Annotated in this window: 108 protein-coding genes, 2 tRNA genes, 3 rRNA genes and 1 riboswitch (2 of these 114 running past the window's edge); of the genes, 70 read left to right on the top strand and 43 right to left on the bottom strand. The window is 57.8% G+C overall.

Features of this window, described 5'->3' with window-relative positions:
- Positions 1–353, bottom strand: partial view of a hypothetical protein gene (locus tag CLV87_RS05590; RefSeq protein WP_099242947.1) — the 5' portion only. 112 nt of this gene lie to the left of the window's left edge; only the first 353 of its 465 coding nucleotides appear in the window; the start codon lies at positions 351–353; the stop codon falls past the left edge of the window.
- A gap of 39 nt (positions 354–392) precedes the next feature.
- Entirely contained in the window at positions 393–1421 is a 1029-nt protein-coding gene (locus CLV87_RS05585; RefSeq protein WP_099242949.1) for a replication initiator protein A, read from the bottom strand.
- Between the two features lie 566 nt (positions 1422–1987).
- Here CLV87_RS05585 and CLV87_RS05580 point away from each other — a divergent pair.
- From CLV87_RS05580 to rrf, 7 genes are all read left to right on the top strand, one after another.
- Positions 1988–3319 carry an AAA family ATPase gene (locus CLV87_RS05580; RefSeq protein ID WP_099244705.1) on the top strand — a complete coding sequence of 444 codons (1332 nt, stop codon included), beginning with the start codon at positions 1988–1990 and terminating at the stop codon, positions 3317–3319.
- 157 nt (positions 3320–3476) lie between these two features.
- The gene (locus CLV87_RS05575; protein WP_099242951.1) at positions 3477–4511 is read left to right on the top strand and encodes a ParB/RepB/Spo0J family partition protein; all 1035 of its coding nucleotides are present in this window, start codon (positions 3477–3479) and stop codon (positions 4509–4511) included.
- 1089 nt (positions 4512–5600) lie between these two features.
- Positions 5601–7062, top strand: a 16S ribosomal RNA gene (locus CLV87_RS05570).
- Positions 7063–7205: 143 nt separating this feature from the next.
- Positions 7206–7281: transfer RNA gene (locus tag CLV87_RS05565), tRNA-Ala, on the top strand.
- A 109-nt stretch (positions 7282–7390) separates the two neighbouring features.
- Positions 7391–7467, top strand: a tRNA-Ile gene (locus CLV87_RS05560).
- Between the two features lie 497 nt (positions 7468–7964).
- Positions 7965–10784, top strand: a 23S ribosomal RNA gene (locus CLV87_RS05555).
- A 224-nt stretch (positions 10785–11008) separates the two neighbouring features.
- A 5S ribosomal RNA gene (gene rrf, locus CLV87_RS05550) occupies positions 11009–11123 on the top strand.
- Together the 16S, 23S and 5S rRNA genes with 2 tRNA genes alongside form the textbook arrangement of a ribosomal RNA operon.
- Before the next feature lie 50 nt (positions 11124–11173).
- Here the strand turns inward: rrf and CLV87_RS05545 are convergent.
- Positions 11174–12613 (bottom strand): glycosyltransferase family 2 protein, encoded by a 1440-nt coding sequence (locus CLV87_RS05545; protein WP_235871851.1) that lies wholly within the window; start codon positions 12611–12613, stop codon positions 11174–11176.
- Here CLV87_RS05545 and CLV87_RS05540 point away from each other — a divergent pair.
- The gene (locus tag CLV87_RS05540) at positions 12494–13003 is read left to right on the top strand and encodes a dTDP-4-dehydrorhamnose 3,5-epimerase family protein (protein WP_235871850.1); all 510 of its coding nucleotides are present in this window, start codon (positions 12494–12496) and stop codon (positions 13001–13003) included. The genes CLV87_RS05545 and CLV87_RS05540 overlap by 120 nt on opposite strands.
- A gap of 128 nt (positions 13004–13131) precedes the next feature.
- Positions 13132–13656, top strand: coding sequence for an acyloxyacyl hydrolase (locus CLV87_RS05535; RefSeq protein ID WP_099242957.1), 525 nt, complete (start codon positions 13132–13134; stop codon positions 13654–13656).
- A 10-nt stretch (positions 13657–13666) separates the two neighbouring features.
- Here CLV87_RS05535 and rnc read toward each other — a convergent pair whose 3' ends face one another.
- From rnc to folK, 10 genes are all read right to left on the bottom strand, one after another.
- On the bottom strand, positions 13667–14347 hold the full coding sequence (rnc, locus tag CLV87_RS05530; RefSeq protein ID WP_099242959.1) for a ribonuclease III: 681 nt from the start codon (positions 14345–14347) through the stop codon (positions 13667–13669).
- Positions 14344–15186, bottom strand: a complete 843-nt coding sequence (lepB, locus tag CLV87_RS05525; protein ID WP_099242961.1) for a signal peptidase I — start codon at positions 15184–15186, stop codon at positions 14344–14346. The genes rnc and lepB overlap by 4 nt, the downstream gene beginning before the upstream one ends.
- A gap of 100 nt (positions 15187–15286) precedes the next feature.
- Positions 15287–15706, bottom strand: a complete 420-nt coding sequence (acpS, locus tag CLV87_RS05520) for a holo-ACP synthase (protein WP_099242963.1) — start codon at positions 15704–15706, stop codon at positions 15287–15289.
- A gap of 23 nt (positions 15707–15729) precedes the next feature.
- On the bottom strand, positions 15730–16173 hold the full coding sequence (locus CLV87_RS05515) for a hypothetical protein (RefSeq protein WP_099242965.1): 444 nt from the start codon (positions 16171–16173) through the stop codon (positions 15730–15732).
- Positions 16174–16242: 69 nt separating this feature from the next.
- A complete protein-coding gene (locus CLV87_RS05510) occupies positions 16243–16677 on the bottom strand; it encodes an ABZJ_00895 family protein (RefSeq protein WP_133840699.1) in 435 nt (144 codons plus the stop codon).
- Between the two features lie 38 nt (positions 16678–16715).
- A complete protein-coding gene (locus CLV87_RS05505) occupies positions 16716–17468 on the bottom strand; it encodes a pyridoxine 5'-phosphate synthase (RefSeq protein WP_099242969.1) in 753 nt (250 codons plus the stop codon).
- A gap of 137 nt (positions 17469–17605) precedes the next feature.
- A complete protein-coding gene (locus CLV87_RS05500; RefSeq protein ID WP_099244707.1) occupies positions 17606–18250 on the bottom strand; it encodes a DUF2062 domain-containing protein in 645 nt (214 codons plus the stop codon).
- Between the two features lie 15 nt (positions 18251–18265).
- On the bottom strand, positions 18266–20404 hold the full coding sequence (locus CLV87_RS05495) for a RelA/SpoT family protein (protein ID WP_099242970.1): 2139 nt from the start codon (positions 20402–20404) through the stop codon (positions 18266–18268).
- 32 nt (positions 20405–20436) lie between these two features.
- Positions 20437–20790 (bottom strand): DNA-directed RNA polymerase subunit omega, encoded by a 354-nt coding sequence (gene rpoZ, locus CLV87_RS05490; protein ID WP_099242972.1) that lies wholly within the window; start codon positions 20788–20790, stop codon positions 20437–20439.
- A gap of 70 nt (positions 20791–20860) precedes the next feature.
- On the bottom strand, positions 20861–21430 hold the full coding sequence (folK, locus tag CLV87_RS05485) for a 2-amino-4-hydroxy-6-hydroxymethyldihydropteridine diphosphokinase (protein WP_099242974.1): 570 nt from the start codon (positions 21428–21430) through the stop codon (positions 20861–20863).
- Between the two features lie 148 nt (positions 21431–21578).
- On the opposite strand from folK, the gene CLV87_RS05480 reads away from it, so the two are divergent.
- The 6 genes from CLV87_RS05480 to CLV87_RS05455 all read left to right on the top strand — a co-directional run bounded on the left by CLV87_RS05480 (position 21579) and on the right by CLV87_RS05455 (position 26074).
- Positions 21579–22151: a LabA-like NYN domain-containing protein gene (locus tag CLV87_RS05480; RefSeq protein ID WP_099242976.1), complete on the top strand. Its 573-nt coding sequence runs from the start codon at positions 21579–21581 to the stop codon at positions 22149–22151.
- Positions 22152–22318: 167 nt separating this feature from the next.
- Entirely contained in the window at positions 22319–23272 is a 954-nt protein-coding gene (gene ispH, locus CLV87_RS05475; RefSeq protein WP_099244709.1) for a 4-hydroxy-3-methylbut-2-enyl diphosphate reductase, read from the top strand.
- Between the two features lie 509 nt (positions 23273–23781).
- The gene (locus CLV87_RS05470) at positions 23782–24396 is read left to right on the top strand and encodes a LysE family translocator (RefSeq protein ID WP_099242980.1); all 615 of its coding nucleotides are present in this window, start codon (positions 23782–23784) and stop codon (positions 24394–24396) included.
- On the top strand, positions 24393–24983 hold the full coding sequence (locus CLV87_RS05465; protein WP_235871849.1) for a class I SAM-dependent DNA methyltransferase: 591 nt from the start codon (positions 24393–24395) through the stop codon (positions 24981–24983). The genes CLV87_RS05470 and CLV87_RS05465 overlap by 4 nt, the downstream gene beginning before the upstream one ends.
- 6 nt (positions 24984–24989) lie before the next feature.
- Complete coding sequence (gene rnhA, locus CLV87_RS05460) at positions 24990–25451, top strand: ribonuclease HI (protein ID WP_099242982.1); 462 nt, start codon at positions 24990–24992, stop codon at positions 25449–25451.
- Positions 25452–25459: 8 nt separating this feature from the next.
- Entirely contained in the window at positions 25460–26074 is a 615-nt protein-coding gene (locus CLV87_RS05455) for a trimeric intracellular cation channel family protein (protein WP_099242984.1), read from the top strand.
- Between the two features lie 19 nt (positions 26075–26093).
- On the opposite strand, the gene CLV87_RS05450 is transcribed toward CLV87_RS05455, so the two are convergent.
- On the bottom strand, positions 26094–27284 hold the full coding sequence (locus CLV87_RS05450; protein ID WP_099242986.1) for a MalY/PatB family protein: 1191 nt from the start codon (positions 27282–27284) through the stop codon (positions 26094–26096).
- A gap of 197 nt (positions 27285–27481) precedes the next feature.
- Between CLV87_RS05450 and def (CLV87_RS05445) the strand changes: the two genes are divergently transcribed.
- The 7 genes from def (CLV87_RS05445) to CLV87_RS05415 all read left to right on the top strand — a co-directional run bounded on the left by def (CLV87_RS05445) (position 27482) and on the right by CLV87_RS05415 (position 31700).
- The gene (def, locus tag CLV87_RS05445) at positions 27482–28000 is read left to right on the top strand and encodes a peptide deformylase (RefSeq protein ID WP_099242988.1); all 519 of its coding nucleotides are present in this window, start codon (positions 27482–27484) and stop codon (positions 27998–28000) included.
- Entirely contained in the window at positions 27997–28488 is a 492-nt protein-coding gene (def, locus tag CLV87_RS05440) for a peptide deformylase (RefSeq protein ID WP_099242990.1), read from the top strand. Before def (CLV87_RS05445) ends, def (CLV87_RS05440) begins: the two co-directional genes overlap by 4 nt.
- Positions 28485–28982 carry a peptide deformylase gene (def, locus tag CLV87_RS05435; RefSeq protein WP_099242992.1) on the top strand — a complete coding sequence of 166 codons (498 nt, stop codon included), beginning with the start codon at positions 28485–28487 and terminating at the stop codon, positions 28980–28982. The genes def (CLV87_RS05440) and def (CLV87_RS05435) overlap by 4 nt, the downstream gene beginning before the upstream one ends.
- A gap of 76 nt (positions 28983–29058) precedes the next feature.
- Entirely contained in the window at positions 29059–29970 is a 912-nt protein-coding gene (gene fmt / locus CLV87_RS05430; protein ID WP_099242994.1) for a methionyl-tRNA formyltransferase, read from the top strand.
- Between the two features lie 116 nt (positions 29971–30086).
- On the top strand, positions 30087–30326 hold the full coding sequence (locus CLV87_RS05425) for a hypothetical protein (protein ID WP_099242996.1): 240 nt from the start codon (positions 30087–30089) through the stop codon (positions 30324–30326).
- Between the two features lie 2 nt (positions 30327–30328).
- Positions 30329–30565, top strand: a complete 237-nt coding sequence (locus CLV87_RS05420) for a GlsB/YeaQ/YmgE family stress response membrane protein (RefSeq protein WP_099242998.1) — start codon at positions 30329–30331, stop codon at positions 30563–30565.
- A gap of 145 nt (positions 30566–30710) precedes the next feature.
- Positions 30711–31700, top strand: coding sequence for a glutathione S-transferase family protein (locus CLV87_RS05415; RefSeq protein ID WP_099244713.1), 990 nt, complete (start codon positions 30711–30713; stop codon positions 31698–31700).
- A 23-nt stretch (positions 31701–31723) separates the two neighbouring features.
- Here CLV87_RS05415 and CLV87_RS05410 read toward each other — a convergent pair whose 3' ends face one another.
- On the bottom strand, positions 31724–32086 hold the full coding sequence (locus CLV87_RS05410; protein WP_099244715.1) for a response regulator transcription factor: 363 nt from the start codon (positions 32084–32086) through the stop codon (positions 31724–31726).
- Positions 32087–32271: 185 nt separating this feature from the next.
- Between CLV87_RS05410 and CLV87_RS05405 the strand changes: the two genes are divergently transcribed.
- Complete coding sequence (locus CLV87_RS05405; RefSeq protein WP_099243000.1) at positions 32272–33459, top strand: lytic murein transglycosylase; 1188 nt, start codon at positions 32272–32274, stop codon at positions 33457–33459.
- A 134-nt stretch (positions 33460–33593) separates the two neighbouring features.
- On the opposite strand, the gene ade is transcribed toward CLV87_RS05405, so the two are convergent.
- On the bottom strand, positions 33594–35288 hold the full coding sequence (ade, locus tag CLV87_RS05400) for an adenine deaminase (protein ID WP_099243002.1): 1695 nt from the start codon (positions 35286–35288) through the stop codon (positions 33594–33596).
- Positions 35289–35429: 141 nt separating this feature from the next.
- Between ade and choX the strand changes: the two genes are divergently transcribed.
- From choX to choV, 4 genes are read left to right on the top strand one after another with little or no spacing between them, the layout of a single operon-like run.
- Positions 35430–36353, top strand: coding sequence for a choline ABC transporter substrate-binding protein (gene choX, locus CLV87_RS05395; protein WP_099244717.1), 924 nt, complete (start codon positions 35430–35432; stop codon positions 36351–36353).
- 60 nt (positions 36354–36413) lie between these two features.
- Positions 36414–37025: a LysE family translocator gene (locus CLV87_RS05390; RefSeq protein ID WP_099243004.1), complete on the top strand. Its 612-nt coding sequence runs from the start codon at positions 36414–36416 to the stop codon at positions 37023–37025.
- A 3-nt stretch (positions 37026–37028) separates the two neighbouring features.
- Positions 37029–37865 (top strand): choline ABC transporter permease subunit, encoded by an 837-nt coding sequence (gene choW, locus CLV87_RS05385; RefSeq protein ID WP_099243006.1) that lies wholly within the window; start codon positions 37029–37031, stop codon positions 37863–37865.
- Positions 37862–38857 (top strand): choline ABC transporter ATP-binding protein, encoded by a 996-nt coding sequence (gene choV, locus CLV87_RS05380; protein WP_099243008.1) that lies wholly within the window; start codon positions 37862–37864, stop codon positions 38855–38857. Before choW ends, choV begins: the two co-directional genes overlap by 4 nt.
- A 73-nt stretch (positions 38858–38930) precedes the next feature.
- Here choV and CLV87_RS05375 read toward each other — a convergent pair whose 3' ends face one another.
- Together CLV87_RS05375 and CLV87_RS05370 are read right to left on the bottom strand one after the other, a co-directional pair.
- Positions 38931–39536: an enoyl-CoA hydratase/isomerase family protein gene (locus CLV87_RS05375; protein WP_099243010.1), complete on the bottom strand. Its 606-nt coding sequence runs from the start codon at positions 39534–39536 to the stop codon at positions 38931–38933.
- Positions 39533–40282 (bottom strand): SDR family oxidoreductase, encoded by a 750-nt coding sequence (locus tag CLV87_RS05370; RefSeq protein WP_099243012.1) that lies wholly within the window; start codon positions 40280–40282, stop codon positions 39533–39535. Before CLV87_RS05370 ends, CLV87_RS05375 begins: the two co-directional genes overlap by 4 nt.
- A gap of 130 nt (positions 40283–40412) precedes the next feature.
- On the opposite strand from CLV87_RS05370, the gene CLV87_RS05365 reads away from it, so the two are divergent.
- A complete protein-coding gene (locus tag CLV87_RS05365; protein WP_099243014.1) occupies positions 40413–41930 on the top strand; it encodes a DUF2125 domain-containing protein in 1518 nt (505 codons plus the stop codon).
- 66 nt (positions 41931–41996) lie between these two features.
- Positions 41997–42977, top strand: a complete 981-nt coding sequence (locus tag CLV87_RS05360) for a glycerophosphodiester phosphodiesterase family protein (protein WP_099243016.1) — start codon at positions 41997–41999, stop codon at positions 42975–42977.
- Here the strand turns inward: CLV87_RS05360 and CLV87_RS05355 are convergent.
- Positions 42957–43706 carry an SDR family NAD(P)-dependent oxidoreductase gene (locus tag CLV87_RS05355; RefSeq protein WP_099243018.1) on the bottom strand — a complete coding sequence of 250 codons (750 nt, stop codon included), beginning with the start codon at positions 43704–43706 and terminating at the stop codon, positions 42957–42959. The two genes, CLV87_RS05360 and CLV87_RS05355, sit on opposite strands and share 21 nt — an antisense overlap.
- An 84-nt stretch (positions 43707–43790) precedes the next feature.
- Positions 43791–45038 carry a UbiH/UbiF/VisC/COQ6 family ubiquinone biosynthesis hydroxylase gene (locus tag CLV87_RS05350; RefSeq protein WP_099243020.1) on the bottom strand — a complete coding sequence of 416 codons (1248 nt, stop codon included), beginning with the start codon at positions 45036–45038 and terminating at the stop codon, positions 43791–43793.
- 45 nt (positions 45039–45083) lie between these two features.
- On the opposite strand from CLV87_RS05350, the gene CLV87_RS05345 reads away from it, so the two are divergent.
- The 4 genes from CLV87_RS05345 (at position 45084) to CLV87_RS05330 (ending at position 51772) form a co-directional block, all read left to right on the top strand.
- Positions 45084–46421, top strand: coding sequence for an amidase (locus tag CLV87_RS05345; protein ID WP_133840698.1), 1338 nt, complete (start codon positions 45084–45086; stop codon positions 46419–46421).
- A 261-nt stretch (positions 46422–46682) separates the two neighbouring features.
- Entirely contained in the window at positions 46683–47852 is a 1170-nt protein-coding gene (locus tag CLV87_RS05340; RefSeq protein WP_099243024.1) for an aminotransferase class I/II-fold pyridoxal phosphate-dependent enzyme, read from the top strand.
- 34 nt (positions 47853–47886) lie between these two features.
- Positions 47887–50907 (top strand): DNA translocase FtsK, encoded by a 3021-nt coding sequence (locus CLV87_RS05335; RefSeq protein ID WP_099244719.1) that lies wholly within the window; start codon positions 47887–47889, stop codon positions 50905–50907.
- A gap of 265 nt (positions 50908–51172) precedes the next feature.
- Entirely contained in the window at positions 51173–51772 is a 600-nt protein-coding gene (locus CLV87_RS05330) for a LolA family protein (protein WP_099244721.1), read from the top strand.
- A 75-nt stretch (positions 51773–51847) separates the two neighbouring features.
- Here CLV87_RS05330 and CLV87_RS05325 read toward each other — a convergent pair whose 3' ends face one another.
- Positions 51848–52444, bottom strand: coding sequence for a transglycosylase SLT domain-containing protein (locus CLV87_RS05325; RefSeq protein ID WP_099243026.1), 597 nt, complete (start codon positions 52442–52444; stop codon positions 51848–51850).
- Positions 52445–52671: 227 nt separating this feature from the next.
- Here CLV87_RS05325 and hspQ point away from each other — a divergent pair, with 227 nt between their 5' ends.
- Positions 52672–52998 (top strand): heat shock protein HspQ, encoded by a 327-nt coding sequence (hspQ, locus tag CLV87_RS05320; protein ID WP_099244723.1) that lies wholly within the window; start codon positions 52672–52674, stop codon positions 52996–52998.
- Positions 52999–53037: 39 nt separating this feature from the next.
- Here the strand turns inward: hspQ and CLV87_RS05315 are convergent, their stop codons facing one another.
- The 6 genes from CLV87_RS05315 to CLV87_RS05290 form a co-directional block, all read right to left on the bottom strand.
- A complete protein-coding gene (locus CLV87_RS05315; RefSeq protein ID WP_099243028.1) occupies positions 53038–54084 on the bottom strand; it encodes a threonine aldolase family protein in 1047 nt (348 codons plus the stop codon).
- The gene (locus CLV87_RS05310; protein WP_099243030.1) at positions 54084–54554 is read right to left on the bottom strand and encodes a YcgN family cysteine cluster protein; all 471 of its coding nucleotides are present in this window, start codon (positions 54552–54554) and stop codon (positions 54084–54086) included. Before CLV87_RS05310 ends, CLV87_RS05315 begins: the two co-directional genes overlap by 1 nt.
- Positions 54551–55483: a bifunctional riboflavin kinase/FAD synthetase gene (locus tag CLV87_RS05305; RefSeq protein WP_099243032.1), complete on the bottom strand. Its 933-nt coding sequence runs from the start codon at positions 55481–55483 to the stop codon at positions 54551–54553. The genes CLV87_RS05310 and CLV87_RS05305 overlap by 4 nt, the downstream gene beginning before the upstream one ends.
- A 9-nt stretch (positions 55484–55492) precedes the next feature.
- Positions 55493–56968, bottom strand: a complete 1476-nt coding sequence (gene pdxR / locus CLV87_RS05300) for a MocR-like pyridoxine biosynthesis transcription factor PdxR (RefSeq protein WP_099243034.1) — start codon at positions 56966–56968, stop codon at positions 55493–55495.
- Between the two features lie 49 nt (positions 56969–57017).
- Entirely contained in the window at positions 57018–57677 is a 660-nt protein-coding gene (locus CLV87_RS05295) for a YggS family pyridoxal phosphate-dependent enzyme (protein ID WP_099243036.1), read from the bottom strand.
- Between the two features lie 104 nt (positions 57678–57781).
- A complete protein-coding gene (locus tag CLV87_RS05290; RefSeq protein WP_099243038.1) occupies positions 57782–58774 on the bottom strand; it encodes a porin in 993 nt (330 codons plus the stop codon).
- Between the two features lie 289 nt (positions 58775–59063).
- Between CLV87_RS05290 and CLV87_RS05285 the strand changes: the two genes are divergently transcribed.
- A complete protein-coding gene (locus CLV87_RS05285; RefSeq protein WP_099243040.1) occupies positions 59064–59561 on the top strand; it encodes a DUF3576 domain-containing protein in 498 nt (165 codons plus the stop codon).
- A gap of 120 nt (positions 59562–59681) precedes the next feature.
- Here CLV87_RS05285 and CLV87_RS05280 read toward each other — a convergent pair whose 3' ends face one another.
- Positions 59682–60941 carry a glycosyltransferase gene (locus tag CLV87_RS05280; RefSeq protein ID WP_099243042.1) on the bottom strand — a complete coding sequence of 420 codons (1260 nt, stop codon included), beginning with the start codon at positions 60939–60941 and terminating at the stop codon, positions 59682–59684.
- A gap of 168 nt (positions 60942–61109) precedes the next feature.
- On the opposite strand from CLV87_RS05280, the gene leuS reads away from it, so the two are divergent.
- From leuS to CLV87_RS05260, 4 genes are read left to right on the top strand one after another with little or no spacing between them, the layout of a single operon-like run.
- Positions 61110–63656, top strand: coding sequence for a leucine--tRNA ligase (gene leuS / locus CLV87_RS05275; protein WP_099243044.1), 2547 nt, complete (start codon positions 61110–61112; stop codon positions 63654–63656).
- On the top strand, positions 63643–64131 hold the full coding sequence (gene lptE / locus CLV87_RS05270; protein WP_099243046.1) for an LPS assembly lipoprotein LptE: 489 nt from the start codon (positions 63643–63645) through the stop codon (positions 64129–64131). The genes leuS and lptE overlap by 14 nt, the downstream gene beginning before the upstream one ends.
- The gene (gene holA, locus CLV87_RS05265) at positions 64128–65153 is read left to right on the top strand and encodes a DNA polymerase III subunit delta (protein ID WP_099243048.1); all 1026 of its coding nucleotides are present in this window, start codon (positions 64128–64130) and stop codon (positions 65151–65153) included. Before lptE ends, holA begins: the two co-directional genes overlap by 4 nt.
- A 41-nt stretch (positions 65154–65194) precedes the next feature.
- The gene (locus tag CLV87_RS05260) at positions 65195–65791 is read left to right on the top strand and encodes a glutathione S-transferase family protein (protein WP_099243050.1); all 597 of its coding nucleotides are present in this window, start codon (positions 65195–65197) and stop codon (positions 65789–65791) included.
- A 29-nt stretch (positions 65792–65820) separates the two neighbouring features.
- Here the strand turns inward: CLV87_RS05260 and CLV87_RS05255 are convergent, their stop codons facing one another.
- Both CLV87_RS05255 and CLV87_RS05250 read right to left on the bottom strand, forming a co-directional pair.
- Positions 65821–66138: a DUF1244 domain-containing protein gene (locus CLV87_RS05255; protein ID WP_099243052.1), complete on the bottom strand. Its 318-nt coding sequence runs from the start codon at positions 66136–66138 to the stop codon at positions 65821–65823.
- 97 nt (positions 66139–66235) lie between these two features.
- Complete coding sequence (locus tag CLV87_RS05250) at positions 66236–66973, bottom strand: N-formylglutamate amidohydrolase (protein WP_099243054.1); 738 nt, start codon at positions 66971–66973, stop codon at positions 66236–66238.
- A gap of 172 nt (positions 66974–67145) precedes the next feature.
- Here CLV87_RS05250 and pyk point away from each other — a divergent pair, with 172 nt between their 5' ends.
- The 9 genes from pyk (at position 67146) to pheT (ending at position 75521) form a co-directional block, all read left to right on the top strand.
- Positions 67146–68591 (top strand): pyruvate kinase, encoded by a 1446-nt coding sequence (gene pyk, locus CLV87_RS05245; RefSeq protein ID WP_099243056.1) that lies wholly within the window; start codon positions 67146–67148, stop codon positions 68589–68591.
- A 36-nt stretch (positions 68592–68627) separates the two neighbouring features.
- The gene (locus tag CLV87_RS05240) at positions 68628–68852 is read left to right on the top strand and encodes a hypothetical protein (RefSeq protein WP_099243058.1); all 225 of its coding nucleotides are present in this window, start codon (positions 68628–68630) and stop codon (positions 68850–68852) included.
- A 137-nt stretch (positions 68853–68989) separates the two neighbouring features.
- Positions 68990–69190 carry a 50S ribosomal protein L35 gene (gene rpmI / locus CLV87_RS05235; protein ID WP_099244725.1) on the top strand — a complete coding sequence of 67 codons (201 nt, stop codon included), beginning with the start codon at positions 68990–68992 and terminating at the stop codon, positions 69188–69190.
- A 15-nt stretch (positions 69191–69205) separates the two neighbouring features.
- Positions 69206–69571, top strand: coding sequence for a 50S ribosomal protein L20 (rplT, locus tag CLV87_RS05230; RefSeq protein WP_099243060.1), 366 nt, complete (start codon positions 69206–69208; stop codon positions 69569–69571).
- 183 nt (positions 69572–69754) lie between these two features.
- The gene (locus tag CLV87_RS05225; protein ID WP_099243062.1) at positions 69755–70105 is read left to right on the top strand and encodes a YciI family protein; all 351 of its coding nucleotides are present in this window, start codon (positions 69755–69757) and stop codon (positions 70103–70105) included.
- A 5-nt stretch (positions 70106–70110) separates the two neighbouring features.
- The gene (locus tag CLV87_RS05220) at positions 70111–71352 is read left to right on the top strand and encodes an RNA polymerase sigma factor (protein WP_099243064.1); all 1242 of its coding nucleotides are present in this window, start codon (positions 70111–70113) and stop codon (positions 71350–71352) included.
- Positions 71353–71410: 58 nt separating this feature from the next.
- Positions 71411–72484 carry a phenylalanine--tRNA ligase subunit alpha gene (pheS, locus tag CLV87_RS05215; RefSeq protein ID WP_099243066.1) on the top strand — a complete coding sequence of 358 codons (1074 nt, stop codon included), beginning with the start codon at positions 71411–71413 and terminating at the stop codon, positions 72482–72484.
- Positions 72481–72783 carry a hypothetical protein gene (locus CLV87_RS05210; protein ID WP_099243068.1) on the top strand — a complete coding sequence of 101 codons (303 nt, stop codon included), beginning with the start codon at positions 72481–72483 and terminating at the stop codon, positions 72781–72783. Before pheS ends, CLV87_RS05210 begins: the two co-directional genes overlap by 4 nt.
- Positions 72784–73121: 338 nt before the next feature.
- Positions 73122–75521, top strand: a complete 2400-nt coding sequence (pheT, locus tag CLV87_RS05205) for a phenylalanine--tRNA ligase subunit beta (RefSeq protein ID WP_099243070.1) — start codon at positions 73122–73124, stop codon at positions 75519–75521.
- Positions 75522–75597: 76 nt separating this feature from the next.
- On the opposite strand, the gene CLV87_RS05200 is transcribed toward pheT, so the two are convergent.
- From CLV87_RS05200 to CLV87_RS05190, 3 genes are all read right to left on the bottom strand, one after another.
- Entirely contained in the window at positions 75598–76056 is a 459-nt protein-coding gene (locus CLV87_RS05200) for an EF-hand domain-containing protein (protein ID WP_099243072.1), read from the bottom strand.
- Between the two features lie 77 nt (positions 76057–76133).
- Complete coding sequence (locus CLV87_RS05195) at positions 76134–76475, bottom strand: carboxymuconolactone decarboxylase family protein (RefSeq protein WP_099243074.1); 342 nt, start codon at positions 76473–76475, stop codon at positions 76134–76136.
- A 219-nt stretch (positions 76476–76694) separates the two neighbouring features.
- Complete coding sequence (locus tag CLV87_RS05190; protein WP_099243076.1) at positions 76695–78380, bottom strand: acyl-CoA dehydrogenase family protein; 1686 nt, start codon at positions 78378–78380, stop codon at positions 76695–76697.
- Positions 78381–78528: 148 nt separating this feature from the next.
- Between CLV87_RS05190 and CLV87_RS05185 the strand changes: the two genes are divergently transcribed.
- A complete protein-coding gene (locus tag CLV87_RS05185; RefSeq protein WP_099243078.1) occupies positions 78529–79284 on the top strand; it encodes a sulfite exporter TauE/SafE family protein in 756 nt (251 codons plus the stop codon).
- 63 nt (positions 79285–79347) lie between these two features.
- On the opposite strand, the gene CLV87_RS05180 is transcribed toward CLV87_RS05185, so the two are convergent.
- Both CLV87_RS05180 and uvrB read right to left on the bottom strand, forming a co-directional pair.
- Positions 79348–80064 (bottom strand): phospholipase D-like domain-containing protein, encoded by a 717-nt coding sequence (locus CLV87_RS05180; RefSeq protein ID WP_133840697.1) that lies wholly within the window; start codon positions 80062–80064, stop codon positions 79348–79350.
- Between the two features lie 83 nt (positions 80065–80147).
- Positions 80148–82346 carry an excinuclease ABC subunit UvrB gene (uvrB, locus tag CLV87_RS05175; RefSeq protein ID WP_099243080.1) on the bottom strand — a complete coding sequence of 733 codons (2199 nt, stop codon included), beginning with the start codon at positions 82344–82346 and terminating at the stop codon, positions 80148–80150.
- A gap of 421 nt (positions 82347–82767) precedes the next feature.
- Here uvrB and CLV87_RS05170 point away from each other — a divergent pair, with 421 nt between their 5' ends.
- Positions 82768–83079 carry an ETC complex I subunit gene (locus tag CLV87_RS05170; RefSeq protein ID WP_099243081.1) on the top strand — a complete coding sequence of 104 codons (312 nt, stop codon included), beginning with the start codon at positions 82768–82770 and terminating at the stop codon, positions 83077–83079.
- Between the two features lie 157 nt (positions 83080–83236).
- Here the strand turns inward: CLV87_RS05170 and CLV87_RS05165 are convergent, their stop codons facing one another.
- Complete coding sequence (locus CLV87_RS05165; protein ID WP_099243083.1) at positions 83237–84106, bottom strand: glutathione S-transferase; 870 nt, start codon at positions 84104–84106, stop codon at positions 83237–83239.
- 199 nt (positions 84107–84305) lie between these two features.
- Here CLV87_RS05165 and CLV87_RS05160 point away from each other — a divergent pair, with 199 nt between their 5' ends.
- The 7 genes from CLV87_RS05160 (at position 84306) to CLV87_RS05130 (ending at position 91852) form a co-directional block, all read left to right on the top strand.
- A complete protein-coding gene (locus tag CLV87_RS05160) occupies positions 84306–85184 on the top strand; it encodes an RNA polymerase factor sigma-32 (RefSeq protein ID WP_099243085.1) in 879 nt (292 codons plus the stop codon).
- Positions 85185–85204: 20 nt separating this feature from the next.
- Positions 85205–85951: a ChaN family lipoprotein gene (locus tag CLV87_RS05155; RefSeq protein WP_235871847.1), complete on the top strand. Its 747-nt coding sequence runs from the start codon at positions 85205–85207 to the stop codon at positions 85949–85951.
- A 79-nt stretch (positions 85952–86030) separates the two neighbouring features.
- Positions 86031–87230, top strand: a complete 1200-nt coding sequence (gene coaBC, locus CLV87_RS05150) for a bifunctional phosphopantothenoylcysteine decarboxylase/phosphopantothenate--cysteine ligase CoaBC (protein WP_099243088.1) — start codon at positions 86031–86033, stop codon at positions 87228–87230.
- Positions 87231–87273: 43 nt separating this feature from the next.
- Positions 87274–87729, top strand: coding sequence for a dUTP diphosphatase (gene dut, locus CLV87_RS05145; RefSeq protein ID WP_099243090.1), 456 nt, complete (start codon positions 87274–87276; stop codon positions 87727–87729).
- Between the two features lies 1 nt (position 87730).
- Positions 87731–88768 carry a HesA/MoeB/ThiF family protein gene (locus CLV87_RS05140; protein WP_099244727.1) on the top strand — a complete coding sequence of 346 codons (1038 nt, stop codon included), beginning with the start codon at positions 87731–87733 and terminating at the stop codon, positions 88766–88768.
- A gap of 229 nt (positions 88769–88997) precedes the next feature.
- Entirely contained in the window at positions 88998–89774 is a 777-nt protein-coding gene (locus tag CLV87_RS05135; protein WP_176556014.1) for a hypothetical protein, read from the top strand.
- A gap of 68 nt (positions 89775–89842) precedes the next feature.
- On the top strand, positions 89843–91852 hold the full coding sequence (locus CLV87_RS05130; protein ID WP_099243092.1) for a M3 family metallopeptidase: 2010 nt from the start codon (positions 89843–89845) through the stop codon (positions 91850–91852).
- Positions 91853–91936: 84 nt separating this feature from the next.
- On the opposite strand, the gene CLV87_RS05125 is transcribed toward CLV87_RS05130, so the two are convergent.
- Positions 91937–92932 (bottom strand): TraB/GumN family protein, encoded by a 996-nt coding sequence (locus CLV87_RS05125; RefSeq protein ID WP_099243094.1) that lies wholly within the window; start codon positions 92930–92932, stop codon positions 91937–91939.
- A gap of 72 nt (positions 92933–93004) precedes the next feature.
- Here CLV87_RS05125 and CLV87_RS05120 point away from each other — a divergent pair, with 72 nt between their 5' ends.
- Together CLV87_RS05120 and CLV87_RS05115 are read left to right on the top strand one after the other, a co-directional pair.
- A complete protein-coding gene (locus CLV87_RS05120; protein ID WP_099243095.1) occupies positions 93005–93685 on the top strand; it encodes a DUF2161 domain-containing phosphodiesterase in 681 nt (226 codons plus the stop codon).
- Between the two features lie 239 nt (positions 93686–93924).
- Positions 93925–95217, top strand: coding sequence for a DEAD/DEAH box helicase (locus tag CLV87_RS05115; RefSeq protein ID WP_370739611.1), 1293 nt, complete (start codon positions 93925–93927; stop codon positions 95215–95217).
- Here CLV87_RS05115 and CLV87_RS05110 read toward each other — a convergent pair.
- The gene (locus CLV87_RS05110; protein ID WP_099243097.1) at positions 95214–96143 is read right to left on the bottom strand and encodes an L-lactate dehydrogenase; all 930 of its coding nucleotides are present in this window, start codon (positions 96141–96143) and stop codon (positions 95214–95216) included. The genes CLV87_RS05115 and CLV87_RS05110 overlap by 4 nt on opposite strands.
- Before the next feature lie 252 nt (positions 96144–96395).
- Between CLV87_RS05110 and groES the strand changes: the two genes are divergently transcribed.
- From groES to CLV87_RS05085, 5 genes are all read left to right on the top strand, one after another.
- On the top strand, positions 96396–96683 hold the full coding sequence (groES, locus tag CLV87_RS05105; protein WP_099243099.1) for a co-chaperone GroES: 288 nt from the start codon (positions 96396–96398) through the stop codon (positions 96681–96683).
- Between the two features lie 94 nt (positions 96684–96777).
- Positions 96778–98418, top strand: coding sequence for a chaperonin GroEL (gene groL / locus CLV87_RS05100; protein ID WP_099243101.1), 1641 nt, complete (start codon positions 96778–96780; stop codon positions 98416–98418).
- A 270-nt stretch (positions 98419–98688) separates the two neighbouring features.
- Positions 98689–98985: a hypothetical protein gene (locus CLV87_RS05095; protein ID WP_133840696.1), complete on the top strand. Its 297-nt coding sequence runs from the start codon at positions 98689–98691 to the stop codon at positions 98983–98985.
- A gap of 78 nt (positions 98986–99063) precedes the next feature.
- Positions 99064–99675 (top strand): ribonuclease HII, encoded by a 612-nt coding sequence (locus tag CLV87_RS05090; RefSeq protein ID WP_099244733.1) that lies wholly within the window; start codon positions 99064–99066, stop codon positions 99673–99675.
- A gap of 105 nt (positions 99676–99780) precedes the next feature.
- On the top strand, positions 99781–100896 hold the full coding sequence (locus CLV87_RS05085; protein ID WP_099243105.1) for a site-specific DNA-methyltransferase: 1116 nt from the start codon (positions 99781–99783) through the stop codon (positions 100894–100896).
- Between the two features lie 137 nt (positions 100897–101033).
- On the opposite strand, the gene CLV87_RS05080 is transcribed toward CLV87_RS05085, so the two are convergent.
- On the bottom strand, positions 101034–101498 hold the full coding sequence (locus CLV87_RS05080; RefSeq protein WP_166652673.1) for a YbjN domain-containing protein: 465 nt from the start codon (positions 101496–101498) through the stop codon (positions 101034–101036).
- A gap of 160 nt (positions 101499–101658) precedes the next feature.
- Here CLV87_RS05080 and CLV87_RS05075 point away from each other — a divergent pair, with 160 nt between their 5' ends.
- Both CLV87_RS05075 and CLV87_RS05070 read left to right on the top strand, forming a co-directional pair.
- A complete protein-coding gene (locus tag CLV87_RS05075; protein WP_099243109.1) occupies positions 101659–102561 on the top strand; it encodes a DMT family transporter in 903 nt (300 codons plus the stop codon).
- A gap of 76 nt (positions 102562–102637) precedes the next feature.
- Positions 102638–104725, top strand: coding sequence for a methyl-accepting chemotaxis protein (locus CLV87_RS05070; RefSeq protein WP_166652672.1), 2088 nt, complete (start codon positions 102638–102640; stop codon positions 104723–104725).
- Between the two features lie 57 nt (positions 104726–104782).
- On the opposite strand, the gene aroC is transcribed toward CLV87_RS05070, so the two are convergent.
- Complete coding sequence (gene aroC, locus CLV87_RS05065; RefSeq protein ID WP_099243113.1) at positions 104783–105889, bottom strand: chorismate synthase; 1107 nt, start codon at positions 105887–105889, stop codon at positions 104783–104785.
- Positions 105890–105992: 103 nt separating this feature from the next.
- A riboswitch (TPP riboswitch) is annotated at positions 105993–106106 on the top strand.
- Positions 106107–106146: 40 nt separating this feature from the next.
- On the opposite strand from aroC, the gene thiB reads away from it, so the two are divergent.
- Genes thiB through CLV87_RS05050 form a run of 3 tightly spaced genes read left to right on the top strand, consistent with a single transcriptional unit; the run spans position 106147 to position 109344 of the window.
- Positions 106147–107151 (top strand): thiamine ABC transporter substrate binding subunit, encoded by a 1005-nt coding sequence (gene thiB, locus CLV87_RS05060; protein ID WP_370739613.1) that lies wholly within the window; start codon positions 106147–106149, stop codon positions 107149–107151.
- Positions 107127–108647: a thiamine/thiamine pyrophosphate ABC transporter permease ThiP gene (locus CLV87_RS05055; protein ID WP_099243115.1), complete on the top strand. Its 1521-nt coding sequence runs from the start codon at positions 107127–107129 to the stop codon at positions 108645–108647. The genes thiB and CLV87_RS05055 overlap by 25 nt, the downstream gene beginning before the upstream one ends.
- Positions 108634–109344, top strand: a complete 711-nt coding sequence (locus tag CLV87_RS05050; RefSeq protein WP_166652671.1) for a thiamine ABC transporter ATP-binding protein — start codon at positions 108634–108636, stop codon at positions 109342–109344. The genes CLV87_RS05055 and CLV87_RS05050 overlap by 14 nt, the downstream gene beginning before the upstream one ends.
- 87 nt (positions 109345–109431) lie before the next feature.
- On the opposite strand, the gene CLV87_RS05045 is transcribed toward CLV87_RS05050, so the two are convergent.
- Genes CLV87_RS05045 through petA form a run of 3 tightly spaced genes read right to left on the bottom strand, consistent with a single transcriptional unit; the run spans position 109432 to position 112181 of the window.
- Positions 109432–110235, bottom strand: coding sequence for a cytochrome c1 (locus CLV87_RS05045; protein WP_099243117.1), 804 nt, complete (start codon positions 110233–110235; stop codon positions 109432–109434).
- 14 nt (positions 110236–110249) lie between these two features.
- The gene (gene petB / locus CLV87_RS05040; protein WP_099243119.1) at positions 110250–111575 is read right to left on the bottom strand and encodes a cytochrome b; all 1326 of its coding nucleotides are present in this window, start codon (positions 111573–111575) and stop codon (positions 110250–110252) included.
- A gap of 12 nt (positions 111576–111587) precedes the next feature.
- Positions 111588–112181: a ubiquinol-cytochrome c reductase iron-sulfur subunit gene (gene petA, locus CLV87_RS05035; protein WP_099243120.1), complete on the bottom strand. Its 594-nt coding sequence runs from the start codon at positions 112179–112181 to the stop codon at positions 111588–111590.
- A gap of 214 nt (positions 112182–112395) precedes the next feature.
- On the opposite strand from petA, the gene CLV87_RS05030 reads away from it, so the two are divergent.
- Positions 112396–112420 carry the beginning of an outer membrane protein gene (locus tag CLV87_RS05030; RefSeq protein ID WP_099243122.1) on the top strand. It continues 731 nt past the right edge of the window, so the window shows 25 of its 756 coding nt (coding positions 1–25); the start codon lies at positions 112396–112398; its stop codon lies beyond the right edge, outside the window.

The following is a 112420-nucleotide window of genomic DNA, read 5'->3' as shown; positions in this document are numbered from 1 at the left end:
ACTTTTAGCGGGATCCAGGCGCCTTTATCTTTCACATTGTCAGGATTGTTTCGCGCAATCCACAGCAGCCGGGCCTGATGGGCCTGCTGTTCCAAGCGCAGGCCCAGATCGCCGGGGCGGGATGGGCTGTCCTGACCGGGGGGCACGATGCGCGGCACCCGGCCCGGGGCCTTGTGGGCCAATTCCTGGATCATCGCCTGACAGATCGGGTCAGAGGCCTGCGCGCAGCCCAGCAGGATCACCGCACGTTCGGGACGCGCGCTCACCGGGTCAGCCCCGGCGCTTGCCCAGACAAGGCTCCAGACCCCCAAGGCCAAGAGGCCTGGCAGCCGCTTTTGTATGAATCGCAACATGACACGCCCCACGCCTCCCAGTGGTAAAACATGTAAACTCTATCCCGCTTTTCGGGTTTTGATCCAGCCCAGGAAGGCTTTGTCGGCATCTTGCAGCCGAATCCGCCCCGAACTGACCCAAAAGGCGCGCCACTCGGCTTCGAGCGCATAGATATCGGCACCGGGCCACAGGGCGCGTCCGGCCTCCAGCGCATCGGCGCTGAGGATCGGCGCATCAGACAGATCGCTTTCCACCACCATATCGCGGCGCGACACCCGCAGGATGTCCCCCTCCAGCTCTTCGAGATGGTAATCGGGCAGATGGTCGGCGGCGATCATCTTGCGAATGGCGGCGCGAAACACCCGCACCGGGGCGCTGGAGCCGCTTTTCTTGTGCAAGAGCGGGATCGAGATCTGCCAGTCACGCTGGCGCCCGCAATGTTTGCGCGCCAGCTCATAGACCCGGCGCTCCAGCGGTTTGCGCAATTTGAAATAATCCCGGCTCAGGGTCAGCACCGATTTGTTCAGCACCGCGCGAAACAGCCATTCGCTGAGCACCACGGTGACCGAGACCATGCGCCCGCCGCGTGTCTTGCGCACGATCTCCCAGCTTTCGATCAGGCCAAAGCCGCTGGTGGTCTCGTAATCGCCCACGCTGATATTGGTGGTGATGCGGGTGCCGGCGAGCCGCTCAAACGCCTCCTTGAGCCGGTGATAGGCATCCCCCGATGTATCCCGCTGGGTCGCCATCAAGAGATCATGCGCCGTCAATGTCAGCTTGCGCGTCACATCGCGCCCGGCATTCAGCCCCGCCATCAGCTGGCTGATGCAATAAATCAGGATGTCCTTGTCATGAATGGTGGCGCGGCCCTTGACGCTGGGCGTCACTTCGACCTCGACCCCGTTATGCTCATAGGCCAGCACCCGGCGATCCTGCCGGGTGGCGAGCGAAAAGATCGGGTGTTCCATACTCCCGAGATCATCCTTGGGGCTGGCCCCAAACAGATCGCAGACAAAGAAATCGCCGCTTTCCTGCGCGGGAAGATACGCCCCCCCTGCCCCAGCTGCTGTGGGTGTGCCTGTCGCCATAATGCTCGCTCCGCCCCCGATTGATGTTCGGTGTCAGCGCCCTCTAACGGGGCGATTCTGGTTTCGGGGTTTCAGTGACACCCAAGGTAGAGATATCCCCAAGCCGCGTCCAGAGCAGCCGCGGATCAGATCGGGGGATCAGAGTCGCTTCTTCGGGGCTTCAGAGTCACTTCAACGTGGGATCAGAGTCACCTTGACCTTGGCCAGCCTCCAAAAACTCTTTGAAATCAGGTCTCTAAAAAAATCGCCCCAGCCCGTAACGAATAATATAACCTAAAAATAACTGGACCTTTGCTTAGAAATCGCAGATCTCAGCGATATCTCCCAGATTTCCCCCTTTGATTTTGCTTAGAAAAGCTGTGCGTGTTCGCATTTTTCTTTCATGTGCGCGGATTTTGGGTATTCTGTCAAAAAGGGCGAACATGAGCTGATTTGCCCCTCTGACAGGCCCGCAGGATCAGACCGGAAAATCCCCCGGACCACCCTGCAAAAACTCAAGGACCGAGCACGTGAAATCCGACTCCCAATCCCTGCCTCCCTATTTTGGCATCGATCCCGATATTGCCATGACCCAGCTTGAGGCCGCCACCACCACCGCCGATTTTGCCCGCATCGCCGGGGTCTGTTCGGCCGGGCGCGAGGATCTGGCAAGCCGCGGGCTGGAGGAGGGCGGCGCTCGCTCCCTGCGCCGCTTTTCCACCTGGGAAATCACCCGCTATCTCATTCCCGTCGCCACCGGCCATTTCCGCCGCGTGCTGAAACAGAACCCGGACCTGCCCCAGGGTTTTAGCGAGACCGAGGGCGGCGCCAAATGGTTCACCCTGGATGAGGTGCTGCGCCTGCGCGCGCATTTTGCCTCTGAGGGCTCCAAGGCCAAGAATTACCAACCCTACCGCCCCAAGGGGCAGCCAGCGAAGATCGTCGCCGTGGCCAATTTCAAGGGCGGCGTGGGCAAGACCTCCACCGCCGCGCATCTCGCCATGTCCGCCGCCTTGGACGGGTACAAGGTGCTGGTGGTCGACCTCGATAGCCAGGGCTCGATGACCTCAATCTTTGGCGGCAAGGTGGCCGATGAATGGCAGACGGTCTTCCCCCTGCTGGCGCGCCATTACGCGCGGCATTTGCAGGCCGACAATCAGCGCCGTCTTGATCGCGGGGAACCAGCGCAGCCGCTGGATGACACCTTGGCTGACGCGCTGCCCGTCAAAGCCGGGGAGCTGATCCAGAAAACCCATTGGCCCAATATCGATCTCATCGGCGCCCAGCTCAATCTCTATTGGGCGGAGTTTCAGATCCCGGTCTGGCGCATGGCCGGGCGCAGTTGGAAGCTCTGGGATGCGCTGACTGATAGCCTGGATGAGGATGGGGTGCTGGATGACTATGACATCGTCTTTGTCGACACCCCGCCCGCGCTTGGCTATCTGACCATCAACGGGCTGGCCGCCGCCGACATCCTGCTGGTGCCGCTTGGCGCCTCTTTCCTGGAATTCGACAGCACGGGCCGCTTCTTTGACATGCTGCATTCCACATTCGGCAGCATCGAAGAGGCCGAGAATATGGCGGCCCGTGCCTTGGGGCGCGAGGGGCTGGCCTTTGAATGGGATGCGGTGCGCGCGGTGGTGACGCGCTATGACGGCTCGCAACAGGCGGAACTGGCCGCTTTGATGCAAAGCTATCTTGGCCCCACCCTGTCCCCCCATCGCCAAGGCTTCACCGCCCTGATCGGGCAGGCGGGGGAACAGGTGCAGGGCATCTATGAGGCCGATTACCGTGATTTCAACCGCGAGACCTATGTGCGCGGGCGCGAGACCTTTGATGCCACCTATGCCGCGTTCAAATCGCTGCTGATCGGGGCCTGGCGGCGCGATGAGCTGGCCGCGCAAGAGGCGGCGGAATGAGACCCTGTTTCGCCCCTGCCCCGCATCCATCCGGGCAGATGTTTCGCGCGCGAAACGTTTTGCGCCGCACGGTCGGGTTACAGATCGCTAACCCGCCTGCCCTTTCCTGGGCTTTCTTATCCCCTCTCATCCCCCCTCTCACCCAAGGAGACGGACCATGGCCAAACGCAAACGTCTGACCCCTGCCAATCCCGCCTTTCTCGAACCCGCCCCCGAGGTGAAATCCGCCCTTGGCGCGCCCATGCGCGCCGCCCCCATCGCCGATGTCGCCCGCGAGGCCAGTGCCAGCGCCGCCGCCGAAGAGCTGGCACAGACTCTGGCAGAGGCGCGGGAAAAGGGCCGCATGGTGATCGAGGTGCCGCTTGAGGCGGTCAAGCTGGATCACCTGGTGCGCGACCGCGTGGCGGTTCAGGATGACGACACCCAGGCGCTCAAGGACAGCCTGCGCGCCCGTGGTCAGAAAACCCCGGTGGAATTGGTGCAGATCGGCGAGGGGCGCTACGGTCTGATTTCCGGCTGGCGCCGCTGCATGGCGCTGCGGGCGTTGCAGGCGGAAACAGGTGAGGCGCGCTTTGGCACGGTTCTTGGCCTGCTGCGCCAACCCGAGGACAGCGCTGACGCTTATCAATCCATGGTCGAGGAAAACGAGATCCGGGTTGGGCTGAGCTATTTTGAACGCGCCCGCATCGTTGCCAAATCGGTTGAGGCTGGTGTCTTTGAGACGGATCGTGACGCGCTGCAGGCGCTGTTCCAATCCGCCTCGCGGCCCAAGCGTTCCAAGATCGGCAGTTTCATTGCGCTGGTGCGCGGGCTCGAAGGGGCGCTGCGTTTCCCCGAGATGATTGGCGAGCGGCTGGGCCTGTCCTTGTCCCGCGCCCTTGGCGAGGATCCGGAACTGGCGGTTCAGATCGCTGCCACCCTGGCCGAGGAAGCCCCCGAGAACGCGGAGGTGGAACAAGAGATCCTCAGCCGCTTTCTGGCCCCCGCACCGATTGTGCCCAGCCCCAAGCCGCCTGAGGCTGCGGAGCCAGCCGCCAAGGCTGAAGGTCCCAAGCCCGACCCGGTAAAACCGCAACCCATCGTCGGCGGTCTCTCTCTCAGTCACGAAGAGGGGCGCCTGGTGCTTGAGGGGCGTCTGGTTGATGACAAGCTCAAGGCGCGTCTGATCACCTGGTTGCGCCAGAATTTTTGACGCCCTTCCAAAGCCACGATCATCCAACCCCTGTTTCGCGCGCGAAACAGGGGTTTTTCTTTGCCCAGTGTCTTCTTTGGCCAGTGGGCGGCCCGCTGGCTCAGCTTGGTTCGGGGCTGAATTCTGGGCAGAGATATTGCGCAAAGAGAGGGGCAGGGAGGGGGCAAAATGCACCGATCTGGCTGGCACCTATATATAATGTATCCGCGCCGGTGTTTCACAGAAAGCCTCCGGCGGCGCGAATGTCCCGAGAGTGCCGCAGGCAGGGCAGGGCATGCGCGCCGCAGCTTTGAAACCGGGCGCTTCGGGGTGTTTTTTGGCCCTGATTCAGAGGCCCGAGTCGGCTTGAGCGGGATTTTGATGCTGAATCGCGATTCCAACGCCGCTTTTGTGGTGAGTCTGCCCCGAGTCTCCCCTGAATCTCATCTGAGTCTGTGGGTTTTGCTGTGGATAAGCCCAGAGTCGCGGGATTTTGCGGGGGTTTTGGCCCAGTCCCGGTTAAAGCAAGAGCAGGGGAGAGGAGTAATATCGTAATTAAGTTATTGAAATTGCTTATGTTTCAAAAAACTTTCATGTTTTTGGTCAAAAACTGAAAAAAGGGGTTGCGGGTGTGAGGTGTTATCCGTAGAACCCCCTTCACCGGCGGCGCTGAGGCGCTAACGGGACGCCAGGCGGGGCGACGGAGCGAGGCTCTGAAGCGCAAGACGGTAAGAAATTTGAGGCAGATTGAGCGGGTTGCGCCAGAAAGATTTTGGCGCTTCCGGTTGATTTTGTCTCTGGGGATTTTCCCCACGTTGTTTGACATAGCTAATATCTGAAGAGATATGTGGGCGCCTTGGTTCAAATCGATGGATCAAATGTCTGCATATCAGCATTCTTAGAGTTTCGGCTCGATGATAGAATGTCAGCTTCACTGTTTGAGGCGGCTTTCGGTTTCTGATGAAACCTGAAGCACAATCAAACAGATGACTTCTGATGCGTCTCCGTTCCTAGCCGGGTGGAGATAGGGACCATGCCCCCAAAGCTGGTTCTGAAGTATCAGAGATGTGCAGAGGTTCGAACGTCAAGGATAAGCTGGTAACAGCTTTTCAACTTGAGAGTTTGATCCTGGCTCAGAACGAACGCTGGCGGCAGGCCTAACACATGCAAGTCGAGCGCGACCTTCGGGTTGAGCGGCGGACGGGTTAGTAACGCGTGGGAACGTACCCAGATCTAAGGAATAGCCACTGGAAACGGTGAGTAATACCTTATACGCCCTTCGGGGGAAAGATTTATCGGATTTGGATCGGCCCGCGTTAGATTAGGTAGTTGGTGCGGTAACGGCGCACCAAGCCTACGATCTATAGCTGGTTTTAGAGGATGATCAGCAACACTGGGACTGAGACACGGCCCAGACTCCTACGGGAGGCAGCAGTGGGGAATCTTGGACAATGGGCGCAAGCCTGATCCAGCCATGCCGCGTGAGTGATGAAGGCCTTAGGGTCGTAAAGCTCTTTCGCCAGAGATGATAATGACAGTATCTGGTAAAGAAACCCCGGCTAACTCCGTGCCAGCAGCCGCGGTAATACGGAGGGGGTTAGCGTTGTTCGGAATTACTGGGCGTAAAGCGCGCGTAGGCGGACCAGAAAGTTAGGGGTGAAATCCCGGGGCTCAACCCCGGAACTGCCTCTAAAACTCCTGATCTAGAGTTCGAGAGAGGTGAGTGGAATTCCGAGTGTAGAGGTGAAATTCGTAGATATTCGGAGGAACACCAGTGGCGAAGGCGGCTCACTGGCTCGATACTGACGCTGAGGTGCGAAAGTGTGGGGAGCAAACAGGATTAGATACCCTGGTAGTCCACACCGTAAACGATGAATGCCAGTCGTCGGGTAGTATACTATTCGGTGACACACCTAACGGATTAAGCATTCCGCCTGGGGAGTACGGTCGCAAGATTAAAACTCAAAGGAATTGACGGGGGCCCGCACAAGCGGTGGAGCATGTGGTTTAATTCGAAGCAACGCGCAGAACCTTACCAACCCTTGACATCCTGTGCTACATCCAGAGATGGATGGTTCCCTTCGGGGACGCAGTGACAGGTGCTGCATGGCTGTCGTCAGCTCGTGTCGTGAGATGTTCGGTTAAGTCCGGCAACGAGCGCAACCCACATCCTTAGTTGCCAGCAGTTCGGCTGGGCACTCTAGGGAAACTGCCCGTGATAAGCGGGAGGAAGGTGTGGATGACGTCAAGTCCTCATGGCCCTTACGGGTTGGGCTACACACGTGCTACAATGGCAGTGACAATGGGTTAATCCCCAAAAACTGTCTCAGTTCGGATTGGGGTCTGCAACTCGACCCCATGAAGTCGGAATCGCTAGTAATCGCGTAACAGCATGACGCGGTGAATACGTTCCCGGGCCTTGTACACACCGCCCGTCACACCATGGGAGTTGGTTCTACCTGACGACGCTGCGCTAACCTTCGGGAGGCAGGCGGCCACGGTAGGATCAGCGACTGGGGTGAAGTCGTAACAAGGTAGCCGTAGGGGAACCTGCGGCTGGATCACCTCCTTTCTAAGGATGATGCTAGATTGATAGGCTTGCCTATCACGTGCATCACTTAGCAACGGTCTCTTACCTTTGGAGACCAAACATTGAACGGACCAGGTCGTCCTCATATCTCTTCAGACACGCGATCCTCACCGGAGGATCATCAAGGGGCCTTAGCTCAGCTGGGAGAGCGCCTGATTTGCATTCAGGAGGTCAGCGGTTCGATCCCGCTAGGCTCCACCAGAATTGGCCCTTGTAAACCACATTGGGCTGACTGGCCGCTCTCGACAGACTTTGCAGAGCAAAGTCGTCTGCCGCGGCAACGACGTTTTTTGCAAAGCAAAAAACATCTGGGTCGGTAGCTCAGGTGGTTAGAGCGCACGCCTGATAAGCGTGAGGTCGGAGGTTCAAGTCCTCCTCGACCCACCACCCTGCACTTTGCTTGCAAAGTGTCAGGTATCCTGGTTCATCCAAGAGAAAGTGACAGGGTATTTTGCTTTAGCAAAATGTCCCGAGAGCGCCTCTCAGGAAGCCTCACTTCTTCGATTTGATCGAACAGCAGTTACTCAACTTCTGTTCCGTCCAATCGGACAAAACAGAGTTCTGCAAGCGGAACTCGTTTGAAATCGTTTAGAGATAATCAATCAACATTGCTTGGTTGCCATAAGTAAGTGGCCAACCTCGCTGGGTTCTCTTCGGAGAAGGTTGATCCCTGGTCTAGCCGGCCATTGATCGATATCCCCAGTCGAAACGAGCAATTGTTGTCCAAGTCAAGTACACTAACCCGGTGTCACGCGAGTGGCACCATTGTCCTAACGCAAGTTAGGGCGGGAAAATGTATGCATTGATGCAGTAAGATGGATGTCTCCCTTTGCCGGGTTCTCATCCTTCGCAAGGCTTTAACAAGTCTCGCTCTTACTGGATCAAATCAAGCGCGAGAAGGGCGTTTGGTGGATGCCTTGGCAGTAAGAGGCGATGAAAGACGTGATACTCTGCGATAAGCCATGGGGAGCTGAGAATAAGCTTTGATCCATGGATCTCTGAATGGGGCAACCCACCTGAAAGTTCATTATAATTACTTCGGTACTTTATAGTGGGCTTAACCAGGTACTTTTGACCTGAATACATAGGGTCTTAAGAGCAAACCCGGGGAACTGAAACATCTAAGTACCCGGAGGAAAGGAAATCAATTGATACTCCCCTAGTAGCGGCGAGCGAACGGGGACCAGCCGAGCCTTGAACGTGATCAGAATGTGTTGGGAAGCACAGCCATAGTGGGTGATAGCCCCGTATGAGAAGCGTGATGGGACGTATTAAGTAGGGCGGGACACGTGAAATCCTGTCTGAAGATCGGAGGACCACCTTCGAAGGCTAAGTACTCCTTACTGACCGATAGCGAACCAGTACCGTGAGGGAAAGGTGAAAAGCACCCCGACGAGGGGAGTGAAACAGTACCTGAAACCGAACGCCTACAATCAGTCGGAGGCTCCTTGAGAGCTGACGGCGTACCTTTTGTATAATGGGTCATCGACTTGGTCTATCTAGCAAGCTTAAGCCGTTAGGTGTAGGCGCAGCGAAAGCGAGTCTTAATAGGGCGTCGAGTTAGATGGATCAGACCCGAAACCGAGTGATCTAGGCATGACCAGGATGAAGGTAAGGTAACACTTACTGGAGGTCCGAACCCACACCTGTTGAAAAAGGTCGGGATGAGTTGTGCCTAGGGGTGAAAGGCCAATCAAACTCGGAGATAGCTGGTTCTCCGCGAAATCTATTTAGGTAGAGCGTCATCCGAATACCCCGGGGGGTAGAGCACTGGATGGGTAATGGGGCCCCACAGGCTTACTGATCCTAACCAAACTCCGAATACCCGGGAGTACTAGATGGCAGACACACTGCGGATGCTAACGTCCGTAGTGGAGAGGGAAACAACCCTGACCTACGACTAAGGCCCCCAATTCATGGCTAAGTGGGAAAGCAAGTGGGACGACCAAAACAACCAGGAGGTTGGCTTAGAAGCAGCCATCCTTTAAAGATAGCGTAACAGCTCACTGGTCTAAATAAGTTGTCCTGCGGCGAAGATGTAACGGGGCTCAAGCCATGAGCCGAAGTCTAGGATGCCGTAAGGCATGGTAGCGGAGCGTAGTGTGACATAGAACTCATCCTCTTTAGTCTTCTTCGGAAGGCCTTGGAGGATAGAGTTCTTTCGATGAAGCCGGGCTGTAAGGCATCCGGTGGAGAGATCACTAGCGAGAATGATGACATGAGTAGCGACAAAGAGGGTGAGAGACCCTCTCGCCGAAAATCCAAGGGTTCCTGCTTAAAGCTAATCTGAGCAGGGTAAGCCGGCCCCTAAGCCGAGGCCGAAAGGCGTAGGCGATGGGAACCAGGTTAATATTCCTGGGCCAGAAGGAAGTGACGGATCGGAGCGGCGTGTAGTCCTTATCGGATTGGGCTGCATCTTAACCGGTTCCTGGAAATAGCCCTTCATGAGACCGTACCCTAAACCGACACAGGTGGATAGGTAGAGTATACCAAGGCGCTTGAGAGAACGATGTTGAAGGAACTCGGCAAAATACCTCCGTAAGTTCGCGAGAAGGAGGCCCGGTACATGAGTGCCGGGGGCACAAACCAGGGGGTGGCGACTGTTTACTAAAAACACAGGGCTCTGCGAAGTCGCAAGACGACGTATAGGGTCTGACGCCTGCCCGGTGCCTGAAGGTTAAAAGGAGGGGTGAGAGCTCTGAATTGAAGCCCAGGTAAACGGCGGCCGTAACTATAACGGTCCTAAGGTAGCGAAATTCCTTGTCGGGTAAGTTCCGACCTGCACGAATGGCGTAACGACTTCCCCGCTGTCTCCAACATCGACTCAGCGAAATTGAATTGCCTGTCAAGATGCAGGCTTCCCGCGGTTAGACGGAAAGACCCCGTGCACCTTCACTACAGCTTCGCACTGGCATCAGGCACAATATGTGCAGGATAGGTGGTGGGCTTTGAAACCAGGACGCCAGTTCTGGTGGAGCCTCCCTTGAGATACCACCCTTATTCTGCTTGATGTCTAACCGCGGTCCATTATCTGGATCCGGGACCCTGCGTGGTGGGTAGTTTGACTGGGGCGGTCGCCTCCTAAAGCGTAACGGAGGCGCGCGAAGGTTGGCTCAGAGCGGTCGGAAATCGCTCGTTGAGTGCAATGGCAGAAGCCAGCCTGACTGCAAGACTGACAAGTCGAGCAGAGACGAAAGTCGGCCATAGTGATCCGGTGGTCCCAAGTGGGAGGGCCATCGCTCAACGGATAAAAGGTACGCCGGGGATAACAGGCTGATACTGCCCAAGAGTCCATATCGACGGCAGTGTTTGGCACCTCGATGTCGGCTCATCTCATCCTGGGGCTGGAGCAGGTCCCAAGGGTATGGCTGTTCGCCATTTAAAGAGGTACGTGAGCTGGGTTTAGAACGTCGTGAGACAGTTCGGTCCCTATCTGCCGTGGGTGTAGGATACTTGAGAGGAGTTGCCCCTAGTACGAGAGGACCGGGGTGAACGATCCACTGGTGGACCAGTTGTTATGCCAATAGCAGTGCTGGGTAGCTATGATCGGACAGGATAACCGCTGAAGGCATCTAAGCGGGAAGCCCCCCTCAAAACAAGGTATCCCTGAGGACCGTGGAAGACTACCACGTCGAAAGGCCGGAGATGTAAGCATGGTAACATGTTCAGTTGACCGGTACTAATGGTCCGATAGGCTTGATTTGATCCAGTAAAAGCAAGACTTACCGCGCTCAAGTAGCAAAGCGGTAGCGCAAAATACTGCGATATCAAGTGCATACACCAATACACAGAACTTACTGGACAATACGGCAATAGCCGGTTGATTGAGACGATCCTCCGCGAGGGTGTGGGTTCTCGAGCCATTTTGCACAGCAAAATGCTCTGCCACCCACTCGTCGTCCGGAGGACGACATTGCTATTTATTCGGTTTGGTGGTCATAGCGAGAGCAAAACACCCGGATCCATCCCGAACCCGGCCGTTAAGTGCCTTTGCGCCGATGGTACTGCATCTTAAGGTGTGGGAGAGTAGGTCACCGCCAAACCTAATAAATAGCAAGAATACTTCTCTGAATGATAATCCCCCAAAAATCGCTCAGCACAATGCTTTGACCCAAGGTGCGTCTGGCCATCGCTTTGATGCTTCTGAAATAAGGTCGGCTACAAGAGCTGAATTTCCCGACATTTTGGCCAGTCGGATTTTGCCCAGCAGAGAAATAGCTGGCATCTGTAAAGGCCCCTCTAGCACAGTGACCAAACCGTCAAAGGCGGCGCGATCCAAACGTGCGCAAGCGTCAAGATAAGTTCCGAGCAGCGGACGGTACGGACTTGCCAATTGGCGAATACCCTCTGGTGGCGTTTCGCCTCGCATCATTCGGACCAAATGAAACGCGAAGTTGAATTCCTCTAACTGAGTTTCGCTCAGTTTGACGGGAAGGAAACGTTCTCCCACGACCGGTTTTATCTGCTGGTTCTTTCGGACACGCCGCCATCGACATAGTCGTAAAGCACCTCGGTAAGACTTGGCTTGGTGGGCGTTATGCGACAACAAGGTCCGCAATAGCGGAACGCCGAGACTTGCCGTGTCTCTGAGCGACATCAGGAAATTCGGTGTGTTTATCTGAGCCAGATATGGCGCTGCTTCCATCACGCGTTTTTTAGGTGAAAACTTTAGCCTCGTCCGTCTGCCCGGCAATTTGAGCCATGTTGTCTCCGCTGAAACGCCGATACGTAACTCCCTATCTCGTAGGAAATTGAGCCACATATAAACGTCAGAAGCATGTGTTTCCGGGGCAGGGGCCCAGCCTTGCGCCAAGCGCTCATAGGCGTCTCGGCGGTAGCCCGTATTGTTCAATCCGCTGGTTATTACGGCTCCGTTTTGGGCCAGTTTACGGGAAAGGCGCGTGCCGGCATGGGAGAACAGCCAACTGCTGGTTCCATCGACTGCACAGGCCAGGGTTGCCTGTTGGCCCCAATCCGCGTCTTTCAGCAATCGGTGCATGGCGGCGATATGCTCGTGACCCCAAACATCATCGTCACCCAGATGCAGAACAATTTCACAATCCGACGCGCGTATAACGGGATCGCGATAGGCTTCGCCAAAACGCACACCCTTTTCGTGCGACACGAACCGAATACGCTTATCTCTGGCTGAAAACTCTTCCAATATCTCTAATGTCCTGGGGGGGGAGCCGTCTGCAATGACGACAAGTTCCCAATCCGGATCGGTTTGGGCCAGCACACTTGAAATCGACACGATCAGCGTATCTGCGTGATCAAATGTTGGGCAAATGATAAGGGTACGCGCCAAAACTGTTGCCTTGAAATGGATTGGAAATTGTCCATAGGCTTGCGCAAATTTCCAACGAATTGAAAGCTCTAAATTATGCGTGTTGAAAGACCTGGTATTTCTGGTTTGGCAATCCTCTATAACGACGTCTTTGAGGACAATCGTGGTTTTTTCACGGAAAGCTATCGTGCGGATTGGATCGAAGAGGCGCTCGGGCGACCCTACCGATTTGCGCAAGGCAATCATTCACGTTCCAGCGCTGGAACGTTGCGGGGGTTTCGCATGGAGCCGTGGGACAAGCTAGTGACCGTTGCTCATGGGACGGCGATGATTGTGGTGGTTGATCCGCGCCCGGACAGTCCGACTTTTCGACAGCATTGGTCAGGGTTGATTGGGGATGAGCCAGGCAAACGGGCCCGGGTTGTCATTTCCAAAGGTCTGGCAAACGCTTTTTATTGTCTCACAGAAGTGGATTACATCAACGAAGTCTCAGAGACCTTTGTCAGTCAGGTCCGCAAAGGCTTTGCCTGGAACGATCCGGGCCTGGCAATTAACTGGCCGACGGAAACGCCAACTTTGTCCGAGGCGGACAGCAACCTTCCGTCTCTCGACGCGCTTTTGGCAAGTGCGGGTTAGATTGCGATTTAACCCATGGTGTCGCTTTCACACTGCAGGGCCTTCAAATGGAGGCGAGGTATCGCTCGCGACGCTGGACAGGGTGGGAAAACTGGGCCATTCATTGGTGGCAACAAATGAGGTGAGTCATGGCTGACGGAACATTTGCGGTTTTGATGTTGGTTCTCGGGCTGACCGATATGAGCATGAACCATTGTGGTTCCGGAAACGGATGTCTTGGGCGCAATCCCGATACGCCACGGCTGGCCTTTTCTGCAGGTCAGGTGGTGGAACGCCGTGCCGATACCGCCTCAGAGGTGTATTTCCGCTATGACCTCGGTCACAAGCTTGGCCCTTTTGGCAACGCTGTTGGTGCCTCTTTTGGCGAAAATGGTGAAATCTGGGTTGGGTATGGCCAAACCTACACGATCAATTTTGGCGACAGTCCGTTCTATACGGAATTGCACGCGATGCCGGGGATTTACCTGGACAATGGCGGGTTCGATCTTGGTGGTCCTGTCGAATTCCGATCAGGGATTGAAATCGGGTTTGAGAACCGCAAGGGCTGGCGCTTTGCAGCGAGCTACGACCACCGTTCCAATGCCGGTATCTATGACGACAATCCCGGGATCGAAACGGTTCAATTCCGCATTTCTGCGCCGCTCAATTTCTGAAAACAGAAGCTTAACTGCTGATCTGGTCCAGCAGCGCCTTTGCGGCGGCCTGCTCGGCCTGACGTTTGGACCCGGCACTGGCGGTTGAAGTTTCACCCGTCGCAAGACGCGCCTCGATGTTGAAAACCGGGGCGTGATCCGGGCCAGAGCGGGACAGTTGCACATATTTCGGCGGCTCAAGCCCGCGCGCCTGCGCCCATTCCTGCAACGAGGTCTTGGCGTCTTTTGCGTCGCTTTCGACGGTTTCGATCCGCTTGCCCCAAAGGCGCAGGATCAAGGCACGCGCCGCATCAAACCCGCCATCGAGATAGACCGCGGCGATCACCGCCTCCATTGCGTCACCCAGCAAGGCCAGCTTGCGCCGCCCGCCTGACATCTGCTCGGACCGGCCCAGCTTTAGCGCCGCGCCAAGATCGATCTGACGGGCCACATCAGCACAGGTCTCCTTGCGCACCAATGCGTTAAAGCGCGGGGCCAAAACGCCTTCGGTGGCGGATTTATCTTGCTCGAGCAGGGCTTCGGACATCACCAATCCCAGCACCCGATCCCCTAGGAATTCCAGACGTTGATTGTCGATCCGGTTCGGCCCGGACATAGAGCTATGCGTCACCGATTGGCGCAACAAATCCGGCTGGGAAAACTGGTATCCCAGCCGCTCTTGCAGGGCGATCAATTCGGCGGAAATCTTCATTGGATGGCTTTGAAATAGCGGTCGCTGCGCCAGGTCCAGAAGAACAGCATCGACCGACCGGCAGAGGAGAACATGACGCGATCCGCGCGGCCAATCAAGTTTTCATAAGGCACAAAGCCGACACCGCCGACGATGCTTGGAACACGGCTGTCAGAGGAGTTGTCGCGGTTGTCACCCATGAAAAAGTAGTGCTTCTCAGGAACAACATAAAGCGCTGTATTATCTGCACTATTTCTGTTTTCGATATTCAGGATGCTGTGAGAAACACCATTTGGCAGAGTTTCGACAAATTTCGACTTCTCGCATGTGCCGCCCGTACCAACGGGGCTGTTTTCGCACCGCGGCGATAAACGTTGTGGGCCTTGAGGTTCGGCAACCTCTACAAACTTACCGTCAGGTTGCACCTCAACGGGGGTCCCATTGATAATAAGAACACCATTTCTGACCTGAATCTTGTCACCGGGCAGGCCGACTAAGCGCTTGATGAAATCGCCACCAGTAATTGGATGGCGAAAGACCACGACATCACCGCGTTCGGGTTCGGAGCCGAAGAGGCGCGTATTGTCACCATCGGCCCAGCCGCAGAAATCGGTTGCATCGATATTGATACCAAAACGCGGGATCTTGATCGAGGGGCAGGAAGCATAGGAATAGCCATAAGACATCTTGTTGACGAAGAGAAAATCGCCAATCAGCAACGTGTCCTTCATCGAACCCGACGGAATCCAGAAGGGCTGAAAGAACAAAGAGCGGAAGATACCAGCGATCAGGAGGGCGTAGACGATGGTCTTGATCGTCTCCAAAATTCCGCCGCTTTTCTTTTCGGTGGTGGTGGCCATAGGTCTGTTCCTTGCTCAAAAACCTCAAGGCTTCATGCGGGGGGCGCGGGCCGGAGTCAAGCGGTGGGGCCGCCTGATCTGCAATCCTTTACGCCATTGATTACTCTGCTTGCGCCTCTGTCCGGATTGGACGGGCTTCGATCATCACAAAGGCCTGCGCCCAGGGGTGATCATCGGTCAGGGTGACGTGAATAATGGCCTCGTGGCCCGGTGGTGTCAGGCTGTTCAGGCGCTCTTTGGCCCAGCCGGTCACATGCATGATCGGCTGGCCGCTGCGCAGGTTTGAGACAGACATGTCCTTCCAGGCGATGCCCATGCGCAGGCCCGTGCCAAGCGCCTTGGAACAGGCCTCTTTCGCGGCCCAGCGTTTGGCATATGTGCCGGCCACGTCATGGCGCCGCTCGGCCTTGCGCTGCTCGACCTCGGTAAAGACACGATTGCGAAACCGATCGCCAAAACGGTCCAAGGTGCCCTGTATCCGCTCAATATTGGCGAGGTCTGTACCGATGCCGATGATCATCTTTGCTGGGGTCGTCCTATGGCTCAGCGCATTTGAGCATCAATCACCCCGGTCGCCTGGTTCAACTGAAACCACAGCGTGCTCCAAACCGGTTGATGCGTGTCAAAATCATAAGTGGCAACGGGAACGGTGAACATCAAGCCCCGAGACGGATCATAGCTGCTGCTGAGCTGGGTAAACTCCATCCCGGCAAAGCCCATGCCGTTGAACCCAATCAGCTTGCATTGGCGCAGGCCAAGCTCGTCATAGGGGGGCGACAGAACCAGCATATAGGCCCAACCGGCCGCCGGTTCTGTGGTGTCCAGCAAAGCCAGCCGGGTTTTGCCGTTCGAGAAGGTGCGGGTGTTTTCCTCCCAGGGTTCGGCAATATTGGCGGCAGAGCTTTGCCATTCGCAATCCATGACCTGCGGGGAATTGGCAAGAACGGGGCTGGCCAACAGGGTAAGCGCGGCGAAAAGACGAAACATATCAGGCTCCTGAAAATCAGATTTTCCAAAGCCTAACACAGGTTCGCAAAAGCGCTATGGCGGGATGCCTTACCCTTGCTGCTTGTTCCGACTTTTCAATTCGCCACTTGCGCCTTTGCTTACAAAGAAGCGGTTGGTCAACAGCACGATAACCAAGAGAATGGTTGCCAGGATAAGCGCACCAACCGGACCAATGATGGCAAACACGGCAAGGAAGTCGGGAACGACCAAGACGAATATGGCAATGAACAGCAAATTAATACCGACCACGAGCAATGTTGTTTGCCGGGCAAATTTCCATGCGTCGGACTTTGATATTTCTTCCCCGGTCAATCTGGCATGGCGTTGGCCCTCGAGCAGAGCGGCCACGAGAACCGGCAAGACTGTGGAGAGGCCACTGGGCAGCTCAATCCCGGCGGCGATGTCTAAAATAACGGCCAGCGCCATCAAGGCGAGAACACAAAGCACATAAGTTACCGCATAGCGGCCTAGTTTAATCGTCAAAACGGAACCCTTTATTTGAGTGAGTTGTTGGAAAACCGTCAGGCGCGCGCCTCATCCATCAGGCGGCGCATTTCGGCGATGGCTGGGGTTAGCCCGCGAAAGATGGCTTCGCCGATCAGAAAATGTCCGATATTGAGCTCCATCACCTCAGGAAAGGCGGCGATGGGCTGCACCGTGTCATAGGTCAGCCCGTGACCTGCATGAACCTCAAGACCCAAAGAATGGGCAAAGGCCGACATGTCGCGCAACCGGGCGAGCTCCTCATCGCGCTCTTGCAGGCGCCCTTCGGCATGGAAATCGCAATAGGCACCGGTATGCAGCTCAATCACCTGAGCGCCAATGCGGTGGGCGGCCTCGATCTGTTTTTGGTCTGCAGCGATAAAAATCGATACGCGGCAACCAACCTCGCGCAGAGGGGCGATGAAATGGGCCAGCTTGTTTTCCTCGCGCGCGACCTCAAGCCCGCCTTCGGTGGTGCGCTCTTCGCGCTTTTCCGGCACGATGCAAACCGCGTGGGGTTTGTGACGCAGGGCGATGGCCTGCATTTCATCGGTCGCAGCCATTTCGAAATTCAGCGGCACGCTCAGCGCCTCCATCAGACCGTCAATATCCGGGTCGGTGATATGGCGGCGGTCTTCGCGCAGATGGGCGGTGATGCCATCGGCCCCGGCCTCTTCGGCCAGTTTCGCGGCGCGGATCGGATCAGGATAGGCGCTGCCGCGGGCATTCCGCACGGTGGCGACATGGTCGATATTCACGCCAAGGCGCAGCTTTCCGGCATAGTTGGTCATGGTCGGCCCCTTTCATGATCGACAAAATCCGCGAGGATTCGGCGGGATCATATGGGGGAATAACGGGCCATCCAAGCGATGGATTGTACCGATATTGTGCTGCTTTTCAGCGCAGTTACCGGTGCTTATTCGCCCGGTTATTCGCCGGGCGTGCCGTTCTCGGCTTTTTTCTTGCGCAGGGTGGCCAGCCGCGCCTTGAGCGCGCCTTTGCGGCGGTTCTGATAGGCGGTGATCAGCGGCAGAGAGACGTAATAACACACGGTGGCAGTCAACAGTCCGGGCAGGATGCCACCAATCATGTAGGGATAGAACACCTCGTCATAAAAGATGCCCAGATCGGTCCAATCCACCTTAGATCCGTAGAAGATCGAGACCAGATTGTCCCATAGATCCTCGCCCGCCTTGACGAATTTATGCACCAGCCCGCCATGTTCCTCGCTGCCCTCAAGCCCCAGCAGCCAATAGCCGGTTTTCATCGAGGCGACGCCGATGGGCACATAGGTCAGCGGGTTGCCGAAAAAGGTCGACAGGATGGCGGCCAACAGATTGCCGCGCATGGCCAGCGCGATCAGCGCGGCGGTGACAAAGTGCAACCCATAAAACGGGGTAAAGGTGGTAAAGACGCCGGCAAAGATGCCACGGGCGATGCGATGGGGCGGATCGGGTAGGCGACGCAGGCGGTGTTGGACATATTGCGCGGCACGCCCCCAGCCGCCGCGCGGCCAGAAGAATTCGAGCACGATCTTCCAGATCGGGCGCCTGTCACGTCTCTTGAAGACCACGGTCTTCCCTTCCAATCACTCCGCCACAGCAAAACCCGCTGCCAAGGCCGGATCGCGGCGGCGCTGCACCGACGCGACATTGCTTTCTGCCTCAAGGGCCGACATCACCGTATGCAAATGTTCGGCATCCCTAAGATCCACATCAACCATAAGCCTGTAAAAATCAGGTTTCCTATCGATGAATTTCAAGTCCGAGATATTGGCCTTACGCTCACCAATCAATGTGCAAATCCGTCCCAGCACACCGGCATCATTGCCAATCGTCAATTCAAGGCTGACCGAATAAACCGGAGGATGAGAACCTTCGGCCCAATGCAAGTCTAGCCAGCGCTCTGGTGCGTCCTCAAATGCCTCTAAAGCCCCGCAATCAATGGCATGTACGTCCACGCCGCGCCCGCGATGGGTGATTCCGACGATGCGCTCATGCGGCAGGGGCTGACAACATGCCGCACGGGCGAAACCCTGCCCATGCGCCAATCCGACGACCGCACGCTGGGCCTCAATCTCACCTTCGGAGCGAATCGCCAGATCGGGATACACGGCCTCAACCACTTCGCGCGCGGTCAGTTCGGCGCTGCCCAGACGGGCCAGCAATGTGTCGGCATCCTCAAGGCGCAAAGTCTTGGCAGCCAGTTCCAGCACCTTGTCGGTGGCCTTCTTGCCATTGTTCTCAAACGCCGCGCGGGCCAGTTCCGCCCCAAGTTTGATGTAACGCTCTTTATTGGCTTCGCGCAGCGAGCGGCGGATATTGGTTTTGGCTTTGCCGGTGGTGGCAATATCCAGCCAGGTCGCCTGCGGAGTTTGACCTTCGGCGGTGATGATCTCGACCGATTGGCCGTTTTTCAGACGTGTCCAAAGCGGCACGCGAATGCCATCCACCTTGGCCCCAACACATTTTGAGCCGATCCGGGTGTGGATCTGATAGGCGTAATCCAGCGGCGTCGCGCCTTTGGGCAGCTTGACCACGTCGCCTTTGGGGGTGAAGCAGAAGACCTTGTCCGAATACATCTCGAGCTTGACCGCCTCGAGAAATTCGTCGTGATCATCATCTTCGTCAAACTGCTCGGTCAGCGAGGCGATCCATTTTGCCGGATCAACGGCAAAGGGGTTTTCGGCGCGTTGACCATCACGATATGACCAATGCGCGGCAACGCCGGTTTCGGCGACTTCGTGCATCTGGCGGGTGCGGATCTGCACCTCGACCCGTTTGCCATCGCGGCCCGACACGGTGGTGTGGATCGAGCGATAGCCATTGGATTTCGGCTGACTGATGTAATCCTTGAACCGGCCCGGCACCGCGCGCCAGCGTTGGTGGATCGCGCCGAGAGTGGCGTAACATTCCGCCTCGTTCAACGTGATGATGCGAAACCCGTAAATATCCGAAAGACGGGAAAAGCCGATCTTCTTTTCCTGCATCTTTCGCCAAATCGAGTAGGGCTTTTTGGCGCGGCCAAAGACCTCAGCCTCGATCCCGATCTTTTCCAACTCGTGGCGCATATCGCCGGTGATGCGGTGGATCACATCGCCGGTTTCCTTTTGCAGGGTGATAAAGCGGCGGATGATGCTGCTGCGCCCTTCGGGGTTCAGCACGCGAAAGGCCAGATCCTCCAACTCTTCGCGCATCCATTGCATCCCCATGCGACCCGCGAGCGGGGCATAGATATCCATGGTCTCACGCGCCTTTTTCACCTGCTTTTCAGGCTTCATGGCGCGGATGGTGCGCATATTGTGCAGACGGTCGGCCAGCTTGACCAGAATCACCCGCATGTCCTTGGACATGGCCATGAACAGCTTGCGAAAATTCTCAGCCTGCTGGGTTTCGGTGCTGGACAGCTGGAGATTGGTCAGCTTGGTGACCCCATCCACCAGATCGGCAATCTCAGAGCCGAATTTTTCGGCCACTTCGCTATAGGTCGATCGAGTGTCTTCGATCGTGTCATGCAGCAAGGCGGTGATGATGGTGGCATCATCCAGTTGCTGTTCGGTCAGAATGGCAGCGACTGCGACGGGATGGGTAAAATAGGGCTCGCCGGATTTGCGGAACTGGCCCTCATGCATCTCGCGGCCATAATCATAGGCCGCGAGGATCAGCTTTTCGTTGGTCTTTGGGTTGTAGTTGCGAACCAGTGCAACAAGGTCGTCTGCCGCGATCATGCGAAATCCTTGCTGGCGGCCCGCCGGGGCCGTTAGCCTTGGCCCTGCGCCTCCATCAGCGCGCGGAGCAGTTTTTCTTCGGACATGTCGTCATCTTGCGGTTTGTCCTGCTCGGCCCCCATCAGAAGCGCCATGGCGTCTTCTTCTGGTTCGTCGACCTCGATCTGAGTCTGGTTCGATTCGATCAGACGTTCGCGCAGCTCTTCGACCGATTGGGTTTCCTCAGCGATTTCACGCAGGGCAACAACCGGGTTTTTGTCATTGTCGCGATCCACAGTAATGGCTGCACCAGCAGACACTTCGCGGGCACGATGGGCTGCGAGCATCACCAGTTCAAACCGGTTGGGAACCTTGTCGACGCAATCTTCTACGGTCACGCGGGCCATGGGGCACATTACCTCTATTGGGGGTATCCGAAGTTTGGGCTTTTAACGCGGCTTCAGGGGCTTGACAAGCCTATACTGTGTTAACGGGCAGGACTTCTGCGCGATCCTCCGCCGGGAGCGCGTCGCATAATTCCCGGACTGTCTGATTCAGCACGGGATGGCACCAGTTCGGGGCAATATCGGAGAGCGGGACAAGGACAAAAGTGCGGTCTTGCAGGCGGGGATGAGGCAGGATCAACTGATCGGGCGCTTCGCGCATCTGGCGGTCCAGGGGCAAGTTGCGCCATTGATCGAACATCTCTTGCGATGGCAGGATGTCAGAGCCTGCGGCGATCAGATCAAGATCAAGGCTGCGCCCGGCCCAACGGGTCTCGCGCACACGGCCAAATTCAGCTTCGACCTGATGGAGGTGACGCAAGAACGCGTCAGGCGAGCCGTCAAATGACACAGCCGCGCAGGCATTGATGTAATCTGGGCCAGCGCCCTTTGGGAAACAAGGTGTCACAAAAAAGCGACTTACGCGACGTATCTTGCAGCTGCCCGACATCAAAACGCGAAGACAATTCTGGATTGTTTTCAATGACGTATAGTCAGCTGTGCCTAGATTTGACCCTAGGGCAATCAAGTATTCTTGTACCATCGAACAGTTTTGCCTATCCTTTTGAGCAGGTGCACGTGCTTGTATCCAAGCAATTTTCCATTACTCTTGTTGGTCTGATCCGCTGATTTTCACTCACACGTACACTCACACATACGCGGCGGGTTATATTGATAGAAAGGACTTTTTGATGTTCTACAAGGACGAACGGCTGGCGCTGTTCATCGACGGTTCGAACCTTTATGCAGCCGCCAAGGCGCTTGGGTTTGACATCGATTACAAGCTCCTGCGACAGGAATTTGCGCGACGCGGCAAGATGGTGCGCGCCTTCTACTACACAGCTCTGCTGGAAAATGACGAATATTCACCCATTCGCCCGCTGGTTGATTGGCTGAACTATAACGGCTTTACCATGGTGACCAAGCCGGCCAAGGAATATACTGACAGCCAAGGCCGCCGTAAGGTCAAAGGCAACATGGATATCGAGCTGACAGTTGATGCCATGGAATTGGCCCCGCGCGTGGACCACATCGTTCTGTTCTCGGGCGACGGTGATTTCCGCCCGCTGATCGAATCTCTGCAACGTCAGGGTGTGCGCGTTTCGGTCGTGTCGACCATTCGCAGCCAACCACCGATGATCGCGGATGAGCTGCGCCGTCAGGCCGATAACTTTATCGAGCTTGATGAGTTGCGCGAAGTGATCGGGCGTCCGCCGCGGGAAAACCCGCTGGAGCGCAGCTTTGAAGTGGCCAACGGCCAGTAAGCTATCGCAGATCAAGAGAATTTGGGCAGGCCGTTATGGGGATGAGGGCCTGGTTCAAGATCAAGCAAAGCCGTTCCGATTTCGGGGCGGCTTTTGCTTTTGGGGATTGAAAACTGGACCTGATCCACAGAAGACCCTAGGTGAAGGCCAAGAAGGAGGCTGCGCCCATGACCGAGACACCAGCACTGACCCTGTATCTGGCCGCCCCGCGCGGGTTCTGCGCCGGGGTGGATCGGGCGATCAAGATCGTCGAAATGGCGATCAGCAAATGGGGTGCGCCGGTCTATGTGCGCCATGAGATCGTGCATAACAAATATGTGGTGGATGATCTGCGCGCCAAGGGGGCGGTGTTTGTCGAAGAGCTGGAAGAGTGCCCCGATGACCGCCCGGTGATCTTTAGCGCTCATGGCGTGCCAAAATCCGTCCCGGCCGAGGCGGCGCGGCGCGAGATGGTCTATGTGGATGCGACTTGCCCGCTGGTCAGCAAGGTGCATATCGAGGCGCAGCGCCATGCGGAGGCGGGGTTGCAGATGATCATGATCGGTCACGAAGGCCACCCGGAGACCGTGGGCACCATGGGGCAATTGCCCGAAGGCGAAGTGCTGCTGGTGGAGACCGAGGCGGATGTGGCCACGGTTGAGGTGCGCGACCCGGAGCGGCTGGCCTTTGTCACGCAAACGACCTTGTCCGTGGATGACACCAAGGGGATTGTCGCGGCTTTGCAGAAACGCTTTCCGGCGATCATTGGGCCGCATAAGGAAGATATTTGCTACGCCACCACCAATCGGCAGGAGGCGGTCAAGGCGATTGCGCCGGATTGCGATGCCTTGCTGGTGGTTGGCGCGCCAAATTCGTCGAATTCCAAACGGCTTGTCGAAGTGGCGCGCAAGAATGGTTGCGATTATGCACAGCTGGTGCAGCGGGCAAGCGATATTGATTGGCGCGCACTGGGCACGATTGGTTCTGTGGGGATCACAGCAGGGGCTTCGGCCCCGGAAGTGTTGATCGAAGAGGTGATCGACGCGTTTCGGGACCGGTTTGATGTGACCGTCAATCTGGTTGAAACCGCGCAGGAGAATGTCGAGTTCAAAGTGCCACGGGTGTTGCGTCAACCGGCCTGACAGATCGCATCCCCGCGCTCCCTTTGCAGCGCAGCCCACCCGCCCACCCCTGCGCTCCAAAGCGAGCGCGAGGATGCGAAATGGCACGGCAAGCGCCCCGCGCAGCACATCGAGAGGGAAACCGAGGCCGGCGGGGTCTTGTCTGGGCGATTGCCCGATGGCCGCGTAAGGGCCCAAAATTGGCGAAGATCGGCACCGCGCCCATTAGGGCAGACAGGGCCAAAGGCGTGTAAGACCTTTGGCGCTCGGGTGTGAGCCGCCTGATGGGGCGGCCCTGCGATCAAGTAGAGCTGGAAGAGAGACCCCTTCCGAACGTCATCTTCGGTGCTGCAGCGAGAGACAAATTGCGCGCAAAGGGTTGGCAAATCCTTGCAGCTGCGTACGTTGGGGCACAACGGGAGGATAAATGCGTTTCCAGTTTATACTGGATCAGCTTGCGCTGCCTTTCGCCTGCGGCTCAAACGCAGGACGCTAATATGTTGTTTAAGTGGAAACGGGAAACGCTATAGATGATTTCACTTCAGTTTTTGCTCACCGCCTTTGTGGTTGTTTTGGCTCCGGGAACAGGCGTCCTTTATACGTTGGCGATTGGCCTGGGGCAGGGGCGGCGCGCGGCGATTGCGGCGGCTGTGGGCTGTACCATCGGGATCGTCCCGGCCTTGCTGGCGGCGATCTTTGGTCTTTCGGCGGTGCTGCATAGTTCGGCGCTGGCCTTTAACATCGTGAAATATGCCGGTGTTGCTTATCTCTTGTGGCTGGCCTGGCAGAGCCTCAAGTCCGGGGGCAGCCTGAGCGTGAATTCCGAGCGCAAGGCAGAGCCTTTGGCGCGGATTGCGCGGCGTGCGGCGCTGATCAACATCCTGAACCCGAAATTGTCGATCTTTTTCCTCGCGCTTTTGCCGCCTTTCCTGTCGGGCAATCCGGCGACGGCGAGCGCTGAAATGGCCATGCTGGGCGCGGTGTTCATGGCGCTGACCTTTGGCATCTTTGTGCTCTACGGGGCTTTTGCTGCACTGGCGCGCCGCTGGCTGCTGGGCAGCGAGCGTGTGATGCTTTGGCTCAACCGGTCTTTTGCCGCGGTGTTTGCGGCATTGGCCGGTCGTTTGGCGTTTGAGCGCGCGTGAGCGGGGATCGCCAGACGCTGGAGGCCTATGCGGCGCGTGTTTCGGATTACAGCGCCATGTCGATGGAGGAGAGCCACGCACAGGCCCTGACCGGGTTTATGGCAGATGTGAGACCGGGCGGTCACATCCTTGATTTGGGTTGCGGGCGGGGATTGCAAGCGGTCAAAATGATGGAGGCGGGGTTTGACGTCACCGCGCTGGATGCAACCGAGGCTTTTGTCGCGGAGGCGCGCAAGAACGGTGTTCCGGCGCGGTTGGGACGGTTTGAGGATGTCACTGAGACGGCAGTTTTTGATGGAGTTTGGGCCAGCTTTTCATTGCTACATGCGCCAAGGGCGGCGTTCCCTAAACATCTGGCCGCGCTTCACCAGGCGCTGCGACCCGGCGGGCTGTTGTTTCTGGGCATGAAACTGGGCACGGGCGAGCATCGCGACGCGCTGGGCCGGTTTTACAGCTATTACAGCGAGGATGAGCTGCGCGACAGGCTTGCACAAGCTGGCTTCGCTGATATTGAGGCGGTTCTGGGGCGCGGCAAAGGTCTTGCTGGAACCGATGACCCCTTTATCCTGATGACTTCCCGGAGCTGACGCGCCATGCCTGATCTTTTCGCCTATACCGATGGTGCTTGTTCCGGAAATCCGGGGCCCGGTGGCTGGGGCGTTTTGCTGTTTGCCAAGGATGGTGAAACGGTGATGAAAGAGCGCACGCTGAACGGCGGTGAGGCCGAGACCACCAATAACCGGATGGAATTGATGGCGGCGATCATGGCGCTTGAGACCTTGGCGAAACCGTCGGCGATCACCGTGGTGACTGACAGCGCCTATGTCAAAAACGGTGTGACCGGCTGGATCTTTGGCTGGAAGCGCAACGGGTGGAAGACCTCGGCCAAGAAGCCGGTCAAGAATGTCGATCTGTGGCAGCGTCTGGACGAGGCGCAATCGCGCCATGATGTGACCTGGAAATGGATCAAGGGCCATGCTGGGCACGAGGAAAATGAACGCGCGGATGAGTTGGCGCGCGAAGGCATGGCTCCGTTCAAGAAGGCGGCGGGATAGGGGGCAAGATGAGCTTTCTGTCACTTTTGGATTTTGCCGCCGTATTGGTCTTTGCCCTGACCGGGGCTTTGGTGGCCAGCCGGGCGCAGTTGGATCTGATTGGCTTTGGTTTTTTTGCTGGTTTGACCGGTTTGGGGGGCGGGACGGTACGGGATATCCTGCTGGATCGCACGCCGATCTGGATCGTTGACCCGACCTATCTGGCAATTGCCGGGGTGGCCGCAGTGCTCGTGTTCTTTACCGCGCATCTACTGGAAAGCCGATACAACGCGATCCTGTGGCTCGACGCTTTGGCCTTGCCTGTTGCGGTGGCGGCAGGGGCCGGGGTGTCGCATGAGCTGGGTCAACCTTGGGCGATTGTGCTGGTGATGGGCGTGGCCACGGGCTGTGCCGGTGGCTTGATGCGCGATGTGGTCGCCAATGAGGTGCCGCTGGTGCTGAAAAAGGGCGAGCTTTACGTCACCTGCGCCTTTGTTGGCTCATCTGCGATTCTATTGACCCCATGGATCGGGGTGCTGGCCGCAGGGGCGGCTTGTGCGGTTTTGACTTTTGCCTTGCGTGCCGGGTCGCTGGTTTGGGGCTGGTCACTGCCCGTTTATAAACCGCGCCCGCCGCGCCGATAAAACGCAGCGGGCAAAGGGCTTATTGCAAGTCGCCAAAGGCCGCTTGCAGACGTTCTGTGGCCTCGATGATGCGCGCGCGGGGCGTGGCAAAGTTGAAGCGCAAGAAACTGTCGCCACCGGTGCCAAAGGTCGGGCCATGATTGGCAGCGATGCGGGCCTCATTTTGCACACGGTTGGTGAATTCTTCGCGCGTCATGCCGGTGCCGGAAAAATCGACCCAGGCGAGATAGGTCGATTGCATCTCCATGGATTTCAGGCCGGGAATGGCGTTGACGCCCGCGTCAAAGAGTTTGCGATTCTCGTCGAGATACGGCACGAGTTCATCCACCCAGGCCGCGCCTTCGGGGGAATAGGCGGCTTCGGTCATGAAGAGACCAAAGGAATTGGCTGACATGCCAAGGCCCATCATCCGGGCAGCAAACCGGGCGCGCAGGGTTTCATCAGCAATGATAACATTTCCGCAATGCGCCCCGGCGATGTTAAAGGTCTTGGAGGGGGCGGTGAGCATAACCAGACGGTCCTGAATGCTCTCATCCACCAGTGGCATGGGCAGATGGGTTTGGCCCGGCATGGTCAGATCGTGATGGATTTCATCCGAGACCAGGATCAGGTCATGGCGGCGGGCAAAATCGGCCACGCCTTGCAGCTCTTCTTTGGTCCAGACGCGGCCTCCGGGATTGTGCGGTGAACACAGGATGACCATGGTTTCCTTGCCGGTCATTTGCGCGTCATAGGCGTCAAAATCCATCTCATAGCCGGCCTCGCCTTGTGTGAGCTGGCATTCGACAACGTCGCGCCCGGCGGCGCGGATGGTGCGGGCAAAGGCGTGATAGACCGGGGTGAACAGCACCACGCCGTCACCGGGGGCGGTGTAGGTTTCCAGACAGATGGCAACGCCATTGACCAGCCCGTGGGTGGTGAAGATGGATTTTGCGTCGATGCTCCAATTATGGCGGGTCTGCATCCACCATTGGATGGCTTCGCGATAGCTTTGATCATCGCCGTAATAGCCATAGACCCCGTGATCGAGCATGGATTGCAGCGCGTTTTGCACGCAGGTTGGCGGGCGGAAATCCATATCGGCCACCCACATGGCCAACCCGTCTTTTCCCACGCCATCCTGTGCTGGGACACCATAGATCCTTTCCATCATGTCCCATTTCACGGAATGGGTGCCATAGCGGTCGATTTCTTCGTCAAAGCGGCTCATATCTGGTCCTTTTTGTCCTGCGCGTGCGGCTTGTCCCAAATTTCATCGATGAAATTTGCAAATTCCGTGCACGGAATTTGGGGGCGTGCTTGCGGCGGGGGAGGTTGTTTCAATTTGACCAAGACGCTAGCGGCTTTTGCGGCAGGTGCAAGGGGCAGCGCTTGCACCTTGGACGCAATTTGCCTAAGTGACAGGCCATGAAACGCCCTATTCTCATTCACCCCGACCCGCGTCTGAAAAAGGTCTGTGATCCGGTTGCCGATCTGTCTGATGATTTGCGCAAACTGGCTGATGACATGCTGGAAACCATGTATGACGCGCCAGGCATCGGGTTGGCCGCGCCGCAGATTGGTGTTTTACACCGTTTGATCGTGTTGGATTGCGTGAAAGAGGATGAGGGGCCAGCGCGCCCCTTGGTGATGTTCAACCCCGAGATCGTGGCGAGCTCGGATGAGCTGAACGTCTATGAAGAGGGCTGTTTGTCGATCCCGGATCAATATGCCGAGGTGACCCGCCCCAAACAGGTGCAGGTCAATTGGCTGGATCGCGATGGCAAGGAGCACAGCGAAGAGTTTGACGGGCTTTGGGCGACTTGCGTGCAGCATGAGATTGACCATTTGAATGGCAAGCTGTTCATTGATTACCTCAAGCCGCTCAAACGCCAGATGATCACCCGCAAGATGCAAAAGCTGAAACGCGAGCGGGCGCGGGCGTGAGCGTCAGAGAGGTCCTGACCTGGCCAGACCCGCGTCTAGCGCAGGTTTGCGCGCCGGTGGAGATAATTGATCCCGAACTGATCACTGACATGTTTGAAACCATGTATGACGCGCCGGGCCGTGGCCTGGCCGCGCCGCAGATCGGCGTGATGCAGCGGGTCTTTGTCATGGATGTCGGCTGGAAAACCGGCGAGATGGAGCCGATGGCCTGTATCAACCCAGAGATCGTGTCGCGCTCCGAGGCGCGTGTGACCGGCGAAGAGGGCTGTTTGTCACTGCCGGGGGTAAGCGTTGAGGTTGAACGGTTTGCCGAGGTTGAACTGAGATATACCGATCTGACGGGTGAGCGGCTTACCCAACCGTTGGCCGGTTTCGCGTCTATTTGTGCGCAGCATGAATTGGATCACCTGGACGGTAAGATGCATTTTGACCGCGTTGAGGCGGATTTAAAGGCACGGGTCTTGAAAGAATATGAGGCTTTGACATGACTGTGCGGACCTTTCTGCAATGGCCGGACAAACGGTTGAGAACTGCAGCGGAGCCAGTGGGTGAGATCACTGATGAGATCCGTGGCATTTGGGATGATATGGTCGATTGCATGGAGGCCATGCCCGGTGTCGGGCTTGGCGCGCCGCAAATCGGCGTGATGTTGCGCCTGGCGGTGGTGGATTGTTCCGAGGAGCGCGGGCAGGTGGTGCGTATGGCGAATCCCGAGATTCTGCACGCCTCGGTACAGGACCGCGAACATGATGAGGCCAGCCCGAACTTGCCCGGCGTTTCGGCGGTGATCAAACGACCCCGTGCGGTCACGGTTGCCTTTCTTGATGAGACGGGTGAACGGGTTGAGCGCGACTTTGTCGGGCTATGGGCGACCAGCGTGCAACATCAGATCGATCATCTGAACGGCAAGATGTATTTCGACCATCTGAGCAAGATGAAGCGGGATATGCTGATCAAAAAGGCGCGCAAATTGGCGCGTTGAGGGAAGGGGGCTTTGCCCCCGCCGCCCCAAGGGGCGACTCCCCCAGAGTATTTTGGCCAAGAAGAAGGGCAGAGCGATGCGCGTGATCTTTATGGGAAGCCCGGATTTTTCGGTGCCGGTTCTGGAGGCGCTGGTTGAGGCGGGGCATGAGATTGCCGCCGTGTACTGCCAGCCGCCGCGCCCGGCGGGCCGGGGCAAGAAGGATCGGCCAACCGCTGTTCATGCCAAGGCTGAGGAGTTGGGGCTGTTGGTGCGCCATCCTGTGTCCCTGAAGGGGGAGGACGCGCAGCGTGAGTTTGCGCAGTTGCAAGCGGATGTGGCGGTGGTCGTCGCCTATGGTCTGATCCTGCCGCAGGCGGTTTTGGATGCGCCGATACAGGGCTGTTTGAATATTCATGCTTCGCTCTTGCCGCGTTGGCGCGGGGCGGCGCCGATTCATCGCGCGATCATGGAGGGCGATGCCGAGACCGGGATTTGCATCATGCAGATGGAGGCGGGGCTGGATACCGGGCCGGTATTGCTGCGCGAAGCCCTGGAGATCGGTGCTGAGGAAACCACCGGTGCGCTGCATGATCGCTTGTCGCAGATGGGGGCTCGGATGATCTGCGCAGCGTTGGAAAAATTACCCGAGCTCGTGCCAGAGGTTCAGCCTGAGGAGGGCGTGACCTATGCCGCCAAGATTGACAAGGCCGAGGCGGCGGTGGATTGGACGCGCAAGGCGGAAGAGGTGTCGCGCCAAATTCGCGGCTTGTCCCCCTTTCCTGGGGCTTGGACTTTGTTTGCTGGGCAACGTGTGAAATTGCTGGGGGCACGTGTGGTGGCCGGGTCTGGCGCGGCGGGCGAAGCCTTGGACGATGCGCTGATCATCGCCTGTGGCGAGGGGGCTGTGCAAATCACACGGGCGCAGCGGGCCGGAAAGGGTGCGCAGGATGCAGAGTTGTTCCTGCGCGGTCACCCGGTGCCTAAGGGCAGCGTTTGGGGCGCATAGTCAGGCCTTGAGAGGGGAGGAGAGTGCAGGCTTTCCCCATCTGCCGCCATAGGGATTGCGCAATTCACTCCCTATATTAAGGTTGCGCTGAGCAGAGAGACGCAAAGAGGCAGAGCATGTTTCCTACCTTGATCGGAACAGTCGTGATCGCGGGGATCGTTGGCTATGCCTCGGAGCGTAGCGGGTTCACCCGAAATGGCGTCTTGCAAAGCATCATCATCTGCATCGGCGGGGCCTTTCTGGGCTATTTTGTGCAATTGATGTTCGGGATTGGGTTCCGCTCGGCAGGCTTGAACGCGATTGCGGCCTCGATCGGTGCCTTGATCATTGTTCCCTTTCACTGGAGGCGGAAATAACCATGTCCATTGTTTACCTGATCATTATCGGTGCAGCTGCCGGATTTTTGGCGACGCGGTTCATGAAGGTTGAAACCGGTGTTTTGCAAACCATCGGCATTGGCATTCTGGGGGCCTTGATCGGCGGTTTGGCCCTGCGTTTCCTGTTGGCGGTGCTTGGGGCTTTTGCCGGGCTGGTTGGCGCGGTTCTGGGGGCGATGCTGCTGCTGTATATCTGGAAGTCTTTCGCGGGGCGCTGAGCGCCTCACGAGAACGTGGTGTGCATCTGCGCGCCAATCCTGCGCGCGGCTGACTATTTGCGCACACAGGAACAGCGGCTACCTCTTGTTCAACACTGATTCACAGCGTTTCGCGGGCATGACCGCGAGGCAAGAGGAGACCAAGATGGGCCTGTTGATTGACGGCAAGTGGCACGACCAATGGTATGATACCAAGCAAAGCAAAGGGCGCTTTGTGCGCCAGGATGCCGGGTATCGCAATTGGATCACCGCGGATGGCAGCGCAGGTCCAAGCGGCGAGGACGGTTTCAAGGCGGAGGCCGGGCGCTATCACCTCTATGTTTCGATGGCTTGCCCCTGGGCGCATCGCACGCTGATCTTTCGCAAATTGAAAGGGCTTGAGGATCTGATTTCGGTTTCCTCTGTGCATCCGGATATGGGCAGCGATGGCTGGACGTTCCAAAGTGATGCGCTGGGCGGCAGCGGCGATCACCTTTACGGGTTTGAGTTTGCGCGCGATCTTTATGTCAAAGCCAACCCCAAGGCGACAACACGGGTGACTGTGCCGATCCTCTGGGACAAAGAGCGCGAGACCATCGTGTCCAATGAATCCTCGGAAATTATTCGCATGTTCAACAGCGCCTTTGACGGGCTGACGGGGAACACGCTCGATTTATGGCCGGAGCCTATTCGTCAAGAGATCGAAAACGTCAATGAACGTATCTATCACAGCCTGAATAATGGCGTTTACAAAGCCGGGTTTGCGACAACGCAAGAGGCCTATGAAGAGGCTGTTATTCCTTTGTTCGAGACGCTGGATTGGCTCGAAGAGCGGTTGGGCGCGCATCGCTATCTGATGTGCAACTGCCTGACAGAAGCCGATTGGCGGCTGTTCACCACCTTGGTGCGGTTTGATCTGGTCTATCACGGGCATTTCAAATGCAACCGGGCCCGGATCAGCGATTACCCGAACCTCTGGGCCTATCTGCGCGAGCTTTACCAATGGCCCGGCGTTGCTGAGACCGTGGATTTTGACCAAATCTCGCGCCATTACCATTACAGTCACGAAACCATCAATCCGCACCGGATCGTGCCAATTGGTCCAAAGCTGGATTTCTTTGAACCACATGGGCGTGAATTGCTGTTTGCGGCGTGATCTTTGAAGGTCTGAAACGTGGGTCAGTGCATCTGCGCGTAATGCTCGACCATCGTGGCGAGGTCGCTGGGTGGGGTTGAACTGGGCAGGAAGGCGCAGGCATTGGCGCTGTGCTTGAAGATCGATCCGTCGGAGAAAAAGCTGGTATTGGTCACAAAGATCACCCGCGCGTCCGGTTGGCGGTATTGGGCAAAGTCCGAGACCGCCAATGCGCTGCCCATATGCAGCAACAGATCCAGAACGATCACGTCAAAGGGGGATTGGGCAATCAGATCGATGGCCGCATCCTGGCTATCGGCCACGGCGACATCAGCGCCCAAGCGCTCGAGATGACCCTTCCATATCTGGGCCAAACCAATTTGGTTTTCCACTATCAGAACTCTCAATTGGGCCTCCCCCAAGGTACGATTCACCGTGAGGCTTACGTTTCTTTCAGAATTCCTAACAAAGAGTTAACCGAGGCGTAAACTTTAGGAACAAATGATAAACATTTAGCGTGGTGAGCGGGATTGCGCCTTGCTGTGTTTGGACTTGCTGATAGGTTGGCCAAGAAAGCTAAAAAGAGGGCGAAATGAACAAACTGGTAGCGATAGCAGGCTTGGTCCTTGCCGGGGCATTGGCCGGAGGCGTTCAGGCACAGGATGTGCCCTGCGGGGGGAGCTTTGCTCAGTTCAAAAGGGATCTGGCCGCAGAGGCGATTGCCAAGGGGCATTCCGCCACGGCCACAGAGCGGTTTTTTGACGGGATCCAGCAGAGCGGGGCGGTTTTGAAAGCCGATCAGCGCCAAGGCATTTTTCAGGACCCGTTCATCACCTTTTCGCGTAAGTTGATCAGTCAAAGCCGTTTGGACAAGGGCCGGCAGATGGGCCAGAAATACGCCCATGTCTTTGAGCAGATCGAGCGTGACTATGGTATTTCACCCGGCGTGCTTTTGGCATTTTGGGCGTTTGAGACTGATTACGGATCGTTTCAGGGGGATTTCAACACCGCAAACGCGCTTGTGACCCTGGCCCATGATTGTCGCCGCCCCGAGATTTTCCGCCCGCAGGTCTTTGCGGCGCTGTCCCTTTATGAACAAGGGGATTTTGACCCCGATAACACGACAGGGGCCTGGGCCGGAGAAATCGGCATGGTGCAGATGTTGCCCAAGGATATCCTTGAGAATGGCGTTGATGGGGACGGAGATGGGCATGTGACGCTCAAGACATCTGCACCCGATGCGCTGCTTTCCGGGGCTAAAATGCTGTCGCATCTGGGCTGGCGTCCCGGCGAGCCGTGGTTGCAAGAGGTGGTTCTGCCCGCAGATTTTGATTGGTCTAAGACGGGCACCCAGACCTCCTTGACCGTGGCGGAGTGGGAGCAGTTGGGCGTGAAGGCGCGCCAGGGCGTGTTGGATGATGGGCGGTTGCCGTCTTCGATCATCATTCCGCAGGGGCGCAAGGGGCCTGCCTTTTTGGCCTATCCGAATTTCAACGTCTATTTTGAGTGGAACCAGAGTTTCACCTATGTCCTGACTGCTGCCTATTTTGGCACACGGCTGGAAGGGGCCAGTGTCTATGACGCCGGGCGGCCTGAGGCCGGGCTGGACGGGGCGCAAATGAAAGCGCTGCAAACCAAGCTGCAGGGCATGGGTTATGACGTGGGTAGGATCGACGGAATCCTTGGGGCCGGGACCCGGGCTGCCGTGCGTGACGTGCAGATCAAGCTGGGGCTACCGGCGGATTCCTGGCCGACCCCTGCTTTGTTGAGCAAGTTGTGAGGCGCGCGGGACCAAAAGTTTTACTTAAAACTTTTGCAAATTCCGTCCACGGAATTTGAAGCGGGGGCCAGCCCCCGCACCCCCGGGAGTATTTGAGCCAAGAAGAAACCAGGCGCAGGCTTTCTGAGGTGGCGTCAGGAGATAATTTCGAACTTGTGCACGTCGACCATGCCGCGATCGGTGATTTTCAGCGCGGGGATAACGGGGAGGGCGAGGAAGGCCAGTTGCAAAAAGGGTTCTTCCAAAGTGACGCCCAAAGTGCGGGCGGCTGAACGCAAGTCGATGAGTTTTTCGCGCACCTCTTCAAAGCTCAGAAGGCTCATCAAGCCTGCGACGGGCAGGGCCAGTTCCGCAAGGATTTCCCCATCACGTGCCACAATAAAGCCGCCCTCAATCTCGGAGAGGCGGTTGGCGGCGACGGCCATGTCCGCGTAATCCACGCCGACGCAGGCGATATTATGGTGGTCATGGCAGACAGTGGAGGCAATCGCCCCGGCCTGCAGGCCAAAGCCTTTGACAAAGCCGGTGGCGATATTGCCGTTCTGGCCATGGCGTTCCACCACAGAGATGCGCACGAGGTCGCGCGACACATCGGGATGTTTGTCACCGTCCTTGATGGCGATGTCTTCGTGCAAGTGGTCGGTCAGGATCTGGCCTTCGCGAATGCCGATCACGTCGGTTTCCACCTTATTGGCGCGGGTGCGGAAGTCTGAGGCCTGAAGCACGGGGGCCTTGACCGAGTTGCGCCCAACCGGGGCCACATCACCGCGGGCGGCAAAGCTGGTTTCACTGACGACAATGCCGCCCGCCAGAACCAGTTGCGCGTTGCAACTTTCCAGCGCGTCAATGGCGACGATATCGGCGCGTTTGCCCGGGGCAATCATGCCGCGATCCTTGAGGCCAAAGGCTTCGGCGGCTGATAAGGACGCGGCGCGATAGGCGGCGAGGGGGGGCGTGCCGAGGCGGATCAACTCGCGGATCATGTAATCGAGATGGCCATGTTCGCCGATATCCAGTGGGTTTCGGTCATCGGTGCACAGACACATATAAGGAGAGGTACGTTCGTCCAGCAGCGGTTGCAGGGCGTGCAGGTCTTTGGACACCGAGCCCTCGCGGATCAGCACCCGCATGCCTTTGCGCAGCTTTTCCAGCGCTTCCTCGGGCGAGGTGGCCTCGTGTTCGGTGCGGATGCCCGCCGAGATATAGGCGTTCAGGTCTTTGCCCGACAGCAACGGGCAATGGCCGTCAATATGGCCCTCTTCGAACAGGGCGAGTTTGTCCATGCAATCTGGATCGCGAAAGATCACGCCGGGGTAATTCATGAATTCAGCCAGCCCAAGCCCGGAAGCATGACCGCGCAACGGGGCGAGATCGGCGGCGGACAAAGCGGCCCCCGCGGTCTCCATATGGGTCGAGGGCACGCAGGAGCTGAGCTGGACCTTGATGTCCAGCAGAGTGTGTTCCGAGGCCTTTTGGAAGTAGCGGATGCCCTCGGCCCCGATCACATTGGCGATCTCATGCGGGTCGCAAATTGCGGTTGTAATCCCGCGCGGCGTCACGCAACGGTCAAATTCAAACGGGGTGATCAGAGACGATTCGATGTGCAAATGGGTGTCGATAAAGCCCGGAACAAGGATCAATCCGCTCACATCGATAATTTCTTTGCCGTCATAATCATCAAAGACACCGACAATCCGGTCACCACAAATCGCCACATCGCCAGACAAGAGCGCACCGGTCATGAGGTCGAAAATTTGCCCACCTCGCAAGACCTTGTCAGCTTTTTCGTCTCCTTTGCCCTGGGCGATCCTGTTCTCTAGCTGTGTCATGGGTTAAAATCCCTGTTGTGGCATCACCCTCCTGCAATCGCTGCTTTTGGCGTGCAGGTCAAACTTGATGTTGATTTTTTGACTGAAACTGCGTTGATTGACTGGACAGTCAAAATAAACAATTCGCCAGGGAGCACCAAAATGAACAAACTCACAACCTCCGTTCTCGCGTTGATCGTGGGCGCAGGGTCTGCAGCGGCCAGCTGTGACAGCGTGACCTTTTCCGACGTTGGATGGACAGACATCACCGCCACCACAGCCGCGACAACCACGGTTCTGGGCGCGCTGGGCTATGAGACCGACATCAAGGTTCTGTCTGTGCCGGTCACTTACATCTCGCTGGCCGAAGGTGACGTCGACGTCTTTCTGGGCAACTGGATGCCAACCATGGAGGCCGATATCGCGCCTTACCGCGAGGCAGGCACGGTCGAAATCATCCGAACCAACCTGGAAGGGGCCAAATACACTCTGGCAGTGAACAAGGCGGCCATGGATCTGGGCATCAAGGATTTTGCCGACATCGCCAAACATGCTGACGCGCTGGAAAGCTCGATCTACGGTATCGAACCTGGCAATGACGGCAACCGCCTGATCCAGAGCATGATCGACGATGATGCCTTTGGCTTGAAGGGTTTCGAAGTGGTCGAAAGCTCGGAACAGGGGATGCTGGCACAGGTGGCGCGCAACTCTTCCAAAGACGAGCCGATTGTCTTCCTTGGTTGGGAACCGCACCCAATGAACGCCAATTTCGACATGGGTTACCTGTCGGGTGGCGATGATTTCTTTGGCCCGAACTTTGGCGGAGCGGTGGTGGACACCAACACCCGCAAAGGTCTGAGCGCAGAATGCCCCAATATCGGTAAATTCCTCAGCAACCTGGAATTTTCGCTGGCCATGGAAAACGAAATCATGGGCGCAATCCTGAATGATGGCGAAGATGCGGATGATGCTGCGGCAGCGTGGCTCAAGGCCAACCCGGATGCCTTTATGGGCTGGCTGGACGGTGTGACCACCAAAGACGGTGGTGATGCGACAGCGGCTGTCAAAGCGGCGCTGGGTCTCTGATCCGTCGATATATTTGACCCGTCGCCAAAGGGCGGCGGGTTTTTAATTTGGACCCTCTCCATGTCTTTCACCCTGCTTGCGCTGTTTGTCCCGGCTTGTTTCGCGCTGAACTTGTCCCCGGGGCCCAATAACCTGTTGGCGTTTTCCAATGCCTCGCGGTTAGGGTTTGTCCCGGCTGTGCTGGGTGGCTTTGGGCGTTTGCCGATCTTTGCGGCGATGATTGCCCTGGTCGCGCTGGGCCTGTCCGTGTTGCTGACCACGTTTGAAACGGCGCTGATCGCGGTGAAATATCTCGGCGCGGCCTACTTGATCTATGTTGGCTACAGGATGTGGACGGCGCCGGTGCCGGATGAAACCGTCTCGGGCCAGACAAGCGTGTTGGCCCTGATGCGCCGAGACATGAGTTTTGCCATCGCCAATCCCAAGGCGATTGCCGTGTTTACCGCGTTTTTCCCGCAATTCATCGATCAGACCGGCAACTTGCTGATGCAGTTTGCCCTGCTAGGCGCGCTGTTCCTGATGCTCGAAGTGGTCGCAATCGCGGTCTATGCGGGATGTGGGCATATGATGAGCCAAGTGCTGACACCGATCCGCCTGCACCGGTTGAACCGGGGCGTTGGCGGGTTCCTGATCTTTTCCGGCCTTACAATGGCCCTCAAACCCGAGAGCTGAGATATGGATTGGCTAACCGATAGCAAAATCCCGGTCGGGAAGACCGGCAAGACGATCTTTGAATGGCTGCGCGACAATGGCAGCTGGTTCTTTGAAACCGTCGAAAATGTGCTGGATTGGGTCATTGAATTGACCCTGACCATCCTGCAATTCCCCCATCCGCTGGTTATGATCGCCATCTTTGTCGCCATCACCTGGGTGATCCAGAAAAGCTGGAAAACCTGTGTCTTTGTGGCGCTGGGTCTCTTATTCGTGGTGAACCAGGGCTATTGGGATGAAACCACCGAAAGCCTGACGCTGATCCTGTTTGCCTGTTTGACCTGTATGGCGATTGGCGTGCCGATTGGTATCGCCGCCGCGCATCGCCCCAAACTCTATCGCGCCATCAGCCCGGTTCTGGATCTGATGCAGACCCTGCCGACCTTTGTTTACCTGATCCCGATGATCGTCTTTTTCGGCATTGGCATGGTGCCCGGCCTGGTCGCGACGGTGATCTTTGTATTGCCCGCGCCGATCCGCCTGACGCATTTGGGCGTGTCATCTACGCCCAAGGCTTTGCTTGAGGCCGCTGACGCTTTTGGCGCAACGCCGCAGCAAAAACTGTGGAAGGTCGAATTGCCCTATGCGCTGCCGCAAATCATGACCGGTTTGAACCAGACCATCATGCTGTCGCTGTCAATGGTGGTGATCGCCGGTCTTGTTGGCGCGGACGGATTGGGCGTGCCAGTGGTACGTGCCTTGCAGCAGGTCAACGCAGCCAAAGGGTTTGAGAGCGGATTGGTGATCGTCGTGGTCGCCATCGTGTTGGATCGCATGTTGCGGGTGGAGCAGAAATCATGAGCGCCGTAATCTTTGACAATGTCTCGATCATGTTCGGGGACAAGCCGAAAACAGCGCTGCCCCATGCCGATCAAGGGATGAACCGCGCCGAGATCCAGGAACAGACCGGTCAGGTGCTGGGCGTGCACAATTGTTCGCTTGAGGTGCAAGAGGGGGAGATCCTCGTGCTGATGGGCCTGTCGGGATCGGGCAAGTCCACTCTGCTGCGCTCGGTCAATGGGTTGAACCCGGTGGTGCGCGGCGCGGTCCGCGTCAATGACGGCGACGACATGGTTGATGTGGTGAGCTGCGGCAAACAAAAGCTGCGCGAAATCCGCCAAAGCCGCGTCGCCATGGTGTTTCAGCAATTTGGCCTGCTGCCGTGGCGCAGCGTGGCAGAAAATGTGGGCTTTGGTCTGGAACTGGCCGGGGATGCCGGGCGCGCGGACAAGGTGAAAACGCAGCTCGAACTGGTTGGTCTCAAAGATTGGGCTGATCGCAAAGTTGGGGAACTGTCGGGCGGGATGCAGCAGCGCGTCGGCCTTGCCCGCGCCTTTGCGACCCAGGCACCGATCCTCTTGATGGACGAGCCCTTTTCCGCACTTGACCCACTGATCCGCAACCGGCTTCAGGACGAATTGCTGGATCTGCAACGTGACCTCAAGCGTACGATCATTTTTGTCAGCCATGATCTCGACGAGGCGTTCAAGCTGGGCAATCGCATCGCCATTCTCGAAGGTGGGCGCATCGTGCAATGCGGCACCCCGCGCGAGATCTTTTCAAGTCCGGCGGATGACTATGTCGCGGATTTCGTCGCCAATATGAACCCGCTGGGCGTGCTCACCGCGCGGGACGCGATGGAACCGGGTAGTGGTGGGGATGAAATCGAGGCCGAAACCCCGATCCGGGATTTCATGGCGCGGCTCAAAGACGAGACCCTGAGCGTGACCGAAAACGGCCAGACCATCGGCCAGATTAGCGCGCAAAGCGTGGTGGCGCGTCTCTCGGCCTGAACAGGTTTCTTTGGGCCAAAAATATCCCGGGGGGAATTGGCCAGAGGCCAAGGGGGGCAGCGCCCCCCATTCCCTATCCAATCAAACGTTTGATTGCTGTGGCGTGCTCTTTGCTCGCCCCGGCAGTATCCGCTGCCAGCTCTTGGGCAGCCTCGATCACATCTCCGTCGACGATCCGGTCAATCAGGCCCCAGGCCAGCGCCTCATCGGCGGGAATTTTTTGCCCTGCCATCAGGATCATCCGGGCGCGAGACGGCCCCACAAGGCCGGCGAGCCGTTTGGGATCCGAAGGCTGCGGCAAAAAGCCAAGCTTCATAACCGGGTAAAAGAACTTGGCCCCTGGCACAGCAACCCTCAGATCACAGGCCAAAAACATGCCCATGGCCCCCCCGGCCACAGTGCCATTGGCGGCGCAAATGGTCAGCGCATCCAGCCGCGCCAAGGCCCCGGACAGGCGTTCCCAAAGGGGGGAAGTCGCCAAACCGGCCTTGGCCGCGTCCAGATCAGCCCCGGCAGAAAACACTTTGCCGATCCCGGTCAGGATCAACACGCGCGCCTCGCGGGCGTCTTCTGCGATCACACAAAGCTGTTCCAGCATGTCAGCGGTAAGCGAATTGGCCTTGTCGGGGCGGTTGATCGTCGCGATCCAGACCCCGCCCTCCTTTGTCAGTTCTATCAAGTCAAACCTACCTGTTTGCGAATGGCGTCATCGCGTAATGACACTTCGCCCCCGAGGAAGCCATTTGCCTCATCGCCACACATCCAGAGCAAGGTCTTGGCCACCCATTCCGGCGGGATGTGGTCGGACCAATCCAACTGGCTGACCGGGTTGATGCCGCTGGCCTTGATCTCGCGCTGCATTTGCGTCGCGACGGTGCCCGGCGATAGGGAAATCGCGCGAATGCCTTTGTCGCCATATTCCTTATCGGCCATGCGGGTCAGCATCAGCGCCCCGGCCTTGGAGGAGCAATAATGCGACCAGGCCTCAACCGGGCCATGGGCCGCGCCTGAGCCTATGGTCAGCACCGTGCCCCCCCCGGCCTCTAGCATCACCGGCAGGGCAGCACGGAACCCGTGAAAGACCCCTTTGAGATTGATGTCGATCACCTGGCCCCAGGCATCCGGATCGGCGCTGGCCATATGCGAAACCGGTTCGATCACGCCAGCATTGTTGATCAGCACATCCAGGCCGCCAAATGTCTTGACGCAGGCCTCGACCGCCTGTGACATCTCCCAATAGCGGGCGATGTCACAGGGAATGGCAATCGCCTGTTCGCCGATTTCACCCGCCAGCTCGGCAATCGCCTCAGAGCTGCGCGCCACCAAAGCGACATTCGCGCCCGCAGCGGCAAAAATCCGCGCAGCATCGGCCCCGATTCCACGGCTAGCCCCCGTAATTAAAACAGTTTTTCCGGACAAATTCATGACAATCACCTCCTGCGCTCTCGTAAACTAGTTAGAGCGTACATAGTATGGAATCCAGTCCCTTGACCCTGCGCGCCTTGCCAAACACACTAGGGGCATATTTTGACCAACCGACAGAAGAGGTGGATTAATGAAACGGTTTTCAGGGGTATCTGCGCTGGCCCTATGCGCTCTGACGACCCCGGCCCTTGCGGATGTGACGCCGCAGCAGGTCTGGGATGATCTCGAAGCCTATATGCAAGGATTTGGCTATTCGGTGACCGCCACCGAGATGGCCGATGGCGGCAATTTGAAAGTCAATGATGTTGTCATGTCCATTCCGGTCCCGGATATCGACGGGTCCGTGGCCTTTAGCATGGGCACAATGGATCTGACCGATCAGGGCGATGGCACTGTTTTGATCACCTTCCCGGCGGACATGCCGGTGATGATCAAGGGCACAGATGGCGGTGACGAGATTGACGTGACCATCAACTTTACCCAGGAAGACATGAAGCTGGTCGTGTCCGGTGAGCCGAACAACCTGACCTATGATTACACTGCCACCAAAATGGCGATGTCGCTGGGCAAGATGATGGCCGATGGCATGGAAATCACCCGCGATATGCTGCGGGCCGATATCGTGGCTGGCCCGATCTCGGGCAAATCCACCGTCCTGCGCGCGGCTGGTTTGCAAAGCGTTTCGCAGACCTTTGACTATGGCAACCTGACCTATGACGTTGCTTTCAACGACCCCGATAATGACGATGCGGCGCTGTTCAACGGTGCGCTGAACGGTCTGACCGGTTCCGGTGAAACCGTCATGCCCGAAGGTGTGGATTATGCCGACCCGACCGCCCTGTTCGAAGGCGGGTTTGGCGTTGACGTCACCATGGGTCACCAGGGCGGCCGTCTTGAATTCGCTGTGACCGAGCGCAGCGGCACCACGCAGGGCAAGACCAGCTCTGGCAGTGGCTCGCTGACCATTGCCATGTCGGGTGACGCCATGACCTACAAGGTTGGCGGCACTGACGTAAAGGTCGACATGTCCGGCCCGGAAATCCCGCTGCCGGTCTCGGCACAGATGGCGGAAACCGGCTTTACGCTGGCAGCACCGCTGAAGCCGGGCGACGCCCCGCAAGACGCTACACTTGAGGTGGTTCTGGGCGGTTTCCAGATGGCCGACCTGCTGTGGAACATCTTTGATCCGGGCGCTCAGCTGCCACGCGATCCGGCCACCATCCGCGTTGCTATGGATGCCAAGGTTTCGCCGCTGGTCAACTTCCTGAACGAAGACGACGTCATGAAGATGGAGATGGAAGGCAGCATGCCGGGCGAGCTGAACGAGGTCACCCTGCGTGAGCTGGTCATCGACGCCGTGGGTGGCAAAATCACCGGTTCCGGAGCCTTCACCTTTGACAACACGGATCTGGACAGCTTTGACGGTCTGCCACGCCCCGAGGGCAAGCTGGACGTCGCCGTTTCCGGTGCCAATGGCCTGATCGACAAGCTGATTGGCATGGGCCTGCTGTCCGAAGAGGACGCCATGGGTGGCCGCATGATGCTGGGCATGTTCACCGTGCCGGGCGCAGAGCCTGATACCGCAACCTCAGTGATCGAAGTTAACGCCGAAGGCCATGTTCTGGCCAATGGTCAGCGCTTGAAATAAGCCCTGCCAATCGGCAAGGTTCTACAGGGCGGGATCTTCCCGCCCTGTTTGCTTTTCGGGGTACAAATGATCGTTCTAAAGCGTGTTTTGATCGTTGTTGGATTGCTGTGTTTCGGGCTTTGGTTGAACAACACATCGTTGCCGGTGACGGTATCTGACGATGCAAGCCCCAAACTTTTGGCGCATCGCGGCATTCACCAGATTTATGCGGGCTCAGACCGCAATAATGACACCTGCCGCGCTGAAAACGTCCTCCCGATAACCCATGACCTCATCGAAAACACCATCCCCTCCATGCGCGCCGCGTTTGAGGCGGGGGCCGAGGTGGTCGAGCTGGACGTGCATCTGACCACGGATGGCGAATTCGCCGTCTTTCACGATTGGACATTGGACTGTCAAACCAATGGCCAGGGCGTCACGCATAAACACAGCTGGGAGGCGCTGAGTGCGCTGGATATCGGCTATGGCTTTACCTCGGATGGTCAAAATTATCCGCTACGCGGCAAAGGCAACCGCATGCCGACCCTGACTGAGGTGCTTGAGGCGGATCTGCCGGGGCAGTTCCTCATCAACTTCAAAAGCAATCGCGCAGAAGAGGGCGTTGCCCTGGCCGCCTTGCTGCAAAATCCGACCTATCGCGCCAAGATCTGGGGCATTTATGGCGGCCGCCAGCCCACCCGGGCTGCTTTGACAGAGCTTCCGGGCATGCTTGGCTATGACAAGGTCAGCGTAAAAGCCTGCGCCCAAAGCTACATGCTGACCGGATGGAGCGGATATGTCGGCGAGGCCTGCCGCGACCAGATTATCGTCGTGCCACAGAATTTTGCACCTATAGTCTGGGGCTGGCCGCATCGTTTTACCCAGCGGATGCAACAGGCGGGCACCACGGTCATTCTGCTGGGTGATTATGACGGGTCCGGCTTTTCCAGCGGGATCGAGGATGCCGATGCCTGGGCGCGTGTTCCCGCACATTTCGACGGTTATGTCTGGACCAACCGCATCGAGGTGATTGGTCCAATCATGCAATCAGCGCCGCAAAGCCGGTAAGCCAACCCCGGTGGCCTCAAACCCGCCATCCGCCGCCAGTACTTGTCCGGTGACATAAGAGGCTTTGTCAGAGGCAAGGAAGCAGATCGCCTCGGCAATCTCGCGCTCGCTGCCATAGCGGTTCAGGGGCAGGGCGTCGTGATAGGCGTCGATGATCTCTTGCGTATGCACCGCCATGGCCAGCTTGGTACGCACGGGCCCCGGCGCGACACAGTTCACCCGGATGCCAAACTCACCCAGCTCCGCCGCATGTTGTTTGGTCAATTGGATCACCGCCGCCTTTGACGTACCATAGGCCACCCGCAGGGTCGAGGCGCGCAATCCGCTGATCGAGGCGATATTGACCACCGCGCCTTTGCTCGCTTTCAACGCATCGCTACAGGCTTGCGTGCACAGAAACACCCCGTCCAGATTGGTCTCCATAACCCGCCGCCACATGGCGAATTCCGTGTCTCCTACCGGTCCGAACTCTGCCACGCCAGCATTGTTGATCAGGGCATCAATTCGCCCAGCCCATTGCAGGCAGTCGGCAACCATGGCGCTGACCGCCTCCGGGTCCGAAATATCGCGCTCAACCGCCAGAACATTCTCGCGCTCTGCAGCAACGCTGTGAAGTTCTGTCCCGTCGCGATCCACCATCGCCACGCGCCACCCCATTTCAAGAAACAGATCCGTCGTTGCCAGCCCTATGCCGCGCGCCGCGCCCGTCACAATTGCAAGTCTTTCCATCAACCCCTCCCCAAGGTTTCTTTGGGCCCAAAATATCCCGGGGAGTCCCGAGCTTGCTCGGGGCGGGGCAGCGCCCCAATCCCCCTATCCGCGCATCAAATCGGGCAGATCTCCGGTCAACCCGGCGGCTTCGCGCATGAAGCTGCGTCGTAAACCCGGCAGGCCGCCAATCAGTGCCATGCCCAAATCGCGCCCGGCGCGCATAATTGCGTTATCGTTGGAGAACAACCGGTTGAACACATCTGTTGCCGCCGCGAGCGACGCCGTGTCCCAGCGCCTCCAGCTTTGATAGCGCTCCAGCACCAGCACCGAGGCGAAGTCTTCGCCGCGCCGAACCGCATGGGTGATCACATGCGCCAGAGCAGCGACATCGCGCAATCCCGCATTCAACCCTTGCCCGGCAATCGGGTGCATCCCATGCGCCGCATCGCCGATCAAGGCCATGCGGTCCGAGACGAAGTGATTGGCAAGGGTCAGGTTCAGCGGATAGGTAAACCGGTCTCCTGCCAAAGAAATCTCACCGAGGAAATCGCCAAAACGCGGGCGCAGGATGTCGAGATAGGCCCGTTCATCCAGCGCGTTCACCGCACGGGCCTGCGCGTGTCGTTCGCTCCATACGATAGAGCTGCGATTGCCGGTCAGGGGCAAAATGGCCAGCGGGCCGGGCGGCAGGAACAGCTGATGGGCCACGCCATGATGCGGTTTTTCATGGGCAATGGCGCAGACCAGCGCGGTCTGCCCGTAATCCCAACCGGTGCGGCGAATGCCTGCGCGCGCGCAGGTGCCGCTGCGCCGCCCATCCGCCCCAACCAAGAGACGCGCCGAGAGCTCGGTTCCATCGGCCAGTGTGACCGCAGCGTGCTGAATATCGCAGGACTGCGCCACCACGGTTGTTTCCGCGTGATGGGTGATCAGCGGGCTGGCCTCCATCGCCGCCAAGAGAGCGCGACGCAAATAGCGGTCTTCCAGCATATAGCCCATGGGGCCGTCTTCGATCTCGGCGCTGTTGAAATGCAGGCCCAGAAAGACTTCGGCATCGCCAACGCGCCCGTCCGAAACCTTGATCTCATTCATGGCTTGCGCGTTTGCAGCCAGTCTGTCCCACAATCCCAAGGCCGCGAGCATCCGTTTGGAGGATTGCGCCAAGGCGTAGGAACGGCCGTCAAAATCGGGATCGTCGCGGGCGTCCAAAGGCAGGGCATCGATCACGATGCTGTGCAAACCGGCCTGCGCCGCGGCCAAAGCAAGGGCCGGGCCATTCAACCCGCCGCCCACTATGATCAAATCGCTATCCATGGGCTGCAATATGCGCCTCTGAACGGGATTGTCCATGCGCAACACTGCCGCTACCGTGCGGCAAAAGCGAAGGGGCAAGTCATGGGTTGGACGGAGAAAAGCGCGAGCGAACAGGGGCGGGCCATTGAACGTGGTGAGCTGGACCCGGTGGAGTTGACCCAGAGCTATCTGGACAAGATCGCCGCGCATCCGCTGCGGGACCGGATTTATGCCCGCGTAACGCCGGATCGCGCCCTGGCCGAGGCCGAGGCGGCCAGTAGGCGCGCCAAATTGGGGCAACGTCTTTCGCCTTTGGATGGGGTGCCCATCAGTTGGAAAGACCTGTTTGATACGGCGGGCATTGTGACCGAAGCCGGGTCGGATTTGTTGCAAGGGCGTGTGCCTGAGAGCGATGCCTTGGTTCTGCAGGTTGCGACGGCGATGGGCCTGGTTTGCCTGGGCAAAACGCATATGTCCGAATTGGCCTTTTCTGGGCTTGGGTTGAACCCGGTCAAGAAGACGCCGCCTTGTGTGAATGACCCGGATGCGGTGTCTGGCGGGTCGTCTTCGGGGGCTGCAGCCTCGGTGGCTTTTGGCCTGGCCGCCGCGGCGATTGGCTCGGATACTGGCGGGTCGGTGCGCATCCCGTCGGCCTGGAACGATCTTGTCGGGTTGAAAACCACCTCCGGGCGTCTGTCTTTGCAAGGTGTTGTGCCGCTTTGCAAGAAATTCGACACGGTTGGCCCGCTGTGTCGGACGGTCGAAGATGCGGCGCTGACGCTCGCGACCCTGGAGGGGCGCAAAGCGGCTGATCTGCGTGGGGTCTCCCTGCAAGGCGTGCGATTGGCGGCGCTGCAAAATGTGGTTCTGGATGAGATGGAGCCGGAGATTGCTGAGAATTACCAGGCTGTCTTGGGGCAATTGGCTGAGGCCGGGGTGGAGATTGTACCGATCGAAGTGCCAGAAATCGCCGGATCATTGGCGGATTCGGGGGTGCTTTATACGGTGGAGGCCTGGGCGGAGTGGGGCGAGGAGATCACCGCACAGCCCGATGTCATGTTCCCGGCCATCCGCGAGCGGTTTGAAGCCGGTCAGGGCGCAAGCGGGGCGGAATATTTGCAGGCCTGGCAGCGGTTGGAACAGGCGCGGGCCGCCTATGCCAAAGCCACCAGGGGTTTTGATGCGGTGATCACTCCAAGCTCGCCAATCTTTGCACCAAAAACGGATAAGTTGCTGGCACAGGGGGAGTATTATGTGCGGGCCAACCTGCTGTCCTTGCGCAACACCCGGGTTGGGAACCTGATGGGGTTGAGCAGTATCTCCTTGCCCACATCCTTGGCCAGTTGCGGCATCCTGTTGAATGCAGGTCCGATGCAAGAGGAGCGTTTGTTGCGCCTGGCGGCGGGTGTTGAACAGGTTCTGCGCGGGCAAAAAGCCTGAGACAGGCTTTGCGCGTGCCGCGGGCGGGGGGGGAGGGGCGCTGCCCCTCTTGGTCGCAAGGCGACCAATTCACCCCGGGATATTTTTAGCCCAGAGAAACATGCCGACCTAATGAGCCGGCTGCGGTGATCGGCACGAGTTGCGACATTCGCGCCACATCTATCGGGGAACAAACGGGGATTCTGGACAGATCCCCCTCTGATTTCGTATCCTGCTGTCAAACGGGGCGCCAATGATCCCGATATATGAGGCAGTTTTACGATGTTCCCCGAGCGGTTTTCGAACCTACCGGCTTATGCATTCCCGCGTCTGCGCGCTCTTTTGGACGTGCACGAACCGGGTGGTCCGGTGCGCCATATGTCCATTGGCGAGCCGAAACATGCCTTTCCGGCCTGGGTGTCGGATGTCATCGTCGAACATGCCGCTGAATTTGGTCGTTATCCGATCAATGAGGGCACGCCAGAGCTGCGCGGGGCCATTGCCGATTGGATCAAACGGCGTTTTGCTGCGGATGTAGACCCGGAGACGCAGGTGCTGGCGCTGAATGGCACGCGCGAAGGCCTATACAATGCCGGGATGGCCTTGTGCCCTGAGGGCAGCAGCGTGCTCATGCCGAACCCGTTTTATCAGGTTTACATGATCTCGGCGATTTCGGCGGCGGCGGAGCCTGTCTTTGTTCCGGCGACCGAGGCGACCGGGCATTTGCCGGATTTTGCGGCCCTGCCTGCCGAAGAGCTGGATCGTGCGGCGCTGTGCTATATCTGTTCGCCGGCCAATCCGCAGGGGACAATTGCCGATGAAGCCTATTGGCAGCAATTGATCGAATTGGGCGAAAAACACGATTTCCAGATCCTGGCGGATGAGTGTTATTCCGAAGTCTATCGCGGCGAACAGCCGGTGGGCGCGTTGCAGGTGGCGCAAGCCATGGGCGCAAGTGCCGAACGGGTTTTGATCTTTCATTCGCTGTCCAAACGGTCAAACCTGCCGGGGTTACGGTCTGGTTTTGTTGCCGGTGGGCCGGAGAGTATCGCGCGCATGAAGCAGTTGCGTGCCTATGCCGGAGCGCCTTTGCCCATGCCACTACAACGCGCAGCAGAACGGCTTTGGGCAGATGAGGCGCATGTGGAAGAGAACCGCGCGCTTTACAAAGCCAAATACGAGTTGGCTGACCGCATCTTTGGCAATGTGCCGGGCTATATGTCGCCGCAGGCGGGCATGTTCCTGTGGTTGCCGGTTGCGGATGGCGAAGCCGCCACGCTGAAGCTTTGGCAAGAGACCGGCGTGCGTGTGCTGCCGGGCGCGTATCTGTCGCGCGACACGACTGAGGGCAATCCGGGGCAAGGATTTATCCGGGTGGCGCTGGTCGCCCCCTATGACGACACAGAAGCAGGGCTGACCCTTATCCGGGACTGCCTGTTTGACCAAGAATAACAACAAGAACCAAAAGACCAAAAAGAGGCACAAGATGGCATCATTTCAGGCACGGGGACGCGACCCATTGTTCGACACCGATACGGCGGCGACGCTGGAACGACGCGGGCGCGAGCTGATCGGGATGGCGTTGATTGTGCTGGGTGTGATGGCCGCAGCGGCGATTGCCAGCTATTCTGCCAATGACCCTTCTTGGTTCAGTGCCTCGGATGCGCCGATTCAAAACTGGATGGGACGCCCCGGTGCCCTGTTTGCCGCACCGCTTTATACAATTTGTGGTGTGGGAAGTTGGGCGATTGCCGCGACTTTGATCGCTTGGGGGTTGCGCTTTGTCTCTCATCGCGGCGAGGGGCGGTTCTTTCTGGCGGTGTTTTCGCCGATCTGGATTGCGCTTTGTTCGGTCTATGCCGCTGGTCTGCCGCAGGCCGAAGGGTGGAGCCACAGTTTTGGCATGGGCGGGCTCTTTGGCGATATGGTCATGGGGTCCTTGCTGAACATTTTGCCGGTTTCGGCTGCTGTCGGGTTGAAGATCATGCAGGTTTTGCTGGCGGGTGTGATCCTGGCTATGGGCGCACTGGTGCTGGGCTTTACCAAGGATGAGCTGCGCGGGATTGCCCGGTTCCTGATTGTCGGCGTTGTGGTGACCTATGCCACATTGATGAAACTGGTTGGCCGCGGCGCTGTTGGGGCCGTTGGCGCGGCGCAACGCGTGCAGGCAGCGCAAGCCGAAAAGCGCGAGGCGCGCCGTGTTGAAGCCGCCGAGGCAGCCGCCTGGGCTGAGGCGCAAGAGGCGGTGCCAGCCGCGCCGCGCGTTCAACGCGCTGAGATCCCGCAGGAGGCGGTCGCAGAAGACGATTATCTGGTCGACGAGGCGGACATGGTCGAACCGGCCCCGGCCAAGACCGGGTTCCTGTCGCGAATGCCTTCTCTGATCCGTCGCGGTGGGGCTGAACCGATGCCCGAGCCGGAAATGGTGGCCAATGTCATGGAGCATGACGTCGAGGCCCCGAACCCGGACCGTATCCAATCCAAGATCGCAGATGCGGTCAAATCGCGCCGTCGCACCAGCCCTGTCGCTGTGCGCCCGCAACACGACCCGAGCAAACCTTTGACCAAAGGGCGCGGGCATGGGCCACAACCGTTGATCGTAGATACTGCGCCTCGCGGCACGGAATTGCCGCCCGAACCGCCTTTGACAGCTGGGTTTGTGCCTGAGGCACCGATGATGGAAGCGGTTGAGGAGATGGTTGAAACCGCGTTGCCCCCTGCGCCTGAATTGGCGGCGGAACCGCAGATTGATCATTACGCCGAAATGGCGGATTTCGACGATTACGGCGCGCAGGATTACACCCCTGTGGCTGAACCTGAGATCGTGTCGGAGCCAACACCTGCGCCGCGCATGGCTCAGCCACATATGCCGATCCCAAAGGCCGAGCCGAAAAAGGCGGTGGTGCAGCAACCGGTGCGCAAACCCATTCAACCGAGCAAACGCGCTCAGGCTGAGGCGCAGCCGCAATTGCAGTTTGATGACAACAAGCCGGAATATGAGCTGCCGCCGCTCGGCCTGCTGATGTCGCCCGAAGCGGTGGAACGTCACCATCTGAGCGATGAAGCGCTGGAAGAAAACGCGCGTATGCTTGAGGCGGTGCTGGATGATTATGGCGTCAAAGGCGAAATTGTCTCGGTCCGTCCGGGCCCAGTTGTCACCATGTACGAATTGGAACCTGCGCCGGGTCTAAAAGCGTCGCGCGTGATTGGCCTGGCCGATGACATTGCGCGGTCCATGTCTGCCCTCTCTGCACGTGTTTCGACCGTGCCGGGGCGCAGTGTGATTGGCATCGAATTGCCTAACGACAAGCGTGAGATGGTGTGTTTCCGCGAAATCCTCGCCGGGCGTGAGTTCGGTGACGGCAATCACAAGCTGCCACTGGCGCTGGGCAAGGATATTGGCGGTGACCCGGTTGTGGCCAACCTGGCCAAGATGCCTCACCTGCTGATCGCGGGGACGACCGGTTCGGGTAAATCCGTGGCGATCAATACGATGATCCTGTCGCTGCTTTACAAGCTGAGCCCGGATGATTGCCGTTTGATCATGATCGACCCCAAGATGCTGGAACTGTCGGTTTATGACGGCATCCCGCACCTGCTGTCGCCGGTTGTGACCGACCCGAAAAAGGCTGTGGTGGCCTTGAAATGGGTCGTGGGCGAGATGGAAGATCGCTATCGCAAGATGTCCAAGATGGGTGTGCGCAACATTGACGGCTATAATGGCCGTGTGGCGGATGCCTTGGCCAAGGGAGAGCTGTTTGAACGCACGGTTCAGACGGGTTTTGATGATGAGACCGGTGAACCGGTGTTCGAGACCGAACAGATCGAACCCAAGAAGATGCCTTATATCGTTGTGATCGTCGACGAGATGGCCGACCTGATGATGGTTGCGGGTAAAGAGATCGAAGCCTGCATCCAGCGTTTGGCGCAGATGGCGCGGGCCTCGGGTATCCACTTGATTATGGCAACACAGCGCCCGTCGGTGGACGTGATCACCGGGACGATCAAGGCGAACTTCCCCACCCGGATTTCCTTCCAGGTGACCTCGAAAATCGACTCGCGCACCATTCTGGGTGAGATGGGGGCCGAACAACTGCTGGGCATGGGCGACATGCTCTATATGGCCGGCGGGGCCAAGATCACCCGCTGCCATGGCCCGTTTGTCAGCGATGAAGAGGTGGAAGAGATCGTGAACCACCTCAAGGCCTTTGGCCCGCCGGAATATGTTTCGGGTGTGGTGGCTGGTCCGGATGAGGACAAGGCAAGCAATATCGACGCGGTTTTGGGGCTGAATACCGGTGGCAATACCAACGGCGAAGATGCGTTGTACGATCAGGCGGTGGCGATTGTGATCAAGGATCGCAAATGCTCGACCTCCTACATCCAGCGCAAACTGGGCATCGGCTATAACAAGGCCGCGCGTCTGGTGGAGCAGATGGAAGACGAAGGCGTTGTGTCCGGGGCCAACCATGTCGGCAAACGCGAGATTTTGGTTCCTGAGCAATGATCACGTCTGGGCGGAACAAAAGTTTTATCTAAAACTTTTGCAAATTCCGTAGACGGAATTTGGGGTGGTGCGCATTGGCGGATCGCCCCTTTTCTTAGGCACGATCCTGCTCAAAACTCTGTTGGAGCGCAGAGCTGAAGCGTTCGGCGCGACTCTCCCCTTGATCGGGGCTGGTTTGCGCCTGATATCTTTTGCCCAAGGCCCGCTATCGCATATCCGCAAGGATCGTGGCACAAACGGGCCAGTTGAGCAGAAGGACCAAGACATGATCCGCACTCTAGTTGCCGCATTGGCAGTCACGATTGTCGCATTGCCCGCTCAGGCGCAGAAACTGAGCCTGAACGAAATCTCGCGGTATCTGAACACGATCAAATCTGCGCAGAGCAGCTTTACCCAGATCAATGCCGATCAATCGATTTCGACCGGAGAGATCATGATCAAACGCCCGGGCAAGGTGCGCTTTGATTATAACCCGCCGGAAAAGGCCCTGGTTCTCGCCCATGGCGGCGCGGTTTATGTGCTGGATCGCAAGCTGAACGGGCAGCCCGAAACCTATCCCCTGCGCCGGACGCCCCTATCGATCATTTTGGCCAAGAAGGTCGATCTGAAAACGGCGGGGATGGTGACAGGGCACAGCTATGACGGCACAGCCACCATTGTAACCGCGCGAGATCCGAAACATCCCGAATATGGCTCGATCCAGCTCAAGTTTACCGGGAACCCGGTGCAGTTGCGTCAATGGATCATCGATGACGGCAATGGCAGCCTGACCACGGTGATCCTGGGCGAGTTACAACAAAAGAGCCTGCCCAATCGCCTGTTCCAGATTGAGCCAGAGGTCAAAAAGCTGAACCGGCATAATTGATTACAGAACAGGACACGCAAAAAGGGGCCGAAATGACGGCCCCTTCGTTTTTGTAATCGCTGAATGCCCATGCGCCTATCGAGCAGCCCGGCAGCGCGACAGTTGCTGTTGGTAGGTCACAGCGCGTTGCCCTACCTCTGACGAGACACGCAGCAACCACGCTTTGGAGTTGTAGGTGCCTCGGCGATAGCCGCCGCGGCCTTCGTGATAGGCAAGGTACTGACGGCGTGCATCCCAAAGGGGAATGCCCAGCTGCTCTTTGGTGCCATTCATGTACCAACCCATAAAGTCGGTCGCGTCGCGGATATTGTCGCGCCGGGCTGAACGGCGCCCTTCGGCGCGCAGATATTCTTTCCAGGTGCCGTCCAGGGCTTGGCTATAGCCAAAGGCCGAGCTTTGCCGGCCCATCGGGATCACGCCCAGTTTGAACCGCAAAGGTGTGCGCGCATCCGAGACGAATTTGCTCTCTTGGTAGATGGTTGCCATCTGGACATGCACGGGCACGCCCCATTTGCGTTCTGCCGCGCGGAAGGCGCGGATATATTGCGGTCGTTGTTTGATGATCGCACAGGCGTCATCCAGATTGCGCGGTGAATTTCCAGACCCGCCACCGCCGCCGCCACAGGACGCCACGAGGAGGGTGATCACCATTGCGCGAAGCCACTTGCTCATTTGCCTCTCGCTATTTGTTTTGTTCTTTGACCCTATTTTAACGGATCAAAGCGGATGAGGAAATCACAATTCCGGAATGGGTATGGAATCCCGCCGATAGGGCAGGTATCAGGCGGGTTGACTTGCACTATCGGGAAGCATTGCACACAGTGTTTCCTAAAAAGCAGGCCCGAAAAATGGACAAGCCCCTCGCTTTTTCGCTAAAATAGGGCTTAAAGAGGCGGATGATGCAACAAAAACGCGCAAAATATCACCTGGGCCAGGTTGTCCGGCACCGCAAACATCCGTTTCGCGGGGTGGTTTTTGATGTAGATCCAGAATTTTCCAATACCGAAGAATGGTATGAGGCGATTCCCGAGGATTCGCGCCCGGCCAAGAAGCAGCCTTTTTACCATTTGCTGGCCGAGAATGATCAGAGCTTTTACGTGGCCTATGTCTCGGAACAGAATCTGGTGGCGGATTATTCCGGTGAGCCGGTTGATCACCCGGATATTGGCGATCTGTTCGGTGCCTTCCATGACGGAAGCTATGAGCTGCACTTCCAGATGAATTGATCTTTGGATGAGACAGGTGGGGTGGAACCCCACCCTACATCATGCCAAAATCCGGCGCAGTTCCGATAAAAACCGTTCGACACCTGCGGACCCGATGGACCAATCGCACACCAAACGGCCTGTGACGATGGATGCGTCAGGGCCGGTTTCGTCCCCCATGAGGTAATATACTGCCCCGGCTTTTTGCAGAGCTTTGTGAGCGCCCAGTGGCAGGTTGAAAAAGATCACATTGGCCGGGGTTTGAGTGATCAGATCAACGCCCAATTCCTCAAGGCCATTGTACAAAAGCGCGGCTGAGTCATTGGCCTTTTGCGCCAGATTCAACCACAGGTCATCTGTCAAAAAGGCGTTCATCTGGGCGGCAAGATAGCGGTGTTTGGAAAACAGATGGCCGCCACGTTTGCGGCGCAGTTCGAATTCATAGGCGCGTTTGGGGTCAAAGATCACCACCGCTTCGACACCCATCAAGCCGTTCTTGGTGCCGCCAAAAACAGCAACGTCGACACCAAGTTTCCAGCTCATCTCGGCTGGGGTGCAGTTCAGGGCTGCGCAAGCCTGGGAAAAACGGGCCCCGTCCAGATGCACAGGCAGACCGAATTCTTTGGCCACATCGCAAAGCGCAGCAAGCTCGGCCAGGGAATAGGTATTGCCCAATTCCGCGACATTGGTGATCGAGACGGCCCCGCGCTGCGGGCCGTGGACGCCGCGATTTTCCTCGGCCTCGATGGCCGACCGCAACTGTGCCGGGGTCATTTGATCGCCGTCGCCGACCAAGGTTAGCTTGGCCCCGCCGGTGTAGAATTCAGGCGCGTTGCATTCGTCTTCGACAATATGGGCGCGGGCGGCGCAAAAAACCGTCTCAAATGGCTGACAGAGCACAGAGAGGGCCAGGGCATTTGCCGCTGTTCCTGTGCCGACGAGATAGACAGCGGCCTCTGGGGCCTCAAACAGGTCGCGGATTTTTTGTTGGACCTCGCGGGTCAGATCGTCATTGCCATAGCCCAATGTGTAACCGGTATTGGCTGCGGTCAGGGCGTCCAATACGGCGGGGTGGGCCGGGCCGGAATTGTCAGAGGCAAAGAACATCAGATCGGCTCCTCAATAATATGGTCTTCCCAATCTTCATCAGCGATGTCGAATTCTGAGACGGTGCGCCCTTGCATGGATATGCCGGCTTCGTGCACTGAATCGGCGCGTCCTGACACCAAGGGGTGCCATTCGGGTAAGGGTTGTTTGTTCCACAAAAGCTTGTAGGCGCAGGTTTCCGGCATCCAATAGAGGTTCTTCTCGATATTGGAGGGGCGCAAAACGATGCATTCGGGGACAAATTGGTGCCGGATCTCATATTGCGAGCACAGGCAGGTCGCGTCATCCAGCAGGCGACAGGCCACACGGGTCAGGGCGACTTCGCCGGTTTCTTCGTCTTCGAGCTTGTTCAGACAGCATTTACCGCAGCCGTCACACAGAGCTTCCCACTCTTTATCGGACAGTTTGTTGAGCGGTTTTCGGTCCCAAAAGCGCGGAGCGAGCCCCTTGCGGTCGATGTCACCGCTCATAGCGCCGCCAGAATGTCACGCGCCTGAGCGCAATCGGCATCCATTTGCGTAATAAGCGCGTCGAGCCCGTCGAATTTCAGCTCTGGGCGCAGGTAATCGACAAGGGCGACAGACAGGGTCGCGCCGTAAAGATCGCCGGTGAAATCAAACAGAAAGGTTTCGATATTGGGATGCTGGCCGTCAAACATCGGGCGCACGCCGACCGAGGCCGCGCCGCGATAGCTGCCTTGATGGGGGCCGTCCATCACGTCGACCAGCACCGCATAGACGCCGAATTTTGGCGGATGCAGCCCGTCGATGGACATGTTGGCAGTGGGATAGCCCAGCTCGCGACCGCGTTGTTCACCGCCGATCACTTCGCCTTCGATCCTGTGCCAGTGGCCAAGCTGTAAGGCAGCGTCGCGCGGGCGTCCTTCGCTCAGCGCATTGCGAATGGCCGTGGATGACACTTGCACCCCTCCTGTTTCCAACAACTCTGCGATGGTCACGCCAAAACCCAATTCCTGACCAAAGGCCTTGAGATCCTCAACCGTGCCTTTGCGCCCCTTGCCGAAACAGAAATCGGCACCGACGACGATATGTTTCAAACCCAGCCCGTCGCAGATCACGTTTTGCGCAAATTCGCGCGGGGTGAGCGAGGCCAAGGCTGTGTTGAAATTCAGCTGATAGAGGTGTTTGACACCCAGCTTATCCAAACGCGAGGCGCGGGCCTCGGCACTCATCAGGCGAAAGGGCGGGGCATCGGGCGCGAAATATTCACGTGGATGCGGTTCAAATGTCAGGACTCCCAGTGGTGCATCCGGATCAGCCTGACGCGCGAGTTCAATCACAGCCTGATGGCCGACATGCACCCCGTCGAAATTGCCAATCGCGACGCTGGCACCGCGATCTTTGGAGGTGGTGTACTGGTAGTCTCTGATAATCCGCATAACGGGGGCTTAGCCTTGCTGGTTCATTTGCGCAAGCGCCTCGCTGATGCGGGCGATGCCTTCGGGAATACGTTCGGAGGGGATGGAACTATAGCCCAGCCGATAATAGTTGCGCGGCTTGCTTGGTCCGGCAAAAAACGCTTCTCCGGGTTCGATCAAAACGCCTTTGTCGCGCAGGTTTTGGGCAAAGATATGGGTGTCGATATCGGCAGGGGCCTGCATCCACAGGGATGAGCCGCCATGCGCCCCCTTGCCAGCGATTTCCAACCCGTATTGGTCAATGGCGGTCTCCATCGCCTGGCGTCGTTCGGTCAGGGCCACGCCGATGCGGCGAATCAAAGCATCGTAATGGCCCAAGGACAGGAAATAGGCAGCGGTGCGTTGGATATGACCGGGCGGGTGGCGCAGAACCGAGGCGCGCAGGGCGCGGGCCTCGCGGATGAATTCGGCAGACCCGACAAGGTAGCCCAGTCGTAGGCCGGGAAAGAGTGATTTGGAAAAGCTGCCCACATAGACCACGCGCCCGTCCTCATCCAAGCTTTTGAGTGCCGGGCTGGGGGGCGAGAGAAAGGACATTTCGAATTCGTAATCATCCTCGACAATGATCGCGTCCAATTCGGCGGCCCGTTTCAATAGGGCTTCGCGGCGATGCCGGGGCAGGGTCGAGGATGTGGGGCATTGATGGCTGGGCGTGGTGAAAATGACCTGACTGCCCTTTGGAATGTTTTCCGGTGGCAGGCCTTCTTCGTCAACGGGAACCGGCGAGATCTGAGCGCCGACCTGACGTAGCAGGCTGCGCAATTCCGGGTAACACGGATCTTCGACCGCAACCTTGCGCTTTTGTCCCAAAAGCTGGGCCGCCAACCACAGCGCGTTTTGCGCGCCCATGGTGATCAGGATTTCATCAGGGCCAGCGATGATTCCACGGCGGGGTAGGCTGTGGCGCGCAATGAACGTGACCAGTTCGGAATCATCCATATCAAACTGGTCTTGTGTGAGCGCCGTGAAATCCTTGGCCCCCAGAGCCTGCATCGCACAGAGCCGCCAATTGGCGTGGTCAAACAGCTTGGCGTCGGCCTGGCCATAAATGAACGGAAAGCGGTAGCTGGCCCAATCGGTAGGCTTGGCCGCCCCAAGCGGACGCTCCGGCAGATAGCGGCGGGCCAGGGCCTGGTCCCAGTCAACCTTGTCTTCGCTCGGGGCAAGCGGGCCGAAGTTGGGCGGCTGCGGGGCGTTTTCGCTGACAAAATACCCCGACCGTCCGCGAGAGACCAAGTAGTCATTGGCCTGCAATTCGGTATAGGCCAGCGTGACCGTGATACGGCTGACGCCGAGATGTTTGGCAAGCTGGCGGGTGGATGGCAGCTTTTCCCCGTTACGAAAACGGCCCGACAGGATCCCTTCGGCCACCATCTGCTGGATTCGCGCCTGCAGGGTGCCTTGGGTGTTTTGCGACAGAAAGAATGTTTCAACAGGGACAGCCATGGCGGCACCCTAGACTGGCTTTAAACCGCCTGCAATCTGGATATATCAACTATTCAGCTGGTTTGACCCGATCGCCAAAAATAGCCGAGCCGACGCGGATATGAGTGGCACCAAAGGCGATGGCCTGCTCGAAATCTGCGCTCATCCCCATGGACAGGCCTGCAAGCCCGTTTCGTTCAGCAATCTTGCGCAAAAGCGAGAAATGCAGGCTGGGGGTTTCTTCGACCGGCGGGATGCACATCAATCCTTTGATGGGTAGATCAAGCGCGCGGGCATCCGCGATAAACTGGTCCGCCTCAGCCGGAAGAACACCGGCCTTTTGCGGTTCTTCGCCTGTGTTCACCTGGATGAAGAGATCAGGGCAATTGCCAATCTCTTGCGCGAGGCGGGCGAGGGTGGTTGCCAATTTTGGCCGATCAACCGAGTGGATCGCGTCGCAGAGTTCCATCGCGTGGCGGGCTTTGTTGGATTGCAACGGGCCAATCAGATGAACCGAGGCATCGGGATAGCGGGTTTTGAAATCAGGCCACTTGCTGGCGGCCTCTTGCACGCGGTTTTCGCCGAACAACCGATGGCCTTGCTCCAAGACCTGTTCGACCCGCTCAAGTGGTTGCACCTTGCTGACGGCGATCAACTGCACCTCAGAGATGTCACGCTCGGCCTCGGCACAGGCTTTGGCAATTCGATCTTGGATATCTGTCAGGGGCATCTGTGCTCTCCGCGTCTGGTCTTGATCATCTGCTAAAGAGCTTTGCCCAAAAAGAAAAGAGCGGGCCGAAGCCCGCTCTCTCTTAAGCCATTAGGCTGCAGTCCTTAGAAGGACATTGCAACACCCAGGGACCATGTGCTCAGGTCGGATTCTACGCCACCGATATCCATGTCGGATTTGCCGTAGCCGAACTGAACCTCGGCACCACCGCCCAGATCATAGTCAACTGCCAAGCCGAAGCCTTTGGAGGTATCGCCATCAACACCAAGCACATCGTCGAACTTACCGTAGTTCACGCCGATGGTCAGAGCGTTCATGGTGTAACCCAGTGCCAGACCGAAGTGCTTCTGATCTTCTGCACCTGCAACACCGAAATCAACGGTGGAGTAGTTCAGGATTGCCTGAATGCCGTTGTTGAAGGTGGTGTCAACAGACAGACCCCAAGTGCTTGCGTCTTCAACAGTCTGGTAACCCAGACCAACACCCAGTGTCAGGCCTGCCAGCTCGGTGGAGTACGCAACACCCAGACCCCAGATTGGGTCGGTGTTGCCGAAATCGTCCAGTTCAACCGACAGGTAGCCGGTGAAGCCGGAAGCGGCATAGGAGAACTGAGCGATCTGACCGTCGTAACCGCCGTCAAAACCGGAGTTGCCGTTGTAACCGGCGTGCTCGTGATCGTCGTTGATCGCGGAACCGATGATGGCTTCTTTCATCGCGGCGTCCAACGCGCCGTCAACGTCACCCATGGTCAGCTTTGCTGCACCGTAAGCGATGAAGATTGTTTCACCACCTTGAGTGGTGTTGGCGAAGGCGCGGGAACCGGTTGGGTCGGTGCCGTTGTTGTCTGCGCCATCATTGTCGGACTCGTCCAGATCGATGGACGCGCCAAAGGTCAGGCCGTTGTCGGTTTCACCGGACATGGTGAAGGTCACGTCGATGTCGGTGTGGAACTGAGTTTCGATGTCTACGTCAACGCCGCCAACTTCACCGGAACCACCGATGATGCCCATTTCAGCGGAGCCAGACAGCTCGATTTCCGCAGATGCGATGCCAGCGGATGCGACCAGTGCGGTGGTAGCAAGCAGGATATGTTTCATTGTTTCCCTCATGTGTTCAAAGGCACTACCAGGCCGACTGCTCGGCCCTGATGGGTGATCTATGCGCTTCTGACCCCGGTCTTTGCAACCCGTCTGAAATGACTGTGGCCAACAAGCGGGTTAGTGATGCGCAATTGCCACAAGGTTTTTGGTGAGAGGCTCGGAATCCGAGAGATGTGGGCAACAACCTGCCGATAAGTTCAGGATAATAGTGTTTAGCAATGATATCTTGCTGCCCGCGCGCGCGCCGAGTATGCAATGGGAAACACGTAAGTGGGGGAATGGCCGAATGAGCGTTTCACGAATCTTTTTGGGGCTTGGGCTGAGCCTGGTGGTGCTGGTCGAGGCAGGATGCAGCCGTTCGGCTTCCAGACAACCTGTCGATACGCCGCCTGCCAGTGAGATTCTGGATGACATCCTTTATGAGGGGCGGAACAAACCGCGTGGGACAATATGGGACTTATTCCGGTCGCGTGAGGACCAGGGCCAGATTGGCGCGGTCAATAAGTACATCTGGAACGCCTCACTTGAAACGTTGGATTTTCTGCCGGTTCAATCCATTGATCCATTTAGCGGCGTGATCATCACCGGCTACGGCACGCCTCCGGGTGGTGGACGTGCCTATCGGGCGACCATTCATGTAAACGACCCGGCTTTGGACGCGCGGTCGTTGAACGTTGCACTGTCGACAAGGTCCGGTCCGGTAAGCGCGGCGACGGTTCGTGCCATCGAAGATGCGATTCTGACGCGTGCACGCCAGTTGAGGGCGCAGGACAGCCGTCTCTAAGGTCGAAACGGCATGCACGAGAATTTAAGGGCAGCGCGAAATTGCGCTGCCTTTTTTGTTTCGGGTTCGATTTAATGGGCAGGAATTCTGCCAGTTAGCATTAACACCCCTCGCAGAGGGTCAATCCAGCACAGGGCGCGGGCATTGTTGAGCGAGGTTTTGAACCCATTCCAGATGTTGCGGCAGGCAAATCGTTTTCAGGTCATAGTTTTCGCGCACAAATTGCCGTGCGTTTTCGCCCAACATTTGTCGGGTGGCAGGATCGTCGAGTAGGGCGCATAGCCGCTCGGTCAAAGCCATATGGTCAAAGAAATCGACAAATTGGCCAGTTTCGCCTTCGGTCATGACCTCGCGCACCGGGGCGGTGTCGCTGGCGAGAATCGCGCAACCTGCGCTCATGGATTCCAACAAGGACCATGAAAGGACAAAGGGATAGGTCAGATAGACATGTGCGGTGCCGACCTGAATCATCGACAGATAGGTGTCATAGGGAACGCGCCCCATGAAATGCACACGATTCCAATGCGGGGTTGGAATGCGGCCGCGCACCTCGTCGATAAAGATCTGTTTCCATGTTTGCCCTTTAGGGGCTTTGGCCCCGTAAGAAACTTCGTCGCCGCCCAGCAGAACCACATGGGCATTGGGCCTACGTTTCAGGATCTCGGGCAGGGCGCGCATAAATATGTGGTAACCGCGATAGGGTTCGAGATTGCGGTTGATAAAGGTGATGACCTCATCCTTGCGAGTCAAGGTCAGGTCATCCGAGACCTTTAACTGCGCATCCGGGTTCGGGCGCACGAGATCGGTATCGATTCCGTCATGGGCAACTGTGATGCGATCCTGCCAGCGCGCTGGGAAGGTGTCGGCCTGAAAGCGGGTCGGGCTGATCCCGGCATCCATGACTTCCTCATGCAGGCGGTTGTTCATATTTTTCATCCGAATGCGCAGCTTGTCGCCTTCGGGGCTTTTGGACGGGAATTCCGGATCGTAGTTGAGGAAATCCGGCCCGGTCAGATGATAGAGCTCGCAATAAAGCCCCAGGCGCGCGGTTGGCCAGATATCCTTGAGAAACATGGATTCGCCCCAGCCGTGATGGGCGCAGATCACATCGGGTTCAAATCCCTGATTCTTGAGGCCCAGGGCCCCGCGATAGCAAGAGGTCGCGCGCAGCAGCTTGGTTTCGAAATCGGCCAGCCAGGGGTGAATCCCCTTGGTCGAGCTGCCCTTGACCTCATAGGGGATGATTTTCACCCCCTGCCATTCGGTGGGTTGTTTGACCTTGCAGGTCAGCGCCACAACCTGATGGCCTTGTTTCACAAGAGCAGGGGCAAGGTGTTTGTATTGACCGGGAAAATTCTGATGGATCAAAAGGATTTTCATGACACTGCCTCTGGTACTCTTTTGCCTTCTTGTGCCACGGGGGCGGGGCTTCGCCAATGGGAGGGGCCATAAATGGCGTCATGGGTTGCCAAAAAGCCGCCAAAGGCTGGACGATTGCGCGCCATACCCCTATCACATCCGCCAAATCCGCCCGTTTGAGGAAGACATATGTCGCGTTACGACCCCGCATCGATCGAGCCAAAATGGCAAGCCGCCTGGGAAGAGGCCGGAACCTTTGTAGCCAGCCGTGAGGGCGACAAGCCCAAATATTACGTGCTGGAAATGTTCCCCTATCCGTCGGGACGCATCCATATTGGCCATGTGCGCAACTACACGATGGGTGATGTGATCGCGCGCTACAAGCTGTCGACCGGTCATAATGTGTTGCACCCGATGGGCTTTGACGCCTTTGGTATGCCGGCGGAAAACGCGGCGATGAAGTCGGGCGGTCACCCCAAGACCTGGACCTATGACAATATCGACACCATGGTCGGGCAGATGAAACCGCTGGGCTTTGGCCTGGACTGGACGCGCATGTTTGCGACCTGCGACCCGGAATATTACGGCCAGCAGCAGGCCTTGTTCCTTGATTTCCTTGAAAAAGGTCTGGTCTATCGTAAAAACGCCGTGGTCAACTGGGACCCGGTAGATATGACTGTTCTGGCCAATGAACAGGTCATCGACGGCAAGGGCTGGCGCTCGGGGGCCGAAGTGGAGCGGCGCGAGCTGACGCAGTGGTTCTTTAAGATCTCGGATTATTCCGAAGAGCTGTTGGAAGCTTTGGACACGCTGGATAACTGGCCCGCCAAGGTGCGCCTGATGCAGGAGAACTGGATCGGCAAGTCGCGCGGGCTTGAGTTTGGCTTTGAGCGCACTGATGGCGAAGCCCCGATCACCGTCTACACCACCCGTCCCGATACGCTGATGGGTGCGTCCTTTGTCGGTATTTCGCCCGATCACGCGATTTCCAAAGAGCTTGAGGCGCAAAACCCGGAAGTTGCGGCACAGCTCGCTGAAATGCGCAAAGGTGGCACCACCGCCGAAGCGCTGGAAAAGGCAGAGAAGCTGGGCATTGATACCGGCATTCGGGTCAAGCATCCGCTTGATCCGAATTGGGAATTGCCGGTCTGGATCGCGAATTTCATCCTGATGGATTACGGCACCGGCGCGATCTTTGCCTGCCCGGCTCATGATCCGCGCGACTATGAATTCGCCACCAAATACGAATTGCCGATCATCCCGGTCTTTGGTGAAGACGACATCACCGAGGCCTTTGTGCCGCCAAAAACCGACAAGGTCACCTATCTGCGTGGCTTTGCTGGTGCGACAGAGCAAACCGGTGACGCCGCCGTAGATGCGGCCATTGACCTAGCCGAAAAGGATGGCTGGGGCAACGGAGTGACCAAGTTCCGCCTGCGCGATTGGGGCCTGTCCCGTCAGCGTTACTGGGGTTGCCCGATCCCGGTTGTGCATTGTGACAGCTGTGGTGTGGTGCCTGAGAAAAAGGAAAATCTGCCGATTGAGCTGCCTTTTGACAATGGCAACGAGGAAATCGACTTTTCCATCCCGGGCAATCCGCTGGATCGTCACCCGACCTGGCGCGATGTGGCCTGTCCGAAATGCGGGGCTCCGGCCAAACGTGAAACCGACACGATGGACACTTTTGTCGATTCGTCCTGGTATTACGCGCGCTTCACAGCGCCGCGTGCGCAAACCCCGACCGATCTGGCTGAGGCTGAATACTGGATGAATGTTGACCAGTATATTGGCGGTATCGAACACGCGATCCTGCACCTGCTTTATTCGCGTTTCTTTGCCCGTGCGATGAACATCACCGGCCATCTGCCGGATAAATCGCGCGAGCCGTTCAACGCTTTGTTCACCCAAGGCATGGTGACGCACGCGATTTATCAGACCACCGGTGAGGATGGCCGCCCTGTCTATCATTTCCCAGAAGATGTGGAGCTGCGCGACGGCAAGGGGTTCTTGAAAGACGGAACCGAGGTCAAAATCATTCCCTCGGCCAAGATGTCCAAATCCAAGAACAACGTGGTCGACCCGGTCGAGATCATCAAAGCCTATGGTGCCGACACGGCGCGCTGGTTCGTCCTGTCCGATTCCCCGCCCGAACGGGACGTGGAATGGACAGCTTCGGGCGCTGAGGCGGCGAACAAGCACTTGTCGCGCGTCTTCCGCATCTGTGCGGAAATCGCGGAAGGCGATGTTGCGCCGACCAAAGAGGACGAGGCGCTGCTGCGTGAAACCCACAAGGCGATCCATGATGTGACCATGGGCGTTGAAAGCTTTGGCTTTAACGCCTCAATCGCCAAGCTTTATGGCTTTACCAATGCCTTGCACAAATCCCGTGCCGGGTCCGAGGTAAAACGCTTTGCCGCCAAGACCTTGGCGCAGCTGATGTCGCCAATGACTCCGCACCTGTCAGAGGAGCTTTGGCAGCTTTTGGGTGGCGAAGGCTTGATCGCGAATGCGCCTTGGCCGGTGGCGGATGAAAGCCTGCTGGTCGAGGATACTGTGACCTTGCCGATCCAGATCAATGGCAAGCGGCGCGGCGAAATGCAGGTCGCGCGCGATTTGGCCAAGGAAGAGGTTGAAAAGCTCGCGCTGGCACACGAAGCTGTGGTGAAGGCCCTGGATGGGGGCCAACCGAAAAAGCTGATCGTGGTGCCAGGGCGGATTGTGAATGTGGTTGTCTAAGCGAAGAACTGTTTTGGCAGGGTTGGCGGCGCTGACCCTGACCGCTTGCGGGTTTACACCTGTTTATGGCCCGCAAGGCTCCGGTGGTCCGTTGCAGGGCAGCATCAAGCTGAACGCGCCGGAAACGCGCGACAGTTACCAGTTCAATCGCCGTTTTGAAGAGCGGATGGGCCACGCGGTTAATCCGCTTTACGATCTCAAGGTCGAGCTTAAGACGTCTGAACTGGGGCAGGGCGCAACCTCGAGCGGGAACACAACCCGATTCCGGGTGAACGGCCATGCCAGCTATAGCCTGTCGCAGGATAAGGCGGTTTTGCTGACTGGCAAAACCAGCGCCTTCACTGGCTATTCCAACACTGGTTCGACCGTTGCCACCATGGCGGCGCAGCGCGACGCCTATGAGCGGTTGATGATCATTCTCACCGATCAGGTGATTGATGATCTGATTCTGCAGGCGGATGACTTGCCAAGATGAAGCTGTCCGCCCGCGACGCCAATGCCTATTTCAACAAACCCAACCCGGATGCGGCAGGTCTGCTGATCTGCGGGGAAGACACCATGCGCGTTGCCATGAAACGCCAAGAGGTGGTGGCCAAATTGGTCGGCCCAAATGGCGAAGAGGAAATGCGCCTGACCCGGATGAGCGGGGCGGATCTGCGCAAGGATGCGGCGGCTTTGTTGGATGCGGTCAAGGCGCAGGGGTTCTTTCCCGGGCCGCGCGTGGTGCTGGTCGAAGAGGCAACGGATGGGTTGGCCAAGACCTTTAAGGCGGCCTTTGACGATTGGCGGCCCGGCGATGCGCAGATCATTGCAACGGCTGGGCAGTTGACGGCCAAATCCGCCCTGCGCAAGCTGTTTGAAGGTGACCAGCGCACCTATGCGGCGGCTCTCTATAACGACCCGATGGGACGGGCCGAAATCGAAGCCGAGATGACCCGCGCCGGGCTTAAAGAGGTTGATCGCGACGCGATGGGGGCGCTGGAAGAGCTGGCGCGCAGCCTGACACCGGGGGATTTCCGGCAGGTTCTCGAAAAGATTGCGCTTTATAAGCTGAATGACGGCTCTGCCTTGACGGCCGAAGAGGTTGAGCTGAACGCACCCGCCTCGATTGAAGCCGAGATTGACCAGATATTTCATATTCTGGCCGAAGGGCGCACGCCCGAGATTGCACCGATCATGCAGCGTTTGACCGCGCAGGGCGTCGCCCCGGTGACGTTGCTGATCATGGGCATGCGCCATTTTCGCGCGCTCTATACCTTGGCCTCGGCCCCAGGTGGTCCGGCTCAGGGCATCACCCGGATGCGCCCGCCGATCTTTGGCCCACGCCGTGACCGAATGCTGCGGCAGGCGCAGCGCTGGACGGTTGAACGGCTCGAAGGCGCGCTGGATGTGTTGATGGAGGCCGACTTGACCTTGCGCTCTGCCGGGCAAAAGGCCCCAGCTGTGGCTTTGGTTGAACGCGCATTTGTGAGGTTGGCCTATCTTGCGCGCCGCTAATCTCCGGGTCAGATTGGCACTGACAGCGACAGGAGACCAATTTGAGCTATAAATTATACGGCCACCCGCGCAGCCGCACGTTTCGTGTCATGTGGATGCTGGAAGAGTTGGGGCAACCCTATGACCAGATCCCGGCACCGCCACAATCAGAAGATATCAAGCAGGTCAGCGCACTCGGCAAAATTCCTGTTTTGATGGATGGCGAAGATGCCATTCGCGACAGCGCCGCCATTCTGACCTATTTGGCAGATAAGCATGGCGCATTAACGGCAAAGCCGGGCACGATTGCCCGCGCGCAGCAGGACGCCATGACCTTTCGCATTCTCGATGAGGTTGAAACCCAGCTCTGGACGGCGGCTCGACACTCATTTGTCTTGCCCGAGGCCGAACGGGTGCCCGAGGTCAAAGAGACCTGTAAGGCTGATTACCTACGCAATGTCAGTGCGATCATGGCCGAGGTCGAGGGGCCTTACCTCATGGGGCAGGACTTCACGATTCCGGATATTCTGCTGACCCATCTTGCGGGCTGGGCTCTGACGGCCAAGTTTCCAGAACCCCCAGAGGCGTTTTCCGAGTATCTAAAGCGAACCCGCACGCGACCCGGGTTCAAGGCCGCGCGCGCCAAGCAGGATATTTAGGGGGCTGCCTAAAGAGGCGGCTTAGCGACTTAGGCCTCTTTGTCGGTGACGTTCTCTTTGAACGCGACCTCAAAGGCGGCCTGCTGTTCTGGGCTGGCTTCGGTCTGGTTTAGGTTTTTCCAGTCGTCATAAGGCATGCCGTAATAGATCTCGCGGGCCTCAGCCTTGTCCATTTCGATGCCCTTTTCGTTGGCGGCTTCCTGATACCAGCGCGACAGGCAGTTGCGGCAAAAGCCCGCCAGATTCATCATGTCGATATTCTGAACATCGCGGCGGTCTTCCATTAGGTGCTTGCGTAACCGGCGAAAGGCGGCGGCTTCGATTTCCAGTCTTGTCTGTTCGTCCATTGGGTTCACTTCCTTGTGGCTGTCGATACAAATTCCGTCGACGGAATTTGCAAAAGTTTTAGATAAAACTTTTGGGCACCAGGCCGATCTGTTGGGATCAGTCTGGCACTTTGGTCAAGGCTTGCTCGAGCAGAGGTGCCAGTCGTTGGCCCCAGTGCTGTTGTTGTTGATCTGTTTCGATCAGGTCATTGCGCAATTCGATCAAGGTATTATTGCGGCCATGTTTCAGCGCGTGCCGATCCACAGCGTCGCCGGGCAGATGTCCGGGATAGGGCTCGTTCCGGCCCACTGTCAGGTCTGGCTCCGCCTCCAGCAGGTCAATGAACGGGTCGCTCAGCCGGCTGTCCCAGGCATGCAACACGCCGATATGCCAGGGCCGTGTCGGACGTCCTCGCAACTGACGGGTAAAGGAATGCACCGCCACAATCACCGTATCCTCATGCTTTGACGCAAGCTCTGACAGAGCCTTATGATAAGGCCGGTAATAGGCGTTCAGGCGGCGTTCGCGCTCGGCCGCATCGGCGTGTCTGTTTCCTGGAATGACAGAGCCATCATAAAGCTTCATCAGCAGTGTCGGGTCGTCCTCGCCACGATTTGGGTCGATCACCAGTCGTGAAAAATTGCCAAGCAGCACCGGCGCGCCCAAAGCTTCGCCCAATGCCAGCGACACACCTTCGGCACCGGGGTCAAAGGCAATATGGCGCGCCATATCCTCAGCAGGCAGGCCCAAACTGCCGCCCAAATCCGGTGGCACAGTGTTACGTGCGTGGTCGCAGGTGATCAGCCAACGGCTTTTCCGGTTGGCCCCTTCAATGTGATATGGCTTGTATGTCATTTTACCGTCATCTGTTATCGCCAAGACATAGGGCAGTTGCGCGGCGAAGGGAAATAGGCAATAAGCAGCGCAAGCCGTTAGCGATAACAATGCAGCCTTTTGGCCTGTTTGTACGCTGAGACTGGGACTAAAGGTGACCTAGGGGACACCATTCGATGAATTGGGGAAAGACATGAAGCGCAATCGCAAGATCAAAATCGTGGCCACTTTGGGCCCGGCCTCTTCGACATATGAAATGATCCGCGCGCTGCACGAAGCTGGTGCTGACGTTTTTCGCCTGAACATGAGCCATGGAAGCCATGAAGAAATCGAAGAAAAGCACAAGATCATTCGTCAGGTCGAAAAGGATCTAGACAGTCCGATCGCCATTCTGGCCGACCTTCAGGGTCCAAAGCTGCGTGTGGGCACCTTTGCTGACGGCCCGCAAGATCTGGAATGGGGGGAGACTTTTCGCCTCGATCTCGATCCGACACCGGGTGACAAGAAACGCGTGTGCCTGCCGCATCCGGAAATCTTTGACGCGTTGGAACCTGGCGCACATCTGCTGGTCAACGATGGTAAAATCCGTTTGCGGGTCGAAGATTGTGGTAAGGATCACGCCAATTGCACCGTTGTCACCGGCGGTGTGATCTCTGATCGCAAAGGGGTCAACGTTCCAGATGTGGTTCTACCGCTGGCAGCGCTGTCTGAAAAAGACCGCCGCGATCTGGAATTCGTCTGTTCTTTGGGTGTTGATTGGCTGGCACTGTCCTTTGTTCAGCGCGCCAAAGACGTTTGGGAAGCCCGCGAATTAGCCAATGGCCGCGCCGCGATCCTGTCCAAGATCGAAAAGCCCGCGGCGGTGGAGAGCTTTGACGAGATCCTTGAAGTATCAGACGGCATTATGGTGGCCCGTGGGGATCTTGGCGTGGAACTGCCCGTGCAAAACGTGCCGCCAATCCAGAAACGTCTGGTGCGCAAATGCCGTGCGGCAGCCAAGCCCGTGATTGTCGCGACACAGATGCTGGAATCGATGATCGAATCGCCGATGCCAACGCGGGCCGAAGTGTCTGACGTCTCCAACGCGATCTACGAAGGCTCTGACGCAATCATGCTATCGGCGGAATCTGCGGCAGGTGAGTATCCTATCGAAGCTGTCAGCACGATGGACAATGTCGCCGTCGAAGTCGAAGGCGACCCAACCTATCGCGACATTATTGAGGCCAGCCGCAAAGCCGAGCGCCACTCCGTGGCGGACGGGATTGTGGCCGCCGCGCGGGAAATCGCGGAAACCACGGATATCAAGGCAATCTGCTGCTTTACCTCGTCTGGCACCACAGCCACCAAGGTGTCGCGCGAACGCCCGCGTGTTCCAATCATCGCCATGACCTCGTCACGCGTTACTGCCCGCCGCTTGGTGCTGAGCTGGGGGACCTATTGCGTGATGACTGGCGAGCTAGAGCGGTTCAAACAGGCGGTGGTCAATGCGGCCCGCGCCACCCGCAAAGGTGGTTTCGCTGACGAAGGTGATCAGATTGTTGTCACAGCCGGTGTTCCTTTCAATATTCCGGGCACAACCAACATTCTTCGCGTCGCCCCTTGTGATGAACGTTTGATTTACAGCACCGATCCGGAATAACCTGCTCTCAGGTGTTTTCATTGAGGGTCTGGTGTCATGGATCCAGATACAACGTTGATCGCAGGTTTGGTTATGGCGGTGTTTTCGCTGCCTGCGATTATTTCAGCCTTTTCCGATGGCCGCACACCTCGTGTTGCAGCCATTGTCATGGTGATTGCGGGCGGATTGGTGATCTATGCGCTGAACACCAAGCAGGGCGGCTATCGCATGCAGGACATCCCCGAAGTGTTCTTTCAGGTGGTGGCCAAGTTCACGAATTAAGCTGCGAAGCAGTGAAATTCAGCGGTTTCGCCTGATTCCGGGCTTGCCAAAAATCCTTTCCCCGCCTATACGGCGCGTCTCAACCGCGCGTCCGGCCCATGTGGCATGCCGAGTCGCGCCAAAAGACGGAGACCGAAATGCCCAAGATGAAGACAAAGTCGAGCGCCAAGAAGCGCTTTAAGGTCACTGCGACCGGCAAGGTACTGGCTGGTCAGGCTGGCAAACGCCACGGCATGATCAAACGCACCAAGAAATTCATCCGCGACGCTCGCGGTAACACCACCCTGTCTGCTCCTGACGCGAAGACCGTCAAGGGCTACATGCCATACGACCGCTAAGAGGAGATAAGAGCTATGTCCCGAGTAAAAGGCGGAACCGTCACCCACGCGCGTCACAAGAAAATCGTCAAGCAGGCCAAAGGTTACTATGGCCGCCGCAAGAACACCTTTAAGGTCGCGGCACAGGCGGTCGACAAGGCAAACCAATACGCAACCCGCGACCGTAAGAATCGCAAGCGTAATTTCCGCGCCCTGTGGATCCAGCGTATCAACGCGGCTGTTCGTGCGCATGACGAAGCACTGACATATTCCAAGTTCATCAATGGTCTGAACCTGGCCGGCATCGAAGTTGACCGTAAGGTTCTGGCGGACCTGGCCGTTCACGAGCCCGAAGCATTTGCGGCGATCGTGGATCAGGCCAAAGGCGCACTGCCAGCATAAGCTGACGAGCGTTTGAAATAGAAAAGCCGCAGATCGCAAGGTCTGCGGCTTTTTTCATGGCACAGCAGCGCGGCGTGCGAAAATTTTTTCAAAAATTTTCCACCCGCTGTCGATTTGGTCATTCGTCACCCGTCTGTTAGTCAGAAAGGCAAAACTGCTTTTCGAGTTAACAGGAGAGAGACCATGCAATTTATGTGTTTGATTTACAGTGCCGAAGGCAGTGGCCCACAGCCCGGAACCGAAGAGTTCGGGGCCTATATTCAGGCTTATATGGCCTATACCCAAAAGATGAAGGAGGCGGGCAAGCTGGTCGCTGGCGATGCCCTGCAACCGATTGCCACCGCGACAACTGTGTCGCTGGAAACCGGCAAGATGGAAACCGTGGATGGCCCCTTTGCGGAAACCAAAGAGCAGCTTGGCGGCTATTACCTGCTGGAATGCGACGATATGGACGACGCGCAGAAATGCGCCGCTGAAATCCCAACGGCCAAACATGGTCGCGTCGAGGTGCGCCCCGTCATGGTGTTTGATTAACAAAAATGCCGTCCCCGATAGACCAACAGATCAACCGTTTGATCCGCGAAGATTGGGGGCGGCTTTTATCCGTTCTTGTGGCCGGGTGCCGCGATATGTCCCTTGCTGAGGAATGTTTGCAAGAGGCGACGCTTGCCGCGCTACAGAACTGGCCGCGTTCTGGCGTGCCGGACAGCCCTGACGCCTGGTTGCTGACAGCCGCCCGGCGCAAGATGATCGATCAATTCCGCCGCTCGCAAACTGCGCAAGACAAGGCCGAGCAATTGGCGCTTTGGGTTGAACAAACCCAAGCCGAGGAGGCAGAGCCCGCAACCCTCCCGGATCATCGCCTTGAGCTGATTTTCATCTGCTGCCACCCGATCCTGGATGATAAATCGCGCATCGCGCTGACTCTGCGCGCATTGGGTGGTTTGACCACAGATGAGATCGCTGCCGCCTTTCTGGACAAACCCGCCACTATGGCCGCGCGCCTGACCCGGGCGAAAAAGAAAATCCAAAGCGCCAATTTGCCATTTCTCGCGCCAGAGCCTGAGGATTTACCAGCACGCATCGATGGCGTGCTCAAGGTTGTCTATCTGATTTTCAACGAAGGCTATCGCGCGACCTCCGGGCCTTTGACACGCGGTGACCTTGCTTCCGAAGCGATCCGCCTTGGTCGTATCCTGTCTGGCCTGATGCCCGACCATGCAGAGATCAAGGGGCTGCTTGCCCTCATGCTATTGGGTGAAAGCAGACGCCTTGCGCGCACCGAGAATGGTCACTTTGTGCCGCTCGAAGAGCAAAACAGGGCGCGCTGGGACAGGGCCAAGATTGATGAAGGCACGGGTCTTGTGCAACAGGCCCTGTCCATGGGCTCCCCGGGGCCTTACGCGATTCAGGCAGCGATCAGCGCGCTTCATGCCCAGGCCGCCGATTTCGCCGCGACCGATTGGCGCCAGATTGTTGCGCTCTATGAACTCCTGCTCAGCCGACAGGCCAATCCGGTGATCTTCCTCAACCAGATGGTGGCCTTGTCCTACGCCGCGGGGGCCTCGCACGCGCTTGAGCAACTCGAAGCCAGCGGGGCCGGGGAGCACCTGAGAGATTACCAGCCCTTCCATTCCTGCCGCGCCGATCTTTTGTCCCGCACCGGCCAAATCGACGCCGCGCGCCAAGCCTATGTCAAAGCAATTGAGATGGCTCCGTCGGACGAAGAAAAAGCCTTTCTCACCGCGCGTCTGTCAGCCCTGGGCGTTTCAGAGGTTTAGGGGTGTTGCCACCCGCCCAGCTTCGCGGTAACGCATGAGGCGAAATCAGGAGGCCCCGATGGACGATCTGCGCGACAAGTATCTGACCCTTATCAACGATGCCGGTGACGAAGCCGCGCTGGAAGAGCTGCGCGTGCAGGCGGTGGGCAAAAAGGGCGAGATCAGCCTGAAAATGCGCGAGCTGGGCAAGATGACCCCAGAAGAGCGTCAGGTCGCAGGCCCGGCGCTGAACGCGCTCAAGGATGAGATCAACAGTGCCTTGACTGCGAAAAAAGCTGCGCTGGCGGATGCGGCGCTTGAGGCGCGTCTGGCCGAGGAGTGGCTGGACGTGACCCTGCCTGCGCGTCCACAACGTCGCGGTACGATCCATCCGATCAGCCAGGTCACCGAAGAGGTCAGCGCGATCTTTGCCGATATGGGCTTTGCCGTCGCCGAGGGCCCGCAGATCGACACCGATTGGTACGTGTTTGACGCGCTCAACATCCCGAGCCACCACCCGGCCCGCGCCGAGATGGACACGTTTTATATGCACCGTGCCGAGGGCGATAATCGCCCGCCGCATATCCTGCGCACCCATACCTCGCCGGTGCAGATCCGCTCGATGGAGGCGCAAGGCGCACCGATCCGCGTGATCGCGCCGGGCCGTGTGTATCGCGCCGATTATGACCAGACCCACACACCGATGTTCCATCAGGTCGAAGGGCTGTGCATTGGCAAGGACATCTCGATGGCGAACCTGAAATGGTGCCTCGAAGAATTCGTGAAGGCCTTCTTTGAGGTCGACCATGTGGAGTTGCGCTTCCGCGCCTCACACTTCCCCTTCACCGAGCCATCGGCCGAGGTCGACATTCAATGCACCTGGGACAATGGCGTGTTGAAGGTTGGCGAAGGCGATGACTGGATGGAGATCCTTGGCTCTGGCATGGTGCACCCCAAGGTGCTGGAGAATGCCGGTGTTGACCCCAAGGAATACCAAGGCTTTGCCTTTGGTATCGGCATCGACCGTCTGGCGATGCTGAAATACGGCATCCCCGATCTGCGCGCCTTCTTCGATTCAGACCTGCGATGGCTGAAGCATTACGGGTTCACGCCTTTGGATGCGCCGACGCTGCATGGTGGGTTGAGTAAGTGAGTGCCAGCGGGTCCAGAGCAGGCGACGAAACCGCCGATTTTGGGCCCTGCGGCTGGGGGTATTTGGTCTTTGTTGACCCTGAACCTGCGCTCCTTGATGGAGAGGACGTTTTCACACTTGCTGAGCAAGCAAAGGCGGTTGGTCGGGTCGCGCTAAGGGACTTCCCTGACAAAACCTTTGCCGCATACGAAGTGATGCATCATGGTAAAGCAAAGCGGTTTGCCCTGGGTGAGATTCAAATGAATCTGTGGTGTGTTGCATCGGTTGATTTCGGTATTTCGGAAACAAATTCGGAATAGCTTTTGGCCCTGGGGCGATACACGAACCGGCCTCTACTCGAAACACACAACGTATATCATAAGCCAATAAAACGCCCTCTAGGTCGGGCGCTGATCGGCTTTGTTGTGCTTTAGCTTAGACCTTTAGGACAAGATTGGCGGGCTGACGGCGTGCGCCTCTTTTCTCCCTCGCGCCAATCCGCTAAGGACGTTTCGAAATATTCCGCAGGATGTCAATCCTGCGACGCGCCCGACCCGCCCCATGGGCGGGCGCGTTCCGCACCCACCCCGGGCCGGGCGCGCCGCAGGATCGGCAGCACGACCCAGACGATCAGTATTTGCCCCAAGGGGACCGAGATATGAAATTCACCCTCTCCTGGCTGAAAGACCACCTGGACACCACGGCCTCGGTCGATGAGATCGCCGAGACCCTGACTGACCTTGGCCTCGAGGTCGAAGGCATCGAAAACCCGGCTCAGGCGCTGGCCAAATTCACCATCGCCAAGGTCACCCATGCCGAGCAGCACCCGGATGCGGATCGCCTGCGCGTTTGCACGGTGGCCACTGATGAGGGCGACAAACAGATCGTTTGCGGCGCACCCAATGCGCGCGAAGGCATCACTGTAGTGCTGTGTAAACCCGGTGACTATGTGCCCGGCCTCGATATCACGCTCAGCGTGGGCAAGATCCGCGGCGTCGAAAGCCACGGCATGATGGCCTCGATGAAGGAACTTCAGCTGGGTGATGATCACGACGGTATTATCGAGCTGCCAAGTGGCGAAGTGGGTGACAGCTTTGTCGATTGGCTGGGCGCGAATATGCCTGAGAAAGTCGACCCGGTGATCGAAATCGCCATTACCCCGAACCGTCAGGATGCGCTGGGTGTGCATGGGATCGCCCGTGATCTGGCTGCGCGCGGCCTCGGCACGCTGAAACCGCTTAAGGTTGAGGGTGTTGAGGGCAGCTTTGACAGCCCGATTTCTGTGACCATCGACGAAGACACGCGCAAGGATGGCTGTGAGGTCTTTGCTGGGCGTCTGATCAAAGGTGTCAAGAACGGCCCAAGCCCGGAATGGCTGCAACAGCGCCTGACCGCGATTGGCTTGCGCCCGATTTCGGTGCTGGTGGACATCACCAACTTCTTCACCTTTGACCGCAACCGCCCTCTGCACGTGTTTGACGCGGATAAGGTCAACGGCAACCTGCGTGTGCATCGCGCGGCGGGTGGTGAAACCTTGGTCGGGCTGGATGAAAAGGAATATACCTTCAGCGCCGGTCAGGTGGTGATCTCTGATGACGCGGCTATCGAGAGCATTGGCGGCATCATGGGTGGTCTGGCCACGGGTTGCACCGATGAGACTGTGAATGTCTTCCTCGAGGCGGCGGTTTGGGATCACGTGCAGATTGCCCATACCGGGCGCGCGCTCAAGATCAATTCGGATGCGCGTTACCGCAACGAGCGCGGCATTGACCCCGACTACAATATGCAGGCCATGGAAGATGCGACGCAGATGATCCTTGATCTCTGCGGCGGTGAGGCGTCGAAAGTTGTGGTTGCGGGGCAGGTGCCAGACACCACACGCAGCTACACGCTGGACGCCAAACGCGTTGAATCTCTGGTCGGGATGGAGATCCCAGAAGCCGTGCAGCGCCAAACGCTGACTGCGCTGGGATTCCGTATGGAAGGGGACCAAGCCTTTGTTCCAAGCTGGCGCTCGGATGTGAAGGGCGAGGCGGATCTGGTCGAAGAGGTGGCGCGGATTGCGTCCCTGACCAAGCTGCAAAGCCAGCCTCTCCCGCGCCCTCAGGCCGGCGTGCCCAAGCCGATCCTGTCGCCAATGCAGAAACGCGAGCGCACCGCGCGGCGCACCACGGCAGCGCTGGGCTATAATGAATGCGTGACCTACAGCTTTATCGATCAGGCGGCGGCCGAGCTGTTTGGCGGTGGCGCGGATGTGACCCGCGTGGCGAATCCGATCAGCTCTGAGATGAGCCATATGCGCCCCTCGCTGCTGCCCGGCTTGCTGCAAGCGGCGTCGCGCAATCAGGCGCGCGGATACAATGATCTGGCTCTGTTCGAGGTCGGCCATGCCTTCCATGGCGGTGAGCCCGAAGAGCAGCATTTGCAGATTGCTGGCCTTTTGGTCGGTCGCTCCGGCCCCAAGGATGTGCATGGCGCGATGCGGGCCGTTGATCTGTTCGACGCAAAGGCGGATGCTGAGGCAGTGCTGAGCGCGATTGGTGCGCCCGCCAAGGTGCAGATCCTGCGTGGTGGCGAAGGGTGGTGGCATCCGGGCCGCCATGGTCGCATTTGCCTGGGGCCGAAAAAGGTGCTGGGCGTCTTTGGAGAGTTGCACCCCAAAGTGCTGGACGCCATGGATGTCAAAGGGCCTGCGGTGGGCTTTGTCCTGTATCCAGAACAGGTGCCGATGCCGCGCAAAACCAATGCAACCCGCTCGGCGCTGGCGCTGAACGATTTGCAGGCGGTTGAGCGTGACTTTGCCTTTGTGGTGGATGCCTCGGTCGAAGCGCTGACCTTGATCAACGCGGCCGCCGGAGCGGACAAAGCCTTGATCGAAGAAGTGCGGGTGTTTGACGAATTCATCGGCGGCAATCTGGGTGAAGGCAAGAAATCCCTCGCTATAACGGTGCGTTTGCAGCCGACCGACAAGACCTTGAAAGAGAAGGATATCGAGGCGGTCGCCGCGAAGATCGTCGAGAAGGTGACCAAAGCCACGGGCGGCGAATTGCGTGGGTGAATGGTGGGGTGAAACCCCACCCTACCCAAAGGAACACAATGGGCCAGTCGATGTGACCGGCCCATTGTGTTGGGGGTTAGCCTTTGCCGCGACCTTGGCCGCCGCCCTTGCCTTGGCCACGGCCAAAGTCCGCAATGGTAATGACGCCATCGCCGTTTTTGTCCATCATGCCGATCCAAGTTTCGGCGCGGCTGACAAATTCCTCGCGGCTGACCTTGCCGTCCTTGTTCAGATCATTCGGGACCAAGGCCAGATCGTCAGCTGCACGTCGGCCAAGACCTTTGCCCGGTTGCGCATGTTCGCGAATGTCATTCTCGCGCGCCTCGTCAAAGGCGATGTATTCCTTGGCGTCCAGAAACCCGTCATCGTTGGTATCAAAGGTCACAAAGACATCGCCCCGGCGCTCTGCCGCCTCGGAGGTTGTGACCTGAGCATCCTCGTTCAGGTCCCAGTTCTCTAGAAAATGTGCTCCGGGCATTTGTTGCGCTGTTGCCGTACCCGCCAAAACGATAAAGGGAAGTGCAAAACGGATCATCGCGGATCTCCTAACTGATTTTCATATAGGTGATACGGAATGTGTTTGGCGTTCCGTCGCGACAGGCTGACGCAGGCTTAGGATTTGGAACTGAGTTCGTCAAAAACCTGCAGCGCTTTGCCGGAATACATCAGGCCCGGACCGCCGCCCATTTGGATGCAAGTTGCCAGTACTTCGGCCACTTCCTCGCGGGTCGCGCCGAGTTTCACCAAGGCTTCGGTGTGAAACAGGATGCAAGGCTCGCAACGTGTGGCCACCGCGATGCCCAGGGCGACATATTCCTTTTCCCTGAAGGAGAGCGCGCCATCCTTTTTGACTGATTTGCCGATTGCTCCGAACCCAGCTACGGTCTCGGGGATGGCTCCGTTCAATTGTTTTAGCTGCGCTTTGGTGTCGTTGAGTTTGTCTGACCAGCTCATATCGTGCTCCTGAGATGTGTTTGGCTTCACACATCACAATGGTGGAATGTCTTCTTTGATCCTGATCATGTTTTGCACAAGGCAGGGGCTCTGCCCCGTCCCGAGCGGGCTCGGGACTCCCCGGAGTATTTGGACCAAGAAGAAACAGAGACGATGCGCGAAAAAAAGCCCCGTGCGAAATTCGCGCGGGGCCATGAGTTGGAGAGTGAAACTGTTAAGTCAGCCCAGAAGGCGGCGGGCGATGACCTGAGCCTGAATTTCGCCGGCACCTTCAAAGATATTGAGGATCCGGGCGTCGCAGAGGATGCGCGAGATGGTGTATTCCAGCGCAAAGCCGTTACCGCCATGGATTTGCAGCGCATTATCGGCAGCGGCCCAGGCGACGCGTGCGCCAAGTAGTTTGGCCATGCCAGCCTCCAGGTCACAACGACGGCCTTCGTCCTTTTCGCGGGCAGAGAAGTAGGAAAGCTGACGCGCCACCATGATTTCCACCGCCATCATGGCGATCTTGCCAGAGACGCGCGGGAAATCGATCAGGGATTTGCCGAACTGCTTGCGATCCTGGGCGTATTTCATGCCCACATCCATGGCCGATTGCGCCACACCAATGGCACGGGCGGCGGTTTGGATACGGGCGCTTTCAAAGGTTTCCATCAACTGCTTGAAACCTTTGCCGGTCTCGCCACCCAGCAGGTTTTCGCCTTTGACATGGAAGTTGTCAAAGCCAAGCTCATATTCCTTCATGCCGCGATAGCCGAGCACCTCGATTTCACCGCCAGTCATGCCCTCGGTCGGGAAAGGATTGGCGTCGTCCCCCGGTGTCTTTTCCGCCAGGAACATGGACAAGCCTTTGTAATCGCTTGTTTCCGGATCGGTCCGCGCCAACAGGGTCATGACATGGGTGCGGGCCGCATGAGTGATCCAGGTCTTATTGCCGGTGATCTTCCAATCGCCGTTCTCATCCTTGACCGCGCGGGTGCGCAGAGAGCCGAGGTCAGAACCGGTATTAGGCTCAGTAAACACGGCGGTGGGCAGCTTTTCACCGGTTGCCAGCGCAGGCAGCCATTTCTGTTTCTGCTCTTCGGTACCGCCAGCGATGATCAATTCGGCCGCGATTTCAGAGCGGGTGCCAAGCGAGCCGACACCGATATAGCCGCGCGACAGCTCTTCGGAGACCACGCACATGGAGGCTTTGGACATGCCAAGTCCGCCATATTCCTCAGGAATGGTCAGACCAAACACGCCCATTTCAGCGAGCTCTTCGATGATCTCCATCGGGATCAGCTCATCTTTGAGGTGCCATTCATGGGCGTAAGGTTCGACCTTATCAACGGCATAGCGGCGCATTTGTTCGCGGAACATTTCCAGTTCCTCGTCCAGACCGGTTACCCCATAGGTGATGTCACCTTCGCGCTGTTGGATCACGTCAACCAGACGGGTGCGCGCGGCCTGGGTGTTGGCCCCTTGGGTCAGGGTCATGACCGCGTCATTCATCAGGGCGCGGGCATCGTCCTGCGACAGGCCCATATCCTGCAGGCGGACCATTTCGCCCTGGTTCATTTGGATGCCGCCATAGATCTGCCAGAGATATTCGCCAAAGGCGATCTGGTGCATCAACTGTTCAAGCTCGCCAAATTTGCCCTCGGCTTGCAAACGCTCTGCCCAGCCCTGCATCTGGCGCAAGCTTTCGAGATAGGTGGCAAACCAGGCGAGGCCATGGGCGGCGGTCTGGTTGGCTTCGATCAACGCTCCGGATACGCGGCCATCCTTGCTGACCATCTCACGCACGCTGTTGCGCGCCGCTTCGAACACGGTTTCGACCGGGGCAATCGCCGCGCCGGTCAGGGTCAGCAGGTCAGGCAGGATTACGCTGCCAAGGCTGGGGTCTTGTCCATCATGTGCCATCTGTCGGATCCTCAAACTTATCTTGTGAAGGGTCTAGCTATTTTGCAAGCGCAGCGCAACAAAAATACCAATGCTGCGGCGCTGTTGTTCAAAAATTGCGCAAAGGATTTTTGCGGTGCAGCGAAGAATGACGTGTTAAATCACGGGCATGGACACGATCTTCTCTAATATACCACTTTTGTCCCTATGCCTTGGAGTTGGCCTTTTGGCTGGTGTGGTCAAGGGCATCGTTGGCTTTGCCATGCCGATGATTCTCATCTCAGGGCTGGGCAGTTTTATCTCGCCCGAGCTGGCCCTGGCCGGGTTGATCATTCCCACTGTTGTCACCAACGGCATGCAGGCGCTGCGGCAAGGCGGCAAGGCGGCCTGGCATACGGTGCAGCAATATCGGCTGTTTCTGGTGGTCGGTGGTGTGATGATCCTGATCTCGTCACAATTTGTGCGAATCCTGCCGGTCGAAGTGATGTTTGCCGTGATCGGCGTACCCATCGTGTCGTTTTGCGCGATGCAGCTGGCGGGGTGGCAGCCGGTCTTGCAAGCCACGCGCCGGGTTGAGGTCAGCGTGGCGGTGTTTGCGGGCTTTATGGGTGGCATGTCCGGCGTCTGGGGGCCGCCGACCGTGGCCTATCTGACGGCCTTGGGGACGGAAAAGCGCGAGCAGATGCGGGTGCAGGGCGTAATTTACGGGCTGGGCGCGGTGGCGCTGGTCGTCGCGCATATCGGCTCGGGGATATTGAACGCTCAGACGGCGCAGTTTTCCGCGCTGATGGTGATCCCGGCGGTGCTGGGAATGTGGATCGGAAGCCGGCTGCAAGACAGGATCGACCAAGCGGCCTTTAAACGCGCGACTTTGGTGGTTCTGCTGGTTGCCGGGGTGAACTTGCTGCGGCGGGCGTTGGTGTAGAGGCACGGAAGCAGGAAGGGGTACTGGCGAGAACTCTTTCTAAAGCCTTTAGGCATTAGTATTTTATGTTCCAATATAGTGACTGGGGAACCGAGGAGTCTCTTGAGACCAGTCTAGTTCTTCGGACAGAGCCCATAATTGTGCCCATTCAGACACGTAATCATTGCACACGCGCTTGTCGAAAATGGTGACGATGTTTTCTCTACTCACTTGAGCATTTGCAGACCAATTAAATGATCCAGTAACTACACACGTTGGCAAGATAATTACGTCAGGTCTATAGATCCCAAAAACTGCAAACTTGTGATGCATTGTGGGTACGGACAACTTGGATTGATTTCGTTGAAAGCCAATACACCTCACTGCATCGTCGGTTTGTATATATTGCCCGTCTGCTGCAATCAGCCAGTTCTCAACGCTGTAGTTGTGTCCCGGCATTCCTTCTTGTGAACCAGGATAACAGTCCAAAAAGTCGTTTGAAGATAAGGGTCTTAGTTGATCGTATTGTCTGCGTAAGCGTCTGGAGAAGTGCTGTTTGTTTTCGTCGGTGAGGTCTGGTCGCAGGAAATCTTCCTTCTGAACAACGAACGATGCTCTTTTCAACTGAGCCAATGCGTCCAGTAACCTCTCGTTTGTTAGCCAAGCAATTGCGCCCAATGCGACATCAGATTGTGCGATGAGTTCGATTAGATGTCCTTCTATTCCGTCGAACCGGGTTTCGATAGCACCGACACTTCTGTGTCGTTTTCCGTGGTCTCGCAAAAACTCCTTACGTCCCAAGCCTTCTTTATGCTTGCGCCAGTCATCCGAGTACTTCCTGAAAAAGTTACGAAAGGGGGTTGCTTCACTTTTTGGTCTAAACCTCACCGCCCCCGACGCCTCCGAACCCCGCCACGCTGCCCCGGCTTCCCAGCCGTTGAGCGCCCCTGAGACTTCACGGCCTCCTCAGATGCCGCAGCCACGGCGGCTTGCCGGGCCAATGGGTCATCCGCCACGGCCAGATCAACTGCCTCCAGGCGCTTGATCTCGTCACGCAGACGCGCTGCTTCTTCGAACTCAAGGTTCTCAGCCGCCTTGCGCATGTCGTTGCGCAGCCCTTCGAGTACGGTTTGCAGGTTGCCGCCGGCTGAGCCTTTGTCGATTTTGGCAGTGACGCGGGATTGGTCGGTGTCGCCTTGGTAAAGACCGGCCAGAATGTCTTCGACATTCTTTTTCACCGTTTCCGGGGTGATGCCGTGTTCTTCGTTATAGGCGATCTGTTTGGCGCGGCGGCGGTTGGTTTCGCCAATTGCGCGCTCCATCGAGCCGGTCATTCGGTCCGCATACATGATCACGCGGCCTTCGGCATTGCGCGCCGCGCGGCCAATGGTCTGCACCAAAGAGGTTTCAGAGCGCAGGAACCCCTCTTTATCCGCGTCCAGAATGGCGACCAGACCACATTCGGGAATGTCCAGACCCTCGCGCAGCAGGTTGATCCCGATCAGCACGTCAAAGGCCCCAAGGCGCAGATCGCGCAGGATCTCGATCCGCTCGATCGTGTCGATGTCCGAGTGCATGTAGCGCACCTTGATGCCCTGTTCATGCAGGTATTCCGTCAGGTCTTCGGCCATGCGCTTGGTCAGCGTGGTGACCAGCGTGCGCATGCCCAGATCGTTGACCTTGCGGATTTCATCCAAGAGGTCATCGACCTGCATATCCACCGGGCGGATCTCAACCGGCGGGTCAAGCAGACCGGTGGGGCGGATCACCTGTTCGGTAAAGACACCGCCAGATTGCTCAAGCTCCCAAGCGGCGGGGGTGGCGCTGACAAAGATCGATTGCGGGCGCATAGCGTCCCATTCTTCGAATTTGAGCGGGCGGTTATCCATGCAGGAGGGAAGGCGAAAGCCATGTTCCGCAAGGGTGAATTTGCGGCGATAGTCGCCTTTATACATCCCGCCGATCTGTGGCACCGAGACGTGGCTTTCATCTGCGAAAACAATGGCATGGTCGGGAATAAATTCGAACAGGGTGGGCGGTGGCTCACCCGGGGCGCGGCCGGTCAGATAGCGTGAATAGTTTTCGATCCCGTTGCAGACGCCGGTCGCCTCTAGCATCTCAATGTCGAAATTGGTGCGCTGTTCCAGACGCTGCGCCTCAAGCAGCTTGCCCTCACCCACCAACTGATCCAACCGTTGACGCAGCTCTTTCTTGATGCTGATAATCGCCTGCTGCATGGTCGGTTTCGGCGTCACATAGTGCGAATTCGCATAGACGCGGATGCGGTCAAACGTGCCGGTTTTCTCGCCGGTCAGCGGGTCGAATTCGGTGATGTTTTCCAGCTCTTCACCAAAGAAAGACAGCTTCCAGCCGCGATCTTCAAGGTGGGCCGGCCAGATCTCCAGACTGTCGCCACGCACACGGAAGGTGCCGCGCTGAAAGGCTTGGTCGTTGCGTTTGTATTGTTGCGCGACCAGATCAGCGATGACTTTGCGCTGATCATACTCGTTGCCAACATGCAAATCTTGGGTCATCGCACCATAGGTTTCGACCGACCCGATCCCGTATATGCAAGAGACCGAGGCCACGATAATCACATCGTCCCTTTCCAGCAGCGCGCGCGTGGCCGCGTGGCGCATGCGGTCGATCTGATCGTTAATCTGGCTCTCTTTCTCGATATAAGTATCCGAGCGCGCAACATAGGCCTCGGGCTGGTAATAGTCGTAGAAGGACACGAAATATTCGACGGCGTTGTCCGGGAAAAAGCCTTTGAATTCGCCATATAGCTGGGCCGCCAGCGTCTTGTTCGGGGCCAGGATAATGGCGGGGCGCTGGGTTTCCTCGATCACCTTAGCCATCGAAAAGGTCTTGCCTGTGCCGGTGGCCCCCAGCAGAACCTGATCGCGATCCCCGGCCAGAACACCGGACGACAGTTCTGCAATGGCGGTTGGCTGGTCCCCGGCTGGCTCGAATTCGGTTTGCATGACGAACCGCTTGCCGCCCTCCAGCTTTTCGCGGGTTTTTACATCCGGGGCAGGGGAGTTCAAGACCGGCATGGTCTTGTCGGAATGAGCATAGGGCATGGCGATTCTCGCAATAGAACAAAAGTAGAATTGTCGTCATTTGTCCGGTTTTCAACCCCTCAAAGCGGTTTGAATGCTGCCGCGCAGCAAGCCTGTGAAAATAATACAAAATGCCGCAGTTGACCTAAAGTCACCTGTTATCAGTTTGTTAACGGTTTGGACCGGGCGGCTTGTTCGGAACGATCGTAAAACACTGTTGCGAGAAAGTTTGCGCAAAATGTATCTTTTGAAGGAAGCAGTCGGTTTGGCGGTCCTCCTGTGCCGCAATTTACCCACCCCTCGCTCCCCGTGGCCGGATTACCCTCTGAACCGCTGCTTGCCTCCCCTTCTCAAGTCTCAATATGTGACAAAAGGGCTGGATCTGACGCTTGCGCTGGCGGCGGGAATCTCCGATAACCACGTGTGTCTAAGGAGTTTAGCCATGCGTGCACGCATCTATCAGCCAGCCAAAACCGCTATGTCTTCGGGCCAGGGCAAGACCAAGTTCTGGGTGCTTGAATTCGCGCCTGCGTCGCGGCGTGAGGTGGATCCGCTGATGGGCTGGACTTCGTCTTCGGATACGCAAAGCCAGGTCAAGATGCGTTTTGACAGCAAAGAGGGCGCGCTGAACTACGCCAAGGAAAACGGGATCGAGGCGCAGGTTGTTGAACCCAACAAGCGCAAGCCCAATATCCGCGCCCGCGGCTATGCCGAGAATTTCGCCGTGGATCGCAAGGCCCCCTGGACGCACTAACATAGTGCGAGGTCGGTTGAATGGCGCGGCTTTAGGCTCCGCAGCCTTCGTCGAATACGATCACCATCCGACACCTTCGAAATGCCGCTGGGATCATAAACGAGCAATCGTTGAAAGTGTTGCACCGCCGGTCAGCGTGACCCGCGGTGCTTTTTCTTTAGGCTTTGTTGTACAAAGCCATGAAAGCGGGCCAGGCGGCGGGGTCTGCAACGGTCTTGGCGCGGCAAAAATCGTTGCAAACACCGAATATGCGCCCCTCGACCTCGAACAGATGCGTGGCCGGTTTGCCTGAATACGGGCATGCGTCATTTTCGGGTGTGCCTTCCTCGACAACACGAGCGTTCAACGGCGCTGGACCGGGCCAAGGCTTGGTCGCGAAGTCCCGCGAATACCAAGGCAGTTCAACATTTCGGGCAGTGCCCATGGCACGCCATTGCCGAAATGCCGGGTCAGCGAGATGGTGGTCAACATAGGCTTGCGCCGCTGCGTTGACCTGCAAACCATAGCCCGCAATGCGGCCTACCACGGGCGCGAAAAATGCATCAACCGCCGAGTATTCGCCACAGAGCCAGGGGCCGCCGGACTTTTCCAAAGCAAAAGACCAAATCAGGTCGAGGCGTGCCAGATCTGCCTGTGTTTGCTCTGAGGGTGTGAAGTCAGAATAAGACACAGACAGGTTCATCGGGCACTGGTCGCGCAAAGACATAAAGCCTGAATGCATTTCCGACGCCAAATTGCGCGCCAGTGACCGCAGGCTTGGGTCGCTGGGCCAAATACCAGCCTCGGGATGGCGACTTGCGAGTTCCTCGGCAATGGCAAGGCTGTCCCAGATCACGTCGCCCTCGGGGGTGACGACGGTGGGCACGGTTTTTGCCGGTTTCAGATCGGCCAGTTGGTTGGCAACGCTGTCCTTGTCGAATGGGACCATTTTGGACGTATAGGGAAGGCCAAAACGGTGCAGCAAAAGCCAGCCACGTAGTGACCAGCTTGAATAGGTGTAATCCCCAATAAAGATTGAATAATTCATCGTAACTCCTGTCGCTCGGGCCATGATTACAACCTGTGCCCGCAATGTGAAATTCTAAATTGTGCGCGCTGTTATCAGAAACATTGATCACAGCTTTGTCAGCTTGGGGTTGTTCAAAGATATTTATGCCCCACATGTAATCCAAACGGCGACTACGACCGTAGACAAAAGTGAACAGCGTAACGACAGGGAATTTACGATGGCACTTGATGGAATGACCGATCAGCATCTGCCGCGCAAAGCCATGAAGGCGGAACTGCTGGATGCCGACACCGAATTACAGCTTGCCCGCGCATGGCGGGACCAGCGGGATGAACAGGCGCTGCACCGCCTGATCAATGCTTATATGCGGCTGGCGATTGCCCAGGCGGCCAAGTTCAAACGCTATGGCGCGCCGATGAATGACCTCATCCAAGAGGCGGGGCTGGGCCTGATGAAAGCGGCTGACAAGTTTGACCCGGATCGCGGCGTGCGCTTTTCGACCTATGCGATCTGGTGGATCAAGGCGTCGATCCAGGATTACGTGATGCGCAACTGGTCCATGGTGCGTACCGGTTCGACCAGCGCGCAGAAATCCTTGTTTTTCAACATGAAGCGCGTGCAGGCGCAGATTGAACGCGAGGCGTCGGTAAGCGGAGAGGCTTTGGACGGCCATCAATTGCGCCACCGGATTGCTTCGGAAATTGGTGTGCCTTTGCGAGACGTTGAGATGATGGAGGGCCGGCTGTCCGGCTCTGACTTTTCGCTCAACGCGACGCAATCGACCGAAGATGAAGGGCGCGAATGGATTGACGCCCTAGCCGATGACGGGGCGCAGGCCGCTGAAATCGTCGAGGATCGCCACGACACCGAACAGATGCGTGATTGGATCATCGCTGCCATGGACCTGCTGAGCGAGCGGGAGCGCTATATCGTGCGCGAACGTAAACTGCGGGACGATCCACGCACTTTGGAAAGCCTCGGCGAAGAACTGGGCCTGTCCAAAGAACGCATTCGTCAGGTCGAGGCCGCGGCAATGGGTAAAATGCGCAAAACGCTTGAAGAGAACGCTGATGAGGTGCATCAGTTCCTGCTATGAAACAGGTATTTTGGGCAGTTATGATAGCGATATGTCCTGCGGCAGTGATGGCGCAGGATGTGTTTTTCCTAGGCGAGACCCATGACAATCCGGGTCATCACGTGCAGCAGGCTGAGCGAGTTGCAGCGTTGAAGCCCATGGCGCTCGTCTTTGAAATGCTGACCCGGGAGCAAGCCGAAAAGGTGACCGATGAGCTGCGTTTAGACGCTGAAGCCTTGTCGCAGGCCTTGGAATGGGAACAGTCCGGCTGGCCGGATTTCGCGATGTATTTCCCGATTTTCGAGTCCGCGCCAGGGGCGAAAGTGTTCGGAGCTGGGCTGCCTCGACGTGATGTCATGCGCCTGATGAAAGAACCTGTCGAGGAGGTTTTTGGACCATCAGCAGAAGAGTATGGCCTTACAATCGCTTTGCCAAAAGCGCAGCAAGACGCTCGAGAAGAGATGCAACTGGCCGCGCATTGCAACGCTTTACCCATTGAGTTGTTGCCGGAAATGGTGGGCATGCAGCGGTTGCGTGATGCAGCTTTGGCTCGGGCTGTGGTGCAAGCGATTGATGCCACTGGCGGGCCAGTCGTCGTAATCACCGGAAACGGGCACGCGCGTAAGGATTGGGGGGCTCCTGTCTATCTGGCTAAGCGCGCGCCTGATCTGGAGATCTATGCATTGGGTCAAGGTGAAGAGGGGGCGGTAGCTCCGGCAGGGGAGTTTGACGAGATCTCCTACAGCCCCCCAGCGGAACGTGAAGATCCTTGTAATGCTTTCAAGTGAGAGCCTGCGCGACGGTCTTCGCGTTGAAACTTGCCGGGGCAGCGCGTAACACTTGCTCAAACAAGCTGCGGGTAGGACCATGCTGACAGGCAAACGCATTCTCTTAATCATTGGTGGAGGGATCGCCGCCTATAAGTGCCTTGATCTGATCCGTCGACTGCGCGAACGCGGGGCTGCGGTAACCCCTGTCATGACCCGCGCTGCCGAAGAGTTTGTTACCCCGCTATCGGTATCGGCCCTGGCGGGCGAAGAGGTGCATCGCGACCTTTTTGACCTCACCAAAGAGGCGGAGATGGGGCACATCCAGCTTAGCCGCGTGGCGGATCTGGTGGTGGTGGCCCCGGCGACGGCGGATCTGATGGGCAAGATGGCCAATGGCTTGGCCAGTGACTTGGCCACGACATTGTTGATGGCCACGGATACGCCCGTGATGATCGCGCCCGCCATGAATGTGCGCATGTGGGATCACCCGGCCACTCAACGCAACTTGGCCCAGCTTGTGGCGGATGGCGTGGCGGTTGTCGGCCCGAATGAGGGCGACATGGCCTGCGGCGAATACGGGCCCGGTCGAATGGCGGAACCGATGGAGATTGTTGCGGCTCTCTCTGATGCATTGTCAGATGGGCCATTGAAGGGGCGCAAGATACTGGTGACCTCTGGACCAACCCATGAGCCGATTGACCCGGTGCGCTATATCGCCAACCGCTCCTCGGGTTCGCAAGGCACAGCGATTGCTAACGCTCTGCGCGCGCTCGGGGCCGATGTGATCTTTGTCACCGGCCCGGCAGAGGCGGCGCGCCCGGATGGCGTCAAGATTGTCGAGGTCGAAACCGCGCGCGACATGCATGATGCGGTGATGGACGCGTTGCCAGTTGATGCGGGTGTCTTTGCGGCTGCGGTGGCCGACTGGCGTGTTGCCAGCGCCTCGGATAGCAAGATCAAAAAGACGAAGGGCGGGTTGCCGGTTCTCGAATTCGCGGAAAACCCGGACATCCTGGCCAAGGTCTCGCAACTTGCCAAAGGGCGACCCGGTTTGGTCGTCGGCTTTGCTGCCGAGACCGATGATGTGGTCGAAAACGCCACGTCCAAACGTCAGCGCAAAGGCTGTGACTGGATCGTCGCCAATGATGTTTCCCCCGAAACCGGGATTATGGGCGGATCGGAAAACGCAGTTGTGCTGATTTCCGAAGATGGGGCCGAGAGCTGGCCGCGCATGGGCAAGGCTGAGGTCGCCAAAGCATTGGCCGAGCGCATCGCATCAGCATTGGGCGCGGGTTGACCCGTCGAAATTTGAGTATTTTTGCCAAGAAGAAGGGGCGGACGTGGTTGCGATTCAGCTAATCTGGGATGAAGGGGCCGACCGGGATCTGGGTCTGCCAAGCTATGCGTCTGCCGGGGCAGCGGGGGCCGATTTGCGGGCCAATCTGCCGGATCGCGGTCAGATCGACCTGGCTCCGGGTGCGCGTGCTTTGGTGCCGACCGGTTTGCGCATGGCGATTCCCGAAGGTTACGAGGTGCAGATCCGCCCGCGCAGCGGCTTGGCGCTGAAGCATGGGATCACCCTGCCTAACAGCCCCGGCACAATCGACAGCGATTTTCGCGGCCCACTTGGGGTGATCGTGATGAATGCCGGACAAGAGAGTTTTACCATCCGTCACGGGGACCGGATCGCGCAAATGGTTGTGGCCCCGGTGATCCTGGCCCGGTTCGATCTGGTCGATGCGCTGGATGACACCGCGCGCGGCGCTGGCGGGTTCGGCTCGACCGGGCGGCGCTGAGATGGTTCTGGTCCTCAGCCTCGCGGCCTGTTTGTGGGGGCTGGGCCATGTGCTACGCATGCCGTCCTCCATGCGGGGCATGCTGGTTGGTCTACTCTTTGGGGCTGTGATCCTTTTGCATCTCGTTCTGCCAGATGGGCATCCGCTGCGAATGGCGACCGGGGAAAGCGCGGCACTTTGGCTGATCCTGTTGGGTTTTGCGGCTTTGGTCTGGATTTACCGGCAAGCGCTGGCCAAATTGCGCGCCAAGGCCCAGCCGCAGGAGACCACCATGCCAGAGCAAGCCAGCCTTTTTGTTGACGGAGAGCTCCAACGCTATGCCCGCCATATCGTCCTGCGAGAGCTGGGCGGGCCGGGGCAGAAAAAGCTGAAAGAGGCCAAGGTCTTGGTCATCGGGGCAGGGGGGCTGGGGTCGCCGGCCTTGCTTTACCTTGCAGCGGCCGGAGTTGGGACCATTGGAGTGATTGATGATGACGAGGTGGATGCGGGTAATTTGCAGCGCCAAGTGATCCATTCTGATGAGGCCATCGATACGCCCAAGGTGTTTTCCGCCGAGGCGCGGATGAAGGCGATCAACCCCTATCTCAAGGTGCGCCCTTACAAGCGCCGTCTCAGCGAGGAAATCGCGGAGGAGCTGATCGGGGAATATGATCTTGTTCTGGATGGCACCGATAACTTCGACACGCGCTATCTCGTCAATCACATGGCCGTTAAGCTGGGCATCCCGCTGGTCTCAGGCGCGCTGAGCCAATGGGAAGGGCAGGTTGCGGTGTTTGATCCGGCCAAGGATGGCCCTTGCTATGAATGCATCTTCCCCGAAGCGCCTGCACCAGAATTGGCCCCCAGCTGCGCCGAGGCAGGCGTGCTTGGCCCCTTGCCCGGCGTGGTCGGGTCGATGATGGCGGTTGAGGCGGTCAAGCTGATCACCGGGGCAGGGGCTCCGTTGCGCGGCGAGATGTTGATTTATGACGCGCTTTGGGGGGAGACCCGCAAGATCACCTTGACAAAGCGCGAGGGCTGCCCCTGTTGTTCTGGCTAGGGTCAAGACCCATTAATTCACAACGCTCAGTTCGCCAGATTTTGTTCCAGACTAGGCATATGCCCGCTGGAATAGTGGCTCTATTTCAAGGGTATATAACGCAGGCTGGGGCAAAATCCGGCGAACCCGAAGGGCATGGAGAAATACATGCTCTCAGTGGCTCGATTTTCTTGCCAAGGCAACCAGCCTTGTCTGCGAAATTCAAGCCTCTGATAATACGTATTTTTCCATGCTGAGCATTGCGAATAAATGGGTCCTGACCCTAAAGGTTTTTGGCCACGGGATTGGTATTCTGCTGGCGACCTTGCTGACCCAGATCGGCGGGCTGGCCTGGATCATCGCTCTGATGTTTCGCCGCCGATTGCTTGCGTTCCTCTTGATCTATGTTGGGCTTTGGTCGGCGACATTGGTCGTTGCGCCACAATTCGGGCGCGTACCGCTGCCCTGTCATGGCGCGACTTTGCGGGCGCAATCGCTGTTTTATTGCGCGACGGCCCGGCACTATGTGTCACCGGATTTGGCGGAGGTCGCGCAGGATGCAGCGGATGAAATGGCGCAGCGTTATCCGGGGACAGTGACACTCTATCTGGATGCAAACTTGCCGTTTTGGGATGGGTTTCCGCTGTTGCCACATCTGTCCCATGATGATGGTGAAAAACTGGATCTGGCTTTCTACTATACTGACGAACTGGGGGCTTACCTGCCTGGGAAAACCCGGTCTCTGATTGGCTATTGGGCGTTCGAGGCGCTGGACCAACACATTTGCCCTGAAAAATGGCCGACATTGCGATGGGATTTTGCGTGGCTGCAGCCCTTATGGGCAAAACGCCCCTTGGAACCTGTGCGCACCGGTGCCCTTGTTCAGATTTTGGCGGCTGATCCTCGTATCTCAAAACTGTTTCTCGAACCGCCCATGGCAGAGAGCCTGGTATTGAAAGGTCAAAAGCTGCGCTTTCAGGGCTGCCGCGCCGCGCGCCATGATGATCACCTGCATGTTCAACTTTGAACGATGGGTGCTATTGCAGCCCTTGGTTGTGCCCCCTACGTTCCAAGGAAACAATCGGAGAGATTTTGATGAGCAACGCTTTGCTGCAGGACTGGACCACACCCTTTGGTCTGCCACCGTTTAAGGAAATTTCGGACGAGGATTTTGGCCCGGCCTTTGAAGCGGCCATGGCAGAGGATCTGGCCGAGGTTGAGGCCCTGGTTGCCAATCCCGACGCGCCCAGCTTTGCCAATACGATCGAAGGATTGATGCGCACAGGGGCTGCCTTGGACAAGGTGGCGTCGGTGTTCTTCAACATTGCCGGGGCCGATAGCAATGAGGCGCGTGAGGCGTTGATGCGGGAATATTCCCCAAAACTCTCGGCCCATTCCTCGGCGATCTATTCCAACAAAGCCCTGTTTGACCGCATTCAGAGCGTTTGGGACCAGCGTGAAAGCTTGGATCTGAGCGAAGAACAAGCACGGGTGCTGATGCTGTTGCATCGCAACTTTGTCCGCGCGGGTGCCGGGTTGGAGGGCGAGGCCTCTGAGCGCATGACCGAGGTCAAGAACCGTCTGGCTGTGCTTGGGACATCTTTCACCCAAAACCTTTTGGCGGATGAGCGGGAATGGGTGATGGAAGTGACCGAAGCGGATCTTGATGGTCTGCCGGAGTTTGTGATCTCAGCCATGCGCGCAGCGGGCGAAGAGCGGGGGCTTGGCCCGGTTGTCACCCTGTCGCGTTCAGTCATCGTGCCGTTCCTGCAGTTCTCACCCAAGCGCGATTTGCGTCAGAAAGCCTATCAGGCATGGGGGTTGCGCGGTGCCAACGGCGGTGAAACCGACAATCGCGAGATTGCCAACGAAACGCTGGCCCTGCGCGAAGAGCGCGCAAAACTGCTGGGCTATGATGATTTCTCGGGCTTCAAACTGGAAACCGAAATGGCGGGTACGCCAGAACGCGTGCGCGAGCTGTTGATGGCGGTTTGGGACCCTGCCAAAGCACAGGCCGATGCCGACGCCAAAATCCTCGAGGATATGCTGCACGCTGATGGGTTTGAGGGGCCTCTAGAGGCTTGGGACTGGCGCTACTACGCGGAAAAACGGCGCAAGGCCGAGCATGATTTGGACGAGGCCGAGGTCAAGCCTTACTTTCAACTCGACCGCATGATTGAGGCGAGCTTTGATTGCGCCAACCGTTTGTTCGGGTTGGAATTCGCTCCGCTGGATGTGGCTTTGTATCACGAAGATGCGCGCGCCTGGGAAGTGACGCGCAATGGCGAACATGTTGCGATCTTCATCGGTGATTATTTCGCGCGCGGGTCGAAACGTTCTGGGGCCTGGTGCTCGGCAATCCGCGCGCAGCGTAAATTTCCTGACACACAAATCCCGATTGTAGTTAATGTCTGCAATTTTGCCAAAGGTGACCCGGCGCTTTTGTCCTATGACGATGCACGCACCTTGTTCCACGAGTTCGGCCATGCCTTGCATCAGATGTTGTCAGATGTCACCTATGAGATGATTTCGGGCACCTCTGTGGCGCGTGACTTTGTCGAGCTGCCAAGCCAGTTGTATGAGCACTGGCTGGATGTGCCTGAGGTTCTGGAGAAATTCGCGCTGCATGCCGAAACGGGCGAGGCGATGCCAAAAGAGCTGTTGGAAAAGGTGCTTGGCGCTGCGAATTTCGATATGGGGTTCCAGACGGTGGAATATGTAGCCTCGGCCTTGGTTGATCTGGGCTTTCATGACGGACCGGCCCCGGCGGATGTGATGCAGAAACAGGCCGAAGTTTTGGAACAGATCGGCATGCCGCGCGCCATTTCCATGCGCCACGCCACCCCGCATTTTGCCCATGTCTTTGCGGGCGATGGCTATAGCAGCGGCTATTACAGCTATATGTGGTCCGAAGTCATGGATGCGGATGCCTTTGCAGCTTTTGAAGAGGTTGGAGACCCGTTTGACGCGGATATGGCGCAAAAGCTTGAACGCTTTATCCTCTCGGCGGGTGGGTCGCAGGAAGCAGAAAAGCTTTATACCGCCTTTCGGGGGCGCATGCCCGGCGTTGAGGCATTGCTTAAGGGGCGAGGTCTGGCCGCTTGATCGCGTCTGGGTGCAACAAAAGTTTTATCTAAAACTTTTGCAAATTTCGTGGACGAAATTTGGAAGCGCGCCGCGACAGGTTGCTTAGAATGGCTGGCGTTGCAGGGTAAAGCCCTGTTGCGCCAGCAGGTTCAACACACCGTCATCGCCCATCAAATGCGCGGCTCCAAAGGCTACGACGATGGGGGCATCATGCGTATCGGCGGCACCCAGGATCACTGGGATCCAGGCGCGGTTGCGCTTGTTGAGCAACTCTTCCTCCAGCTTGTCGAAAACCGCGTCGATTTCGTCTTTGGGCAAGGTCGAAAACTGAGGGGCCAGCACCCGGCTCATCTGCCAGCTTTCAGCCACCTGTTCGTCAAAATAGCTGGCCAGCGTTGTGGCGATTTGATCCTCGCTATCTTCATCCGACAGGACACCAGCAGAGAGCATTCTGATCTGCTCCTCAATCGGTTCCTGTCCGAAAATCTTGAACAGGGTCATGAAGTCTTCCAGCGACTGGCTCGGCACCTCAGCCGCATCCGCGATCTTGTTCAGCCGACTGTCCAGCCCGTTCTGCCCTTCGCGCATTTCGGCGATCATGCAGGAGGGCATGGCCAGCGTTAGGGACAGGTACCAGGGCTGAAACTTGGCTGCCATGAAGGGCGGGATGCCCCGCGACTTGGCCGCATCAGCCAGAGCTTGCCATTGCTCAGGTGGCATCAGGTCAATCAGGGTTTCCCCCTGCATCATCAAAATCGACGGGTCTGCGGCAAGCTGGCGCTGAAGTCTGTCCTGATCTTCTTTCGTCGCTTCAAGCAAGAGCACACCAGCGGATTCAATCAATGGCGTTATACGCGCAACCGGCGCATCCAGACGCGGATCGTCCAGATGCAGCGTGCCGATGATATGGATGGTCTCATCGCCCTTCGTTGCCGTCCAATGATTGCCCACCGCATAAGGCGTCGCCGCGACCCGCTCGTCAATCTCAGCCCGTTGGGCATCCGTCAGGCCTGGCCGCAAATCCTGTCCCAGGCAGGCCGCAGAAACAGAAGTGGCAAGTGTCATTGCAACGGCGAAGGACAAAAGAAAACGCAACATGGTGGCTCCGACTGTGAACTTGGTGCAGATTAGGCAGGTCAGAGCGGAAAAGACAGGCGAAAACGGGCAGGGATGAGGCGGGAAAGCGATCTTTACGGGCCAATCAAGGTCCTACTGGAAAAGCAGGGCTATGAGGTCAAGGGCGAAGTCGGGGCTGTTGATGTGATGGCCGTTCGCGCTGACGAGCCGCCAGTGATCGTTGAGTTGAAGCTGACAATTTCCCTGTCGCTTTACCATCAGGCCATCGCGCGTTTATCGGTGACGGATACGGTCTATATCGCTGTTCCCAAGCCCAAGGGCAAAACCGCCAAGCGCGCGCTCAAGGACAATCTGGCCATGTGCCGCCGTCTTGGGCTGGGCTTTATTACCGTGCGAGCGGACAACACGGTCGAGGTGCATTGCGATCCCGGCCCTTATGCGCCGCGCAAGAATAAGAAACGTCAGACCAGGTTGCTGCGCGAGTTTCAGAGGCTGGATGGTGATCCGAACAAGGGCGGTGCGACCCGTCACGGGATTGTCACCGGCTACCGGCAGGACGCGCTGAAATGCGCCGCCATGCTGGCCGAGGTCGGAGCGAGCCGGGGCAAGGATGTGGCCAAGGCCACAGGTGTGGCCAAGGCGACCACGATCATGCGCAGCAATCACTATGGTTGGTTCGACAAGGTGGAAAAGGGCGTCTATGTGCTCAACCAAACGGGGCGCGCGGGTCTGAAACATTGGGCCTATAGCTGGGAAGACAGCGAATCCGGTTGACGCGGCGCTAAAAAGCCGCCATTGCCGCATCGTCGCTGCGCTGCCGCGTGAGCATGCCGGGCCTTTGCCCTCAGCGTCACCACAACAGTTTCCCCATCACGCAGGGTTGCACTGGCAAGACCGGACAGCGCGGGAACCGCCTGACTGGCCAGAGGTTTTGCCAAACCCTCCGATACCCGCACGCGATGTGCGGGATTGACCAATGGCGCAGCCGGGCATTGCCCCTGCGCACCAAAGGAATGACTTTGTCTGAATTTGAACCACTCGGCATCATGCCGAACCTGACCAAAGCCCTGACCGAAGCAGGGCTAACCAAACCGACTCCGATCCAGGAAAAAGCGATCCCGTTGGCCTTGCAGGGGCGTGACGTGCTGGGGCTTGCCCAGACCGGAACCGGCAAAACGCTGGCTTTTGGGCTGCCGCTTTTGAATACGCTGATGTCGGACCCGGTGAAACCGGCCGCAAAAAGTGTCAAGGCGCTGATCCTCGCTCCGACGCGGGAATTGGTGAACCAGATTGCCGACAACCTCAAAGCGTTGACCCAGAAATCTCACCTCAAGGTACGTACTGTGGTGGGTGGTCAGTCGATCAACCGCCAGATCAATATGCTGGAACGTGGGGCGGATGTCTTGGTCGCGACTCCGGGGCGTTTGATCGATTTGATGGATCGCAAAGCCGTCAAGCTGAACACGGTCAAACATCTTGTCCTGGATGAGGCCGATCAGATGCTCGATATGGGGTTCATCCATGCGCTGCGCAAAATTGCCCCGGCGTTGGGCACGCCGCGTCAAACCATGCTGTTTTCGGCCACCATGCCGAAGCAGATGGAAGAGCTGAGCCGCGCCTATCTCGACAATCCCGAAAAGGTACAGGTTTCGCCCCCCGGCAAGGCCGCCGACAAGATCACCCAATCGGTGCATTTCGTTGAAAAGGCTGGCAAGCCGGGCAAGTTGCGCGAAATCCTCTCTCAAGATCCCGATGCGCTGACCCTTGTCTTTGCCCGCACCAAACATGGGGCCGAACGTCTGATGAAGGGTCTTGTGGCCGATGGTTTCAACGCAGCCTCGATCCATGGCAACAAAAGCCAGGGCCAGCGGGACCGCGCCATCAAGGGCTTTCGTGACGGCGATATCAACATCCTTGTGGCCACCGATGTGGCTGCGCGTGGGATCGACATCCCCGGCGTCGCCTATGTGGTCAACTTTGACCTGCCCGAAGTGGCCGAGAACTATGTCCACCGGATTGGGCGCACGGCCCGCGCTGGGCGTGATGGCGAGGCAATCGCCTTTTGTGCCGCAGATGAGGTGCTGCTGCTTCGTCAGATCCAAAAGGTGATGAAGCTGGATATTCCGGTGGCTTCGGGTGTTGAGCCCGAGCCCGTGGATCGCCCCAAACCACAGCGGGGCGGGCGTGGGCGCAGCGGCGGTGGCCGTGGAAAACCCCGTGGTGGTGCCGGCAATGCGGCGGGGAAACCGGCGGGCAAGCCCAAGGCAAGACGCCAAAAACACCGCTCGCCACAGGCAGGGGCCTAAACCTCAACCTGCGTTACGGTATCCTTAAGCAATTGAGCTGAGGCCGTCAGGGCCTCGGTCTCATCCGGTGACAGATCTGGCAGCAACTCCATGCTGACGCCCCGGGCGCCAACGATGCGAGGGATGGAGCAGGCGACGGTCTTGACGCCCAAGATATCCGACACACAGGAAACGGTGAGAACCGCCTGCTCGTCGCTGGCAATGGCCGCGACGATGCGGGCCAGGCCAGCGCCGATCCCGTACCAGGTCGCCCCTTTGCCTTCGATGATCGTATAGGCAGCGCGGCGCACGCCTGTGTCGATTTCCGCGCGTGTTTCTGTGGTAAGTGGGCGGCCAACCTGTTGTGAAAAACTGGTGATCGAGGCCGAGCCTGCCCGCGCTGAACTCCAGGCCAGGACTTCGGAATCGCCGTGTTCCCCCAGCACATAGCCATGCACCGAACGCGGCGCGATGCCCAAGTGCCGCCCCAAAAGCCAGCGAAACCGCGCTGTGTCCAGAATGGTTCCGGATCCGATGACGCGGCTGGCCGGCAGACCGGACAAGTCGCGAGTGATCTGTGTCATGATATCCACTGGGTTGGAGGCAATCAGCAAAATCGCATCCGGGCAGACGCGCATCACCTCGCCCACGACCGAGCGAAAGACCTGAGCATTTCGTCCAAGCAATTCCAGCCGCGTTTCGCCCGGCTGTTGGCTGACACCGCAGGCCAGAATGACAATGCCTGCGCCCTTTAGATCGTCATAATCCCCGGCATCAACCTGCACAGTGTGACCAAAGGGGACCGCATGGGCGATATCTTCGGCTTCGGCCCGGGCGCGGGCCGTGTCGAGATCAACCAAAACGATCCGTGACGCCGCTCCGCGCATGACACAGGCAAAGGCGGCGGCCGAGCCAACCATTCCCGCCCCGATGATCCCGACTTTCATGACTCGTCTCCTTGCTCAAATGGTTGCGCTAACATTTTCAAACGTGACCAGCGCCTGTTCACAATTCCTAAACCAACCCGACAAAACCATGATTTGATCTACGCCAAAATCCAACAATATTTTTCACCACTGCGTGTTGACTCATGAGTTTGACCTGCCTAGCTATACGCCGTTAGCACTCAACAAGGGTGAGTGCTAACGGCCCCGAAACAGGGGTCAACGAGATTAACTTTGAGCCAAGGAGACTCGAAGATGGCATTTACACCGCTGCACGACCGCGTGGTTGTTCGTCGCGTTGAAAGCGAAGAAAAGACCGCGGGTGGTCTGATCATTCCTGAAAGCGCAAAAGAGAAACCAGCCGAAGGCCTGGTTGTTGCTGTAGGCGCTGGCGCGCGCGACGAAGACGGTGATCGTATCGCGATGGACGTCAAAGAAGGCGACAAGATCCTGTTCGGCAAATGGTCCGGCACCGAGATCACGCTGGACGGCGAAGAGCTGCTGATCATGAAAGAAAGCGACATCCTGGGCATCATCGGCTGAACCGCCGCTGTCCAGAGCAGGGCGGCGGGGTGAAGCCCCACCCTACATCCTGATCTGATCGCTTCAATTTCTACTTTTTCTGAGGAGAATACACATGGCCGCTAAGGACGTGAAATTCGATACCGACGCCCGCAACCGTATGCTGGCAGGCGTCAACATTCTGGCAGACGCTGTCAAAGTGACCCTGGGCCCCAAAGGCCGCAATGTTGTTCTGGACAAGTCGTTCGGCGCACCACGCATCACCAAAGACGGTGTTTCTGTTGCCAAAGAGATCGAGCTGGAAGACAAGTTCGAGAACATGGGCGCGCAGATGGTGAAAGAAGTTGCTTCGCGCACCAATGACGAAGCAGGCGACGGCACCACCACCGCGACCGTTCTGGCACAAGCCATCGTCAAAGAAGGCCTGAAGCAGGTTGCAGCTGGCCTGAACCCAATGGACCTGAAGCGCGGCATCGACCTGGCAACTGCCAAGGTTGTTGAAGGCATCAAAGCCTCTGCTCGCCCTGTTGCAGACAGCGAAGAAGTTGCCCAGGTTGGCACCATCTCCGCAAACGGCGAAGCCGAAATCGGCCAGCAGATCGCAGACGCGATGCAGAAAGTCGGCAACGAAGGCGTTATCACCGTTGAAGAGAACAAAGGTCTGGAAACCGAGACCGATGTTGTTGAAGGCATGCAGTTCGACCGCGGTTACCTGTCGCCTTACTTTGTCACCAACGCTGACAAGATGACCACCGAGCTGGACGACTGCTTGATCCTGCTGCACGAAAAGAAACTGTCCTCTCTGCAGCCAATGGTTCCTCTGCTGGAATCTGTGATCCAGTCGCAAAAGCCTCTGCTGATCATCGCTGAAGACGTCGAAGGCGAAGCGCTGGCGACTCTGGTTGTCAACAAACTGCGTGGCGGCCTGAAAATCGCTGCTGTCAAAGCTCCTGGCTTTGGCGATCGCCGCAAGGCCATGCTGCAGGACATCGCAATTCTGACCGGTGGTCAGGTGATTGCCGAAGATCTGGGCATGAAGCTTGAATCCGTGACCATGGACATGCTGGGCACCGCCAAGAAAGTTCAGATCACCAAAGACGAAACCACCATCGTTGACGGTGCTGGTGAGAAAGCTGAGATCGAAGCACGTGTTTCCCAGATCCGCGCGCAGATCGAAGAAACCACCTCTGACTACGACCGTGAAAAGCTGCAAGAGCGCGTTGCCAAACTGGCGGGCGGTGTTGCTGTGATCCGCGTTGGCGGCATGACCGAAGTTGAAGTGAAAGAGCGCAAAGATCGTGTTGACGATGCTCTGAACGCAACCCGAGCTGCTGTTCAAGAAGGTGTCATCGTTGGTGGTGGTGTTGCTCTGGTTCAGGCCGGTAAAGCACTGGAAGGTCTGGAAGGCGCAAACGCTGACCAAAACGCCGGTATCACCATCGTTAAGAAAGCCATCGAAGCGCCTCTGCGTCAGATCGCCGAAAACGCCGGTGTTGACGGTGCGGTTGTTGCTGGCAAGGTTCGCGAAAGCGACGAAAGCTCCTTTGGCTTCAACGCTCAGACCGAAGAATATGGCGACATGTTCGGCTTTGGTGTGATCGACCCTGCCAAAGTGACCCGTACCGCTCTGGAAGATGCGGCATCGGTTGCTGGCCTGCTGATCACCACCGAAGCGATGGTTGCAGACAAGCCTGCCAAAGAAGGTGCTGGCGCACCTGCAATGCCCGACATGGGCGGCATGGGCGGCATGATGTAATCAACTGGTCTTTGGACCTGTCGATAAACGATTGTGCAAAGGCGTCCCTCGGGGCGCCTTTGTCACGAGAGCGGTCTGGTACGCTCTAACTGCGGAAAGACCGTGCGTTTTCCACATCGCGTTGTCCTGGCTTTCCTGCCACGAAATACTGTTGGCAAAAAACAGACAGGGACTTCTGCTTTGGAAAGCAATCTGTTAACCTAGCTCATCTTAAGATGGAATTTCTTGGGGGACCGAATGAGCTGCCATAATCTGAGAAAAGGTTTATCTGTGAGCGTGCCGGACGGGCTGCGCAAACAGTTGCTGGACATGTCTCCGGCAAACCTTCCTATGGCATATCTCGTGCGCCAATCCCTGCTAAAGGCGCTGGCCGAAGGGCTGGATTGGACGACAGATGTCGCAACCGGCTCTTCTGAGCCGCTGCAAATCCCCTTGTCCCTCGAAGAGCGCATGCAGCTTTCTGAGCGCATCGCAGGGCGTGATGTCAGCGAAGAGGTGGCCGCGCTGTCCCTTGTGGATGCCGCCCTGCGCCATATGCGGTCTGACGATCAGGACGAAGCTATTTAAGAGCGGTTCACGCGCTCGCAAATAGCGTTGCCAAACCCTTCCCCTTGTATGGCCGGGGCAGATGGGTTTTCTGGCAGCATGACACATACAGAAAACATGGACGCCCCTTATCATGCGCGCGGTCTGCGGCTGGCTGGGGTTGACGAGGTGGGCCGTGGCCCTCTGGCGGGCCCTGTGGTGGCCTGTGCGGTGATCCTGGACCCGGATAACATCCCCGAAGGTCTGACGGACTCCAAGAAGCTCTCAGCCAAGAAACGCAATGCGCTGGATCTTCTGATCCGCAAGACCGCTCATGTCAGCATCGCCGAAGCGACGGTCGAGGAAATCGACCAACTCAATATCCTGCAAGCCAGCATGTTGGCCATGCGCCGCGCGGTCGAAGGATTGCCGATTCGCCCTGATCACTTGCTGGTGGATGGGAATCGGTTGCCCGAGGGGCTCCCGTGCCCGGCCTCTGCAATCGTCAAGGGGGACTCTCTTTCGCAAACCATCGGAGCGGCCTCAATTGTGGCCAAAAAGTGGCGAGATGATGTCATGATCAAGATCGCGCAACACTACCCAGGATATGGCTGGGAAAAGAACGCCGGATACCCCACGAAATGTCACAAATCTGCACTCCGAGATTTGGGGGTAACCCCACACCATAGACGTTCGTTCAAGCCGGTACGCGATATCTTGTATCAAGAGTAAATCGTAACGCCCTGATTAAATAAAGAATTTGACCCTGATTCGGTCATGACTCATCCTAGGCTCAACCAACGATCGCGAAAAACGCGGCATGGATTGAGGCAGAAAATGACGAAGATGACCAAGATGACGAGTGCAAATGCGCTCCCACTAAACACGATTCTGGAAGGGGATTGCGTGGAGGTTATGAACAGCCTCCCGGCCAATTCGGTCGACCTCATCTTTGCCGATCCGCCCTATAATCTGCAGCTCAAAGGCGAGCTGCACCGCCCGGATAATTCCAAGGTGGATGCCGTGGATGATCACTGGGACCAGTTCAGCAGTTTTGCCGCCTATGACAAGTTCTCCCAAGACTGGCTCAAAGCGGCGCGCCGATTGCTCAAACCCGACGGGGCAATTTGGGTAATCGGCTCTTATCACAACATTTTCCGGGTTGGGGCGGCGTTGCAAGACGCAGGTTACTGGATCCTGAATGATGTTGTCTGGCGCAAGTCGAACCCGATGCCGAACTTCCGCGGCAAACGGTTCACCAATGCCCATGAAACAATGATTTGGGCGTCCAAATCCGAGGGCGCTAAATACACCTTTAACTACGAAGCGCTGAAGGCCCTCAACGAAGGCATCCAGATGCGCAGCGATTGGGTGCTGCCGATCTGCAATGGCGGCGAGCGTCTCAAGGACGAAAACGGCGACAAGGCCCACCCGACGCAAAAGCCACACTCGCTGTTGCACCGTGTTCTGGTTGGTTCGACCAACCCCGGCGACGTGGTGCTTGACCCGTTCTTTGGCACCGGCACCACCGGCGCTGTGGCCAAGATGCTGGGCCGCGACTGGATCGGCATCGAGCGCGAAGAGACCTATCGCAAGATCGCGACCAAGCGCATCAACGACATCCGCAAATTCGACAAGGACGCGCTGCAGGTTTCGACCTCAAAACGTGCCGAGCCTCGCGTGCCCTTTGGCCAATTGGTCGAGCGCGGGATGTTGCGCCCGGGCGAACAGCTCTGGTCGATGAATGGCCGCCACAAAGCCAAGGTCCGCGCCGACGGCACCTTGATTGGTGACGATATCAAGGGCTCGATCCACCAGGTTGGCGCCAAGCTTGAAGGCGCGCCAAGCTGCAATGGCTGGACCTACTGGTGCTTCAAACGTGACGGCAAAACCGTTCCGATTGACGTGCTGCGTCAGCAGATCCGGGCGGAAATGAACGATCAAACGAACTGATCCGCCTCGGGTTCAAAAGTTTCAATAAATTCAAGAACACCGCCGGTGCCATGTGAGTCATCACAGGCATCTACTGGCCCCGCTTGTCCGAAAGGTTTTCCGGCAAGCGGGGCATTTTTCGTTTCATGCAGAGCGCATCAGTTCCAGTCGATGAAATCTTCGAACTGACCAAGGACATTGGCCCACATCTTGAAATTATCGACAAAGTTTTCGGAGGAAACGCCGTAATCGATGTTCAGATCCATCTGCAGGAACGGGTCCATTTCATCATCCAGATGCACCGTGGCATAGCGCATGTCCGAATTCCACTGATTGGCGCGTTGTAAGGACATGCCATTGGTCATGTCATAGCCAACCTGAAACTGGATCGTCCGGCAATTGGCATTGTTGGTGCAGTCATAAAAGAAGATGTCGTAATTGGTTCCGTCCAGCTTGCCCTTGAGCAGCGGGTCGCCAACCTTGTCGGTTGTGATATCGATAAAATACCCTTCGTTCTTAAGCAGTGCGGCCAGAACATTGGCATCGGAAGCATCAACGGTTGATTGTGCGGCAGCGGCGAGCGGGAGCAGAGTAAAACCTGCTGAAATCAGAAACTTGCGCATGGTGTGTCCCTTCGTGAAATGGATTATGTCCTTTACGATAGCGGCACTGTAGCAATCCAATTCTCGGGTGCCAATTCCGGTAAACCTGCCCTCACCGGTAATTATCTGGGGCACATGGTCTTTGCTTTGCCATCTGCGCATTTCTCGGTAGAACGGGCCCATGGATATTCGCGCTATTTTGATGGGCCTGCTCTTTGCGGCCATGTGGTCTTCGGCCTTCACCTCGGCGCGTATCATTGTCGCTTCTGCGCCGCCTTTGACGGCTTTGGCGCTGCGGTTCCTGTTATCGGGTTTGATTGCGGTCGTTCTGGCCCGGTTGATGGGTCAGACATGGCGGCTCACCCCTGCGCAATGGCGCGCGACAATCCTGTTCGGGATTTGCCAGAATGCGCTGTATCTGGGATTGAATTTTGTTGCGATGCAATGGGTTGAGGCGTCTTTGGCCGCCATCGTTGCCTCGACCATGCCTTTGCTTGTGGCCCTGGCGGGCTGGATGTTTCTAAAGGACAGACCCAAACCGCTGGCCCTGTTTGGCTTGGTGGCGGGCTTGGCTGGCGTGGCGCTGATCATGGGCATTCGTCTCCAAGGCGGCGTGAATCTTGTCGGTTTGGGCTTTTGTGTGATCGGGGTCATCGCGTTGACAGTCGCCACGATGTCGCTCAAAGGGGCGCTAAGTGGCGGCAATTACATGATGATTGTCGGCCTGCAGATGCTGGTGGGGAGCGCGGTTCTCTGGCCCGCCGGACTGCTGCTAGAGCAGGTGGTTGTCCAATGGTCTGTCTCCCTGGTCTTGGCCTTTATTTACACCACCCTTGTGCCGGGCTTGGCGGCGACCGTGATCTGGGTTTTGCTTGTCAATCGCATCGGTGCCGTGCGCGCCGCGACCTTTCACTTTCTCAACCCGTTTCTCGGCGTGGCCTTTGCCAGTCTTCTCTTGGGAGAGGCCTTGCAAGGGTCGGATTACCTGGGCGTTTTGATCATCGCGACCGGAATTTTGGCGGTGCAACTCTCCCGTGTTTCGGAAAAAGAACAAATTCGACCTAAATTCGGGTCGGAAAGCTGAGGGCGTCCAAGGTTTCTTAATAGCCAGCCCCTACCCATTGTGCTGACCAATTGCATTCATAATGGGGAAACTGGTGATGAGCAGGTTTTCGATCCGCGCCCAAATCTTTGCATTAGCGGGGGCCTTTCTAGTCCTGATGCTGGGCGGTGCCTTGTTTGCGCTGATCAACAACACACGTGTCGCGACCTTGGTAAAGGAAACCAGCCACGCGGCCGAAGTTGATTTTCAGGTGTCAGAGGCGCTGAGCGCGGCCGAGGGCGCTCTTCTGAGTGTTCTCATGATCGACCGGGCCGAGCCTGGGGCTTATGAAACCTTTTCTGCAACCCTTTCGGCGAGTGTCTCCTCCTTGGACAAGGCGCTTGCGGGTTTGCCCGAAGTCGATTTTTCCAGTGATGTGCAAGAACAAGTTACCCAAGACCTGACGATATCCCGGTCTGAACTGGACTCACTGTTCAAAGAGATACCGGCCTTTCAAGCGGAACAGGGTTTCAAACGGTCCCGCGATTTCCGCAACCGTGTCATTCCCCTATTGCAAGGCAAAGTGGCCCTTTTGGGCGAAAACCACAGGGTTCTGCGGCAGAATTCCGAAGCCAAGACAACCGTCATGCTCAGTGTGGTTTCGGCGACAACAACAGCTGTGATCGCCGGCATCGTTGTCTCTACCATTCTTGGCATTGCCTTGGCTCTAGTCTTTGGCAAAATGCTGGCAACACCCATCCGCCGCGTGACACATTCGGTCGGGCTGATCGCGGAAAAGGATTATGCTGAGGAAATTCCAGACACCAATCGTCGCGATGAAATCGGTGAAATCATGCGCCAGTTGGACGTTTTGCGAACCAAGCTGTCCAAGGGCGAGAAAGCAGCGGCCAAAGTCAAAACCGAACATGAGCGGCGCGCCGAACTGTTTGTCGAACTTGGTCACGCCATGAGCAAGCTCAAGGCGGGCGATCTGTCGGATCGGATTGAATGTGACGACTGGCAAGATCTCGGTGAAAGCTATGTCGATCTGTGCCAGGACTTCAATGACCTCGCTAATACGTTGGCGGAACTGGTGAAATCCCTGCGTGATAGCGCTCGGACGGTTGAGGGCAATTCTTGTGAATTGTCCAACATGTCCAATGAAATGTCCCGCCGAGCTGAGGTACAGGCCGCAACGCTTGAGGAATCCGCAGCCGCTTTGGATGAGCTATCTGAAAGCGTGCAGGGGGCCGCAACACGAGCGCAAGAGGCGGATGAGCAAGTGGTCGAGGGCCGCCGCCGGGCCGAAGAAGGCGGTCAGGTGATGCATCAGGCGCTGGAGGCGATGAGTTCGATCGCGAAATCATCCGATCAGATCACTCAGATCATCGGGGTCATCGATGATATCGCCTTCCAAACCAACCTCTTGGCTTTGAACGCCGGTGTCGAAGCTGCGCGCGCTGGTGAATCCGGCAAGGGTTTCGCTGTTGTGGCGTCAGAAGTGCGCGGCCTAGCCCAGCGAGCAGCGGAATCCGCAAGCGAAATCAAGGACCTCGTGCTCAACAGTACCGCCCAGGTCGAAGATGGCGAAAAGCTGGTCCAGCAGACCTCGGAAACCCTAGGATTGATCGTGGAAAGCGTGACAAATGTGTCCGAAATGGTGTCCGGAATCGCCATTTCCGCCCGTGAACAAGCCAGCGCGGTCAAAGAAATCAATGTTGGGGTTGCTGAACTTGACAAAGTCACACAGCAAAACGCTGCCATGGTTGGTGATGCTACGACCTCCAGTCAGGAATTGAGCGGTGAGGCGTCGCGTTTGACAGAGCTTCTGGAACGCTTTGCTGGTGCATCTGAACCGATGGAGGTGCATGAACCTGTCGAACTGGATCTGGACCATGAAAGTCTGGTGAATTTTGGCGGCGAAGCTGCGGCGCAAAGCAATTCCGAGCCGCATCACGTTTCCTCGGCAGGGCCTCTTGGGAAAGGGCTGGCACAGGCAGGTTCAACTTCGGGGGTCGATCTTGATCTGACGCAAGACCTGGACGGGGACAACATGGACAGCAATTGGGAAAACCAGCCGACACATTCCGCGCCGGTGGATGCGGATGTGGAAACCTGGTCAGCTGACCTGCCCGAGCCAGAGCCGGTCCCCATGGAACCGCATCAGCCGGTTGCGGCCAATGCTGACCAGTGGAAAGAGTTCTGATGATGTTGACAGTTCAGGGGCGGGCCTGCCCCTGAACTGTCATCAATCTAAATGGCCTCAAACAGGACCGATTTTGCCGCCTGCATCGCCAATTTGACCACGATGCAACAGCAGATGATCCAGGATGACACAGGCCATCATCGCTTCACCAACCGGTACGGCGCGAATGCCAACACAGGGGTCGTGACGCCCTTTGGTCACGATTTCGGTGTCCTGACCGTCGATTGTGATGGTCTTGCGCGTGTTCAGGATCGACGAGGTCGGCTTGACCGCAAATCGGGTCACGATTTCCTGGCCGGTCGAAATACCGCCCAAAATGCCACCCGCATGATTTGACCCGTAAACTGGCCCATCGGGGCCCATGCGGATCTCATCTGCATTATCGGTTCCGGTTAGTTCCGCCGCCGCCATGCCGTCGCCAATCTCAACCGCCTTGACTGCGTTGATCGACATCATGGCTGCCGCCAGATCCGTATCCAGCTTACCATAAACCGGCGCACCAAGACCTGCGGGAACACCGCGCGCGGTCACCTCGATGACGGCACCGACACTGTCGCCAGATTTGCGCAACCCGTCCAGGTACTCAGCCCAATCCTCGGCGGTCACCGCATCCGGGCACCAGAATGGGTTGGTATCGATCACATCCCAGTCAAACCGTGTCCGATCCATGCGGCGCGGACCCATTTGCACCATGTATCCTTTGATCTGGATACCGGGGGCCAAATGATCCAAAGCCGCGCGGGCCAATCCGCCAGCAGCCACACGGGCCGCCGTTTCGCGGGCCGAGGACCGACCACCACCGCGATAATCGCGAATGCCGTATTTCTGCCAATAGGTAATATCCGCATGGCCGGGTCGGAATTTTTGCGAAATCTCGGAATAGTCTTTGGAGCGCTGATCGGTATTCTCGATCATCAACTGCACCGATGTTCCGGTGGTCTTGCCCTCAAAAACACCCGACAAAATCTTTACCGCATCCGGTTCGCGCCGCTGGGTGGTGAACTTGTTCTGACCCGGTTTGCGCTGGTCCAGCCAGACCTGCAGCATCTCTTCGGTGATTTCCACACCCGGAGGGCAACCATCAACCGTCGCGCCCAGAGCCGGCCCATGGCTTTCACCCCAGGTCGTGACACGGAAGAGATGACCAAATGTATTCATGCTCATGGGCGGGTCTCCTTTGCCAAGCACTCCTAGGGCAGAGCGGCCAGAGCCTCAAGCGCTATTGAGGCAAAACTGCTTGCACATCCGGCCCTGTCCCCCTAGCGTCACGGCCACCTCGGGGTGCCGGTTTCCGGCTGAGATGCCCGGTCGCAAGGCCATGGGTGAACCCGTTGAACCTGACCCGGTTAATTCCGGCGGAGGAAAGGTCCGGACTTGAGATATGTGCCGACCCCTTCGCGCCATTGTCTTGGAGGACGACCATGAAAATCACGGTGACCACCACCATGAAAGCCTTCACCTTTGTCGCGGGATGCCTGACTGCCAGCACGGCCTTGGCCGAAACGCCTGTGCTGACCGTCTACGCGCCTGACTACTTTGTGTCGGAATGGGGCCCGGGCCCCAAGATCGAAGAGCTGTTTGAAGCGCAATGCGGCTGCGACTTGCAGTTCAAGCCCGGTGATCTGCTGCCACGTGTCCTGCTTGAGGGCGACAAGACCGAAGCGGATATCGTCATTGGCCTAAACACCGATGTCACCAAAAAGGCGCGCGAATCCGGGCTGTTTGCCCCGCATGGCGCGACGCTGGACGGGCTGACCCTGCCTTTGGACTGGTCGGATGACACGTTCCTGCCGTTCAACTATGGCCACACCGCTTTTATCTATGACACGACCAAGATCGACACCGCCCCGGCCAGCTTTGATGACCTGTTGAACGCGCCGGATGATCTGCGTCTGGTTATTCAGGACCCGCGCAGCTCGATTTCCGGTCTAGCTTTGGTTCTCTGGGTCAGCGCCGTTTATGGTGACAAAGCCGAAGAGGCTTGGGCCAAGCTCGCCCCGAAGATTGTTACCGTGACGCGCGGATGGTCTGAAAGCTATGGCATGTTCACCGATGGTGAAGCCGACATGGTGCTCAGCTACACCACATCGCCCGCCTATCACATCATCGCCGAGGGCGATGAAACCAAAAAGGCGGCGATCTTCCCGGAAGGGCACTATTTCATGGTGGAATTGGCGGCAAAAACCGCCTCGACCGATCAGCCTGAATTGGCGGATCAATTCATGGAATTTGTCGTGGGTGGCGATTTCCAGGGCATGATCGCGACAGGCAACTGGTCGATCCCCGCCGCCCTGCCAAAAGAGCAATGGCCCGAAGGGTTCCAAAAGCTGGATCTGCCGGAAAAGGTCTTGTTCTTTGACGAAAACGAAGCTGCGGCTTTGCGTGAGGATGCAATCGAGGCATGGCGCAGCGCGCTCTCGCAATAAGCGCGGGTTTGGTTCTGGCGGCGCTGACGCTGGGGCCAATCATTGCGGTATTTTATCGGGCCGGGGGCGTGTCAGCCTTCCGGCCCGGTGACCTTGAAGCGTTGCAATTCACCGTCTGGCAGGCGGTGCTGTCGGGCTTGTTCTCTGTCCTCTTGGCCATTCCCGTCGCACGCGCGCTGGCGCGCCGCCAGTTTCCGGGGCGCGGGATTTTGATTTCCCTGATGGGTGCACCTTTTATTTTACCCGTCATCGTCGCGGTCATGGGGCTGATCTCAGTCTTTGGTCAGAACGGTTTGTTGAATGCGGGATTGGCGACCTTTGGTTCGCCGAAACTCGATGTCTACGGGTTGCATGGCGTCGTGCTGGCGCATGTGTTTTTCAACCTGCCACTGGCCACACGGATGTTATTGCAGGCCTGGCTGGCCATTCCGGGTGAGCGTTTCCGACTGGCGGCATCGCTGGGGCTCAGCCCCAGGGCGCGGTTTCTGACATTGGAATGGCCCTTGATCCGCCGCATTGCGCCGGGGGCCTTTGCGGTGATCTTTGTGATCTGCCTGACCAGTTTCGCGGTAGCGTTGACGCTGGGCGGAGGGCCGCGTGCCACAACGGTCGAACTGGCGATCTATCAAGCGATGCGTTTTGATTTTGATCTCGCGCGGGCGGCGACCTTGGCGATGCTGCAACTTGGCCTGGCTGTTGTTGCCGGGATCATCGCCTTGCGGCTGGCCCCGGCGCAGGGGTTTGGTGTTGGACGCGACAGGCCGGTATCCACTTGGTCCAACGGGGCCGCTTGGGCGCGCATCATGGACGCCACCTGGGTTCTTGCCGCCGCGGCTTTCCTCTTGGTTCCGCTGGCGATGGTTATCTCCAAGGGTATTCCGGGCCTGTTAGATGGGGCCGGGCAGGGGACATGGCAGGCGGCCAAGCATTCTCTGCAAGTCGCGCTGGCCTCGACCGCGCTTTGTTTGCTCTGGGCTCTGCCCTTGGCCAATCGGCGCGGAGAGCTGCTCTCTGTGGCTGCCATCGCCATGTCGCCGCTGGTTCTGGGCACCGGGTTGTTCCTGATCCTGCGGCCTTTCGTGAACCCGTTCAGCATGGCTTTGCCGGTCACAACAGTGGTCAACGCCATGATGGCCTTGCCCTTTGCGCTGCGTATACTGAGGCCCGAGGCCGAGACACTGGAGCAAGACTTTGGTCGCTTGCGCCAGACACTGCGCATGAGCGGCTGGGCCTGGTTACGCCTGGTCTGGTTGCCGCGCCTGCGCCGGCCGATGGGCTTTGCCGCCGGGTTGACGGCGGCTTTGGCGATGGGGGATCTCGGCGTGATAGCCTTATTCGCGGACCCGGACCGCGCCACGCTGCCCTTGCAGGTCTACCGTTTGATGGGGGCCTATCAGATGGAGGCTGCGGCTGGCGCAGCACTGTTATTGTTATTGCTGAGTTTTGGCCTGTTCTGGCTGTTTGATCGCGGGGGGCGCATTCATGCTGAGCGTTGAGAATATGGTTGTCCCTATGGACAGCTCGGACCTGTCTGGGACATTGACCTTGGCTCCGGGGCGGCGGGTGGCTGTGTTGGGGCCAAGCGGCGCAGGCAAATCGACTTTCCTCGATGCTTTGGCCGGGTTTCGCGGGCTGAAGGTGGGGCAAATCCGTTGGTCGGGCGAGGATCTGACCAGCTTGCCGCCGGATCAAAGGCCGGTGTCGATCCTGTTTCAGGACAGCAATCTGTTCCCGCATCTCAGCATTTTTCGCAATCTCACATTGGCTCTTCGCCCCGGAGGCCGGGCCGCCTCGCCACAGGATCGCTTGCGCATTGAAGGGGCGCTGAAGCGTGTTGGGCTTGAGGGGATGGGGGATCGCAAACCGGGCAGCCTGTCCGGCGGCCAACAAAGCCGCGCTGCTTTGGCACGGGTGATGCTGCAGGCGCGCCCAATCATCCTCTTGGATGAACCGTTTTCCGCACTTGGCCCGGCGCTCAAGGCGGAAATGCTGGCCCTGGTCAAAGAGGTGGCGGGCAATGTCGGGGCCCTGGTGATCATGGTCACCCACGACCCCGCAGATGCAAGCAGCTTTGCCGAGGATGTGGTGCTGGTGGCAGAAAACAAAGTGCATCTGCCAGTCGCGACAGCGGCTTTCTTTGCCAACCCGCCGGAGGCATATCGGGAGTATGTAGGGGTGGCTGCTGAGAAGTGAGCATGGTTTGCTAAAGAAGACAGCTCAGCCCTAACAAAAAAAGCCCCGCCAGATTGGCGGGGCTTTGTGTTTCGCTATGCGCAGAACTTAGTCCTTGCGGCCGTATTTGATCGGCTTCCACAGACGCTTGTTGGTCAGGTAGAGCAGGACCGACAGCACGGTCAGGAACAGAACGGCGGTGAAACCGGCCTGCTGGCGCGCCATCATTTTGGGTTCTGCTGTCCACATCAGGAAGGCGGCGATGTCCTCGGCTTCGTGGTGCAGCGAGTTGGAATGGCCATCGGCATATTCCACGTCTTCACCATAAAGCGGCGGTGCCATGGAGATCCAGCCACCCGGGAAAGCGGTGTTCGCGTACAGGGTCACACCGGCTTCTTCCTTTTCCTCACCGGTATAACCGGTCAGCAAAGAGGCGATGTATTCCGCGCCGCCCATGCCTTTGAACAGCTGGTTCATACCTGTGCCATAGGGGCCGTGGAAACCTGCGCGGGCCTTGGCCATCAAGGACAGGTCAGGGGCACCAGCGCCGGTATTGGCCGGGAAGAAGTCAGCAGGCTTGGCCGGGCGGAAATCGCCATCGCCATCTGCCAGTTCCGGATCCCAAGTTTCAAAGTTCTGCTCCGAATAGGCGCGCACTTCGTCCTCGGTGAACTCAGGACCACCGGGGTCGCCCAGAGTACGCAGAGGCACGTATTGCAGACCGTGACAGCTTGCGCAGACCTCGGTGTAAACCTGCAAGCCGCGCTGCAGCTGGTGCTGGTCAAACTTGCCAAACGGACCTTCGAACGAGAATTGGAAATCCTCGACATGGCCGGCACCGCCTGCCGCCATGGCGCTGGTCGCGCCAAGGGTCAAAGCAGTCAGAGCCGAAAGGGTGAGTTTTTTGAACATCTCTGTCGGTCCTCTTACTCAGCAGGTGTATCGGCGGATTTGCCGTACTGGTTGTTGAAGTCTTCTTCGATGGTCGCAGGCTGGGCCAGCGGCTTTTCGATGACACCCATCAGCGGCAGGATCACCAGGAAGTAACCGAACCAATAGGCCGACCCGATCAGCGAGAAGCTGGCATAGGGTTCTTCGGCGGGCATGGCACCCAGCCACATCAGCACGACAAAGTCGATGACCAACAGCCAGAACCACCATTTCAGCATTGGGCGGAAACGGGCGGAGCGGACCGAAGAGGTGTCCAGCCAAGGGGCCAGCGCCATAACGGCGATCGCACCGAACATTGCCACAACACCAAAGAACTTGGCGTCAACGATGCCACCGGTCACGAAGGAAACGAACTGCACCAGCCAAACATCGGCGGTGAACGCACGCAGGATGGCGTAGAAGGGCAGGAAGTACCATTCAGGCACGATGTGTGCCGGAGTTACCAGCGGGTTCGCCTCGATGTAGTTATCCGGGTGGCCCAGATAGTTCGGCATAAAGCCGACGATGGCAAAGAACACAGCCAGGATCACAGCCAGCGCGAATACGTCTTTGATGACGTAGTAGGGCCAGAATGGAACGGTGTCTTTCTTGACCGATTCCTTGCTGTCACGACGCACTTCGACGCCTGCCGGGTTGTTGTTGCCGGTGGTGTGGAAAGCCCAGATATGGACGATCACCAGGGCAGCAATCACGAATGGCAGCAGATAGTGCAGCGAGAAGAAGCGGTTCAGCGTGGCATTGTCCACAGCAGGCCCGCCCAGCAGCCAGGTCTGGATCGATTCACCGATGAACGGGATCGCGCCAAACAGGCCGGTGATCACGGTGGCCCCCCAGAAGGACATCTGACCCCAAGGCAGAACGTAGCCCATAAAGCCGGTGCCCATCATCAGGACAAAAATCAGCATCCCGACGATCCATGTGATCTCACGCGGGGCCTTGTAGGACCCGTAGTAAAGGCCGCGGAACATGTGGATGTAAACGGCGACAAAGAACAGCGACGCGCCGTTCATATGCAGATAGCGGATCATGTGACCGCCATTCACGTCACGCATGATGTGTTCGACCGACGCAAAGGCGTAATCGACATGCGGGGTGTAGTGCATCACCAGGATAACGCCGGTCGCAATCATGTGGACCAGGCAGTAGGCCAGAACGATGCCCCAGATCCACCACCAGTTCAGGTTCTTGGGGGTGGGGATCATGATGGTGTCATAGACTAGGCCAACAACGGGCAGACGCTCGTGAAGCCATTTTTCGAAACCCGTCTTGGGTTCGTAATGATCGTGCGGAATTCCGGACATTCTTGCGCTCCCTTATCCGAGTTTGATTGTGCTGCCATCGACCCACTGGGCCGGTGGAATTGGCAGGTTTTCTGGCGCCGGACCTTTGCGGATGCGGCCCGCCAGGTCATAGTGGGAGCCGTGGCACGGGCAGAACCAGCCATCATATTCGCCTGCATCGCCCAATGGAACGCAGCCCAGGTGGGTGCAAACGCCCATTTGAACCACCCACGCCTGAGGCGCTTCGCCTTCGGGGGATGGCATTGTGCGGTTGGCGTCCGAAGCGTCGGCCGCGCCGTCGCTCAGGTTGGCGTTTCGCGCCAGCGGGTCGATAACCGCTTCGCCTGCCAGAAAGGCTTCGTTCTGCTCTTTGGCTTTCGAAATCTCTTCACCGGTGCGGTGACGGATAAAGACCGGCTTGCCCAGCCATTTAACGGTCAGCTGAGTGCCTGGCTCAACGCCGGACACATCCACGCGGATGCTGGACAGGGCCAGAACATCAGCCGATGGATTCATCTGATTGACCAAGGGCCATGCGGCGGCACCAGCGGTAACTGCACCAGCGCCGGCTGTGGCGTAGTACAGAAAGTCCCTGCGGGTGCCTTCGTGATCGTCTGCTTGTGACACGAGGTTTGCTCCATTGCTATTGCTCGGGGCCGAGAGAATCGACCGCAACACAAAAGGCCGCTTGATCGGCGGCGTTTCCGGGGCGTTATTTAGCGGTCACGTTTCGGGGCGTAAAGAACACAAAGAGCTGAGTTTGCAATCAGCGCGGATGTGTCGCGGTTGCATGACAGGGGTTGGAAGCCTATCTGGCCAAGTATCGATCGGAGTATGTCCTATGACCAAACTGATTCTGACCACAG

Origin of the sequence: Pelagimonas phthalicica, from assembly GCF_004364805.1 — a bacterium.
In the GTDB taxonomy this organism is placed as follows: domain Bacteria; phylum Pseudomonadota; class Alphaproteobacteria; order Rhodobacterales; family Rhodobacteraceae; genus Pelagimonas; species Pelagimonas phthalicica.
This window is presented reverse-complemented; position numbering and strand designations above follow the sequence as displayed.

What these genes read in the sequence shown, in the direction of transcription:
- CLV87_RS05585 (WP_099242949.1), bottom strand. Translation starts at nt 1,421, where the DNA reads ATGGCGACAGGCACACCCACAGCAGCTGGGGCAGGGGGGGCGTATCTT.
- CLV87_RS05580 (WP_099244705.1), top strand. Translation starts at nt 1,988, where the DNA reads ATGACCCAGCTTGAGGCCGCCACCACCACCGCCGATTTTGCCCGCATC.
- CLV87_RS05575 (WP_099242951.1), top strand. Translation starts at nt 3,477, where the DNA reads ATGGCCAAACGCAAACGTCTGACCCCTGCCAATCCCGCCTTTCTCGAA.
- CLV87_RS05545 (WP_235871851.1), bottom strand. Translation starts at nt 12,613, where the DNA reads ATGATTGCCTTGCGCAAATCGGTAGGGTCGCCCGAGCGCCTCTTCGAT.
- CLV87_RS05535 (WP_099242957.1), top strand. Translation starts at nt 13,132, where the DNA reads ATGGCTGACGGAACATTTGCGGTTTTGATGTTGGTTCTCGGGCTGACC.
- rnc (WP_099242959.1), bottom strand. Translation starts at nt 14,347, where the DNA reads ATGAAGATTTCCGCCGAATTGATCGCCCTGCAAGAGCGGCTGGGATAC.
- lepB (WP_099242961.1), bottom strand. Translation starts at nt 15,186, where the DNA reads ATGGCCACCACCACCGAAAAGAAAAGCGGCGGAATTTTGGAGACGATC.
- acpS (WP_099242963.1), bottom strand. Translation starts at nt 15,706, where the DNA reads ATGATCATCGGCATCGGTACAGACCTCGCCAATATTGAGCGGATACAG.
- CLV87_RS05515 (WP_099242965.1), bottom strand. Translation starts at nt 16,173, where the DNA reads ATGTTTCGTCTTTTCGCCGCGCTTACCCTGTTGGCCAGCCCCGTTCTT.
- CLV87_RS05505 (WP_099242969.1), bottom strand. Translation starts at nt 17,468, where the DNA reads ATGACCAACTATGCCGGAAAGCTGCGCCTTGGCGTGAATATCGACCAT.
- CLV87_RS05495 (WP_099242970.1), bottom strand. Translation starts at nt 20,404, where the DNA reads ATGATCGCGGCAGACGACCTTGTTGCACTGGTTCGCAACTACAACCCA.
- rpoZ (WP_099242972.1), bottom strand. Translation starts at nt 20,790, where the DNA reads ATGGCCCGCGTGACCGTAGAAGATTGCGTCGACAAGGTTCCCAACCGG.
- folK (WP_099242974.1), bottom strand. Translation starts at nt 21,430, where the DNA reads ATGGTACAAGAATACTTGATTGCCCTAGGGTCAAATCTAGGCACAGCT.
- CLV87_RS05480 (WP_099242976.1), top strand. Translation starts at nt 21,579, where the DNA reads ATGTTCTACAAGGACGAACGGCTGGCGCTGTTCATCGACGGTTCGAAC.
- ispH (WP_099244709.1), top strand. Translation starts at nt 22,319, where the DNA reads ATGACCGAGACACCAGCACTGACCCTGTATCTGGCCGCCCCGCGCGGG.
- CLV87_RS05470 (WP_099242980.1), top strand. Translation starts at nt 23,782, where the DNA reads ATGATTTCACTTCAGTTTTTGCTCACCGCCTTTGTGGTTGTTTTGGCT.
- rnhA (WP_099242982.1), top strand. Translation starts at nt 24,990, where the DNA reads ATGCCTGATCTTTTCGCCTATACCGATGGTGCTTGTTCCGGAAATCCG.
- CLV87_RS05455 (WP_099242984.1), top strand. Translation starts at nt 25,460, where the DNA reads ATGAGCTTTCTGTCACTTTTGGATTTTGCCGCCGTATTGGTCTTTGCC.
- CLV87_RS05450 (WP_099242986.1), bottom strand. Translation starts at nt 27,284, where the DNA reads ATGAGCCGCTTTGACGAAGAAATCGACCGCTATGGCACCCATTCCGTG.
- def (WP_099242988.1), top strand. Translation starts at nt 27,482, where the DNA reads ATGAAACGCCCTATTCTCATTCACCCCGACCCGCGTCTGAAAAAGGTC.
- def (WP_099242992.1), top strand. Translation starts at nt 28,485, where the DNA reads ATGACTGTGCGGACCTTTCTGCAATGGCCGGACAAACGGTTGAGAACT.
- fmt (WP_099242994.1), top strand. Translation starts at nt 29,059, where the DNA reads ATGCGCGTGATCTTTATGGGAAGCCCGGATTTTTCGGTGCCGGTTCTG.
- CLV87_RS05425 (WP_099242996.1), top strand. Translation starts at nt 30,087, where the DNA reads ATGTTTCCTACCTTGATCGGAACAGTCGTGATCGCGGGGATCGTTGGC.
- CLV87_RS05420 (WP_099242998.1), top strand. Translation starts at nt 30,329, where the DNA reads ATGTCCATTGTTTACCTGATCATTATCGGTGCAGCTGCCGGATTTTTG.
- CLV87_RS05415 (WP_099244713.1), top strand. Translation starts at nt 30,711, where the DNA reads ATGGGCCTGTTGATTGACGGCAAGTGGCACGACCAATGGTATGATACC.
- CLV87_RS05405 (WP_099243000.1), top strand. Translation starts at nt 32,272, where the DNA reads ATGAACAAACTGGTAGCGATAGCAGGCTTGGTCCTTGCCGGGGCATTG.
- ade (WP_099243002.1), bottom strand. Translation starts at nt 35,288, where the DNA reads ATGACACAGCTAGAGAACAGGATCGCCCAGGGCAAAGGAGACGAAAAA.
- choX (WP_099244717.1), top strand. Translation starts at nt 35,430, where the DNA reads ATGAACAAACTCACAACCTCCGTTCTCGCGTTGATCGTGGGCGCAGGG.
- CLV87_RS05390 (WP_099243004.1), top strand. Translation starts at nt 36,414, where the DNA reads ATGTCTTTCACCCTGCTTGCGCTGTTTGTCCCGGCTTGTTTCGCGCTG.
- choW (WP_099243006.1), top strand. Translation starts at nt 37,029, where the DNA reads ATGGATTGGCTAACCGATAGCAAAATCCCGGTCGGGAAGACCGGCAAG.
- choV (WP_099243008.1), top strand. Translation starts at nt 37,862, where the DNA reads ATGAGCGCCGTAATCTTTGACAATGTCTCGATCATGTTCGGGGACAAG.
- CLV87_RS05370 (WP_099243012.1), bottom strand. Translation starts at nt 40,282, where the DNA reads ATGAATTTGTCCGGAAAAACTGTTTTAATTACGGGGGCTAGCCGTGGA.
- CLV87_RS05365 (WP_099243014.1), top strand. Translation starts at nt 40,413, where the DNA reads ATGAAACGGTTTTCAGGGGTATCTGCGCTGGCCCTATGCGCTCTGACG.
- CLV87_RS05360 (WP_099243016.1), top strand. Translation starts at nt 41,997, where the DNA reads ATGATCGTTCTAAAGCGTGTTTTGATCGTTGTTGGATTGCTGTGTTTC.
- CLV87_RS05355 (WP_099243018.1), bottom strand. Translation starts at nt 43,706, where the DNA reads ATGGAAAGACTTGCAATTGTGACGGGCGCGGCGCGCGGCATAGGGCTG.
- CLV87_RS05350 (WP_099243020.1), bottom strand. Translation starts at nt 45,038, where the DNA reads ATGGACAATCCCGTTCAGAGGCGCATATTGCAGCCCATGGATAGCGAT.
- CLV87_RS05345 (WP_133840698.1), top strand. Translation starts at nt 45,084, where the DNA reads ATGGGTTGGACGGAGAAAAGCGCGAGCGAACAGGGGCGGGCCATTGAA.
- CLV87_RS05340 (WP_099243024.1), top strand. Translation starts at nt 46,683, where the DNA reads ATGTTCCCCGAGCGGTTTTCGAACCTACCGGCTTATGCATTCCCGCGT.
- CLV87_RS05335 (WP_099244719.1), top strand. Translation starts at nt 47,887, where the DNA reads ATGGCATCATTTCAGGCACGGGGACGCGACCCATTGTTCGACACCGAT.
- CLV87_RS05330 (WP_099244721.1), top strand. Translation starts at nt 51,173, where the DNA reads ATGATCCGCACTCTAGTTGCCGCATTGGCAGTCACGATTGTCGCATTG.
- CLV87_RS05325 (WP_099243026.1), bottom strand. Translation starts at nt 52,444, where the DNA reads ATGAGCAAGTGGCTTCGCGCAATGGTGATCACCCTCCTCGTGGCGTCC.
- hspQ (WP_099244723.1), top strand. Translation starts at nt 52,672, where the DNA reads ATGCAACAAAAACGCGCAAAATATCACCTGGGCCAGGTTGTCCGGCAC.
- CLV87_RS05315 (WP_099243028.1), bottom strand. Translation starts at nt 54,084, where the DNA reads ATGTTCTTTGCCTCTGACAATTCCGGCCCGGCCCACCCCGCCGTATTG.
- CLV87_RS05310 (WP_099243030.1), bottom strand. Translation starts at nt 54,554, where the DNA reads ATGAGCGGTGACATCGACCGCAAGGGGCTCGCTCCGCGCTTTTGGGAC.
- CLV87_RS05305 (WP_099243032.1), bottom strand. Translation starts at nt 55,483, where the DNA reads ATGCGGATTATCAGAGACTACCAGTACACCACCTCCAAAGATCGCGGT.
- pdxR (WP_099243034.1), bottom strand. Translation starts at nt 56,968, where the DNA reads ATGGCTGTCCCTGTTGAAACATTCTTTCTGTCGCAAAACACCCAAGGC.
- CLV87_RS05295 (WP_099243036.1), bottom strand. Translation starts at nt 57,677, where the DNA reads ATGCCCCTGACAGATATCCAAGATCGAATTGCCAAAGCCTGTGCCGAG.
- CLV87_RS05290 (WP_099243038.1), bottom strand. Translation starts at nt 58,774, where the DNA reads ATGAAACATATCCTGCTTGCTACCACCGCACTGGTCGCATCCGCTGGC.
- CLV87_RS05285 (WP_099243040.1), top strand. Translation starts at nt 59,064, where the DNA reads ATGAGCGTTTCACGAATCTTTTTGGGGCTTGGGCTGAGCCTGGTGGTG.
- CLV87_RS05280 (WP_099243042.1), bottom strand. Translation starts at nt 60,941, where the DNA reads ATGAAAATCCTTTTGATCCATCAGAATTTTCCCGGTCAATACAAACAC.
- leuS (WP_099243044.1), top strand. Translation starts at nt 61,110, where the DNA reads ATGTCGCGTTACGACCCCGCATCGATCGAGCCAAAATGGCAAGCCGCC.
- lptE (WP_099243046.1), top strand. Translation starts at nt 63,643, where the DNA reads ATGTGGTTGTCTAAGCGAAGAACTGTTTTGGCAGGGTTGGCGGCGCTG.
- holA (WP_099243048.1), top strand. Translation starts at nt 64,128, where the DNA reads ATGAAGCTGTCCGCCCGCGACGCCAATGCCTATTTCAACAAACCCAAC.
- CLV87_RS05255 (WP_099243052.1), bottom strand. Translation starts at nt 66,138, where the DNA reads ATGGACGAACAGACAAGACTGGAAATCGAAGCCGCCGCCTTTCGCCGG.
- CLV87_RS05250 (WP_099243054.1), bottom strand. Translation starts at nt 66,973, where the DNA reads ATGACATACAAGCCATATCACATTGAAGGGGCCAACCGGAAAAGCCGT.
- pyk (WP_099243056.1), top strand. Translation starts at nt 67,146, where the DNA reads ATGAAGCGCAATCGCAAGATCAAAATCGTGGCCACTTTGGGCCCGGCC.
- CLV87_RS05240 (WP_099243058.1), top strand. Translation starts at nt 68,628, where the DNA reads ATGGATCCAGATACAACGTTGATCGCAGGTTTGGTTATGGCGGTGTTT.
- rpmI (WP_099244725.1), top strand. Translation starts at nt 68,990, where the DNA reads ATGCCCAAGATGAAGACAAAGTCGAGCGCCAAGAAGCGCTTTAAGGTC.
- rplT (WP_099243060.1), top strand. Translation starts at nt 69,206, where the DNA reads ATGTCCCGAGTAAAAGGCGGAACCGTCACCCACGCGCGTCACAAGAAA.
- CLV87_RS05225 (WP_099243062.1), top strand. Translation starts at nt 69,755, where the DNA reads ATGCAATTTATGTGTTTGATTTACAGTGCCGAAGGCAGTGGCCCACAG.
- CLV87_RS05220 (WP_099243064.1), top strand. Translation starts at nt 70,111, where the DNA reads ATGCCGTCCCCGATAGACCAACAGATCAACCGTTTGATCCGCGAAGAT.
- pheS (WP_099243066.1), top strand. Translation starts at nt 71,411, where the DNA reads ATGGACGATCTGCGCGACAAGTATCTGACCCTTATCAACGATGCCGGT.
- pheT (WP_099243070.1), top strand. Translation starts at nt 73,122, where the DNA reads ATGAAATTCACCCTCTCCTGGCTGAAAGACCACCTGGACACCACGGCC.
- CLV87_RS05200 (WP_099243072.1), bottom strand. Translation starts at nt 76,056, where the DNA reads ATGATCCGTTTTGCACTTCCCTTTATCGTTTTGGCGGGTACGGCAACA.
- CLV87_RS05195 (WP_099243074.1), bottom strand. Translation starts at nt 76,475, where the DNA reads ATGAGCTGGTCAGACAAACTCAACGACACCAAAGCGCAGCTAAAACAA.
- CLV87_RS05190 (WP_099243076.1), bottom strand. Translation starts at nt 78,380, where the DNA reads ATGGCACATGATGGACAAGACCCCAGCCTTGGCAGCGTAATCCTGCCT.
- CLV87_RS05185 (WP_099243078.1), top strand. Translation starts at nt 78,529, where the DNA reads ATGGACACGATCTTCTCTAATATACCACTTTTGTCCCTATGCCTTGGA.
- uvrB (WP_099243080.1), bottom strand. Translation starts at nt 82,346, where the DNA reads ATGCCCTATGCTCATTCCGACAAGACCATGCCGGTCTTGAACTCCCCT.
- CLV87_RS05170 (WP_099243081.1), top strand. Translation starts at nt 82,768, where the DNA reads ATGCGTGCACGCATCTATCAGCCAGCCAAAACCGCTATGTCTTCGGGC.
- CLV87_RS05165 (WP_099243083.1), bottom strand. Translation starts at nt 84,106, where the DNA reads ATGAATTATTCAATCTTTATTGGGGATTACACCTATTCAAGCTGGTCA.
- CLV87_RS05160 (WP_099243085.1), top strand. Translation starts at nt 84,306, where the DNA reads ATGGCACTTGATGGAATGACCGATCAGCATCTGCCGCGCAAAGCCATG.
- CLV87_RS05155 (WP_235871847.1), top strand. Translation starts at nt 85,205, where the DNA reads ATGATAGCGATATGTCCTGCGGCAGTGATGGCGCAGGATGTGTTTTTC.
- coaBC (WP_099243088.1), top strand. Translation starts at nt 86,031, where the DNA reads ATGCTGACAGGCAAACGCATTCTCTTAATCATTGGTGGAGGGATCGCC.
- CLV87_RS05140 (WP_099244727.1), top strand. Translation starts at nt 87,731, where the DNA reads ATGGTTCTGGTCCTCAGCCTCGCGGCCTGTTTGTGGGGGCTGGGCCAT.
- CLV87_RS05135 (WP_176556014.1), top strand. Translation starts at nt 88,998, where the DNA reads ATGCTGAGCATTGCGAATAAATGGGTCCTGACCCTAAAGGTTTTTGGC.
- CLV87_RS05130 (WP_099243092.1), top strand. Translation starts at nt 89,843, where the DNA reads ATGAGCAACGCTTTGCTGCAGGACTGGACCACACCCTTTGGTCTGCCA.
- CLV87_RS05125 (WP_099243094.1), bottom strand. Translation starts at nt 92,932, where the DNA reads ATGTTGCGTTTTCTTTTGTCCTTCGCCGTTGCAATGACACTTGCCACT.
- CLV87_RS05120 (WP_099243095.1), top strand. Translation starts at nt 93,005, where the DNA reads ATGAGGCGGGAAAGCGATCTTTACGGGCCAATCAAGGTCCTACTGGAA.
- CLV87_RS05115 (WP_370739611.1), top strand. Translation starts at nt 93,925, where the DNA reads ATGACTTTGTCTGAATTTGAACCACTCGGCATCATGCCGAACCTGACC.
- CLV87_RS05110 (WP_099243097.1), bottom strand. Translation starts at nt 96,143, where the DNA reads ATGAAAGTCGGGATCATCGGGGCGGGAATGGTTGGCTCGGCCGCCGCC.
- groES (WP_099243099.1), top strand. Translation starts at nt 96,396, where the DNA reads ATGGCATTTACACCGCTGCACGACCGCGTGGTTGTTCGTCGCGTTGAA.
- groL (WP_099243101.1), top strand. Translation starts at nt 96,778, where the DNA reads ATGGCCGCTAAGGACGTGAAATTCGATACCGACGCCCGCAACCGTATG.
- CLV87_RS05090 (WP_099244733.1), top strand. Translation starts at nt 99,064, where the DNA reads ATGACACATACAGAAAACATGGACGCCCCTTATCATGCGCGCGGTCTG.
- CLV87_RS05085 (WP_099243105.1), top strand. Translation starts at nt 99,781, where the DNA reads ATGACGAAGATGACCAAGATGACGAGTGCAAATGCGCTCCCACTAAAC.
- CLV87_RS05080 (WP_166652673.1), bottom strand. Translation starts at nt 101,498, where the DNA reads ATGCGCAAGTTTCTGATTTCAGCAGGTTTTACTCTGCTCCCGCTCGCC.
- CLV87_RS05075 (WP_099243109.1), top strand. Translation starts at nt 101,659, where the DNA reads ATGGATATTCGCGCTATTTTGATGGGCCTGCTCTTTGCGGCCATGTGG.
- CLV87_RS05070 (WP_166652672.1), top strand. Translation starts at nt 102,638, where the DNA reads ATGAGCAGGTTTTCGATCCGCGCCCAAATCTTTGCATTAGCGGGGGCC.
- aroC (WP_099243113.1), bottom strand. Translation starts at nt 105,889, where the DNA reads ATGAGCATGAATACATTTGGTCATCTCTTCCGTGTCACGACCTGGGGT.
- thiB (WP_370739613.1), top strand. Translation starts at nt 106,147, where the DNA reads ATGAAAATCACGGTGACCACCACCATGAAAGCCTTCACCTTTGTCGCG.
- CLV87_RS05055 (WP_099243115.1), top strand. Translation starts at nt 107,127, where the DNA reads ATGGCGCAGCGCGCTCTCGCAATAAGCGCGGGTTTGGTTCTGGCGGCG.
- CLV87_RS05050 (WP_166652671.1), top strand. Translation starts at nt 108,634, where the DNA reads ATGCTGAGCGTTGAGAATATGGTTGTCCCTATGGACAGCTCGGACCTG.
- CLV87_RS05045 (WP_099243117.1), bottom strand. Translation starts at nt 110,235, where the DNA reads ATGTTCAAAAAACTCACCCTTTCGGCTCTGACTGCTTTGACCCTTGGC.
- petB (WP_099243119.1), bottom strand. Translation starts at nt 111,575, where the DNA reads ATGTCCGGAATTCCGCACGATCATTACGAACCCAAGACGGGTTTCGAA.